Source organism: Georgenia sp. SUBG003 (assembly GCF_000715355.2).
Taxonomy (GTDB): domain Bacteria; phylum Actinomycetota; class Actinomycetes; order Actinomycetales; family Actinomycetaceae; genus Georgenia.
Genome location: NZ_CP180204.1, coordinates 3,239,842 through 3,353,117, shown reverse-complemented (window position 1 = coordinate 3,353,117; position 113,276 = coordinate 3,239,842). Strand labels below are relative to the sequence as shown.

98 protein-coding genes and 27 pseudogenes (2 of these 125 only partly in view) are annotated in these 113,276 nt (G+C 74.2%); 64 read left to right on the top strand and 61 right to left on the bottom strand.

Annotated features, from left to right (window positions below; all coding sequences use genetic code 11):
- From DA06_RS17420 to DA06_RS17395, 6 genes are all read right to left on the bottom strand, one after another.
- Positions 1-73: the 5' end (the start) of an iron-siderophore ABC transporter substrate-binding protein gene (locus tag DA06_RS17420; RefSeq protein WP_043502437.1), read on the bottom strand. It extends 947 nt beyond the left edge of the window; only the first 73 of its 1,020 coding nucleotides appear in the window; it begins with the start codon at positions 71-73; its stop codon lies off the left edge, out of view.
- Complete coding sequence (locus tag DA06_RS17415) at positions 70-441, bottom strand: sigma factor-like helix-turn-helix DNA-binding protein (protein ID WP_418605573.1); 372 nt, start codon at positions 439-441, stop codon at positions 70-72. The genes DA06_RS17420 and DA06_RS17415 overlap by 4 nt, the downstream gene beginning before the upstream one ends.
- Positions 442-473: 32 nt before the next feature.
- Positions 474-731, bottom strand: coding sequence for a sigma factor (locus DA06_RS17410; RefSeq protein ID WP_418605572.1), 258 nt, complete (start codon positions 729-731; stop codon positions 474-476).
- A 12-nt stretch (positions 732-743) separates the two neighbouring features.
- A complete protein-coding gene (locus tag DA06_RS17405) occupies positions 744-1,091 on the bottom strand; it encodes a DoxX family protein (RefSeq protein WP_043502428.1) in 348 nt (115 codons plus the stop codon).
- 160 nt (positions 1,092-1,251) lie between these two features.
- Positions 1,252-2,121, bottom strand: coding sequence for an AraC family transcriptional regulator (locus DA06_RS17400; protein WP_418605571.1), 870 nt, complete (start codon positions 2,119-2,121; stop codon positions 1,252-1,254).
- Between the two features lie 102 nt (positions 2,122-2,223).
- Positions 2,224-3,096 carry an NAD(P)-dependent oxidoreductase gene (locus DA06_RS17395; protein ID WP_043502425.1) on the bottom strand — a complete coding sequence of 291 codons (873 nt, stop codon included), beginning with the start codon at positions 3,094-3,096 and terminating at the stop codon, positions 2,224-2,226.
- 185 nt (positions 3,097-3,281) lie between these two features.
- On the opposite strand from DA06_RS17395, the gene DA06_RS17390 reads away from it, so the two are divergent.
- The 3 genes and pseudogenes from DA06_RS17390 to DA06_RS17380 form a co-directional block, all read left to right on the top strand.
- Positions 3,282-3,671: a cupin domain-containing protein gene (locus DA06_RS17390; protein WP_418605570.1), complete on the top strand. Its 390-nt coding sequence runs from the start codon at positions 3,282-3,284 to the stop codon at positions 3,669-3,671.
- A complete protein-coding gene (locus tag DA06_RS17385; protein ID WP_043502423.1) occupies positions 3,643-4,260 on the top strand; it encodes a hypothetical protein in 618 nt (205 codons plus the stop codon). Before DA06_RS17390 ends, DA06_RS17385 begins: the two co-directional genes overlap by 29 nt.
- Positions 4,257-4,658, top strand: a pseudogene (locus DA06_RS17380) (SDR family NAD(P)-dependent oxidoreductase); the annotation flags it as partial. The gene DA06_RS17385 and the pseudogene DA06_RS17380, both read left to right, overlap by 4 nt.
- Before the next feature lie 88 nt (positions 4,659-4,746).
- Here the strand turns inward: DA06_RS17380 and DA06_RS17375 are convergent.
- A complete protein-coding gene (locus tag DA06_RS17375; RefSeq protein WP_418605568.1) occupies positions 4,747-6,603 on the bottom strand; it encodes a DEAD/DEAH box helicase in 1,857 nt (618 codons plus the stop codon).
- A 77-nt stretch (positions 6,604-6,680) separates the two neighbouring features.
- Here DA06_RS17375 and DA06_RS17370 point away from each other — a divergent pair, with 77 nt between their 5' ends.
- From DA06_RS17370 to DA06_RS17350, 5 genes are all read left to right on the top strand, one after another.
- Entirely contained in the window at positions 6,681-7,319 is a 639-nt protein-coding gene (locus DA06_RS17370; protein WP_043502412.1) for a dihydrofolate reductase family protein, read from the top strand.
- A gap of 226 nt (positions 7,320-7,545) precedes the next feature.
- A complete protein-coding gene (locus tag DA06_RS17365) occupies positions 7,546-8,409 on the top strand; it encodes an alpha/beta fold hydrolase (RefSeq protein WP_418605566.1) in 864 nt (287 codons plus the stop codon).
- A 125-nt stretch (positions 8,410-8,534) separates the two neighbouring features.
- A complete protein-coding gene (locus DA06_RS17360; protein ID WP_052436908.1) occupies positions 8,535-9,482 on the top strand; it encodes a M23 family metallopeptidase in 948 nt (315 codons plus the stop codon).
- A gap of 31 nt (positions 9,483-9,513) precedes the next feature.
- Positions 9,514-10,533, top strand: a complete 1,020-nt coding sequence (locus DA06_RS17355) for a hypothetical protein (protein ID WP_418605564.1) — start codon at positions 9,514-9,516, stop codon at positions 10,531-10,533.
- Complete coding sequence (locus tag DA06_RS17350; RefSeq protein ID WP_043502398.1) at positions 10,530-10,982, top strand: hypothetical protein; 453 nt, start codon at positions 10,530-10,532, stop codon at positions 10,980-10,982. The genes DA06_RS17355 and DA06_RS17350 overlap by 4 nt, the downstream gene beginning before the upstream one ends.
- A gap of 20 nt (positions 10,983-11,002) precedes the next feature.
- Here the strand turns inward: DA06_RS17350 and DA06_RS17345 are convergent, their stop codons facing one another.
- The 4 genes and pseudogenes from DA06_RS17345 to DA06_RS17330 all read right to left on the bottom strand — a co-directional run bounded on the left by DA06_RS17345 (position 11,003) and on the right by DA06_RS17330 (position 15,399).
- The gene (locus DA06_RS17345; protein ID WP_043502396.1) at positions 11,003-11,926 is read right to left on the bottom strand and encodes a universal stress protein; all 924 of its coding nucleotides are present in this window, start codon (positions 11,924-11,926) and stop codon (positions 11,003-11,005) included.
- A 364-nt stretch (positions 11,927-12,290) separates the two neighbouring features.
- Entirely contained in the window at positions 12,291-13,556 is a 1,266-nt protein-coding gene (locus DA06_RS17340; protein ID WP_052436907.1) for a M20 family metallopeptidase, read from the bottom strand.
- An 80-nt stretch (positions 13,557-13,636) separates the two neighbouring features.
- Positions 13,637-14,759 (bottom strand): annotated as a pseudogene (locus tag DA06_RS17335) (mannose-1-phosphate guanylyltransferase).
- A gap of 73 nt (positions 14,760-14,832) precedes the next feature.
- Positions 14,833-15,399 carry a 2'-5' RNA ligase family protein gene (locus DA06_RS17330; RefSeq protein ID WP_043502389.1) on the bottom strand — a complete coding sequence of 189 codons (567 nt, stop codon included), beginning with the start codon at positions 15,397-15,399 and terminating at the stop codon, positions 14,833-14,835.
- A gap of 207 nt (positions 15,400-15,606) precedes the next feature.
- On the opposite strand from DA06_RS17330, the pseudogene DA06_RS17325 reads away from it, so the two are divergent.
- The 5 genes and pseudogenes from DA06_RS17325 to DA06_RS17305 all read left to right on the top strand — a co-directional run.
- Positions 15,607-15,708 (top strand): annotated as a pseudogene (locus DA06_RS17325) (hypothetical protein); the annotation flags it as partial.
- 62 nt (positions 15,709-15,770) lie between these two features.
- Positions 15,771-16,442 (top strand): DeoR/GlpR family DNA-binding transcription regulator, encoded by a 672-nt coding sequence (locus DA06_RS17320; RefSeq protein ID WP_418605562.1) that lies wholly within the window; start codon positions 15,771-15,773, stop codon positions 16,440-16,442.
- Positions 16,439-17,666 (top strand): annotated as a pseudogene (gene galT, locus DA06_RS17315) (galactose-1-phosphate uridylyltransferase). Before DA06_RS17320 ends, galT begins: the two are co-directional and overlap by 4 nt.
- A pseudogene (locus DA06_RS17310) lies at positions 17,582-17,806 on the top strand (galactokinase family protein); the annotation flags it as partial. The pseudogenes galT and DA06_RS17310, both read left to right, overlap by 85 nt.
- Positions 17,748-18,266 (top strand): hypothetical protein, encoded by a 519-nt coding sequence (locus DA06_RS17305; RefSeq protein WP_418608075.1) that lies wholly within the window; start codon positions 17,748-17,750, stop codon positions 18,264-18,266. The pseudogene DA06_RS17310 and the gene DA06_RS17305, both read left to right, overlap by 59 nt.
- Before the next feature lie 22 nt (positions 18,267-18,288).
- Here DA06_RS17305 and DA06_RS17300 read toward each other — a convergent pair whose 3' ends face one another.
- Entirely contained in the window at positions 18,289-19,653 is a 1,365-nt protein-coding gene (locus tag DA06_RS17300; RefSeq protein ID WP_043502387.1) for an FAD-binding oxidoreductase, read from the bottom strand.
- Positions 19,654-19,859: 206 nt separating this feature from the next.
- Between DA06_RS17300 and DA06_RS17295 the strand changes: the two genes are divergently transcribed.
- Positions 19,860-20,054, top strand: a complete 195-nt coding sequence (locus tag DA06_RS17295) for a hypothetical protein (protein ID WP_043502385.1) — start codon at positions 19,860-19,862, stop codon at positions 20,052-20,054.
- On the opposite strand, the gene DA06_RS17290 is transcribed toward DA06_RS17295, so the two are convergent.
- The 4 genes from DA06_RS17290 to DA06_RS17275 form a co-directional block, all read right to left on the bottom strand.
- On the bottom strand, positions 20,020-20,913 hold the full coding sequence (locus DA06_RS17290) for a ribonuclease Z (RefSeq protein ID WP_043502383.1): 894 nt from the start codon (positions 20,911-20,913) through the stop codon (positions 20,020-20,022). The genes DA06_RS17295 and DA06_RS17290 overlap by 35 nt on opposite strands.
- Before the next feature lie 291 nt (positions 20,914-21,204).
- Entirely contained in the window at positions 21,205-21,624 is a 420-nt protein-coding gene (locus tag DA06_RS17285) for a M23 family metallopeptidase (protein ID WP_418605561.1), read from the bottom strand.
- Between the two features lie 409 nt (positions 21,625-22,033).
- Positions 22,034-23,086, bottom strand: coding sequence for a recombinase RecA (gene recA, locus DA06_RS17280; RefSeq protein WP_043502379.1), 1,053 nt, complete (start codon positions 23,084-23,086; stop codon positions 22,034-22,036).
- Between the two features lie 287 nt (positions 23,087-23,373).
- On the bottom strand, positions 23,374-23,619 hold the full coding sequence (locus tag DA06_RS17275; protein WP_043502375.1) for a DUF3046 domain-containing protein: 246 nt from the start codon (positions 23,617-23,619) through the stop codon (positions 23,374-23,376).
- 72 nt (positions 23,620-23,691) lie between these two features.
- On the opposite strand from DA06_RS17275, the pseudogene DA06_RS17270 reads away from it, so the two are divergent.
- The 5 genes and pseudogenes from DA06_RS17270 to DA06_RS17250 all read left to right on the top strand — a co-directional run.
- Positions 23,692-26,743 (top strand): annotated as a pseudogene (locus DA06_RS17270) (DEAD/DEAH box helicase); the annotation flags it as partial.
- An 89-nt stretch (positions 26,744-26,832) separates the two neighbouring features.
- Positions 26,833-28,558: pseudogene (locus DA06_RS17265) on the top strand (dipeptide ABC transporter ATP-binding protein).
- A gap of 122 nt (positions 28,559-28,680) precedes the next feature.
- On the top strand, positions 28,681-29,178 hold the full coding sequence (locus DA06_RS17260) for a MarR family winged helix-turn-helix transcriptional regulator (protein ID WP_043502371.1): 498 nt from the start codon (positions 28,681-28,683) through the stop codon (positions 29,176-29,178).
- 111 nt (positions 29,179-29,289) lie between these two features.
- Complete coding sequence (locus tag DA06_RS17255; protein WP_043502369.1) at positions 29,290-30,129, top strand: alpha/beta fold hydrolase; 840 nt, start codon at positions 29,290-29,292, stop codon at positions 30,127-30,129.
- A gap of 93 nt (positions 30,130-30,222) precedes the next feature.
- Complete coding sequence (locus DA06_RS17250) at positions 30,223-30,906, top strand: alpha/beta fold hydrolase (RefSeq protein WP_043502366.1); 684 nt, start codon at positions 30,223-30,225, stop codon at positions 30,904-30,906.
- On the opposite strand, the gene DA06_RS17245 is transcribed toward DA06_RS17250, so the two are convergent.
- The 6 genes and pseudogenes from DA06_RS17245 to DA06_RS17220 form a co-directional block, all read right to left on the bottom strand.
- On the bottom strand, positions 30,873-31,181 hold the full coding sequence (locus DA06_RS17245) for a dihydrofolate reductase family protein (protein ID WP_418605558.1): 309 nt from the start codon (positions 31,179-31,181) through the stop codon (positions 30,873-30,875). The two genes, DA06_RS17250 and DA06_RS17245, sit on opposite strands and share 34 nt — an antisense overlap.
- Positions 31,182-31,623: 442 nt before the next feature.
- Positions 31,624-31,710: pseudogene (locus DA06_RS17240) on the bottom strand (hypothetical protein); the annotation flags it as partial.
- Entirely contained in the window at positions 31,682-32,356 is a 675-nt protein-coding gene (locus DA06_RS17235) for a hypothetical protein (protein WP_418605557.1), read from the bottom strand. The pseudogene DA06_RS17240 and the gene DA06_RS17235, both read right to left, overlap by 29 nt.
- Positions 32,357-32,414: 58 nt before the next feature.
- Positions 32,415-32,915 (bottom strand): GNAT family N-acetyltransferase, encoded by a 501-nt coding sequence (locus DA06_RS17230; protein ID WP_052436903.1) that lies wholly within the window; start codon positions 32,913-32,915, stop codon positions 32,415-32,417.
- Positions 32,912-33,658, bottom strand: a complete 747-nt coding sequence (locus DA06_RS17225; RefSeq protein ID WP_418605556.1) for a hypothetical protein — start codon at positions 33,656-33,658, stop codon at positions 32,912-32,914. The genes DA06_RS17230 and DA06_RS17225 overlap by 4 nt, the downstream gene beginning before the upstream one ends.
- Positions 33,649-33,792: a hypothetical protein gene (locus tag DA06_RS17220; RefSeq protein WP_418605555.1), complete on the bottom strand. Its 144-nt coding sequence runs from the start codon at positions 33,790-33,792 to the stop codon at positions 33,649-33,651. Before DA06_RS17220 ends, DA06_RS17225 begins: the two co-directional genes overlap by 10 nt.
- Positions 33,793-34,066: 274 nt before the next feature.
- Here DA06_RS17220 and DA06_RS17215 point away from each other — a divergent pair, with 274 nt between their 5' ends.
- A complete protein-coding gene (locus DA06_RS17215; protein WP_043502350.1) occupies positions 34,067-34,387 on the top strand; it encodes a rhodanese-like domain-containing protein in 321 nt (106 codons plus the stop codon).
- Here DA06_RS17215 and DA06_RS17210 read toward each other — a convergent pair.
- A complete protein-coding gene (locus DA06_RS17210) occupies positions 34,362-34,784 on the bottom strand; it encodes a hypothetical protein (protein WP_418605553.1) in 423 nt (140 codons plus the stop codon). The two genes, DA06_RS17215 and DA06_RS17210, sit on opposite strands and share 26 nt — an antisense overlap.
- A 13-nt stretch (positions 34,785-34,797) precedes the next feature.
- On the opposite strand from DA06_RS17210, the gene DA06_RS17205 reads away from it, so the two are divergent.
- Genes DA06_RS17205 through DA06_RS17190 form a run of 4 tightly spaced genes read left to right on the top strand, consistent with a single transcriptional unit; the run spans position 34,798 to position 39,212 of the window.
- Positions 34,798-35,817, top strand: a complete 1,020-nt coding sequence (locus DA06_RS17205) for a rhodanese-like domain-containing protein (RefSeq protein WP_418605552.1) — start codon at positions 34,798-34,800, stop codon at positions 35,815-35,817.
- Positions 35,814-36,638 carry a sulfite exporter TauE/SafE family protein gene (locus DA06_RS17200; RefSeq protein WP_043502347.1) on the top strand — a complete coding sequence of 275 codons (825 nt, stop codon included), beginning with the start codon at positions 35,814-35,816 and terminating at the stop codon, positions 36,636-36,638. Before DA06_RS17205 ends, DA06_RS17200 begins: the two co-directional genes overlap by 4 nt.
- A gap of 23 nt (positions 36,639-36,661) precedes the next feature.
- Positions 36,662-38,410 carry a DUF2243 domain-containing protein gene (locus DA06_RS17195; RefSeq protein ID WP_418605551.1) on the top strand — a complete coding sequence of 583 codons (1,749 nt, stop codon included), beginning with the start codon at positions 36,662-36,664 and terminating at the stop codon, positions 38,408-38,410.
- Positions 38,411-38,417: 7 nt separating this feature from the next.
- The gene (locus DA06_RS17190) at positions 38,418-39,212 is read left to right on the top strand and encodes a cytochrome c oxidase assembly protein (protein WP_052436901.1); all 795 of its coding nucleotides are present in this window, start codon (positions 38,418-38,420) and stop codon (positions 39,210-39,212) included.
- Positions 39,213-39,234: 22 nt separating this feature from the next.
- On the opposite strand, the gene DA06_RS17185 is transcribed toward DA06_RS17190, so the two are convergent.
- Together DA06_RS17185 and DA06_RS17180 are read right to left on the bottom strand one after the other, a co-directional pair.
- Positions 39,235-39,789 (bottom strand): MFS transporter, encoded by a 555-nt coding sequence (locus tag DA06_RS17185; RefSeq protein ID WP_418605549.1) that lies wholly within the window; start codon positions 39,787-39,789, stop codon positions 39,235-39,237.
- A 2-nt stretch (positions 39,790-39,791) separates the two neighbouring features.
- A complete protein-coding gene (locus DA06_RS17180) occupies positions 39,792-40,166 on the bottom strand; it encodes an enoyl-CoA hydratase/isomerase family protein (RefSeq protein WP_418605548.1) in 375 nt (124 codons plus the stop codon).
- Between the two features lie 182 nt (positions 40,167-40,348).
- Here DA06_RS17180 and DA06_RS17175 point away from each other — a divergent pair, with 182 nt between their 5' ends.
- Complete coding sequence (locus tag DA06_RS17175; RefSeq protein ID WP_418605547.1) at positions 40,349-40,474, top strand: hypothetical protein; 126 nt, start codon at positions 40,349-40,351, stop codon at positions 40,472-40,474.
- A gap of 33 nt (positions 40,475-40,507) precedes the next feature.
- Here DA06_RS17175 and DA06_RS17170 read toward each other — a convergent pair whose 3' ends face one another.
- Complete coding sequence (locus DA06_RS17170; protein WP_418605546.1) at positions 40,508-41,824, bottom strand: FAD-dependent oxidoreductase; 1,317 nt, start codon at positions 41,822-41,824, stop codon at positions 40,508-40,510.
- A gap of 336 nt (positions 41,825-42,160) precedes the next feature.
- Between DA06_RS17170 and DA06_RS17165 the strand changes: the two are divergent.
- Positions 42,161-42,424, top strand: a pseudogene (locus DA06_RS17165) (SprT-like domain-containing protein); the annotation flags it as partial.
- Positions 42,425-42,624: 200 nt separating this feature from the next.
- On the opposite strand, the gene DA06_RS17160 reads toward DA06_RS17165, so the two are convergent.
- Positions 42,625-43,257, bottom strand: a complete 633-nt coding sequence (locus DA06_RS17160; RefSeq protein ID WP_418605545.1) for a DUF5998 family protein — start codon at positions 43,255-43,257, stop codon at positions 42,625-42,627.
- A 4-nt stretch (positions 43,258-43,261) separates the two neighbouring features.
- A complete protein-coding gene (locus DA06_RS17155; protein WP_418605544.1) occupies positions 43,262-44,041 on the bottom strand; it encodes an acetate--CoA ligase family protein in 780 nt (259 codons plus the stop codon).
- Positions 44,042-44,122: 81 nt separating this feature from the next.
- On the opposite strand from DA06_RS17155, the gene DA06_RS17150 reads away from it, so the two are divergent.
- Positions 44,123-44,959 (top strand): hypothetical protein, encoded by an 837-nt coding sequence (locus DA06_RS17150; protein ID WP_418605543.1) that lies wholly within the window; start codon positions 44,123-44,125, stop codon positions 44,957-44,959.
- A gap of 127 nt (positions 44,960-45,086) precedes the next feature.
- Positions 45,087-45,569 (top strand): hypothetical protein, encoded by a 483-nt coding sequence (locus DA06_RS17145; protein ID WP_043502321.1) that lies wholly within the window; start codon positions 45,087-45,089, stop codon positions 45,567-45,569.
- 212 nt (positions 45,570-45,781) lie between these two features.
- Here DA06_RS17145 and DA06_RS17140 read toward each other — a convergent pair whose 3' ends face one another.
- The 9 genes and pseudogenes from DA06_RS17140 to DA06_RS17100 all read right to left on the bottom strand — a co-directional run.
- Entirely contained in the window at positions 45,782-46,636 is an 855-nt protein-coding gene (locus DA06_RS17140; protein ID WP_418605542.1) for an NAD(P)-dependent oxidoreductase, read from the bottom strand.
- Positions 46,637-46,836: 200 nt separating this feature from the next.
- Positions 46,837-47,460, bottom strand: a complete 624-nt coding sequence (eda, locus tag DA06_RS17135) for a bifunctional 4-hydroxy-2-oxoglutarate aldolase/2-dehydro-3-deoxy-phosphogluconate aldolase (RefSeq protein WP_043502318.1) — start codon at positions 47,458-47,460, stop codon at positions 46,837-46,839.
- Between the two features lie 220 nt (positions 47,461-47,680).
- Positions 47,681-48,349: pseudogene (locus tag DA06_RS17130) on the bottom strand (IclR family transcriptional regulator); the annotation flags it as partial.
- A 14-nt stretch (positions 48,350-48,363) separates the two neighbouring features.
- A complete protein-coding gene (locus DA06_RS17125; protein ID WP_052436898.1) occupies positions 48,364-49,146 on the bottom strand; it encodes a LuxR family transcriptional regulator in 783 nt (260 codons plus the stop codon).
- Between the two features lie 102 nt (positions 49,147-49,248).
- On the bottom strand, positions 49,249-49,869 hold the full coding sequence (locus tag DA06_RS17120; protein WP_043502314.1) for a copper resistance CopC family protein: 621 nt from the start codon (positions 49,867-49,869) through the stop codon (positions 49,249-49,251).
- A gap of 46 nt (positions 49,870-49,915) precedes the next feature.
- Positions 49,916-50,167: a hypothetical protein gene (locus DA06_RS17115; protein ID WP_052436896.1), complete on the bottom strand. Its 252-nt coding sequence runs from the start codon at positions 50,165-50,167 to the stop codon at positions 49,916-49,918.
- Positions 50,168-50,288: 121 nt separating this feature from the next.
- Positions 50,289-50,498 (bottom strand): annotated as a pseudogene (locus tag DA06_RS17110) (hypothetical protein); the annotation flags it as partial.
- Positions 50,499-50,853: 355 nt separating this feature from the next.
- Positions 50,854-51,138 (bottom strand): annotated as a pseudogene (locus DA06_RS17105) (DUF2079 domain-containing protein); the annotation flags it as partial.
- A 409-nt stretch (positions 51,139-51,547) separates the two neighbouring features.
- Positions 51,548-51,880: pseudogene (locus tag DA06_RS17100) on the bottom strand (hypothetical protein); the annotation flags it as partial.
- On the opposite strand from DA06_RS17100, the gene DA06_RS17095 reads away from it, so the two are divergent.
- A complete protein-coding gene (locus tag DA06_RS17095; protein ID WP_418605540.1) occupies positions 51,822-53,213 on the top strand; it encodes a hypothetical protein in 1,392 nt (463 codons plus the stop codon). The pseudogene DA06_RS17100 and the gene DA06_RS17095 overlap by 59 nt on opposite strands.
- On the opposite strand, the gene DA06_RS17090 is transcribed toward DA06_RS17095, so the two are convergent.
- Positions 53,167-53,529, bottom strand: coding sequence for a VOC family protein (locus DA06_RS17090; RefSeq protein ID WP_043502301.1), 363 nt, complete (start codon positions 53,527-53,529; stop codon positions 53,167-53,169). The two genes, DA06_RS17095 and DA06_RS17090, sit on opposite strands and share 47 nt — an antisense overlap.
- 129 nt (positions 53,530-53,658) lie before the next feature.
- Between DA06_RS17090 and DA06_RS17085 the strand changes: the two are divergent.
- Both DA06_RS17085 and DA06_RS17080 read left to right on the top strand, forming a co-directional pair.
- Positions 53,659-54,635, top strand: a pseudogene (locus DA06_RS17085) (AAA family ATPase).
- Positions 54,632-55,396: pseudogene (locus DA06_RS17080) on the top strand (DUF58 domain-containing protein); the annotation flags it as partial. The pseudogenes DA06_RS17085 and DA06_RS17080, both read left to right, overlap by 4 nt.
- Before the next feature lie 332 nt (positions 55,397-55,728).
- On the opposite strand, the pseudogene DA06_RS17075 reads toward DA06_RS17080, so the two are convergent.
- Positions 55,729-57,527 (bottom strand): annotated as a pseudogene (locus tag DA06_RS17075) (gamma-glutamyltransferase family protein); the annotation flags it as partial.
- Positions 57,528-57,613: 86 nt separating this feature from the next.
- On the opposite strand from DA06_RS17075, the gene DA06_RS17070 reads away from it, so the two are divergent.
- The 4 genes and pseudogenes from DA06_RS17070 to DA06_RS17055 all read left to right on the top strand — a co-directional run bounded on the left by DA06_RS17070 (position 57,614) and on the right by DA06_RS17055 (position 62,826).
- Positions 57,614-58,834, top strand: a complete 1,221-nt coding sequence (locus DA06_RS17070; protein ID WP_052436894.1) for an MFS transporter — start codon at positions 57,614-57,616, stop codon at positions 58,832-58,834.
- A gap of 87 nt (positions 58,835-58,921) precedes the next feature.
- Positions 58,922-60,668, top strand: a pseudogene (locus tag DA06_RS17065) (pyruvate dehydrogenase).
- Between the two features lie 183 nt (positions 60,669-60,851).
- A complete protein-coding gene (locus DA06_RS17060; RefSeq protein ID WP_052436893.1) occupies positions 60,852-61,814 on the top strand; it encodes an LLM class flavin-dependent oxidoreductase in 963 nt (320 codons plus the stop codon).
- A gap of 67 nt (positions 61,815-61,881) precedes the next feature.
- Complete coding sequence (locus DA06_RS17055) at positions 61,882-62,826, top strand: LLM class flavin-dependent oxidoreductase (protein WP_418605539.1); 945 nt, start codon at positions 61,882-61,884, stop codon at positions 62,824-62,826.
- Between the two features lie 228 nt (positions 62,827-63,054).
- On the opposite strand, the gene DA06_RS17050 is transcribed toward DA06_RS17055, so the two are convergent.
- From DA06_RS17050 to rocD, 3 genes are all read right to left on the bottom strand, one after another.
- Positions 63,055-63,507: a hypothetical protein gene (locus DA06_RS17050; protein ID WP_043502282.1), complete on the bottom strand. Its 453-nt coding sequence runs from the start codon at positions 63,505-63,507 to the stop codon at positions 63,055-63,057.
- Between the two features lie 680 nt (positions 63,508-64,187).
- On the bottom strand, positions 64,188-64,373 hold the full coding sequence (locus DA06_RS17045) for a hypothetical protein (protein WP_043502277.1): 186 nt from the start codon (positions 64,371-64,373) through the stop codon (positions 64,188-64,190).
- Between the two features lie 204 nt (positions 64,374-64,577).
- Complete coding sequence (rocD, locus tag DA06_RS17040) at positions 64,578-65,783, bottom strand: ornithine--oxo-acid transaminase (protein WP_043502289.1); 1,206 nt, start codon at positions 65,781-65,783, stop codon at positions 64,578-64,580.
- Between the two features lie 537 nt (positions 65,784-66,320).
- Here rocD and DA06_RS17035 point away from each other — a divergent pair.
- Positions 66,321-67,772 carry a dicarboxylate/amino acid:cation symporter gene (locus DA06_RS17035; RefSeq protein ID WP_418605537.1) on the top strand — a complete coding sequence of 484 codons (1,452 nt, stop codon included), beginning with the start codon at positions 66,321-66,323 and terminating at the stop codon, positions 67,770-67,772.
- A gap of 333 nt (positions 67,773-68,105) precedes the next feature.
- Here the strand turns inward: DA06_RS17035 and DA06_RS17030 are convergent.
- The 3 genes and pseudogenes from DA06_RS17030 to DA06_RS17020 form a co-directional block, all read right to left on the bottom strand.
- A pseudogene (locus tag DA06_RS17030) lies at positions 68,106-68,408 on the bottom strand (universal stress protein); the annotation flags it as partial.
- Positions 68,409-68,542: 134 nt separating this feature from the next.
- Positions 68,543-68,821 carry a helix-turn-helix domain-containing protein gene (locus tag DA06_RS17025; RefSeq protein ID WP_052436892.1) on the bottom strand — a complete coding sequence of 93 codons (279 nt, stop codon included), beginning with the start codon at positions 68,819-68,821 and terminating at the stop codon, positions 68,543-68,545.
- A 571-nt stretch (positions 68,822-69,392) separates the two neighbouring features.
- A complete protein-coding gene (locus DA06_RS17020) occupies positions 69,393-69,830 on the bottom strand; it encodes an SRPBCC family protein (RefSeq protein ID WP_043502275.1) in 438 nt (145 codons plus the stop codon).
- A 296-nt stretch (positions 69,831-70,126) separates the two neighbouring features.
- Here DA06_RS17020 and DA06_RS17015 point away from each other — a divergent pair, with 296 nt between their 5' ends.
- Positions 70,127-70,606, top strand: coding sequence for a nucleoside deaminase (locus DA06_RS17015; RefSeq protein ID WP_043502274.1), 480 nt, complete (start codon positions 70,127-70,129; stop codon positions 70,604-70,606).
- An 85-nt stretch (positions 70,607-70,691) separates the two neighbouring features.
- On the opposite strand, the gene DA06_RS17010 is transcribed toward DA06_RS17015, so the two are convergent.
- On the bottom strand, positions 70,692-70,799 hold the full coding sequence (locus DA06_RS17010; protein ID WP_418605535.1) for a hypothetical protein: 108 nt from the start codon (positions 70,797-70,799) through the stop codon (positions 70,692-70,694).
- Between the two features lie 179 nt (positions 70,800-70,978).
- Here DA06_RS17010 and DA06_RS17005 point away from each other — a divergent pair.
- From DA06_RS17005 to DA06_RS16995, 3 genes and pseudogenes are all read left to right on the top strand, one after another.
- Positions 70,979-71,575 (top strand): annotated as a pseudogene (locus DA06_RS17005) (glycosyltransferase family 39 protein); the annotation flags it as partial.
- A gap of 223 nt (positions 71,576-71,798) precedes the next feature.
- Entirely contained in the window at positions 71,799-72,830 is a 1,032-nt protein-coding gene (locus DA06_RS17000) for a hypothetical protein (RefSeq protein WP_052436890.1), read from the top strand.
- Positions 72,831-72,999: 169 nt separating this feature from the next.
- A complete protein-coding gene (locus DA06_RS16995) occupies positions 73,000-73,827 on the top strand; it encodes an SDR family NAD(P)-dependent oxidoreductase (RefSeq protein WP_043502262.1) in 828 nt (275 codons plus the stop codon).
- A gap of 2 nt (positions 73,828-73,829) precedes the next feature.
- Here the strand turns inward: DA06_RS16995 and DA06_RS16990 are convergent, their stop codons facing one another.
- The 4 genes and pseudogenes from DA06_RS16990 to DA06_RS16975 all read right to left on the bottom strand — a co-directional run.
- Entirely contained in the window at positions 73,830-74,501 is a 672-nt protein-coding gene (locus DA06_RS16990; RefSeq protein ID WP_418605534.1) for a metal-dependent transcriptional regulator, read from the bottom strand.
- 114 nt (positions 74,502-74,615) lie between these two features.
- A complete protein-coding gene (locus DA06_RS16985; RefSeq protein WP_418608074.1) occupies positions 74,616-75,410 on the bottom strand; it encodes an HAD-IC family P-type ATPase in 795 nt (264 codons plus the stop codon).
- Positions 75,407-76,090 (bottom strand): MFS transporter, encoded by a 684-nt coding sequence (locus tag DA06_RS16980; protein ID WP_418608072.1) that lies wholly within the window; start codon positions 76,088-76,090, stop codon positions 75,407-75,409. The genes DA06_RS16985 and DA06_RS16980 overlap by 4 nt, the downstream gene beginning before the upstream one ends.
- Positions 76,091-76,112: 22 nt before the next feature.
- Positions 76,113-76,715: pseudogene (locus DA06_RS16975) on the bottom strand (MFS transporter); the annotation flags it as partial.
- Positions 76,716-76,965: 250 nt separating this feature from the next.
- On the opposite strand from DA06_RS16975, the gene DA06_RS16970 reads away from it, so the two are divergent.
- The 3 genes and pseudogenes from DA06_RS16970 to DA06_RS16960 all read left to right on the top strand — a co-directional run.
- A complete protein-coding gene (locus DA06_RS16970) occupies positions 76,966-78,321 on the top strand; it encodes an extracellular solute-binding protein (protein ID WP_418605532.1) in 1,356 nt (451 codons plus the stop codon).
- Between the two features lie 174 nt (positions 78,322-78,495).
- Positions 78,496-79,287, top strand: coding sequence for a carbohydrate ABC transporter permease (locus DA06_RS16965; RefSeq protein ID WP_418605531.1), 792 nt, complete (start codon positions 78,496-78,498; stop codon positions 79,285-79,287).
- Positions 79,284-80,039: pseudogene (locus DA06_RS16960) on the top strand (carbohydrate ABC transporter permease); the annotation flags it as partial. The gene DA06_RS16965 and the pseudogene DA06_RS16960, both read left to right, overlap by 4 nt.
- A gap of 460 nt (positions 80,040-80,499) precedes the next feature.
- On the opposite strand, the gene DA06_RS16955 reads toward DA06_RS16960, so the two are convergent.
- On the bottom strand, positions 80,500-81,759 hold the full coding sequence (locus DA06_RS16955; protein WP_043502250.1) for a YibE/F family protein: 1,260 nt from the start codon (positions 81,757-81,759) through the stop codon (positions 80,500-80,502).
- Between the two features lie 265 nt (positions 81,760-82,024).
- Positions 82,025-83,411 (bottom strand): annotated as a pseudogene (locus tag DA06_RS16950) (glycine--tRNA ligase).
- A 203-nt stretch (positions 83,412-83,614) separates the two neighbouring features.
- Here DA06_RS16950 and DA06_RS16945 point away from each other — a divergent pair.
- The 5 genes from DA06_RS16945 to DA06_RS16925 all read left to right on the top strand — a co-directional run bounded on the left by DA06_RS16945 (position 83,615) and on the right by DA06_RS16925 (position 91,812).
- Positions 83,615-84,622: a metal ABC transporter substrate-binding protein gene (locus DA06_RS16945; protein ID WP_043502248.1), complete on the top strand. Its 1,008-nt coding sequence runs from the start codon at positions 83,615-83,617 to the stop codon at positions 84,620-84,622.
- Positions 84,619-85,164, top strand: coding sequence for an ATP-binding cassette domain-containing protein (locus tag DA06_RS16940; RefSeq protein ID WP_418605529.1), 546 nt, complete (start codon positions 84,619-84,621; stop codon positions 85,162-85,164). Before DA06_RS16945 ends, DA06_RS16940 begins: the two co-directional genes overlap by 4 nt.
- A 435-nt stretch (positions 85,165-85,599) precedes the next feature.
- The gene (locus DA06_RS16935; RefSeq protein WP_052436885.1) at positions 85,600-87,312 is read left to right on the top strand and encodes a glycoside hydrolase family 3 N-terminal domain-containing protein; all 1,713 of its coding nucleotides are present in this window, start codon (positions 85,600-85,602) and stop codon (positions 87,310-87,312) included.
- A gap of 232 nt (positions 87,313-87,544) precedes the next feature.
- On the top strand, positions 87,545-90,964 hold the full coding sequence (locus tag DA06_RS16930) for a phosphodiester glycosidase family protein (protein WP_052436884.1): 3,420 nt from the start codon (positions 87,545-87,547) through the stop codon (positions 90,962-90,964).
- Between the two features lie 266 nt (positions 90,965-91,230).
- Entirely contained in the window at positions 91,231-91,812 is a 582-nt protein-coding gene (locus tag DA06_RS16925; RefSeq protein ID WP_043502243.1) for a dihydrofolate reductase family protein, read from the top strand.
- A gap of 101 nt (positions 91,813-91,913) precedes the next feature.
- Here DA06_RS16925 and DA06_RS16920 read toward each other — a convergent pair whose 3' ends face one another.
- The 3 genes and pseudogenes from DA06_RS16920 to urtD form a co-directional block, all read right to left on the bottom strand.
- The gene (locus DA06_RS16920) at positions 91,914-92,111 is read right to left on the bottom strand and encodes a hypothetical protein (protein WP_418605527.1); all 198 of its coding nucleotides are present in this window, start codon (positions 92,109-92,111) and stop codon (positions 91,914-91,916) included.
- Between the two features lie 11 nt (positions 92,112-92,122).
- Positions 92,123-92,293 (bottom strand): annotated as a pseudogene (locus DA06_RS16915) (ATP-binding cassette domain-containing protein); the annotation flags it as partial.
- Between the two features lie 95 nt (positions 92,294-92,388).
- The gene (gene urtD, locus DA06_RS16910) at positions 92,389-93,261 is read right to left on the bottom strand and encodes an urea ABC transporter ATP-binding protein UrtD (RefSeq protein WP_418605526.1); all 873 of its coding nucleotides are present in this window, start codon (positions 93,259-93,261) and stop codon (positions 92,389-92,391) included.
- Between the two features lie 128 nt (positions 93,262-93,389).
- Between urtD and DA06_RS16905 the strand changes: the two genes are divergently transcribed.
- Both DA06_RS16905 and purQ read left to right on the top strand, forming a co-directional pair.
- Entirely contained in the window at positions 93,390-93,647 is a 258-nt protein-coding gene (locus DA06_RS16905) for a phosphoribosylformylglycinamidine synthase subunit PurS (protein WP_043502234.1), read from the top strand.
- Positions 93,647-94,360, top strand: coding sequence for a phosphoribosylformylglycinamidine synthase subunit PurQ (gene purQ / locus DA06_RS16900; protein WP_043502232.1), 714 nt, complete (start codon positions 93,647-93,649; stop codon positions 94,358-94,360). Before DA06_RS16905 ends, purQ begins: the two co-directional genes overlap by 1 nt.
- Here purQ and ald read toward each other — a convergent pair.
- Positions 94,350-95,483: an alanine dehydrogenase gene (gene ald, locus DA06_RS16895; protein ID WP_043502230.1), complete on the bottom strand. Its 1,134-nt coding sequence runs from the start codon at positions 95,481-95,483 to the stop codon at positions 94,350-94,352. The genes purQ and ald overlap by 11 nt on opposite strands.
- A gap of 145 nt (positions 95,484-95,628) precedes the next feature.
- On the opposite strand from ald, the pseudogene DA06_RS16890 reads away from it, so the two are divergent.
- A pseudogene (locus DA06_RS16890) lies at positions 95,629-96,045 on the top strand (YceI family protein); the annotation flags it as partial.
- Between the two features lie 209 nt (positions 96,046-96,254).
- Here DA06_RS16890 and DA06_RS16885 read toward each other — a convergent pair.
- Positions 96,255-97,488 (bottom strand): annotated as a pseudogene (locus tag DA06_RS16885) (ATP-binding cassette domain-containing protein); the annotation flags it as partial.
- 64 nt (positions 97,489-97,552) lie between these two features.
- On the opposite strand from DA06_RS16885, the gene DA06_RS16880 reads away from it, so the two are divergent.
- The 4 genes and pseudogenes from DA06_RS16880 to DA06_RS16865 form a co-directional block, all read left to right on the top strand.
- Positions 97,553-97,783 carry an HPr family phosphocarrier protein gene (locus tag DA06_RS16880; protein ID WP_418605525.1) on the top strand — a complete coding sequence of 77 codons (231 nt, stop codon included), beginning with the start codon at positions 97,553-97,555 and terminating at the stop codon, positions 97,781-97,783.
- A gap of 13 nt (positions 97,784-97,796) precedes the next feature.
- Complete coding sequence (locus DA06_RS16875; protein ID WP_418605523.1) at positions 97,797-98,243, top strand: DUF4233 domain-containing protein; 447 nt, start codon at positions 97,797-97,799, stop codon at positions 98,241-98,243.
- Positions 98,244-98,254: 11 nt separating this feature from the next.
- A complete protein-coding gene (gene ndk, locus DA06_RS16870) occupies positions 98,255-98,686 on the top strand; it encodes a nucleoside-diphosphate kinase (RefSeq protein ID WP_043502223.1) in 432 nt (143 codons plus the stop codon).
- Between the two features lie 117 nt (positions 98,687-98,803).
- Positions 98,804-99,559: pseudogene (locus tag DA06_RS16865) on the top strand (chromosome segregation SMC family protein); the annotation flags it as partial.
- Here the strand turns inward: DA06_RS16865 and DA06_RS16860 are convergent.
- Entirely contained in the window at positions 99,513-99,770 is a 258-nt protein-coding gene (locus DA06_RS16860) for a 2-oxoglutarate dehydrogenase E1 subunit family protein (protein ID WP_418608070.1), read from the bottom strand. The pseudogene DA06_RS16865 and the gene DA06_RS16860 overlap by 47 nt on opposite strands.
- A 414-nt stretch (positions 99,771-100,184) precedes the next feature.
- Between DA06_RS16860 and DA06_RS16855 the strand changes: the two genes are divergently transcribed.
- The 3 genes and pseudogenes from DA06_RS16855 (at position 100,185) to DA06_RS16845 (ending at position 103,593) form a co-directional block, all read left to right on the top strand.
- Complete coding sequence (locus DA06_RS16855) at positions 100,185-101,501, top strand: hemolysin family protein (RefSeq protein WP_418605522.1); 1,317 nt, start codon at positions 100,185-100,187, stop codon at positions 101,499-101,501.
- The gene (locus DA06_RS16850) at positions 101,498-102,556 is read left to right on the top strand and encodes a hemolysin family protein (RefSeq protein ID WP_043502213.1); all 1,059 of its coding nucleotides are present in this window, start codon (positions 101,498-101,500) and stop codon (positions 102,554-102,556) included. Before DA06_RS16855 ends, DA06_RS16850 begins: the two co-directional genes overlap by 4 nt.
- Before the next feature lie 367 nt (positions 102,557-102,923).
- Positions 102,924-103,593 (top strand): annotated as a pseudogene (locus DA06_RS16845) (DUF6544 family protein).
- Between the two features lie 13 nt (positions 103,594-103,606).
- Here DA06_RS16845 and DA06_RS16840 read toward each other — a convergent pair.
- Positions 103,607-104,170, bottom strand: coding sequence for a hypothetical protein (locus tag DA06_RS16840; RefSeq protein ID WP_043502206.1), 564 nt, complete (start codon positions 104,168-104,170; stop codon positions 103,607-103,609).
- Between the two features lie 211 nt (positions 104,171-104,381).
- Here DA06_RS16840 and DA06_RS16835 point away from each other — a divergent pair, with 211 nt between their 5' ends.
- Positions 104,382-105,110 carry an ATP-binding protein gene (locus tag DA06_RS16835; RefSeq protein ID WP_052436882.1) on the top strand — a complete coding sequence of 243 codons (729 nt, stop codon included), beginning with the start codon at positions 104,382-104,384 and terminating at the stop codon, positions 105,108-105,110.
- Positions 105,111-105,342: 232 nt separating this feature from the next.
- On the opposite strand, the gene DA06_RS16830 is transcribed toward DA06_RS16835, so the two are convergent.
- The gene (locus tag DA06_RS16830; protein ID WP_418605520.1) at positions 105,343-105,876 is read right to left on the bottom strand and encodes a hypothetical protein; all 534 of its coding nucleotides are present in this window, start codon (positions 105,874-105,876) and stop codon (positions 105,343-105,345) included.
- A 138-nt stretch (positions 105,877-106,014) separates the two neighbouring features.
- Here DA06_RS16830 and dapA point away from each other — a divergent pair, with 138 nt between their 5' ends.
- The 5 genes from dapA (at position 106,015) to DA06_RS16805 (ending at position 111,637) form a co-directional block, all read left to right on the top strand.
- A complete protein-coding gene (dapA, locus tag DA06_RS16825) occupies positions 106,015-106,929 on the top strand; it encodes a 4-hydroxy-tetrahydrodipicolinate synthase (protein WP_043502200.1) in 915 nt (304 codons plus the stop codon).
- Between the two features lie 63 nt (positions 106,930-106,992).
- Entirely contained in the window at positions 106,993-108,678 is a 1,686-nt protein-coding gene (locus tag DA06_RS16820; protein ID WP_043502198.1) for a ribonuclease J, read from the top strand.
- Between the two features lie 330 nt (positions 108,679-109,008).
- On the top strand, positions 109,009-109,860 hold the full coding sequence (locus DA06_RS16815) for a DNA translocase FtsK 4TM domain-containing protein (RefSeq protein ID WP_418605518.1): 852 nt from the start codon (positions 109,009-109,011) through the stop codon (positions 109,858-109,860).
- Positions 109,833-110,423 (top strand): DUF6636 domain-containing protein, encoded by a 591-nt coding sequence (locus DA06_RS16810; protein ID WP_043502189.1) that lies wholly within the window; start codon positions 109,833-109,835, stop codon positions 110,421-110,423. Before DA06_RS16815 ends, DA06_RS16810 begins: the two co-directional genes overlap by 28 nt.
- Complete coding sequence (locus tag DA06_RS16805; protein WP_043502187.1) at positions 110,420-111,637, top strand: MFS transporter; 1,218 nt, start codon at positions 110,420-110,422, stop codon at positions 111,635-111,637. The genes DA06_RS16810 and DA06_RS16805 overlap by 4 nt, the downstream gene beginning before the upstream one ends.
- A gap of 32 nt (positions 111,638-111,669) precedes the next feature.
- Here the strand turns inward: DA06_RS16805 and DA06_RS16800 are convergent, their stop codons facing one another.
- On the bottom strand, positions 111,670-113,276 hold the 3' portion of the coding sequence (locus DA06_RS16800) for a M13 family metallopeptidase (RefSeq protein ID WP_043502186.1). The gene runs 412 nt beyond the window's last position; 1,607 of the gene's 2,019 nt are visible here — the last part of the coding sequence; the start codon falls outside the window, past its right edge — the gene reads right to left on this strand; it ends in the stop codon at positions 111,670-111,672.

The following is a 113,276-nucleotide window of genomic DNA, read 5'->3' as shown; positions in this document are numbered from 1 at the left end:
CGGAGCCGCAGGCCGTCAGGGCGAGCAGCGCGGCGGCCGTCGCGGCGGCCGCGACGGGTCGGAGTGAGGTCACGTGGATCTCCAGGTGTGAGGGTGGGAACGGAGCCCGGGCGCGCCCGGGCGGGTTCGGGTCGGAGAATCACCGACTGGCCCCCAGCAGACGAGACAGCACGACGCGAGCACGACGAGACAGACGACGCGTAGGCGTCGACGATCCTGCGGCGTCGGGCGACGGTCGCCCTCGGGCGGCTGGGACCCGCGGACGCGCCGGCGGGCGCGGCTGGCGAGCTGGCGCGCCGCCGCGGGGGAGCGGCCCACGATCGGGCCGATCTCCTCGAAGGGCAGGTCGAACATGTCGTGGAGCACGAAGGCGAGCCGCTCGGCGGGCGTGAGGGTGTCGAGCACGACGAGCAGGGCGAGCCCGACCGAGTCGGCGAGCACCGCCTGGCTCTCCGGGCCGGCGTCGTCCGCGGTCAGCCGGTCGGCGGCGGCGACCTCGAGCGGGTCCTCGCGCCGGCGCGTCGCGAGCGGAGCATGTTCAGGCAGATGCGCGCGACCACCGTGGTCAGCCAGGCGCGCAGGTCCTCGACGGACTCGGTGTCCGCCCGGCTGACCCGCAGCCAGGCGTCCTGGACGGCGTCGTCGGCCTCGCTGGCCGAGCCGAGCATGCGGTACGCGACGGCCCGCAGGTGCGGGCGGTTCTCCTCGAAGCGTGCGGACAGCTCGTCCATCGGCCCACGCTCTCAGGACGCCGCGCCGACCGCCAGCGACCCGACGACGGGCGCCAGGTACAGCAGCGGGTACGGGACGTGCGAGTACGCGCGGGCGCGCACCACGGTGATCACGGCGCCGGTGAAGTACAGGACCAGCCCGGCCGCCGCCGCGACGCCGACGGCGGGCACGACCAGGCCGATCAGCAGGCCGAGCGCCCCGGCGGCCTTCGCGGCGCCCAGCCACCGCCACCAGCCACGGGGCACGCCGTAGTCGGTGAGCGAGTCCGTCACCCAGCTCGCACCGCGGAGGAGGGAGACGGCGGAGAAGCCGACCCACAGGGCAGCGAAGACGGTGACGACGACATAGACGGTGGACACGGCAGGCTCCTCGGCTCCGAGGGCGGGCCGTGCGGCGCCGCCCTGCTCGGTTCGGTCACCGACTTGGACACCGCCCGCGCCCCCGATGTGACGGACCGTCGTCGGGCCCGAGGCCGGCCGCGTTCGTCGTGACGGTGCCGACGTCCTCGTCACGTCCCCGCTACGGGCGCGCGTGTGGTGAGGAGGTGGTGGTGGACGCCGCCCAGCGGCCGGGAGGCAGCCCGTACGTGCGGGTGAACAGGCGGGTGAGGTGGCTCTGGTCCGCGAACCCGGTCCGTGCGGCGGTCTCGCCCAGCGGGGTGCCGGCGGCGATGAGGGCGCGGGCGGTGTCGAGCTGGCGGGTGGTGCGGAAGCGGGTGGGGCTGGTGCCGAAGGCTGCTCGGAAGTCTCGCGCGACGGTCCACCGGTCCAGGCCCGAGACGGCCTCGAGGGCGGCCGCGGGGTGGCGGACGATCGGGTCGTCGGCGATCAGGTCACGCACCCGTGCCAGCTGGGCCAGGGGCAGGGGACGCCGGCGTGGACGGCGCGGTGCCGACAGCGCACGCAAGAGGTCGGTGAGTGTCACGGTGAGCTCGACGGCCTCGACGTCGGACAGCGGTTCGTCCATGCGCGTGATCCAGTCCAGCAGCTCCGCGGGCATCCGCCGGGCAGGCACGATCGGGTCGTCGACGAAGGGGAGGGGCCGACCGCCGAGCGCCTGCTGCACCAGGTGCGGGCTGAGGTAGACGATCCGGTACCCGAACCCGTCCTCCGTGCCCGGGACGCCGTCGTGCGCCTCGTCCGGGTGAAGGATGTGCCCCTCGCCCGGCAGTCCGACCTGGTGGTCGCCGCGGTAGGCGAAGGTCTGGACCCCGGCGAGGGTCACCCCGACGGCGTAGGTGTCGTGGCTGTGGGTGGCGAAGGCGGTGCCCCGGAGCGAGGCCTCGAGACGCTCGATGCCGGGCGCCCCGGCCCCGTACCGCAGTGTGGTGCCGTCGGAGTGGTCCGGCGCGGCCGGCAGCCGGAACGGTGCGACGGGCAACCCGGTCATGACCGTGGACGGTACTCCCGGCGGGGCGGGCGGTCACGACCGCTGACCCGGCAGCCGGGGGCGGGCATGTGTCCGGAGGGGCCGTGGCAGCGTGGGCGGCGCTCAACGCCGCCCGGCCCCGGGCACCACGGCGGCCATGTCGAGGCCACCGTCGCCGCGGCGGAGCGCGGTGTCGTAGAGCGCCAGGCACGCGGAGATGAGCGGGAAGTCGATGCCCTGCTCGCCGGCCGCCTCCACGATGAGGCGGGCGTTCCGGGCGACGTCGGCGATGGGGGCCTCGACGGCGAAGTCGGCCTCCACCAGCTTGCGCGCCTTGGCGCGCGAGACCCGGGACGCCATGGGGCCCGCCTCGATGATGCCCGCCAGCAGCGCGGTGTCGAGGCCGTGCTGCTCGGCGGCGGCGAAAGCCTCCGCCAGCCCGGTCACCATGGTGATGAGGAAGTGGTTGACCGCGAGCTTCATCAGCAGCGCGCCCGGCACCGGTCCGCAGCGCACGACCTCCCGGCACACGGGCCGGACCAGCTCGGCGACCGCGTCGACGTCCGTGCCGGCGAGCATCACCACGAGGTCGCCGGTCTGCGCGGGGCCGCGCGAGCCGGAGACCGGCGCCTCGACGTAGTGGCCGCCGGCCTCGACGATCTCCGCCTCGAGCCCGCGGGAGTAGGCCGGCGTGACGGTTCCCATGTGGATCAGGAGCTTTCCGGCCACGCGGCGCGCGAACCCGGGCGTGCCCCGCGCGAGGACGTCGTCGACCGCGGTCTCGTCGGCAAGCATGAGGATGACGGCGTCCGACGCGGCGAGGACCGCGGCGGGGTCCGCCGCCCCGTGCGCTCCCGCGGCGAGGACGGGGACGCAGCGCCCGGCGGTGCGGTTCCACACGGTCAGCCTGGCTCCGGCCCGGAGGAGGTTCAGCGCCATGGGCTGCCCCATGAGTCCCAGCCCGATGAATCCGAGGCGGGTAGTACCCAGTTCCATTCCTGCCTCACCGTCTCGTCCGACTCTCTGACCCGGTTCTAACGCCACCGGCCGGCGCAGGTCTTGAACGATCGTGCGCGCGACACGCGGGCGTGCTTCACGACCGCCCCGGGCGCGTGCCACCATCGGCACCGTTCCGGTCGGCGCGGATCGGGATCGAACCCACCGACCACGGGAGGCCGGAATTGATCGAGCTGCACGAGGCGGGCCTGGACCGTTCCTCCGGCGAGCCGAGCTACGAGGAGAACCTCCGCGTCGCCGATCTCAGCCTCGGGACCTACAGCATCCCGGCAGGATCGGCGGATCCGCAGCAGCCGCACACCGAGGACGAGATCTACGTGGTCCTCCGCGGCGCCGGCCGGCTCTGGACGCCCGACCGCACGGCGGACGTCCGCGCGGGCAGCGTGCTGTTCGTCCCTGCGGGGGAGGAGCACCGCTTCGTCGAGATCACCGAGGACCTCACCGTCCTCGTCGTCTTCGGGCCGGCGGAGCGCACCCGCTCGACCGGGCGCACCGGCGGCCCGCGATCCCGGAAGGAGGCGAGCGATGCGGCCCCCGGCGCCGGCCCACGTTGACTGGACCCTCCCGGACGCGCCGCCCCACGCGCTCTTCGGCGCGGGTGCCCGGCCGGAGGAGAAGGCGCTCGTGCTCGGCACGGCCGTCGTCGGGACGGCTGTCGTGCTCGTCCACGGCCACGTCTCGTTCGGGACGTGGGCCGTCTGGCAGTACGTGGTCGCCGCGGTCATCGCCTTCGACCTGCTGGGCGGCGTGGTGGCCAACGGCCTCAACCCGGCCAAGCGGGACCACCATGCCCCCCGGCCGCACCCGGACGCCTCGTTCGTCGGGCGTCTGGCCCGGCGCCCGACGCTGTTCGCCGCCGCGCACGTCCAGCCGATCGTCGTCGGCCTTCTCTTCCCCGGCGCCGGCGTGTGGTGGGGCCCGGCCTGGTACGCGGCGTTCCTCGCGGCCGTCGCCGCCGTCTCCCGGGCGCCGTTGCACCTGCAACGTCCCGCCGCGCTGTGCGTGTGCGTCGCGGCGGTGCTGGCGTCCGTGACCGTCACGGCGCCCGCCGGGTTCGCCTGGCTGCCGGTGGTCATGGCCCTGAAGCTGCCGCTGGCGCACGCCGTGCAGGAGGAGCCCTACCGACCGCTGGAGCGCCCGTGAGACACGTGCTCGTCACGGGCGGGACCAGGGGCATCGGCGCGGCCGTCGCACGTCTGGCCGTCGCCCGCGGGGCGGCGGTCACCGTGACCTACCGGTCCGACGGGGCCGCCGCGGCGCGACTTCTCGAGGAGCTGGGCGGACGGGCCCATGCCGTCCGCGCCGACGTCGCCGACCCGTCCACGGCCGGCCGCGTCCTCGACGAGGCGACGCGCGCCCTCGGGCCGGTCGACGCCCTGGTCAACAACGCCGGGACGACCGGCACGCTCGGGCCGTTCCTGGCGCGCGACGAGGCGGAGACCGCGCGCATCTTCGCCACGAACGTGCTGGGACTGACCGCCATGGCCCGCGCCGTCGCCCGGCGGTGGGTCGAGGACGCCCGGCCCGGGGCCATCGTCAACCTCAGCAGCACCGCCGCCGGCACCGGCGCGCCGGGCGAGTACGTCGAGTACGGGGCCGGGCGGGCACGGCGGCGCAGCAGGTCGTGGGTCAGTCCGGGTCCGCCGGGGCGCACCGCAGGAGCAGCGACAGCAGCCGCAGCGCCCCGGTCTTGTCGAGCGGGGAGTTGCCGTTGCCGCACTTGGGGGACTGCACGCACGCGGGGCAGCCGTCCGCGCAGCCGCAGGACGCGATGGCGTCCCGGGTGGCGCGGACCCACCCGAGCGCCGCCCGGTAGCCGCGCTCCGCGAATCCGGCACCGCCGGGGTAGCCGTCGTGGACGAACACCGTCGGCTGGCCGGTCTGCGGGTGCACCGCCGTCGAGAGGCCGCCGATGTCCCAGCGGTCGCACGTCGCGAGGAGCGGAAGCAGCCCGATCGAGGCGTGCTCCGCGGCGTGCAGCGAGCCGGGCAGCACGTCGCTGCCCACGCCGGCCGCCCCGCACGCCTCCGCCGACAACGTCCACCACACCGCCGTCGTCGGCAGGACCCGCTCGGGCATGTCGAGCGGGTAGGAGCCGACGATGTCCATCCCGGGCAGGCGCCGCTTGTCGTAGCCGGTCACCTGGCTCGTGACCTCGACGTCGCCGAAGTACCAGGCCACCTCCGTCCCGTCCGCGCCGCGCCACACCTGCCGGTCCCGCACCGACAGCACCCGGACGGACGAGGACGACCGCGCCTTGGTGCGGTGCCCCAGCTCCTGGTCGGCGTGGACCAGCGCGACGTCATCCTCCAGCGCGTCGACGACGAACGTGCGCCCCTGGTGCAGGTACACGGCGCCGGGGTGGACGGTCGAGTCGGCCCGGGCGCCGTCGACGGTCCCGAGAACGGTGCCCGTACCCGTCTCGACCACCTGCACCGGGCGGTCGCCGCCCCCGCGCAGGTCCGTGAGGTCCTGCGCCCGCTCCGGCCGCGAGAAGTTCCAGAACCACCCGGTCGGCCGGCGCCGCAGGAGCCCGCGCCGGGCAAGCTCGTCCAGCAGCGCGGCGTCCGGCAGCCCGAACAGCGGCAGGTCCTTCTCCGTCAGCTGCAGCTCCGACGCGGCGGCGCACAGGTGCGGCGCGAGCACGTAGGGGTTGGCGGGGTCGAACGTCGTCGCCTCCACGCCCGCACCGAAGATCGCCTCCGGGTGGTGCACGACGAACCCGTCGAGCGGGTCCTCGCTGGCCACCAGCACCGCCACGCCGTCGGACCCGGCGCGGCCCGCCCGCCCGGCCTGCTGCCACATCGAGACGCGGGTTCCGGGCCAGCCGGCGATGACGACGGCGTCCAGACCGGCGACGTCGACGCCCAGCTCGAGGGCGTTCGTCGTGGCCAGGGCCAGCAGCTCGCCCGAGCGGAGCGCGCGCTCCAGCTCGCGACGCTCCTCGGGCAGGTACCCGCCGCGGTAGGCCGCGACTCGCGCGGCGAGCTCCCCGTCGACCTCGCGCAGGTGGCGGCGGGTCTGCTCGGCGATGACCTCCGCCCCGTACCGCGAGCGTACGAAGACCAGCGTCCGCGCGCCGGCGCTGACGAGGTCGGCGAGCAGGTCCGCAGCCTCCGCGGTAGCGCTGCGCCGCGGACCTGCCTCGAACGCCTCGTCGTCGGCGCCACGACGGCGGATCACGGACCACGCGGCCGCCACCGCCAGCAGGGGACCGAGGGTGTGGACGGAGCCGAGCTCGGTGAGCGTGGTCATCACCGTCGTCAGCGCACCGGAACGCTCGCCCGCGGCCCCCAGCACGGCGTCGCGGTCGGTCACCGAGACCTGGGACCCGATGAGCCGCCCGACGGCCGTGGCACAGGCCACCAGCAGGACCGACCAGCCGAGGAGCAGCAGCCCGTGGTGCCAGAACGGCCGGCCGGCCGTGGTCGCTGCAGCCGGCGACGGCGCGGCGGCAACATCACGAACCCGGCCGTCTTCCTTCACCCGCCCAGCCTGCCCCATTCGCAGCTGACACGTGCTCCACTGACAGTCACGCAAGGTGGCACAGGAGGGATGGACCCATGAGCGAGACGCACGCCCGCACGTCGTCCTCAGAACTTCTGGTGGACTTCATCGTCTCCCTCGACGGCTACGCGTCAGCGGAAGGCTGGCCCGGCTGGTGGGGGCTCGAGGGGCCGGAGTATCTCGGGTGGCTCGAAGCGCAGCCCGAGGCCGCCTACACCGTCCTGATGGGCGCGAACACCTACCGGGTGATGTCCGGCCTTGCAGCCGGGCTCGCAACCCCGGGCGCCGAGGAGCCGACGGCGGAGCAGGAGAGCGTCGGCGGGCTGGCCCGCGCTCCCAAGATCGTCTTCTCCTCGACGCTCGGGGCGGCGCCGTCGTGGCCGAACACCCGCCTGGTGCGCGAGGACGCGGTCGAGGCCGTGGCGGAGATGAAGCGGACCGGCGCAGTCGGGCCGATGCGCACGATCGGGAGCCTCGCCCTGTGCCGGTCGCTCCTGACCGCGGGCCTGGTGGACCGGTTCCGGTTGGTGGTCTTTCCGGTGATCACCGGCAGGACCGGCCGAGAGCGGATCTACGACGGCTACCCCGACGTCGCGCTCGACCTGGTCGGGAGCCGCACGTTCGACGGGCAGCTCCAGCTGCTCGAGTACGTGCCCACCGTTCTGACGAGCCCGCCCGGCACGCCCGCGGCCTGACCGCGAACCGGTTCGGCACCGGGCGCGCCACGAGCTGTCGCGGTCCCCTCCCGGAGGTCCGGTGTCTCCGGTCCCGGCCGTGGACGTCGGGGGATCTGCTCGGGGTGTGCGGGTTTCTCGGCGCGGCTGCACCGACCGCTGGCATACTCCCGTCCGTCGACGACGGCGGACGACGTCGTCCCGCACCCTTGGCCACCCCGTCGCCGGGGCCAGTGAGGAGCTGAGCGTGCTCACCTCGACGGGAATCGCCTACGACCGCGCGGGCCCCCGCGGCGAGCTGCCGGTCGTGCTCCTCCACGCCGGCGTCGCGGACCGCCGCATGTGGGACGGCCAGTGGGCGGCGCTCACCGCCGGACACGACGCCGCGCGCCTCGACCTGCGCGGGTTCGGTGAGTCCGTCACGCCCCCGGCCACGGCGCTCCGCCCGGTCGACGACGTGCTGGACGCTCTCGCCGAGCTCGGCGTCGGCCGGTGCCACCTCGTCGGCGCCTCGTTCGGTGCGGGCGTCGCGGTCGAGGTGGCACTGGGCAGGCCCGCCCTCGTGGCCTCCCTGCTGCTGAGCGCGCCCGGCGGGGCCCTCATCCCGGCGGCCACGGACGACCTGCGGGCGTCGTCCGGGCGGAGACGGCCGCGCTCGAGGTCGAGGACCTGGACGGTGCCGTCGAGGCGAATCTGTCGTGGTGGGTCGACGGCCCTTCCGGGAGTCCGACGCGTCGATCCGGCCGTCCGCGAGAGCGTGCGGGGCATGCAGCGGCGGGCCCTCGAGATCGCCGGGGTCCAGGCGCGCGAGGTGGCGGGGGACGCCGTGCGGGCGTGGGCGCGGCCCGACCTGCCGGCCGGGCGGTGGTTCGACGAGCTGTCGGCCTACCTCACCCCCGCGGCGCGGCAGGACTACCAGTGGCTCCAGCCCTCCGCCATCGTCGCGCGCAGGGTGACCGGGGAGCTGACGGTGGTCGACGAGTCGAGCGTGTACCTCGCGCGCGTGGACGTCGGCACCGACGCGGGCACCGTGCAGGTGCTGCTCTCCCGCCAGGACGGGCCGACGCCGTGGCTGGTCGAGCGCATCGTGCCGCCGCAGGGGCAGGCCTGACGTGCACCGCCTCGTGATCGCGCTGCTCCTCACCCTCTTCTCGGTCGTGGCGGGGGCGCTGACGCTCGTCGTCCTCGTCGACGCCGAGGACCGCCTCGACACGTGCAACGTGGACGGGCCGGGGGGTGCGGGTGGAGCTCGCCGGCGAGCCCGACGGGGAGGTCAACGGCTACAGCGGGGCGCAGCTGGCGAACGCGGCCGCCATCATCAACGCCGGCGCCGACCTGGGGCTCTCGGTGCGCGACCAGACCATCGGCGTGATGACCGCGATGGGGGAGTCGGGGCTGGAGGTGCTCGACCACGGGGACGAGGCCGGGCCGGACTCGCGCGGCCTGTTCCAGCAGCGCGACAACGGCGCCTGGGGCACGCTCGAGCAGCGCATGGACCCCACCGCCTCGGCGACGATGTTCTTCCGCAGGCTCGCCACGCTCACCGACCGCACCACGCAGCCGCCGACCATCGTGGCGCACCGGGTGCAGGCCAACGCCGACCCGTACCACTACGAGAGGTACTGGCGCGACGCGGTGACCGTGGTCAACGCGCTCGCCGGGGAGGACCTGCGGGCGATCGCGGCCGCGGCCGGGCCCAGCCCCTGCAGCGCCCTGAGCGCCGGCGCGGTCACGGCCGAGGGGTGGACCTCCCCGATCCTCGGCGACGTCCGCTACACCTCGGCCTTCGGGTCCCGCGTGCACCCGATCACCGGGGTCCGGACGCTGCACGCCGGGGCCGACCTCGCCGCCGTGGACGGGCACCCCATCTACGCGGCCGCGGACGGGATCGTGGTCATCGCCGGTCCGTCCTCGGGCGGCAACACGGGGTACATGGTGGCGGTCGACCACGGGGGAGGGGTGCAGACGCGGTACGTCCACCCCTGGCCCAACGGCATCCTCGTGCGGGTGGGGGACACGGTGACGGCCGGGCAGCAGATCGCCCGCGTGGGGTCCTCGGGCAACTCCACCGGGCCGCACCTGCACTTCGAGGTCCGCATCGACGGCACCCCGGTGGACCCGATCGCGTTCCTGGCGGCCCGGGGCGTCGCGATGCCGGGGACGCGGGTGGCGTCACCGGCCTGACGACGGCGGCCGTCGGCTCAGGCGTGCGGCCGTGACCCGGGACGACGCCGACACCTGGTTCGCGCAGCTCGCCGCCGCGCTCGGTCCCTCGCTGCTGGGCGGCGGCGCCCAGCTGCTCTTCGACCGGCCGTGGCTCACGGACACGGCGGCCGCCGGGGTCCCGGCGCTGCTCAACAGCCCCGGCGACCTGTTCGGGCTGCAGGAGCGCCCGCTCTCCTACGAGGCGGTGGCCGCACTGCTGCTGGCGGTGGGGGCCGGCGCCGGGCTCTTCCACCACGGGCCGGTGTCGCTCTCGCGTCGCCGCCAGGTGGAGGGGGCCGCCCCGCGCTCCGTCGCCGACGTGTTCGCAAACCTCGCCAGGATGTCGGGCCCCGCCGAGAGCCAGGAGGTCCGCGTGACCCACGTCGTCGGGCCGGAGGGTGCGTCCCGGTTCGTGGTGGAGATCCCCGGCACCGAGTCCTGGAAGGCCCGGTCGACGACGAACCCCGCCGACCTGAAGACCAACCTGCAGGAGATCTCGGGTCAGGAGTCGGCGATGCGCGCCGCGGTGGAGCTCGCCCTCGCGGACGCGATGGACGCGGCCCGGATCTCGCCCGGGCAGCGAGGTGTTCCCGAGGTGCTGCTCGCCGGGCACAGCCAGGCCGGCATCGTCGCCGTCAACCTCGCGAGCGACCCCGCCGCGCCCTACCGCTACTCCCACGTGCTCGTGGGCGGCTCCCCCGTCTCGCGGGTCGAGGTGCCGGAGTCGGTCCACGTGCTGGCGCTCGAGCACGAGCAGGACCCGGTCCCGCGGCTCGACGGCGCGCCGGACCTCCCGCGCCACCACGTCACGACGGTCGGTCGCGACGTCTCCGCCGAGGTGCCCGCCGACCTGCACGGCGCCCAGAGTCCGGGCCGCGCCCACGACGTGGGGCTCTACAGCCGTACCGGTGCGCTCGTGGACGCCTCGAGGGACCCGGTCGTCGCGCAGGCACGGGCCCGGCTGGAGCCCTTCTTCACCGGGACCGCCACCACCTGGTCCTACGAGGCGACGCAGGAGCCGACACCGTGAGCGACCGCGACCTCCCGCTGCGCCTGGAGTCCCTGGCCGACGAGATGGCCGACGTCGCCGCGCGCGCCCGCGCCGTCGGGCAGGAGCTGCTCCGCGCCGGCGAGGCGACGGCGTGGGCCTCGGTCGCCGCGGACAGCTTCCGCGCAGACCTGGCCGGCACCGCGGCCGCCACGGAGCGGACCGTGTCCCTCGTCGAAGCGCTGGAGGGTGACCTGCGCGCGCAGGCCCAGGAGGTCCGGGAGAAGTTCGCGCTGATCGACGCCGCCCGGGCGTGGGTCTCCGAGCAGGCGGAGTCGGCGCGCACCCTGCTGCGGCGGGCCTGGGACGGAGTCGTCGACGTGCTCACCGGCGACGTCGACCGCGCCCGTCAGGTCCTCGACGTCGCTGGTGCGGCGCGCGACGAGCTGGACCCCGGCTGGCTGGACGCCGCGCGGGCGTTGCGCGACTGACCTGCCGGCTCCGCGTCCTCTCAGCGGTTCCAGGGCACGTCGACCGGGCTGCGCCCCTCGTCCCCGGCGCGGGCCGGGACCACCATCACGGGAGAGACGGCGTGGTGCAGGACCGCCTGGCTCGTCGAGCCGAGCAGCAGCCCGGCGAAGCCGCCGCGCCCCCGGGAGCCGACGACGACGAGCTCGACCGCGGTGGAGAACTCGGCCATGAGGGCGGCCGCGTTGCCGTCGAGGGCGTGCTGGCGGACCCGGACGTCCCGTCCGGCGACCGCGGACTCCACGGCCACGCCGAGCCCCTCGCGCACGTCGGCCAGCACCTCGTCGCGGTCGACGGCGGCCGGCAGCCACGCCATCGCACCGGCGCCGGTCGCGATCGGCACGGCCGCGACGGCCGTGAGCTCGGCGTCCCACAGGATCGCCTCGTCGACCGCGCGGCGCAGCGCGATCCGGGCGGACTCCGAGCCGTCGACGCCGACCACGATCCGCCGCACCGGGCTGAACTGGCGGCTGGCGTTCAGCGGCACCACCACGGTCGGGCAGTGGGCGTGCGCGGGCAGCGCGGAGGAGACGGTCCCCAGCAGCCGGTCGGTGAACCCGCCGCCGCCGCGGGTGCCGACGACGACCATGCTCGCCTCGCGGGAGAGGTCGACGAGGACGCCGGCCGGGTCACCGGTCTCGAGCGCGGAGGTGACCACGAGGCCGGACCCGGCGGTGCGGGCCACCGCCTCGTCCACGACGGCCTGGGCTCCCTGCTGGATCGCGGTGTCGTCCATCGCGGCGTACCCGCCGTCCAGGGACGCGGCGGTGAAGGAGGGAAGCGCGTAGGCGCACACGACGTGCAGGCGCCACCCGCAGCGCCTGGCCTCGGCGACTGCCCAGTCCACCGCACCGAGGCTGGCCTCCGATCCGTCCACCCCGACCACGACGACCTTTTCGCGGGTCATGGTTCCGCCTCCTTCGTTGACCGAGCGATGACCAACTGGTGCCCTTTCCGGAACCCTATCGGCACCGAAGGCCTCCGACAGCGGGACCTTGGAAGGTATGTCGCCGGACCGCGGGGGGGCGGCGGCGCGGCGGCGCCCGGACAGGCGGCGGCCGCACCTCAGGTGGGGGCCGGCCCGGTCCTGGATCGGCGGCTGACAGAGGCGACACTAGCCCGCAGCGGCAATCCCACGAGTCACATCGTGAGATGTCCGCGGAAAGAGTTACCGAAATGTTTCCCTGCTCGTGGCCGGCCGTCCACGGCCCGCGGGTCGTTCGTCCTGGATTCCGGCCGGAACCGCCCCGGTGCGGCCGGCCGGGCCCCGCTCAGGACGACGCCGCTGCCGCCGCCGTCGTCCTGGCGCCCTCCCCGATCCTTCCGTCGCCGGCGAGCAGCGCCGTGCGCACCAGCACCCGGGCGCCGATGCCGATGGCGCGCTCGTCGAAGACGATGTCGCCGCGGTGCAGGTCGTAGGCGGGCCCGCCCGCGGTGCGCGTGCCGAGCCTGACCAGGGCGCCGGGCACCCGGGTGAGGTACCAGGCGAAGTCCTCCCCGCCGAGCGACTGCTCGGTCAGCACGACGGCGTCCGGCCCGATGACGTCCTTGACGGCGGCGTCGACGACGCGCACGGCGCGCTCCTCGTTGACCACGGGCGGGATGCCCCGCGCGTACCCGAGCTCGACCTCGACGTCGTACGGGGCGGTCACGTGGTCGACCGCCTCCTGGACGATCTTGGCGGCCCGGTGCCACTCGCGGCCGTCGAGGCAGCGGATGGTGCCGGTGACCGACCCGCTGGCCGGGATGGCGTTGGCGGCCTTGCCGGCGTGCACGGCGCCCCAGGTGAGGTTGACCCCGGCGCGCGGGTCCATCCGGCGGCCGAGCACGGCGGGCAGCGTGGTGATGAGCTGCCCCAGCGCGAAGACGACGTCGCCCGTCAGGTGCGGCCGGGACGTGTGCCCGCCGTCGGAGCTGACGGTGATGGTGACGGTGTCCGAGGCCGCGGTGATCGCCCCGATCCGCGACCCGACCTGCCCCACCGGCACCTTGGGGTCGCAGTGCAGCGCGTAGATCTGGTCCACGCCGTCCAGGGCGCCCTGGTCGATCACCGAGACGGCCCCGCCGGGCATGACCTCCTCCGCCGGCTGGAAGATGCACCGCACGCCGACCGGCAGGTCGCCGGAGTCGTCCAGCTCCTTCAGGGTGAGCGCGGCGCCGAGCAGCGCCGTGGTGTGGATGTCGTGACCGCAGGCGTGGGCATACCCCTCCCGGACGGAGGCGAAGGGCAGGCCGGAGCTCTCGGCCACCGGCAGGGCGTCGAGGTCGCCGCGCAGCCCGATGCGCCGCCGGCCCCGTGCGCGCGGGTCGGCACCGATGTTGACCGTCAGCCCCGTGCCCTCGAGCGGGTGCGGCTCGAGGCCGGCGGCCCGGAGCCGGTCGGCGACGTACGCCGTCGTCCGGTGCTCCATCCACGCCGTCTCCGGGTTCGCGTGCAGGTGTCGGCGGATCTCGAGGAGCTCCGGCTCGAGCCCGGCGACGATGGCGGTGACGCGCCGGGCGACGGCCGAGCCGGTGGGGGCTGGAACGGGTCGCACGGAATCGACCCTAGTCCGACGCAGAACCGCCTGCTCGGCGCCACCACGCGCCCCGGCCGCGGGGGGGTGAGGTGCGGTGGTCAGCGCAGGTGCTCGCGCCCCGCCCCGAGGTTCTCCACCACGCTCTTGACGCGCTGGGCGTGCTCGCGCGTCGTGACGAGCAGCGCGTCGGGGGTGTCGACGACGACGAGGTCGGGCACCCCGAGCACGGCCACGGTCCGGCCGGCGCGGGGCACGACGAGGGCGCCGCGGGCGTCGTCGGCCACGACCCGGTCCGCGTCCCCGAGGACGCGCACCCCGCCGTCGTCGGAGGGCAGAAGGCCGGCGAGACTCGCGAAGTCACCCACGTCGTCCCAGCCCATGGCGGCCGGCACGACGGCGACGCCGCCCTCGGCGGCGACCGGCTCGGCGATCGCGTGGTCGATAGCGATCTTCTCCAGTTTCGGCCACACCCGCGCGAGCACGTCGGCGCGGGAGGGGGTGTCCCACGCGTCGGCGATCTCGTCGATGCCGGCCCGCAGCCCGGGACGCTGCGCGGCGAGGTGGCCGAGCAGGACGTCGGCGCGCGCCACGAACATCCCGGCGTTCCAGCGGTACTCCCCCGTCGCGAGGTACTCGGCCGCGGTCGCGGCGTCCGGCTTCTCGGTGAAGCCGCGCACCCGGCGCGCGGTGGGCGCCTCGGTGCCGTCCGCGAGCGTGACCGGGTCGCCGGAGCGGACGTACCCGAAGGCCGTCGAGGGGTGGTCGGCCTCGATGCCGATGGTGACCACGTAGCCGGCGCGCGCCACGCGCGCCGCCTCGCGCACGGCACGCCCGAAGGCGGCCGGGTCGGTGATGACGTGGTCGGCGGCGAACGAACCGACGACGACGGTCGCCGTGACGCCGGCGCACCACCGCGGCGGCCAGCGCGATCGCCGCCATGGAGTCGCGGGGGCTCGGCTCGGCGAGCAGGTTCTCCTCGCCCAGGTCGGGCAGCTGCTCGAGGACCGCCGCGGCGTGCGCGACCCCGGTGACGACCACGACGCCGCCGCCGTCGGTCAGGGGGCGGAGCCGGTCGTGCGTCTGCTGCAGCAGGGAGCGGCCCGAGCCGGTGAGGTCGAGCAGGAACTTCGGTGCGTCACGGCGCGAGAGCGGCCACAGACGCGTGCCGGCACCGCCGGCGGGGACGATGGCGTGCAGCGGCTCGGGCTGGTTCTCCGGCATGGGCACACCCTACGAGGTCCCCGGCCGAGCGCCGCGCGTACTCTGCGGCCCGGCGACGTCCCGCCCCCGTCGCTCAGGCGGCGGGATCGTCCTGCACGCCGGGCCCGGCGAGCACGAGCCGGGCGACGGGGCGCCAGACGCCGTCGTCGCCGTGCTCGTACAGCCGCATGCTGCCCTGGGCGTACGTCGCCTCGAACCCCTCCACCGCCTTCGTCGCCGCGTCGAGCGCGTCGTCGTCGAGCTCGTGGGCGACGGTGACGTGGGGGTGGTACGGGAAGCGCAGCTCCTGGGCGAGCGGGCCGGTGCGGACCTGGGTCTCCAGCGCCGCGCACTCCTCCGCGCCGCGGACGACGTTGACGAACACCACCGGGCTGACGGGGCGGAACGTCCCGGCGCCGCGCAGGGACATCACGAACGGGCTGCTGCGGCGCGCGACGACGGCGAGGTGCTCGGTGACCGCGTCGATCTGCGAGGCCTCGACGACCGTGGGCGGCAGGAGCGTGACGTGGGGCGGGACGGCGTGCGCCATCGGGTCGCCCAGCCGGGCGCGCAGAGCCTGCAACCAGGTGCAGTACGGCTGCGGGATCTGCAGCGAGACCCCGATACGGACCTGTCCCGCGCGACGTTCCGGCAGGTGCATGGGCTCAGCTGTCCCGGTCCGGGTGGGGTCGGAGCGTCGTCGGCACGTCGCACATCCTCGCAGGTCCGGGGGACTCTTCGCCATCGCCGCCCCCCGGCCCCTGGCGCGCCGCCACCGGTTCGGCGCCGGCCCGGGCCGCCCCGGCGGCGGTCCGGCCGGCCCCTGTTCGACCTTGTTAGTTTTTGTTTGGGCTGTCATGCTCAGTGCATGGTCAGCGAAGGCGTCCCCCTGCTCGCGCGTCAGCGGCAGGACTACATCCTCGGTCAGGTCGCGCAGCACGGTGGCGTGCGCGTCGCCGAGGTCGTCGAGGCACTGAGCGTCTCGGAGATGACGGTGCGCCGCGACATCACCGACCTGGTGGCCCGCGGCTGGTGGACCGGGTGCACGGCGGGGCGGTGGCTCCCGCCGGCGCGGCCGAGGAGCCGTACTTCCGCACCAAGGAGTCCCACCACCAGGCCGAGAAGGCCGCGATCGGCTCGCTCGCGGCGTCACGCGTGCGTCCGGGCGACTCCGTCGCGCTGACCGGAGGGACGACGACGCTCGCGGTGGCGCGCGCGCTGGCGGCGCTGCCGCACGCGGGCACGCTGACCGTGATCACCAACTCGCTGCCCGCCGCCCAGGTCCTGCACGAGGCCGCCGAGCAGGCACGGACGGAGTCCAGGCCCGCCCCGACCGTGCTCCTCACCGGCGGTGAGCGCACGCGCTCCGACGCGCTCGTCGGCCCCGTCGCGGTGGACACCCTGCGCACGATGCGGGTGGAGTGGGCGTTCCTCGGCGCGCACGGCTTCGACCCGGGGATCGGCCTGATGACCCCGAACCTCTCCGAGGCGGCCACGAACGCCGCGATGGTGGCCAGCGCCCGCACGCCGGTCGCGGTCGTCGACGCGTCGAAGTGGGGCGTGCTGGGGCTGCGGACCTTCTGCCCGGTGCACGACATCGCGGTCCTGGTCACCGACGCCGAGCCCGGGGAGGCCACGCGCGAGGCCGCCGACCGCCACGGCATCCTTCTCGAGGTCGCGGCGACCGAGGGCGGCGCGCGATGACCGGCGTTCCCGTGCGACGCACCTCCACCCGCCTCGCCGACGGGCGCGAGCTGATCTACTTCGACGACTCCGAGCCCTACGTCTCCGGCGCCGCCACCCGCCGCCTCGACGACCCGCGCCCGCTGCCCGACCGGTTCGCCGACGTGGTCGGCGAGGACGGCACCTCCCGCCCGGTCACCGCGCCGGAGATGCGCTACGACGTCCTCACCGGCGAGTGGGTCCCGATGGCGGCCCACCGGATGAACCGGACGTTCCTGCCCGCCGCCGACGCCAACCCGCTGGCCCCGGCCCGCCCCGGGGCCGCGTACTCGGACGGCGAGATCCCCGACACCGACTACGACGTCGTGGTGTTCGAGAACCGCTTTCCCTCGCTCGTCGCCGTGCCGGGCGTGCCCGACGAGGTGACGTTCCTCGACGGCGAGGACCTGTGGCCCACCCGGCCCGCCGCCGGGCGCTGCGAGGTCATCTGCTTCTCCCCCCGACCCGTCCGGCTCCCTCGCCGGGGTCGGCACCCGCCGGATGCGGACCGTCATCGAGGCCTGGGCGGACCGCACCGCCCACCTCGGCGCGCTCGACGGCGTCGAGCAGGTCTTCTGCTTCGAGAACCGGGGCCGGGAGATCGGGGTGACGCTCCACCACCCGCACGGGCAGATTTACGCCTACCCCTACCTCACCCCGCGCACGGCGACGATGCTGCGCCAGGCCCGCGCCCACCGCGAGCGCACGGGCCGCAACCTGCTGCGCGACGTGCTCGAGGCGGAGCTGCGCTCCGGGCGCAGGGTCGTCGCCGAGTCGGAGCACTGGGTGGCCTACGTCCCCGCCGCCGCCCGCTGGCCCGTCGAGGTGCACGTGGCCCCCCGGCGCGACGTGCCGGACCTGCCCGCGCTGACGGACCCCGAGCGGGCGGACCTCGCGCGGCTGTACCTGCGGGTCCTGCAGGCCGGCGACCGCTTCTTCACCTGGCCCGAGGACTCGCCGCGGGCGGGGGAGCCGATCCAGCTGCCGTACGTCGCCGGGTGGCACCAGGCCCCCGCGCGCGCGGGGCGGGAGGACCTGCGCCTGCACCTGCAGCTGTTCTCGGTGCTGCGGGCCCCGGGGAAGCTGAAGTACCTGGCCGGCTCGGAGTCGGGCATGGGCGCGTGGGTCTCCGACACCACCCCCGAACGGGTCGCCGACCGCTGGCGCGACGTGATGGCCGACGACGTCGAGGAGCCGGGCGCGTGACGGGGCAGCTGCTGCCCGCCTGGGACGACGCGACCGGCGCCGCACGGGTCCGCCACCTGTTCGCCGGCACGTTCGGCGGCGATCCGGACGGGGTGTGGGCCGCCCCCGGGAGGGTCAACGTCGTCGGCGAGCACACCGACTACAACGGCGGGCTCTGCCTGCCCGTGGCGCTCCCGCACCGCACGTTCGTGGCCGCCGCCGTCCGGCCGGGGACGCGCCGGCTGCGTCTGGTCAGCGCGCAGGAGCCAGGGCCGGCGCGCGAGGTCGACCTCGACACCGTCGGGCCGGTGGGCACGGCCGGCGAGGTGCACGGATGGGCCGCCTACGTGGCCGGGGTGCGTCTGGGCGCTGGAGGCGGACGGCCTGGCCGCCGACCTGCCGGGGCTCGACCTCGCCGTCGACTCCTGCGTCCCCGCCGGGGCCGGCCTGAGCTCCTCCGCGGCGCTCGAGTGCGCGGTCGCCGTCGCGGTGGACGAGCTCGCCGGGCTCGGCCTGGCCGGGCCCGCGGACGCCCCCGACGACGCGGGCCGGGCACGGCTCGCCGCGGCCTGCGTCCGGGCCGAGAACGGCGCGGACGCCGGCCGTCCGGCGGCACGGTGAGCCGGGCGGCCCGGGCGTCGGATCAGCCGGGCGTCACGTTGTGGTTGAGCCGGAAGAGGTTCTCCGGGTCGTAGCGCCGCTTGGCCTCGACCAGCCGGTCCCACGTCCGGCCCGGGTACGCGGCCCGGACCTCGTCGGCGCCGGCGCGTCCCAGGAAGTTGACGTAGGTGGCGGTGTCCAGCAGCCCGGACGCCTCCTCGAGCCACGCCTCCTGCCGCGCGCGGTCCTCCGGGCCCTCGCAGAACGCGACGAGCATCAGCATCATCGGGACGTCCCGGTGCGCGTACGCGGTGGCGTCCGCGCCGACGCGGGCGACGGCGCCGCCGAGCACCCGCAGCTGCGCGATCCGCGGCGAGCCGGGCGTCGCCACGGCGTCGGCGAGCGTCGCCGCGCCACGGGCGTCGAGCTCGCGGACCAGCCCTCCCCGGACGACGACCTCGGGCATCGCCCCCATGTCCTCCTCCTGGAAGATCTCGGTGTACCGCATCGGCCGGACCAGGTCGGCGTACGGCTGCGCGAGGGCGCGGAACGGGGCCAGCGTCTGCTCCGCCACGGCCGGGGTGCCCGTGTGGACGAGCTGCGCCATGAGCACCGGGCGGCCATGGATCTCTTCGGGCACGAACGGCATGGGCGGGTAGGGCATGAGGTTGGCGATCGTCGTCAGCTCGTCCGGCGCAGCCGCCGCGAGACGCGCGAACCCCTCGATCACCCCGGCGGTCGCGGGGAGCACGAGCAGGCCGCCGACCACCTGGTCGACAGGGTGCAGCTGGAACGTCAGGCGGGTGACGACGCCGAAGTTGCCGCCGCCGCCCCTGACGGCCCAGAACAGGTCGGGGTGGCGCTCCGCGTCGGCCTCGAGCACGCGGCCGTCGGCGGTGACGATCTCGACGGCGAGCAACGAGTCGATCGTCAGGCCGTACCGCCGGGTGAGCAGCCCGACCCCGCCGCCCAGCGTGATGCCCGCGACGCCGACGGAGGTGGTGTCGCCGAACCCGGTGGCGAGGCCGTGCTCGGCCACGGCGGTGTTGTACTCGCCGGCCGTCAGCCCCGGCTGGGCGAGGGCGGTGCGGTTCCCGGCATCGATCTCCAGGTCTTTCATGTCGCCGAGGTCCAGGAGGATGCCGCTCTGGGTGGTGCTGTGCCCGGCCGCGCTGTGCCCCCCGCTGCGCACGGCCAGCTCCAGGCCGCTCTCGCGTGCCGCGGTCACCGCGTGCACGACGTCGGAGGTGCTCGCCGCCCGGACGATCACCGCCGGGCGGGCGTCGGGGGCGCCGTAGTGGGTGGTCCGGAGGGGGTCGTAGTCGGCGTCACCGGGCGTGATGACCCGCCCGGTGAGCTGCGGTCGCAGGCGTTCGGCCAGGGTCGTGGTGGTCGCGCTGGGGTTCATAGGAGGTGCGTCCTCGTCGTCGTGGCTGCTCTGGTGGTGCCCCCGGGACGTGCGCGCCGGCCGCCGTCGTGCGGGCGGCGGCGGTGACGCACGCCGTCACCGTAGAGCCCAGCGGTAGCGTTCGGCAGCGAATTTGCGGACCATCCTCAGGTTCCGGCGGAGAGCCGCCTCGAGGAGTACTTCCCCTGCTCGCGCAGCAACGGGACGTGCCCACGGGCTGGATCCCGGTGGCGTTGCTCGCCGTGCCCGTGGCCGGCCCCGGCGGTGAGCTGGTGACGCTCGCGGACTTCGCGGGCTTCGCCCTGGGCGGGACGACGGCGGTCGTCGGCGGGATCCTGGCCGTCGCGCCGGTGCTGCCGCGCCTCCTCAGGAGGCGCCCGTCCGCCGTCGCGGCAGCCTGAACCGGTCGAGGTCGGCCGCGGCGACCACGTCCGCGTCACCCGCCCGGGCGCGCGCCTGGCCGGTGAGCGGTGCGACGTCGGTGTAGCGCGAGGAGAAGTGCGTCAGGACGAGCCGACGGGCTCCGCCGCCGCCGGCCAGCGCCCCGGCCTGCCCGGCGGTGAGGTGCCGGTAGGCGGTTGCCAGGTCGGCGTCGTCGTCGGCGAAGGTGGCCTCGGTGACCAGCAGGTCGGCCCCCTCCGCGAGCTCCTCCGCGCCGGCGCAGGGGGCGGTGTCCATGACGAACGCGAAGCGCTGGCCCGGCCGCGGGACGCTGACGTCCTCGAGCCGCACGGACCCGACCCGGCCGCGCCGCTGCAGCTCACCCACGGCGGGGCCGGACAGGCCGGCGGCCGCCAGACGGTCGGCGAGGAGCGTGCGTCCGTCCGGCTCGCGAAGCCGGTAGCCGTAGGTCTCGATGCGGTGGCGCAGCGGGACGACGTCGAGGCCGTCGGCCACCTGGCTTGCGGTGCCGTGCGGGTGGAGCCGCAGGTCCACGCCACCGCCCGCGACGGCGACGAGCGCCCGTACCGTCTCCTCGCCCGAGGCCGGGTAGTGCAGGTGCACCCGGTGCTGCACGCCGTCGACGGCCATGCGCGAGAGCACGCCCGGCAGGCCGAAGCAGTGGTCGCCGTGGACGTGGGTAAGGCAGATCCTGGTCACCCGGGAGGAGGCCACGCCGGCGTGGATCATCTGCCGCTGGGTGCCCTCTCCGGGGTCGAGGAGCAGGCCCTCGCCGTCCCAGCTCAGGAAGTACCCGTTGTGGTTCCGGGCACGGGTGGGCACCTGGGAGGCGGTGCCGAGGACGACGAGCTCGCGCATGCGGCGAGTGTGCCGCACGTCCCCGCACCTGGCCCTGTCACGCCGGTCCGGGAAGAAGTCGGAGGCGGACGGCGTTCAACCGACGTGAGCGGCCGCGGGCCGGCGGACGTACAACCTTGGCGGCGGCCTCCGCGAGTGGGACTACGCGGGTACCAGGTCAGGAACGCGTCGGGGGAGCCGGGCTTCGTCGCCTGACTCCGCGGGGTGCGCCACCCGCCGGCGCGAACGCCGTGCGTCAGCCGCCGGGATGCGGACGCCTGGCGCGACGCGCCGCCGCCGCGGGGTCGGGCGTCAGAGCTGGGCGACGTCGACCGCGCCGAGACCCTTCATCCAGGACAGCGGCTCGGTCGTGTCGCCCCCCGCGTCGGGGTGGATCTCGAAGTGCAGGTGCGGGCCGGTGGAGTTGCCGTTGTTGCCCACGCCGGCGATGACGTCGCCCGCCTCGACCTTCTGGCCGGCCGAGACGTACAGGTCGTCCGGGTACATGTGCACGTACCAGCTCTCGAAGACCTTGCCGCCGACCTTGTGCTTGATGGCGATCATCATGCTGGAACGGCCGTCCTTGCCCTCGCCCACGTACGTGACCTCGCCGTCGGCCACCGCGTGGATGGGGGTATCGAGCGGAGCGGCGAAGTCGACGCCCAGGTGCTGGCCACCCCAGCGCGGGCCGTACTGCGAGGTCAGCCGGAAGTCGCCGGCGGCGACGGGCATGACCACCTCAGGGCCCGGCGCCTCCGCGACCGCGGCCGGCTCGGCCGGCTTCTCGGGGGCCCTTCTCCTCGGGCAGGGCCTCGCGGACCTTCACGCGGGAGGCGCGGTCCAGCTCGGCGCGGCCGGGGTCGTCCCGGTCCGCCGCGAGGGCCGTCCGACGCCGGAGCCTCCTTGGCGGCGGCCGCGAAGCCGGCGTCGAGGGCCTGGAGGGAGTCGGTGGCGACGGGGGTCGACCTTCGCGGCGGCGGCGTCGGCGTTCTCGGACGCGACGCCGGCGACGGGAGCCGCCACGGTGGCCACACCCAGGAGGGCTCGGCGTCCTCGGCCGCCGCACCGGTCGACGGCGGCTCCAGCTCGTCGCGGCGCCGCCCGCCACGCCGCCGACCGGTTCCGGAGTTCGTCATGCCGCTCAGAAGTCGACCGGGACCTCACCGGCGGCGGGCGTCTCGGCGTCGGGCGCGGCCTCGCCGATGCCGAGCTTGGTGAGGATCTTCTTCTCGATCTCCTCGGCGAGCTCGGGGTTGTCCCTGAGGAACTGGCGTGCCTTCTCCTTGCCCTGGCCGAGCTGGTCGCCCTCGTAGGTGAACCAGGCGCCGGACTTGCGCACGATGCCGTTCTCCACGCCGAGGTCGAGCAGGCCGCCCTCGCGGGAGATGCCCTGGCCGTAGAGGATGTCGAACTCGGCCTGCTTGAACGGCGGGGCCATCTTGTTCTTCACGACCTTGACGCGGGTGCGGTTGCCGACCGCGTCCCCGGCCTCCTTGAGCGTCTCGATGCGGCGCACGTCCAGGCGCACCGACGCGTAGAACTTCAGCGCCTTGCCGCCGGTGGTCGTCTCCGGGGACCCGAAGAAGACACCGATCTTCTCCCGCAGCTGGTTGATGAAGATCGCGGTGGTGCCCGACGCGGAGAGCGCACCGGTGATCTTGCGCAGAGCCTGGGACATCAGGCGTGCCTGGAGGCCCACGTGCGAGTCACCCATCTCGCCCTCGATCTCCGCCTTGGGGACGAGCGCCGCGACGGAGTCGATGACGATGATGTCGAGGGCGCCGGACCGGATCAGCATGTCCATGATCTCCAGCGCCTGCTCACCGGTGTCGGGCTGGGAGACGAGCAGCGCGTCGGTGTCCACGCCGAGCTTCTTCGCGTACTCGGGGTCGAGAGCGTGCTCGGCGTCGATGAACGCCGCGATGCCGCCGGCCCGCTGGGCGTTGGCCACGGCGTGGAGCGCGACGGTCGTCTTTCCGGAGGACTCCGGGCCGTAGACCTCGATCACGCGGCCGCGCGGGAGCCCGCCGATGCCGAGGGCGACGTCCAGGGAGACGGACCCGGTGGGGATCACCTGCACCTTCGGGCGGGTGTCGTCACCCAGGCGCATGACCGACCCCTTGCCGAACTGGCGGTCGATCTGCGTGAGCGCGGCCTCCAGGGCCTTGCTGCGGTCTGCTACGGGAGCGGGCATGTCAGTCACCTTTCGGCAGGGCGGGCCGCGCGGGCGGCCCTCGGATCGGTCAGGGCTGGTCTTTCGGCAGGGCCCGCCCTCGCCGGACGGCTACCTGCAGACGACGCTATGCCCGACCACTGACATCCGCCGGAACGCCTCCACGACCTGTGGACACGGTCCGACGTCGTCGCCTGGGGAGAAGGTACGCCGAACGAGTGTTCGACGTCGAAACGACACGCCGGGCGAACGCCTCCCCCGGCCGCGCCGCCCTCACGCCGCACGCGCCGGACGGCCTCCCGTGCGCCCTACGGCCGCCCGCGGCCCCGGGGACGTTCCTTCGGGTCGATCCGGTGGCGCCAGCGCGTGGCCTCGTCGAGGTCCATCTCGTCGCACACGGCGTCCCAGACGTCCCGCGGCGGGACACCGTCCGCGAGCGCCCGCACGGCGGTGCGCCCGCCGGCGCCGGAGAGCACGAGGTCCTCCGCCACCGAACGGCCGTAGCCCGCGCCGAACGTCTCCTCCAGCACCTGCCAGAACTCCGAGTGCTTCACCCGTCCAGGGTGCCACGCGTCCGGCCGGCGTCCGACCGCGCTCCGGGGCGGATGTGGGTGCGGGGCGGCACAATGTCGAGGGTGCTGCCCTTCTCCGAAGCCACCCGGTCGTGGTTCGACGGCGCGTTCGCGGCACCGACCGCCGCGCAGACCGGGGCGTGGGACGCCATCTCCTCCGGCGAGCACGCCCTCGTGGTCGCGCCCACGGGTTCCGGCAAGACCCTGGCGGCGTTCCTCTGGGCGGTCGACCAGATGCTCACGGGCGAGGTGCCCGAGCCCGGCGACCAGTGCCGGGTGCTGTACATCTCTCCCCTCAAGGCGCTGGCGGTGGACGTCGAGCGCAACCTGCGCTCGCCGCTCGTGGGCATCTCCCGGGCCGCGGCGCGCCTGGAGCTTCCCGTCAACGACGTGCGGGTGGGTGTGCGCACCGGCGACACGCCGGCGAACGAACGCCGCCGGCTGGCGGCCCACCCGCCGGACATCCTCATCACCACCCCGGAGTCGCTCTACCTCGTCCTCACGTCCGCCGCCCGCGAGGGCCTGCGCGGGGTCCGCACGGTGATCCTCGACGAGGTCCACGCCGTGGCGGGCACGAAGCGCGGGGCCCACCTCGCCCTGAGCCTCGAGCGGCTGGACGCCCTGCTGGAGATCCCGGCGCAGCGGGTCGGCCTGTCCGCGACGGTCCGTCCGGTGCCGACGGTGGCGACCTTCCTCGCCGGGCACCGCCCCCTTGCCGACGGCGGCCGGCACGTCAGGGTGGTGGAGCCGGCGGGCAGCAAGGAGCTGCGCGTCGACGTCGTCGTCCCGGTCGCCGACCTCTCGGACCCGTCGGCGACCCCGCTGCGCTCGGCCGCACGCGAGACCGAGCCGGCCCAGGAGGGGCCGGACCTGTCCGGGGCCGCGGCCGGGGCCCTGCCCGAGCAGCGGCAGCCGTCGGTCTGGCCGCACATCACCGAGCGGATCGCCGATCTCGTCTCCGAGCACCGGTCGACCATCGTCTTCACCAACTCGCGCCGGTCCGCCGAGCGGCTGACGGCCCGCATCAACGAGGAGTGGCAGGCACGTCACGAGGGGACCGCCGGCACCGCGGTCCTCGACGAGGTCGGCCAGGCGTGGGCCGCCGAGGTACCTGCCCAGTCGGGCACCTCCCTGCCCGTCGACGAGGTCGTCGCACGGGCGCACCACGGCTCGATGAGCCGCGACGAGCGGCTGCGTACCGAGTCGGCGCTGAAGTCGGGCGAGCTGCGCGCGGTCGTCTCGACGTCGTCCCTCGAGCTCGGCATCGACATGGGCGCCGTCGACCTCGTCGTGCAGGTCGGCTCCCCGCCGTCGGTGGCGTCGGCGCTGCAGCGGATCGGGCGGGCCGGCCACCAGGTCGGCGCCGTCTCGCACGGCGTCGTGCTGCCGACCCACCGCGGCGACCTCATGCCGGCGGCGGTGGCGTCCGTCCGGGCGCGCGACGGTCTGATCGAGGAGCTGCGCGTCCCTACCAACCCGCTGGACGTCCTCGCCCAGCAGGTGGTCGCGATGCTCGCGGTCGAGGATGTGCCGGTCGAGGAGCTGGCCGCCCTCGTGCGCCGCGCCGCCCCTTACGCGACGCTCGGGGAGCGGTCGCTCACCGCGGTGCTCGACATGCTCGCCGGCCGCTACCCCAGCGAGGACTTCGCGGAGCTGCGTCCCCGGATCGTCTGGGACCGGACCGCCGGGGTGCTCAGCGCCCGCCCGGGGGCGCTGCGCCTGGCGACGACCTCCGGCGGCACCATCCCCGACCGCGGCATGTTCGGCGTGTACCTCGCCGGCGGGCCGGCCGTCGACGACGAGAGCTCCGGCACCGGCGGCGTCACCGCCCGGGCCCGCGGCCGCGGCGGGCGCCGCGTGGGGGAGCTCGACGAGGAGATGGTCTACGAGTCGCGGGTCGGCGACACCTTCACGCTCGGCACGAGCACCTGGCGCATCGAGGAGATCACGCCGGACCGTGTCCTCCGTGAGCCCCGGCACCCGGCCAGCCCGGCAGGCTGCCGTTCTGGAAGGGCGACTCCCCCGGCCGGCCGGCCGAGCTCGGCCGCGCGCTGGGACGGACCACCCGCGAGCTCCTCGCGGGGCTCGAGGACGGCACCGCCGCGGACCGGCTGGCGCGGGCCGGCCTCGACGCCTGGGCGGTCGAGAACCTCACCGGGTATCTCGCCGAGCAGCGCGAGGCCACCGGACGCCTCCCGGACGACCGCACCCTCGTCGTGGAGCGCTTCCGCGACGAGCTGGGCGACTGGCGCGTGGTCCTCCACTCCCCCTTCGGTGCCCGGGTGCACGCCCCGTGGGCGATGGTGCTCGCGAGCCGCCTGCGGGAGACGACCGGCATGGACGTCCAGGCCGCGCCGAGCGACGACGGCATCGTGCTGCGGCTGCCGGACACCGAGGGCGCCGACGGCGAGGGGCGCGGCCCGCTGGACCCGGACCTGCTGCTGCTGGAGCCGTCCGAGGTCTCCGGCGCGGTCGTCGAGGCGCTGGCGGGATCGGCGCACTTCGCCGCACGGTTCCGCGAGGCCGCGGCGCGCTCGCTGCTGCTGCCCCGCCGCCGCCCGGACCGGCGCCAGCCGCTGTGGCAGCAGCGCCAGCGAAGCGCCCAGCTCCTGGCCGTGGCGTCGGCCTACCCCGATTTCCCCGTGGTGCTCGAGGCGGTCCGCGAGTGCCTGCAGGACGACTTCGACGTGCCGGCCCTGGCGGACCTCATGGGCGAGATAGCCCGGCGGGACGTCCGCATCGTCGAGGTCTCCACCACGTCCCCGTCCCCCTTCGCGCGCTCGCTCCTCATGGGGTACGTCGCGCAGTTCCTCTACGACGACGACGCCCCCCTCGCCGAGCGCCGCGCAGCCGCCCTCATGCTGGACCCCCGCTCTGCTGGCGGAGCTCGTCGGCTCCGACCTCGGCGACCTGGCCGACCTGCTGGACCCGGAGGCCGTCGCGGAGGTCGCCGCGGCCGTGGGGCTGCGCACGGAGGCCACGCGGGCGAAGGACGCCGAGGGGCTCGTCGACCACGTGCGCCGGCTGGGCCCGGGTCACGACGGCGGAGCTCGCCGCGCGCAGCACCGCTCCCGAGCTCGTGCCCGGCTGGCTCGAGGACCTCGCGGTCGCCGGGCCAGCCACCGGCCTGCCCCGCCCGGGCGAGAGCGAGGACGACGGCGAGCGGCCCGTCAGCACGACCGAGGGAGCCCGCCCGTGAGCGCCGTCGTCGACATCCGTGACCTCCACGTCACCTTCGCCACGGACGCCGAGCCCGTCAGCGCCGTGGACGGCGTCAGCCTCACCGTCCAGCCCGGCCAGGTGCTCGCCGTCGTCGGCGAGTCCGGCTCGGGCAAGACCGTCACGGGCAAGGCGATCCTGCGGCTGCTGCCCGAGACGGCCACCGTCTCCGGGGCGGTGCTGCTCGCCGGGCAGGACGTCGTGAGTCTCGACGGCCGCGCCATGCGGGACGTCCGCGGCCGCGACGTCGCGATGGTCTTCCAGGAGCCCTCGTCCGCGCTCAACCCGGTGTACACGGTCGGCTGGCAGATCGCCGAGGGCCTGCGGGCGCACGGCGAGGTCTCGAAGAAGGAGGCCCGACGGCGGGCCGTGGAGATTCTCGGGCGCGTCGGCATCCCCGACCCCGAGTCCCGTGTGGACCACTACCCGCACCAGTTCTCGGGCGGGCAGAAGCAGCGCATCGTCATCGCGATGGCGCTGGCGCTGGGCCCCAAGGTGATCGTCGCCGACGAGCCCACCACCGCCCTCGACGTCACCGTGCAGGCGGAGATCCTGGACCTGCTGCGGCGGGTGCGCCGGGAGTTCGGCACCGCGATCGTTCTCATCACGCACAACATGGGCGTGGTGGCCGACCTCGCCGACCGGGTGGCCGTCATGTACCGCGGCCAGGTGGTGGAGGAGGCCGACGTCCGTGAGCTGTTCGCCAGCCCGCGGCACGAGTACACCCGCGCGCTGCTGGGGGCCGTGCCAAGGCTGGACGGGCACGCCGGCGGCGACCGGCCGGGACCCGCGGACATGCTGCCCGCGCCGGCCGCGCCGACGGTACAGCCCACCGCCCCGGCGGCGGAGACCGACGTCCGCGCGGCCGAGCCCGCCGTCGGCGCCGTCGTGGAGGCCCGCGACCTCGAGATCGTCTACCCCCGGCCGGATCGGCCGCCACGGCTTCCGCGCCGTCGACCACGTCAGCTTCTCGATAGCGCCGGGCGAGGTGCTGGGCCTGGTGGGCGAGTCCGGCTCCGGCAAGACCACGATCGGCCGCGCGATCGCCGGCCTGACGCGCGCGAGCGGCGGGTCGCTCCGGGTGCTCGGCCACGAGATGGTCGGCTTCCGCGAGCGCGCGTTCCGGCCGCTGCGCGCACGCATCGGGTTCGTCTTCCAGGACCCCGCGACGAGCTTCAACCCTCTTCTCACCATCGCGGAGTGCGTCGCGGAGCCGCTCGTCGTCCACGGCCGCGCGCGGAACCTCGCCGCGGCCCGCAGGCGGGTGGACGAGCTCCTCGACGCCGTGCACCTGCCGACGTCCTACGGCGCGCGCTACCCGCACGAGCTCTCCGGCGGCCAGCGCCAGCGCGCGAGCCTGGCGCGCGCGCTCGCGCTCGACCCGGAGCTGCTCATCGCCGACGAGCCGACGTCGGCCCTCGACGTCTCGGTGCAGGCGCGGGTCCTCGAGGTCTTCACCGAGCTGCAGGAGCGGCTGGGGTTCGCGACGCTCTTCATCAGCCACGACCTCGCCGTCGTCGGGATGCTCGCCGACCGCATCGCGGTGCTCTACCGCGGCCGGCTCGTCGAGACGGGCCCGAGCGACCAGGTCCTCGGCGACCCGCAGGACGCGTACACCCGGCGCCTGCTCGCCTCGGTGCCCGTGCCGGACCCCGTTGAGCAGGAGCGACGGCGGGAGGCCCTGCGAACGCTGCGGTCCTGAGGCGGCCCGGACGTCCGCTGCCGCGACGTCCGTGCGGCAGCAGCGCCGTGCGGCGACGGGTCGTCGACATGGCGGGCCACGTCCGAGGTCGTCGCGACGCACGTTCTCGCTAGGCTTGCGCGGTGAAGGATTCGACGAGGTGGCTCACCAGCGAGCAGCAGGACGCGTGGCGCTCCGTCATGTCGGTCCTCATGCTGCTCCCCGGGGCGCTCGACGCCCAGCTGCAGCGTGACACCGGCCTCACCCACGCGGGCTACGTGGTCCTCTCCGCACTCTCGGAGGCTCCCGACCGCACGATCCGGATGAGCCGGCTCGCGACGATGGCGAACATGAGCATGTCTCGTCTCTCCCACCTGGTCGACCGCCTCTCGAGCCAGGGCTGGGTCGAGCGGAGGCCTGACCCCGAGGACGGCCGCAGCACCATGGCGGTGCTCACGGACGCCGGCTGGGAGAAGGTGGTCGAGACCGCGCCGGGGCACGTGGAGAACGTGCGCACGCTCATCTTCGACGACCTCACCGACGCCCAGGTCACCGAGCTCAGGCAGATCACGCAGAAGATCTCCTCGCGCCTCGACCCCGAGCACAAGCTCCGCTCGTTCGGCCGCACCGCGCGCACCTGAGCCACCCGTGGCACGCGGAGCTCACGGTCGAGGAACGGGACCCCGGGACCGCCGCTGGGTAGGCTCGTCCTCAGCGCCAGCGTCGGCGCGCGAGCAGCCGCAGGAGCAGCCATGGAGTCCCAGCCCCAGTACGTCACCTCCGCCGACGGCACGACGATCGCCTACGAGTCCTACGGCTCCGGGCCGGTGATCCTCCTCGTCGCCGCCGCGATGAACGACCGCTCCGGCCTCCGGCCGCTCGCGCGGGCGTTGGCCGACGGCGGTGCCCGCGCCGTCACCTACGACCGTCGCGCCCGTGGGGACAGCACCGACGCCGCCGTCGTCGACGGCGTCACCCCCGTCGAGGGAGCGGTCGAGCGCGAGCTCGACGACCTCGACGCCCTGCTGGCCGCGGTCGGCGGCCGGGCGGCGGTGCTCGGGTACTCCTCCGGCGGCCACCTCGCGATGCTCGGAACCATCCGCAACCCCGGGATCGTCGGCCTCGTCATGTTCGAGCCGCCGTTCGCCTTCGACGGCGAGTCCACGGAGCCGACGACCGCGAAGGCGGAGGCGCTCTCCGCGCTCGTCGCCGAGGGACGCCGGGCGGACGCGGTCGTCGAGTTCCAGCGCGACATCGGCCTGGACGACGAGACGGTCGAGCGGCTGCGCCACGCCCCGTTCTTCCCGGCGCTGGAGGCCATGGCGGCCAGCCTCGTGTACGACGCGGCCGTCACCGACCTGTACGCCGACCCCGCCCCGCCCGGCGCGCAGGTGCGCGTGCCGACGCTCGTGCTGCACGGCAGGGGCACCTGGCCAGAGCTGGCCGGATCCTCACGGCGCGCGGCGGACGCGGTGCCCGGCGCGGAGCTGGTCGCCGTGGAGGGAGAGAACCACGCCGTGGTGCCCTCCGCCGTCGCGCCCGAGGTCCTCAGGCTCCTCGCCCGGGTGACGACGACCTCGGACCAGGGGTGAGGTGACGGCCGTGCCGGTTCGCGAGCGCTACCGCGAGGAGACCGTCGCCCAGGCGGACCGCCTGCCCGCTCTGCCCGACGGGGCGGCACGACGATGACGACGTTCGCCGTCGTCCACGGCGCGGGCGGCTCCGCGTGGGAGTGGCACCTGGTGCGGGACGAGCTCACCGCGCGTGGGCACGCGACGGTGGCGGTGGACCTGCCCAGCGAGGACGAGTCCGCGGACCTGTGGGCGTACGCCGAGACGGTCGTTGCCGCCGTCCGCGCGGCGCAGGCGGAAGACGTCGTCGTCGTCGCCCACTCCCTCGGTGGGTTCGTGGCGCCGCTCGTGGCGGCGCGCATCCCGGTCCGCCGCCTCGTCCTGGTGTCCGCCATGGTGCCGGCTCCGGGCGAGACCGCCGGCGAGTGGTGGGACACCAGCGGGTACCGGGAGGCGACGGCGGACGCCCGACCGGACGCGGACGAGATGGCGCTCTTCCTGCACGACGTGGACCCGGAGCTGGCCGCGGAGGCGCTGCGCCGGTCCCGGGACCAGGCGGATCGGATGATGGCCGACCCGTGGCCGTTGGCGGCCTGGCCCGACGTCCCGACGTCCTTCCTGGTCCCGCGTGACGACCGTGTATTCCCGTCGTCGTTCCTGCGCACCCACGCGCGCGAGCGTCTGGGGGTCACGGCGGACGAGATGCCCGGGAGCCACTGCGTCTATCTCTCGCGGCCGGCAGAGCTGGCGGACCGGCTCGTCGCCTACGCGGAGCTGGGCCCGCCGGCCCGCAGGTAGCGCAGCATCAGCATGTCGCCGGCGGTGAGGACGTGGCTCAGCCGCATGCGCCGGGTGGCCTGCGCGCCACCCGCCGTGATCCGCCCCGCCGCCCCGCCCTCGAGGACCGGGCTGACCGTCAGGCACAGCTCGTCGACGGCGTCGGCCTCGATCAGCGTGCCGAGCAGGTGTGGCCCGCCCTCGCAGAGCACCTGGGACAGCCCGCGCCGCTCGAGCGCCGCGCGCACCAGGGTGGTCTCGACCGTGCCGGCACCGCACGGCACGACGTCCGCCACCTCGGCCGCGTCGGCGGCCAGCTCCGCCGCGTGCCCTGGCCAGCTGGCCGCGGCCGAGCTCGGCGGCGTTGTCCAGCATCTCCACGACGTCCTCCTCGTACCGCCGGCGCGGCAGGGCGTACGGGGCGTTCGTCTGCACCCAGTCCACCAGGGCCTCGCGCAGGTAGTACTTCAGGTCCGTGAGACTCGTCGCGTCCTTGCCGGAGACGAGGGCGCGCATGCGGATCACGCCGTTGGTGGCGTCGTGGACCTGCAGGATGCCGACGCGGCCGTCCCACAGGTCGGTGGCGGCCAGGAGCCTGTCGAGCTCCGCCCGCATCGCGGGAACGGGGACGCGCCAGTCCAGGTCGAGCTCCACCCCGCCGAGCAGCGCCGGGGCGTGCCGGGTCCAGTTCTCGAAGGGGTTCTCGGTGAAGTAGGTGGACGGCATGATCATGCGACGGTCGTCCCAGAGGCGGACCACCACGTACGTCATGGTGATCTCCTCGATGTACCCGAACTCACCCTCGACGATGACGATGTCGTCCACGCGGATGGCGTCCGTGAACGCGAGCTGCAGGCCGGCGAACACGTTGCCGAGCGTCGTCTGGGCGGCCAGGCCGGCGACCAGGGAGATGACGCCCGCGGAGGCGAGGATGGACGCCCCGGCGGCCCGGGCCCCGGGGAAGGTGAGCAGGATCGCCGAGACGCCGAGGACCGCGACGACGGCGACGCCGACCCGGCGCATGACCTGGGACTGCGTCTGCACCCGGCGGGCGCGGGTGGTCACGGCACCCTCGCCCACCCCTGGCCAGGACCATGTCCTCCGCCACCCGGACCAGACCGGTCACGAACCAGGTGACGGCGGCGATCTCGACGATCAGCAGCCCGTGCTCGGCCACCCGGCGCCACAGCGGCGCGGCCGCCTCCGCACCCTCGGCGACCGGGTAGGCGATGACCAGACCGATCCAGGCCCCGATGGTGGCCAGCATGAGCTGCAGCGGTCGCCGGCAGCGGCGGCGGATGAAGCCGGCGATGGGCCGGCCCCGCGCGACGACCCGCGCGAGCGCCGCCACGATGATGGCTGCGAGCAGGCCCGCGACGATCCCGCCGCCCACCCACAGGACGATCGTCAGGAACTCGACGGTCTGCTCGACCGTCTCTCCCACCGTGTCACCAACCGTGTCCTGATCCATCCGACCAGGCTACGTTCGCTGGCTGGACGTCCGCTGGACGCGACCAGGGAGGCCGGCGCTACAGCTCCTTGCCGAGGAAGAGGTCGACGTACGGGTTCTCCTCGAACGCCTCGACGGGCGTGTACCCGGCCGACTCGTACAGGGCGAGCGCCTCGGTGAGGGCCCGGTTGAGGCTGAGCACCACCCGCCGACCGCCGAGCGCCCGGGCGCGGTTCTCCAGCGCCCGCAGCAGGAAGCGACCCAGCCCCTGGCCGCGGACGTCCGGCACCAGCCACATGCGGCGCAGCTCGACGGTGCCCTCCTCCAGCACGCGCACGCCGCCGCAGCCGAGCACCTTCCCGGTGCCGAGCTCGGTGACGAGGAGGAAGTCCCCGCGCGGCGGGGTGACCTCCTGCGGCGGCACCTGCTCGAGGAGATCCTGGCGGAAGCCGCCCTCGAGGCGTTCGTCGAGCTCGGCGAAGTACGCGGCCAGCGCCCGCGCCGCCCGGTCGCTCGCGGCCTGCCCCTCGATCAGGCGTACGGGCCTGCCGGGAGCGCGGGTGCTCGACTCGCTCGTCATCCACACATCGTGCACCGCGCGCCGTCTTCCTGCCAGACCCACCACCTCCTTCCGCCGGCACCTGTCCCCGGTGCCGCACCCGCGGGGCCCACCACCCCTGCGCGCCGGCCCACGAACTCTCGCGCCCCGGAGCACCGACACCTAGGCTCACGGCATGGACGTGACCACCGCCCGCCGCCCCGCACGATGACGGGGGCCGGTCCGGCGACAGTGTGTGTCTCCGTCGGGTCGCCGGGTCGCGATGCTGCGCCGAGCGCCGGTTGCAGCGCGTTGGAGTGCTCGGCCTGGGGTGTGTTCACGGCGTCCCGCGCCGAGGCGGCGCTCGTGACGTCGTGCGCGGAGGTGGCGCTCGTGACGTTCCGCGCCGGGGGTGGGGAGACGGCGTCCCGTGCAGCAGGCGGGCCGAGCAACGTGTCGAGCGCGTCGAGCCCGCCGTCGCGGTAGGCGCGCCACGCGGCGGTGTCGGCCCCGGCGCGTGCGGACCACCTCCGGCGTACGGCGCGCGCGGTCTCCGCGAAGTCGTGGCCCGTGATCTGTCGCTCGGCCGCGCGTCGGACTTCGGCGAGGGCGGCGGCGGCGCCCTCCCGGTACTTCGCCGCCGGTCGCGGTGCACCGCTGCGCGAGAGCGTGCACAGCGACTCGTTGCCGGCGATCGCCGTCAGGTGGGCGACCGCCTCGCGCTCGAGCTCGCTCGCGAGCGCCTCGACGTCCCGCGGGTCCGCCGTCGCACGAGTCAGGTCCACGGTCCCTCCTGTTCCCGTCCGTCGCAGGTGCACCGGTGGGCGGGGTCGACGCCCGCCATCACCTGGGCGGCGTGCATGCCGCAGCCGGTCCAGGTGGTCCTGCCGCAGGTCTCGCAGATCGTGGGGCTGCACATCTGTCCGTCCTCACTCGATGGGTGGTGGGTCCGCCCCCTGGTGGCCGCGTCGCGCAGATGCGACGGTGGCCGTCACGGGCACGAATGGAGGCGTGGAGGCCTCGCGCCTGGACAGAACTATACCCCCCCCGGGTATGGTTTCGGCCAGGCTGCGGAGCTGCTTCTCACCCGCAGGCCGGGGGTGGGAATGCTCCCGGAGCCGGCGGTGTTCTAGCCGCCGGATACCCCCCCGGGGTATCAAGAGTCGTAGCCCCACAGTGAGGAAAGAAGCCCCATGACCGAGGTCTCCATCGACCAGCTCGCCGCCGCGAAGGCGGACGGCGCCTTCGTCGTCGACGTCCGTGAGCCCGGTGAGTACGTGCAGGGCCACGTCGCCGGTGCGGAGCTCGTCCCGCTGAGCGAGGTCCCACAGCGGGCCGCCGCCCTGCCGACGCACCAGCCCGTCTACGTCATCTGTGCGAGCGGCAACCGCAGCGCGCGCGCGGCCGAGTTTCTGCGCGCCGCCGGCCTCGACGCCTACTCCGTCGACGGAGGCACCGCCGGTTGGATCCGCGCCGGCAACCCCGTCGTCACCGGCCCGGACGCCAGTGTCTGAGCACCTCCCCGCCTGATCGCCGACCCGCACCGGAAGGACCAGCTTCATGACCACCACCACGATCATCTCCATCGAGACCCCCTCGCTCGGTGACCGCAGCTACCTGGCCCACGACGGCGAGGTCGCCTTCGTCGTCGACCCGCAGCGCGACATCGACCGCGTCCTCGATGCGGCCGCCAGTGCCGGCGTCCGGATCACCCACGTGTTCGAGACCCACATCCACAACGACTACGTCACCGGCGGCTACGCCCTCGCCCGGGAGACCGGGGCGGCGTACTACGTCAACGCCGACGACGAGGTGTCCTTCGAGCGGACCGGCATCCGTGACGGCGACGTGGTCGAGGTCAGTCCCGCCATGCGCGTGCGCGCCATGCACACGCCCCGGGCACACCTTCACGCACCTCTCCTACGTGCTCGAGGGCGAGGACCCCGCGGTGTTCTCGGGCGGCTCGCTGCTCTTCGGCTCCACCGGCCGGCCGGACCTGCTCGGCGAGGCCCACACCCACGAGCTCGCCCGCCACCAGTACAGCTCGGCGCGCCGGCTCGCCGCCGAGCTGAGCGACGAGACGAGGGTGATGCCGACCCACGGGTTCGGCAGCTTCTGCGCCGCCACCTCCGCCGGTGGCGACACCACCGCCTCGACCATCGGCCGCGAGCGGATGATCAACCCGGTGATGTCCCAGGACGAGGCCGACTTCGTCGCGGACACCCTCGCCGGGCTGGACGCCTACCCCGCGTACTACGTGCACATGGGCCCGGCCAACTCCTCCGGCCCCACCGCCGCCGACCTCTCCGAGCCGGAGCGCGCCGACAAGGACCAGCTCCGACGTCGGCTCGAGGCGGGGGAGTGGCTGGTGGACCTGCGCACCCGCACGGCCTTCGCGAAGGGTCACGTGCCGGGCACGTTCAACTTCGGGCTGGACGGCCAGTTCGCCACCTACCTCGGCTGGCTGATCCCGTGGGGCACGCCGGTCACGCTGCTCGGCGACAGCCCGGAGCAGGTGGCCGAGGCGCAGCGCGAGCTGACGCGGATCGGCATCGACCGGCCCGCCGCGGCCGCGACCGGGCGCCCGGAGGACTGGACCGACGCGCCGCTCGCCGAGCTGCCCAGCGCCAGCTTCGCCGACCTCGAGCAGGTCCGTCACCACCGGGCCGTCACCGTGCTCGACGTCCGCCGGGTCAGCGAGTGGCGCGACGGCCACATCGACGGCGCCGTGCACCTGCCGATCCACGACATCGTCCAGCGCATGGACGAGGTGCCGGAGGGTGAGGTCTGGGTGCACTGCGCGTCCGGCTACCGCGCCTCGATCGCCGCCTCGCTCGTCGCGGCCACCGGTCGTCGCGTGGTCGTGGTCGACGACAGCTTCGACCGCTCCGCGCAGGCCGCCGGCCTGCCGATCGTCTCCGACCAGGCGACCGCCTCGGCGTGAGCGCGCTCGTCCTCGCCGTCCCGCTCGGGGTCGTCGTCGGGATCACCCTCGGCGCCCTGGGCGGCGGCGGCTCCATCCTCACCGTCCCCGCCCTCGTCTATCTCCTGGGCCTCGACGCCCGGGCCGCGACGACCGGCTCGCTGGTCATCGTCGGCATCACGACCCTGATCGGGATGCTGCCGCACCTGCGCGCCGGCCGGGTGCGCCTCGGGCAGGGTGTCGTCTTCGGCCTCCTCGGCGTCGGCGGGGCGTTCCTCGGCTCGCTGCTGTCGACGACGGTGCCCCAGGACGTCCTGCTCGTCGCCTTCGCGGGCCTCATGCTCGTCGTCGCCGGGGTGATGACCCGGCGGCGGCGGACCTCCGCCCGCAGGCAGGCCGCCGGCCAGGGCGAGGTGGAGGCGCGGACCACCCCGATGCTCTCGCTTCGCCCCTTCCGGTGCGACTGCCGCGCCGTCGGCGTCCTGCTGCTGACGGCCACCGCCGTCGGCCTGCTGACCGGATTCTTCGGCGTCGGCGGCGGGTTCGCCGTCGTGCCCGCGCTCGTGCTGGCCATGCGGCTGCCCATGCCCGTGGCCGTCGGCACCTCGCTGGTGGTCATCACCATCAACAGCGCCAGCGCGCTCGTCTCCAGGCTCGGCCAGGACGTCACCCTCGACTGGGGCCTCATCGGTGCCTTCACCGCCGCCTCGGTGGCCGGGAGCCTCATCGGCGCCCGGATCACGTCCCGGGTGAGCCCGGCCCGGCTCAACCTCGCCTTCACCGTGCTGCTGGTTATCGTGGCGCTCTACACGGCGGCCGGCAGCGTCCCTCAGCTGTTCTGACCCGCTCCGAGAGGATCGCCCCCATGTCCCTGACCGCGTCCGTCACCTCGCGCACGGCCCGGCCCCGCCGGTGGAACGGCGCCGAGAAGCGCTCGGTCGCCGGCATGGCCACGGTGGTTCTGCTGCTCAACCTCGTCGGTTGGGGAGTCCTGCTGCTCGCCGTCGCGCCCCAGCAGCTCACCGTCGGCAGCGCCGGGGTGTTCGGCGTCGGGCTCGGCGTCACCGCGTTCCTGCTCGGTGCGCGCCACGCCTTCGACGCCGACCACATCGCCGCGATCGACAACACCACCCGCAAGCTCGTCGGCGAGAACCGCCCGGCACTGAGCGTGGGGTTCTGGTTCTCCCTCGGTCACTCCAGCGTGGTCTTCGGGCTCGCCCTGCTGCTCGCGCTCGGCGTCAAGGCGGTCGCCGGTCCGGTCGCCGACTCCGGGTCGGCGATGCAGCAGATGCTCGGCACGGTCGGTTCGATCGTGGCCGGCACTTTCCTCATCCTCATCGGGCTGCTGAACCTCGGCTCCGTGCGCGGCATCGTGCGGGTGTTCCGGGAGATGCGCGGCGCAGGCTTGGACGAGCGCGAGCTCGAGCGGCTGCTGAACAACCGCGGAGTGATGGCGAGGCTGCTCGGCCGGTTCACCCGCCGCGTGACGAAGCCGTGGCACATGTACCCCGTCGGGCTGCTCATGGGGCTGGGGTTCGACACCGCCACCCAGGTGGCGCTGCTCGTCCTCGCCGGCGGCACCGCAGCGCTGACCCTGCCCTGGTACGCCATCCTCGTGCTGCCGGTGCTCTTCGCCGCCGGGATGAGCCTGTTCGACGCCGCCGACGGCGTCCTCATGGCGCGCGCGTACCGCTGGGCGTTCCTCGCGCCGGTCCGCAAGGTCTACTACAACCTCACCGTCACGGTCCTGTCGGTCATCGCCGCCCTCGGTATCGGCGTCACCGTGCTGCTCCAGCTGCTCGCCGAGCACCTCGGGCCCACGGGCGGGTTCCTCGGCTGGGCGGCCGCCCTCGACATGGGGGAGCGTGGGCTACGCCCTCGTCGCGCTCTTCCTCATCGCCTGGCTCGTCAGCCTCGCGATCTGGCGGCTGGGCCGCATCGAGGACCGCTGGAAGACGGCCACCGCCTCCTGAACCTGAGGAGCCGACGCCTGCATCCGGACGGCCCGGCCTGCCTCGCCGGGCAGGCGGCGTCTGGCGTCCGGCGCGCGGACCCAGTCTCCAGCGGCGACGATGACGGGACGAGACCAGCGGACCGGAAGGACCTCTCGATGGCGACGTCGGACTCCGCGGGCAGCGTCCCGGCCGGACGGCCCGCCGAGCGGGGAGCGATCGACCTCGACCGGCGGGCCGTGTGCTCCGGGCTCCTCTTCGGCACCGGCATCGCGGCATCCATGATCGACCTGTTCATCTTCCACCTGGCCCTGCACTGGCATCACTTCTACGACCGCTCCACCACCGCGGTGGCGCTGACGGCGGACGGCTTCTTCCACGCCTTCGGGTGGTTCGTCACCATCTGGAGCCTGTTCCTGCTGGCCGACCTGCGACGCCGCGCCGAGATCGCCTGGGGCCGCTGGGTGGCGGCCGTGGTGACCGGAGTCGGGCTGATGCAGCTCTTCGACGGCGTCGTCTTCCACAAGGTGCTGCGGGTCCACCAGATCCGCTACGACGTGGAGCTCCTGCCCTACGACGTCGCCTGGATCGGCTCCGCCGCGCTGCTCGTCCTCCTCGGCCTTCTCCTGCTGCGGCGGACGCGGCCCTCCAGCACCTCGTGAGCGCGGGATGAACCACCAGCACGACGCCGGCCCCTGGCCGTTGCTCGAGACCGGCGTCGTCCTCGTCCTGCTCGTCGCCGCCGGCGGCTATGCGGCCGCGCTGCGGGCCGCGCGTGACCGCAGCCCGTGGCCCGCGCACCGCACCGCCCTGTGGTTCGCGGGCCTCGTCGGCGCCGGTGCGGCCCTGCTCGGCCCGGTCGCCGAGGCGGCCCGTGCCAGCTTCACCGCCCACATGCTCGGGCACGTGCTGCTGGGCATGCTCGCACCGCTCCTCCTGGTTCTCGGTGCCCCCGTCACGCTCGCGCTGCGGGCCCTTCCGGCAGGCCGGGCCCGGACGCTGACGGGCCTGCTGCGCCACCCCGTCGTGCGGATCGTGACCTGTCCAGCCGTCGCCGCAACGCTCGACGCGGGCGGACTCTGGCTGCTGTACACCACCGAGCTCTACCACCAGATGCACAGCTCGGCGCTAGTCCATGCGGCCGTCCACGCCCACATCTTCCTGGCCGGCTACGTCTTCACGGCCTCGATCCTGAGCGTGGACCCCGACCCGCACCGCGCACCGCTGACCGTGCGGGCCGCGGTGCTGGTCACCTTCATCGCCGTCCACTCCGTCCTTGCCAAGTGGCTCTACGCCCACCCGCCCGCAGGAGTGGAGGTGGCCGACGCCGAGGCCGGCGCCCAGCTCATGTACTACGCCGGCGACGCCGTCGACGTGACGCTGATCGTCCTGCTCCTCGCGGGCTGGTACGCCGCCGCACGCCCGAGGGACACAGCCCTCACCGGCCCCCGCCCGGCCGCCTGAGCCGGCCACCGGCCGGTCCGCGTCATCCGCGGGAGCGGCGACCCACGCGCAGCGCCCGGGCCGCGAGAACGGCCACGCCACCGACGAGCACGGCCGTGACCCCGTTGAGCACCCCGTAGCCGGACCAGCCCATCACCAGCCCGGCGGCGAGACTGCCGAGCGCGCCCGCGCCGCTCATCAGGGCGTCCGAGAGGCCCTGCGCCGTGACGCGCCGGGCGGGCGGGACGGCCTCGACGAGCAGGGCGGATCCGGCTACCGTGGCGGCCGACCAGCCGATCCCGAGCAGCACCAGCCCGATCGTCACAGTCGTGATCGCTCCCTGGCCAAGGCCGGCGAACGCGACCGCGGCGAGCAGCAACGCCAGCCCTCCGAGGGCGGTCGCGCCCCCGCCGAACCGGTCGGCGGACCACCCCATGACGGGGGACAGCGCGTACATCCCGGCGACGTGGAGGGAGATCGTGAACCCGACGACGGTCAGGAAACCGGGTCCCCCGGCCGTCGTCCCCGCCACGTGCTGGAGATGCAGCGGCGTCATGGACATCACCGCGACCATGGCGGTGTGCGCGGCCAGCAGCACCGTCAGCGCGGCCCGGGCCCGGGTCGAGCCCCGGACCGCGCCCCAGCCGTCACGGACCGAGGGGGCGGGGCGGTCGCGGCGGGACCGGCGGCGGGGAGCCGACGAGCCGGCTCGCGGTCCGCCCCGGGTCCGTGGCCGGGGCTCGCCTCGTCCGCCCGCCCCGCCGTGACGAAGTCGGCGAGGTCGTTGCCGGCGCAGAAGCTGTCGCCGGTGGCGCGCAGCAGGATGCAGCGGACCTCCGCGTCGTCGTCGGCCCGGGTCATCACCGCCCCGAGGGCGGCGTACATCTCCGCGGTCAGCGCGTTCTTCTTCGCGGGCCGGTTCAGGGTCACGGTGAGCACGCCGTCGGCCTGCTCCACGAGCACGTGCTCGGCCATGCGGGGCTCCTTCGTCGACGACGGCGAGGCGCGGTCAGCGTAGCGCCCCGGCGGGCGTGGGAGCCGGGGCACCGGCCAGGCCAGGCCAGGCGACCGCCGGCCGCCGCACCCGCGGGTACGGGAACGGACGGAACCGGACGTGCTGGTACCCCAATCCCCGTAGGGTGCGAGCGGACGGCCGCATGTTCAGCAACGGCCTGCAGCCGAGCCACTTCGTCATCCTCTTCCTCGTCGTGCTGCCCCTGGTCCTGGTTGTCGTCGGGATCGCAAGAACAGGCTGCTCGGCGACGTCTGAGGGGCGGCCGTGAGGACCGGGGGCTGGCGGGGTTCGTCGGACCGGTCTACCGCGCCGTCGTGAACTGCCGTGGACGGCCGTCTGCGCCTGCGCGAAGGCGCGCCAGCACACGCGCTACCGCCTCCCGCCCGGCCCTGTTCGCGCCGACGGTGGACGACGACGGCCCGTACCCGATGAGGTGCAGCCGCGGCTCGTCGGCCGCCTGCGTGCCGTCCATCGCGATGCCGCCGCCGCGGCCGCGCAGGCGGAGCGGTCGCAGGTGGTCCAGCGCAGCCCGGAACCCGGTGGCCCAGAGGATGACGTCGGCGCGCACGAAGGAGCCGTCGGCCATGCGGACGCCGTCGGGCTCGATGCGGGTGAACATCGGGTGCCGGTCGAGGACTCCCCGCCCGGCCGCCGCGCGCAGCTCCGGCCGCCAGCTGAGCCCGGTGACGGAGACGACGCTCCGCGGGGGCAGGCCCTGGCGGACGCGTTCCTCGACCCTGGCGACCGCCCGGCGCCCGGCCTCGGGGTCGAAGTCCTCGTCGCGCCAGACCGGTTCCCGGCGGGTGACCCACGTCGTCATCGCGACGTGCGAGATCTCCTCGAGCAGCTGGACGGCGGAGATACCGCCGCCGACCACCACCACGTGCTGGCCGGCGAACTGGTCGGCGCTGACGTAGTCGGCCACGTGGAGCTGGCGGCCCCGGAAGCTCTCCTGCCCGGGGTAGTGGGGCCAGAACGGCTTGGTCCAGGTGCCGGTGGCGTTGACGACGGCGCGGGCCGCGAGGGGTGGGACGGTGTCCGCCGTGACGAGGAGGCGCCCGTGGGGGTCGTCGTCGGCCCTGCGCACCTCCCGGACCCTGACCGGGCGGAGGACGCCGAGGCCGAGGACGTGCTCGTAGTCGGCGAAGTAGGCGGGCAGCACGTCGACGCTCGCGTCGCACGGGTCGACCTCGGGCTGGGCCATGCCCGGCAGGTCGTAGATGTTGTTGACGGTCGCCATGCGCAGCGAGCGCCAGCGGTGCCGCCACGCGCCACCGGGCCCGTCCTCGGCGTCGAGGACGACGTACGTCCCCACCACCCCCTCGCGCGAGACGTCAACTCCTCCGCGAGAAGTCACACTCTCCGCCCCCCACCCCAGGCGCGAGACGTCAACTTCTCCGCGAGAAGTCACCTCGTCGGCACCGAAGGCCGGGACGAAGCCGCGACGACGGAGGTGGTAGCCGGCGGAGAGTCCGGCCTGGCCGGCGCCGATGACGACGACGTCGACATCGACGACGTCGGTCGGGGACTCGGCAGGCGCGCCGCGTTCCGCGACGCGGGTGGGAGCCGTCCCGACGCTGTGGCTGACGCGCTCCAGCGAGGTCAGGGACCTTGTCATGCCAGTTCCAACACGGAACGGCGTCGAGGACTTCCGGACGGCGCGGTGGCGTCGGCCACCGAGAATCGCTCCGGCGCGCCCGGCCGGCGACGAAGGCCTGGCCGGTGACGACGACCTGGACGGCCCGGGAGCAGAAGCGGTGCGGACCCGGCGACGCACGGCCGACGACGGCCGGGAGGTGGTCGTGAGCTCCTCGCTACCCACAGGGCGGAGACGTGTTGATCACACGTCCACACCGCCGCCCCGCCGTGACGGCGCCGCGCCGTACGCTCGTGGCAGTACGGAAGCAGAAAGCTCGGGGCGGGCGGTGACCGCGGTCCGGGAAGGAGTCGGCACATGGAGCTGAGGGCGGTCCGCGCACTCGGCCTGGGCCTCCTCAGGGTGCACGGCCTGAGGTCGTGGCGCTTCGCGTTCGACAACGCCAAGCGCCGCGCCGGTGCCTGCAGGTTCGACACCCGCACGATCTCCGTCTCCCGGCACCTCATGGAGCTGTACTCGGAGGAGCACGTGCGGGACACGATCCTGCACGAGATCGCGCACGCCCTCGTCGGCCCGAAGCACGGGCACGACGGCGTGTGGCGGGCCAAGGCCCTGGCGATCGGATGCTCCGGCTCCCGGCTCGTCGACGCGGACGCCCCGAGGGCGCCCGCCCCGTGGCGTGGCATCTGCCCGCGTGGGCACAGCTACGACCGGCACCGCCGGCCCGCCCGCCCGGCCAGCTGCACCCGGTGCGACCGGCAGTTCAATCCCGAGTACCTGCTCAGCTGGACCTTCCACGGCCGGGCCGTGTCACCGGGTCCTCAGTACGAACGGGAGCTCGCCCGCCTTCTCGGTCGCAGGCGCCGGCACGACGGCGGCCGGGCGACGCTCCCGATCCCCGGGTTCCCCGGGTCCTCCGGCCCGAACGCGAGGGCGCCCTTGAGGGCGTCGGAGCCCTCGGCGTGGGCGCTGACGCGCACCTCGACGCCCTCGGGGGTGAAGTTCCCGGTGTAGCCGTGGTCGGCCTCGCACTCGGGGTCCCCGCAGGTGGCCGGCGCCAGGTCGAGCGTCTGCGCGGTGCCCCAGCTGACGGCGACGGTCAGCTCCTGGACCTGCATGCCGCGCGCCCGGGCGGGCTCGCTGACGCCGTGGGTCAGCGCCACGGAACGGATCTCGCCCAGCGGCACGGAGTCCGTGGTGGCGAGCGCGGAGGGCCTGCCGTCCGGCCCCGGCGCGTCGTCGACGTGGGCCACGACCAGACGGGTGGGCGTCAGGACGAGGGCGGTGAGGTGCCGGAAGACCTCGGCCTCGTCGAAGGTGGTCTCGGGGTGGACGAGGAAGGAGGTGACGGGCTCGTCGGCCAGGGCGACGTCGATCACCCCGGCGACGACGTCCGGGTAGTAGCCGGCGTGGTCGAGATCCGCACGCAGCTGCTTGGCGAGGTTGGTCAGCACCGGGTCATTCTCCCACCCCGGCGCGCTCCCCGTCCTCTGCCGGGGGGATCGGCAGGGCACGCCGGCCCGCGTCCTGGCGGACGGGGTGGGCCACCTCGACCGAGAAGGAGGTGGTGCGTGCCCCCCGCTCCCCCACGATCACCGGGTTGAGCGTCACGCTCACCACCTCCGGCAGGTCGTCGGTGAGCACGGACACCCGGGCGATGACGTCCTCCAGCGCGGCGACGTCGACCGGCGGCAGGCCGCGGTGCCCGAGGAGCCGCGGTGCGGCGCGGACCGAGCGCACCATCTCGCTCACGTCGGACGCCGTCAGCGGCGTGATGCGGTGGGACACGTCCCCGAGCAGCTCCGTGGCGTCGCCGCCGAGCCCGAAGGAGACGACCGGCCCGTACAGGTCGTCCTCCGTGCCCCGGACGACGCACGCGACCCCCGGCGGCGCCATGGCCTGGACCTCGAACGCAGAGGTGCGGCCGAGGACCTCCCGGGTGCGCGCCTCCATCAGCGCCATCGCCTCGCGCACCGCGTCCGCGTCGGTCAGGTCCAGCCGTACGCCACCGAGGTCCGCGCGGTGGCGCAGCACCTCGTTCTCGGTCTTCAGCGCGACCGGCCAGCCGATCCGCTCGGCGGCGGCGACCGCCTCCTCCGGGCCGTGGACCGTGGTGGCGGGAAGGACGTCGATGCCGTAGCAGGCCAGCAGCCGCTGCGCCGTCGCGGTGTCCAGCCGTTCGCGCCGTCCCGCGCCGAGCGCGGCGAGCGGCCGGGCCAGCACCTCCCGGGCCGCCACGGGGTCGATCCCCCGGACTCCGGGCAGGCCCCTGCGCCGTCGGACGCCGGCCAGGCGGCCGCGACGCCGGCGCCCACCTGGGTGTTCCCCTTCGACCGGCCCCTGCCGCCCGGCGAGGGCGACAACCAGGCGCTCGCGGTGAACACCACGGACGGGTCGACCGTCTACGACGTCGCCTTCGCCCTGGTCTGGGCCGACGGCGACACCGTGCTCAGCACCAACGAGGCCTACGCCCTGGCGAGCTGCACCGACTGCCGCACGGTGGCGGTCTCCTTCCAGGTGGTGCTGGTCCTCGGCCAGGCCGACGGGCTCGCGCCCCAGAACCTGGCCGCCGCCGTGAACTACGCCTGCCTGGAGTGCGTGACCTACGCCCTCGCCACCCAGCTGGTCCTGCCCGTCGACGAGCCCCTCGACGAGGCGAGCGCCGCCCGCCTGCAGGAGCTGTGGGAGGAGATCGCGGCCTTCGGCGCCACGATCCAGGACGTGCCGCTGGCCCAGATCCAGGAACGGCTCAGCGCCTACGAGGCCCAGATCGTCGAGCTTCTCCGGTCCCACGGGGACGGCGGAACCGACACCGCGGTGCCCGAGGCTGAGACCGCCGCACCTTCGGGCGAGCAGGAACCGACGCCGTCACCTGGGACGGAGACCGAGGCGGCGACCACCGAGACGACGGACGGCGCCTCGGCTGAGCCCGGCGCCCCCGCCCCGGCCGAGGAGACGACGCCGGCCGAGGAGGGGACGCGGCCGAGGAGACGACGCCGTCGGCCGAGAAGAGCCCCACGCCGACGGCCGGCCCTGGCGCCACCTCCGGGGCGACGCCGAGTCCCGCCGCCCCCGGTCGGCCGTCGGCGTCACGGCCACCGCCCCGGTCGGCCGCCGGCGTCACGGCGCCGCGACGACGTCGTGACCGTTCCATGACGTTCCATGACGGCGTGTGCACCCGGGCGCCATACGTACTTGTGCGTATGGCCCTCCGGTGGGCTCGCTCGCGAGACTTCCGTCCATGGCGCCGCCACCGGGGCGGCACGTCGTCGAGGAGGTTCCCGTGACCGGGACACGTCACCGCACCGCCCGCACCTGGAGGCGCCGGGCGGGCGCCGTCGCCGCCACCGTCGCGGCACTGGGCGTCGCGACCGCCACGAGCGCGTCGGCCCACCACTGCTACAAGATCGACTGGAACGACAGCGCGCGCGAGCAGCTCGCGAAGAACGGCACCGCCTGGATGCCCCTGTCCGACCTCGGCGCCATGATCGTCGCGGCACCCATCGAGGAGGGCGGCTACGACCGGCCCGACTGCACCGGGTCCGCGGACGCCGCCGTCCAGGCCTGGATGTCCGGGACGGGCACCACGGCGGAGCCGCTCATCCACTCGCGCGCCACCGTCGGGAGCGGCGCCGCCTACCAGGGCAAGGTGCCGAAGGGCTTCGCCTATCTGAGTGACGCCGACTTCGGCGTCCTGGTCATGGCCATCGACGCGGACCTCGCCGCGACCTGCCCCGGCTTCGAGCCGGTCGATCCACCGGCGTAAGGCCGGTCGGGCACCGAGGGCTCCCGCCACCCCAACCACCCCCGCCACGCGGGTCCCTCAGCCCTTGACGGGCGGCCGCCCGCGCACCTCAGCAGGTGCGCGAGCGGCCGCTCGTTCGTTGTTCCCGACGCCATGTCCCCCGACGGCGCGACGCACCCCCGGTCATCGGCGAAGGACGTCGCGCCGCGGTCCGCCCGGGCCGGAGGCCCGCCTCAGCGGGCGACGACGTTGCGCAGCTCCTCGCCCGCGCGCAGAGCCGCGAGGTTGTGGGCCACGAGCTCGTCTGCACCTACCGGGCGGCCACCCGCCGCGTGCGGCGTGATGATGAGGTTGGGCAGGTCCCACAGCGGGGAGCCGGCGGGCAGCGGCTCGACCGCGGTGACGTCGACGGCGGCGCCGGCGATCGCGCCGGTCCGCAGCGCCTCGGCCAGGGCGTCCTCGTCCACCGTCGCCCCGCGGCCGACGTTCACCACGTAGGCGTGCCGCGGCAGGGCGGCGAGCCGGTCCGCGTCCAGCGCCCGCTCGGTCTGCGCAGTGGCGGGCAGGATCATGATCAGCACGTCGGTGTGCGCGAGCTCGGCCGTCAGGTCCGCCTCGGCGAGGACGTCGAAGCCGTCCCGCGTCCCGGCGGTGCGTGCGACGCCCCGCACCTCGGCGCCCAGGCCACGGAGCAGCGGCGCGAGCGTGCGGCCGATGTTGCCGAATCCCCACACGAGCACCCGCGCGCCGATGAGCGAGGTCACTGCGCCCTCGGGCCGCAGCGGCTGCAGCCCGCCGATCTCGTCCGCCCACCGGTGATCGGCCTGCGCGGCCGCCACCTGGGGCAGGCGGCGCAGCAGGGCCAGCGTCAGGGCGAGGGCGTGCTCGGTCACCGTGGCGTCGTGCAGCCCGACCCCGGACGTGACGACCACCTCGGGCGGGAAGCCCGCCGACAGCACGGAGTCGGGGCCCGCGGCCAGCGTCTGCACCCAACGGAGGTTCGGCATGCGGCCCGCGACCGCCGCGAGGTCCTCGCGCCGGTTGCCCCACGCCACGAGGGCGTCGGCGTCGAGATGCTCCTCCGGCACGGGTGCCCCGGCGTCGTAGACGACGGCGGAGACGCGTCGGGCAGCGACGGGTCGAGCGGTGCGGTGCTGGGCAGCAGGATCTTCATGGTTCTCCTCGGCGGTGGGCGCGTCGGAAGCCTATCCGGCGGGCCGGACGGGCCCACGCCGGCAGGTGCCGCGCACGCGGCACGAGCGCGGTGCGAGCCGAGGAGCTCAGGCCCTCAGGCGCCGGCGAGGCGGACGGCCTCGGCCGTCAGTCGCGTGACGGTCTCGAAGTCGCCGGCGCGCACCGCGTCGCCGGGCACCATCCAGGAGCCGCCGACCGCGGCGACCGACGGCACGCCAAGGTACTCGTGCAGGTTGTCCGGGCCGATGCCTCCGGTGGGGACGAACCGCAGGCCGGCGAACGGGGCGGACAGCGCCTTGATCGCGGCGGCGCCGCCCGAGGTGGCCGCGGGGAAGAACTTCACGGCGGTGAGCCCGAGCTCGAGGGCGGCCTGCACCTCGGTGGCCGTGACGGCTCCGGGCAGCGGGAGGACCCCGTGCTCCTGGCACCGCTCGACCACCGCACGGCTGAGCCCGGGGGAGACCACGTAGCTCGCCCCGGCCGCGACCGCGGCGTCCACCTGCGCAGGGGTGAGGACCGTCCCCGCGCCGACGAGCATGTCGCCCCGTGCGGCCATGGCCTCGATCGCGTCGACGGCCGCGCCCGTGCGGAAGGTGACCTCGGCGACCGGCAGGCCGCCGGCCACGAGGGCGGCGGCGAGCGGTGCGGCGTGTGCGGCGTCGTCCAGCACGACGACGGGGACGAGCCGGGTGTCCGCGAGGGCGGCGAGAGGATCCACAGTGGTCCGTTTCGGTCAGCGAAATGTGCGTGGCGTTGAGCGCAACCGAGGATGGCATGCGGACGCCCCGGGCACAAAGTCGGCGGCCCAGGGCCGGCGCTACGGGGCCGCGGGAAGCTGGGAGGCCGGGCGGAAGCATGGGGCCGAGCACGGACCGCATCCGGTCGTGGAGCCGGCCGACCCGGGCGGCGGTCATCCGCTCCGCCGGCGCCGTGACGCTCACCGCCGCCACCGCGGCTCCGGCCCGCAGCAGCGGCACCGCGACGCACGCGATGCCGGGCTCGTTCTCCTGGTCCTCCATCGCGTACCCACGGGCGCGGGCGCGGGCCAGCGTCTCCCACACGTGGTCGGCGTCCACCGCGCGGTCGCGGGCCGCGGGCAGGTACGTCCCGAGCCCGGCGCGGTCGGTGCCGCGGAAGGCGAGCATGGCCCGGCCGAGGGCGGTGGTCACCGCCGGCATGCGCATGCCGACGGCGGACCACACCCGGATCGGCCGGTCGGGCTCGACCTTGTCGAGGTACTGCACGTGGGCGCCCGCGAGCGCGCCGAGGTGGACCAGCTCGCCCACGTCGCCCATCAGCGCGAGCAGGGCGGGGTGCAGCAGCAGCGGCAGGTTGTCCTGGCCGAGGTACCGATCACCCAGGTCGACCGCGCCCCGGCCCAGGACGTCGCGGCCGGTCGACGGGTCCTGGGCGACGAAGTCGCGGTACCGCAGCGCGGCGAGCACCCGGTGCAGGGTGGTCTTGTGGACGCCCAGACGGGTGGCGAGGTCGGCCAGCGCGGCACCGCCCGGCCCGGCGGCCGCGAGCTCCTGGAGCACCAGGAGCGCCCGGTCCACCGCCTCCACGGGCGAGCCCGTGCGCGCGGGGTCCAGGCCGGTCGTGGTCATGACCGCAGGGTAGGTCACGACGGGTGGAGTGCCGGCATCCGGCCCGCTCCCGGGCGCTCGTCCACCGGAAGCAGGCCCGCGCGCTGCGCCTCGAGGACGGCGGAGAGCCGGTCCACCGCCCCGAGCTTGCGGTAGAGGTTCTCCTGGTGCTTGTGGACCGTGCGCGGGGAGATCGCGAGCCGCGCCGCGATGCCGCTCACCGTGCTGCCTCCGGCGATCCCCCGCAGCACGAGCAGCTCGCGGGGGGTGAGCACCGGCCCGGCCGGAGCGACCGCACTCGGCGCACGCTCCGCCGTCGTCCCCTCCTCGATCCTGGCGAGCAGCGCGACGTGCCGGTCCAGCCCGGCGACGACAGGCTGGAGGAGACGGGCTGCCTCCTGCTCGTCAGCCCGGAAGGCCTCCTCGGCGACCAGCGCGAACACCTCGCACGGCGCCGGAGCGGGCATCGGGAGGGCGAGCTGGTGGATGGTGAGGCCGAACGACTCGATGAGCTCGCGGGTGCGGGCGGCGAGGGGACGGCCCGAGGCGACGGCGTCGGTGAGCGTGACCGGCCCGGCGGGGCGGGCGTGCAGGAGGTGCGCCACCAGCGGGTGCTGGTCCACGTCGGCCATCGCCGTGGGCCAGGCCCGCAGGGGGGCGGCGCCGTCAGGCAGGTACCGGGCGGCCGGCGCCCCGTCGGGCCCGGTGCAGGTGCGGACCACGAAGTAGGCGTGGAACTCCTCGGCGAGGGCGCGCACCAGCCGCCCGTGCGCCGTGTGCGCGTCGGGCGCTGCCAGCACCTCCGCGCTGACGTCCATCCATCGAAGCGCGCGGCTCCTCGCGCCCATCGTCCCTCCCCGCCGAGGAGGCACACAGTAGCGACGGGGCGGAGGGCCAGGTGTGGTTTTGGACCGCCCCCGTCAGCCCTGCTCGCGCCAGCGCCGCACGGCGATGGCGACGACGGCGCCCAGGGCGCCCACGGCCAGCAGCACGACCAGCCAGGCCGGGAGGCCGGTGGCCGGCGCGCTCTCCTCCGCCGGAGCCGTGGCGGTGGCGTCCGGGGCGGTCACGCTGTCGGGCGAGGCGGTCGGCGCGGGGGCCGACGGCGCAGCGCCCGCCTCAGTCGTCGGCTCCTCCGCCGCGCCGGCGACGGCGAAGCCGAGCTCGCCGTCGATGCGGTGACCGTCGGAGGAGACGACGGACCACGCCGCGGTGTACGCGCCGGCGTCGAGGGCGGGGAGGGGGAACGTGGCGTCCGTGCCCGCGATGGTGGGCTCCCCCTCGGCCACCGTCGCGCCGGACGCGTCGGTGACGACGACCGCCTGGGCGGTGTCGAGGAGCTCGTTGTTGAAGGTCAGCACGATCTCGGCCGGCGCGGCGTCGAGCTGGGCGCCGTCGACGGGCTGAGAACCGGTCAGCACGTCGTGGGCGTGCGCCGGCGGCGCGAGGACGACGGCGAGCAGCGCGAGGACGGCCAGCAGCGGCGTGAGAACGGCGAGGAGCGGGGCGAGCATGGGGCGACGGGACGCGTGGGCAGACACGTCGCCACCCTATTCACCGGAGGCCTCGCCGAGAAAACGCCGGTGCTCAGCCGGTCCGCTCGGCCACCTGGTAGCCGTCGGTGTCGACGACGACGCCGTAGGAGGTGCCGGGGTGACGGCTCTCCGCCAGGGCGGCGGCGTCCGTGATCGTCAGGTCCGGCCAGGTGCGCCCCCGGGTGTCGAGCACCACGTAGTCCGGCGCTGGGTTGCCGTCGTTCCCGACCCAGTACACCTGCGCCCGGGGCACCAGGTACGCCATGAGGTAGATGTCCGACTCGACGGTGCTGCCGGCTCTCACGGCGTCGACCGCGGCCCGGACGCCGGCGAGCCGGGGGAGACGGCTGGTAGGTGCCGGGGTCCGCGAGGCGGGCGACCGGCGTCGTCGGCGTCATCAGCACCGTGGTCGCCAGGGCCACGGCGACGCCGGCACTCGCCCACCCACCACGGGGCAGGCGCCGTCGCGCCGCCGCCGGTCCCGCGACGGCGTCCAGCAGCGCGGCGGTGGCCACAGGCATGAGGACGGCGGAGTAGTGCCACTCCCAGCCCCAGTAGTGCTCGACCTCGCCGACGAACCGCCACGCCAGGGTCGGCACCCACAGCCACACCAGCGGGGACCGGGCACCTGTCACGCCGGCGGCCAGGACCAGCAGCAGGACCGTCACCCACTTCTCGCCGGGCCCGAGCGCACCGGCCAGGACGTCGAGGAGCCCGGCGCGGCCCTCGGTGGCCACCCGGTCGTAGTAGTCGTAGGTGCCGCGCGGGTTCAGGGCAGGCAGGATCACGCCGAGCGTGAGCACGAACGACACCGCCCCCCCACGCGGCCAGACCCGCGCCCACCTGCGCCTGCCGGTCGCGGCGCACGGCGTCCACAGCGCGACGCGGCCAGGCCGCGGGGCCCGCGCCGGGGACCCGCCCCACGGCTGCCGGGCCGCGCCACCACATCACGAGCCCGAGGGCCGCGACGGTCAGGCCGAGGTCCTCCTTCACGAGCACGAGCGGCGCTGCCCACAGCGCGCAGGCCCACCACCGGGCACGCAGGAAGGCGGCGAGGGAGAACGCGAGCAGCGGGACGGCGAGGGCGATCTCGTGGAACTGCGCCGCCACGGCGCCCTGCAGGCCCCAGCTGAACGCGTAGGCGATGCCGAGCGCGGCGCCCCGGCGGGGGCCGAGCAGCTCGCGGGCCACGGCCGTGAGCGGCACGGCCGACAGCGCGAGGAGGAGCGCCTGGACCACCAGCAGCGTCAGACCCGACGGGAACAGCCGGTACACCGGCCCGAGCGCGGCCAGCAGGGGGGTGGAAGTGGTCGCCCAGGAGGTTGAAGCCCGCGCCCTTGATCGTGACCACCGGCGCCTCGAGGCGCGAGTACCGCTGAGCGAGCTGGGTGAAGATTCCGAGGTCCCACGACGGGACCTCGAGGAGGCGCCACTGGGTCACGGCGAAGGTGACGTACACGGACGCGGCGAGGGCGGCCACCAGCCAGGGCACCCAGCGACCGCCGGTCCCGCGCACGACCGACCGGCGCCTCCCGGCACGCTCCAGCCCGGCTCGCACCATCACACCTCCGTCCCGAGTGTCCTACGAGGTCGGCAGCTCCACCGGGACACCGGCGCTCGCGTCCGAGGCGTGCAGCACGAAGATGGTGGGCTCGGTGCCGGCCGGGACGTCGAAGACGACCACGCCCTCGGCCGTCTCACCCTGGCCGAGCTGCGCCAGCCACAGGCGGTTGCCGTCGACCGCCAGGCCCGCGCCCGGATCCGGCCGGTGCTGCGTGCCGCCCGCGTCGAGCAGCCGCTGGTCGACGTCGAGGAAGTAGGACGGGCCCGGCGCGGTCGCGGTGACCCGCAGCCGGACGACGACGTACTCGCCCTCGGCCGTGGCCGTCGCCGTGGTGCCGGCGAGCTCGGTGAGTCCCGACGAGACGCCGAGGACCTCGACGTCGAACGGGCCGTCCGTGACCGTCGCACCGAGCCTGCACCGCCCCGCCAAGCTCGGCGGCCGCTCCGCGAGCACGCTCGACGTCCCCGGCGGCCAGGAGCACCTCCGTCGCCGCGGGAAGGAACCGAGCCCGCTCCGGCGGCCGGAGCTCCTGCGCCAGCGACTGCCGGACCGTGTCCGCCGCCTCCGCGGTCCTGCCGCGGGCCAGGCTGACCAGTGCAGGCCCCGGCTGCGGGTCACGGCCGTGCTCGTCAGCGCTGCGGTAGGCCGACTCGGCCGCGCCGAGCTCGCCCCGCAGACGCAGCACCTCGCCGAGCTCGTACCAGGCGTCACCGGCCCCCGGCTGCCCGGGCGGGTCGCTCAGACGGGTGGCCGCGCGACCGGCCTCCGCCACAGCCTCGGGCCACGCGCCGCGCAGACGCATGAGCCGGGTGCGGGCGACGAGACACTCTCCGCGGAAGACGACGAGGTCGGGCTGGGCGTCGCACCAGCGTGTCAGCGTCGTCGTCCACTCGCGGGCGCGCGGCAGGTCCATGCTCGCCGCGGACAGGTCGACGGCGGTGCAGAGGGCGATACCGGCGGTCAGGGCGGACAGGGCGCCTCCGTTCACCGCCGCGACGACCTCGTCCAGGAGTGCGAGACCGGACGGGCCGCGGCCGCGCAGCACCTCGCCGGTGGCGAGCGTCAGGCCCGCGAGCGTCGCGAGGTCCCCGGTCCAGCTCGCCGTCCCGAGCAGGTCCGCGGTCCCGTGCGTCCTCACGGTCCCGTGCGCCTCCTCGGTGCCGAGGAGCTGAGCGGTCCGGAGGACCTGAGTGGCCTCGCGGACGGCGTCGTCCAGCCTGCCGGCCACCACTGCCTCGCGCGCCTCGAGGAGCTGCAGGTAGGCCTGCTCCAGCTCACCGACCCCGGAGTCGACGAGCCGTCGGGCACGGGTCATCCATCCCGCGGCGCGACCGGACCGCCCACGGTGGAGCAGCCACGCCGCGGCCCAGAACGTGCACCGGGCGGCGCTGTCCGGCCGGCCGGCGTAGAGAGAGCCGCGGTAGGCCGCGGCGAAGAGGTCGTCCGACTCGTCGTCGCGTGCCAGCAGGGCCGCGGAGGTGGCCATGAGCAGGAGGTCGTCCGGAGGCAGCGGCGCCTCGCTCCGCGCCGCGGCGATGCTGGCGTACGCGGCGCCCCACTGGTGGCGCGCGTAGGCCTGCCGCCCCTGGTCGAGCTGCTCCACCGTCATCGCACGCTCCCGCGAATCGCGCGCCGTCGCGCCTGTCAACGTTACGCCCGTACCCTGCCGCCGCGGCGCCGCACGGGCGCAGCTGGCGCCGGACCGCCTCCGGTCTCCGCCGGGGCATCTCCTTCCCGGCTCAGACGATCTGCTGCACCGCCCAGCCGTTGCCGTCCGGGTCGGTGAAGAAGACGAAGCGGCCCCACGGGAAGTCCTGGACGTCGCTGACCGCGACCCCCCGGCCGGCGAGCTCGGCGTGCGCCGCGTCGATGTCGTCCACCACGAGCTGCAGGCCCTCCACCGACCCCGGACGCATCTCGCTGAGGCCGTCGCCGATCGCGATCGAGGCCGGTGATCCCGGCGGTGTGAGCTGGACGAAGCGCACCCCGCCGCCGACGTCGTGGTCGTGGTCCAGGACGAAGCCGGCCTTGTCGACGTAGAAGCGCAGGGCGCGGTCGACGTCGGAGACGGGAACGTGGACGAGCTCGAGGCGGAAGTCCATGACGGGACGCTACGCCGGGAACCGCGGCCGCACAGGCGATCGAGGCACCGCCCGGGCGATGCCGTCCGCCCGAGACGTCCCGGCCCGCAACAGTTCCCACGGTGACGCCCGATGCGGCACGATCGGTGCATGGAACCCGCGGTGGCCGACGTCGACGTCGACCTCGATCGCCTGCACGCCGTGACGGCAGACGCCCAGCGCGCGATGACGACCGTCATCGAGGGCAAGGACGACGTGGTGCGCACCGCGCTGACGGTCCTGCTGGCGGGCGGTCACCTGCTCATCGAGGACGTTCCCGGCGTCGGCAAGACGATGCTCGCCAAGGCTCTGGCGCGCACGGTGGACTCGACGGTGCGCCGGATCCAGTTCACCCCCGACCTCCTGCCGAGCGACATCACCGGTGTCAGCGTGTTCAACCAGGACACGCACGAGTTCGAGTTCCGCCCGGGCGCGGTGTTCGCCAACGTCGTCGTCGGGGACGAGATCAACCGGGCGTCGCCCAAGACGCAGTCGGCGCTGCTGGAGGCCATGGAGGAGCGGCAGGTCACCGTGGACGGGCGCACGTACCGTCTGCCCGACCCCTTCATCGTCATGGCCACGCAGAACCCGTTCGAGATGGAGGGCACCTACCCCCTGCCGGAGGCCCAGCGGGACCGGTTCATGGCGCGCATCTCCATGGGGTACCCCGACCCCGCCGCGGAGCTGCGCATGCTCGCCAGCCACGGCTCCGGCTCGCCGCTGGCGGACCTGCGGCCGGCCACGGACGCCGCGACCGTCGCCGCGCTGGTGCGCACGGTCGAGCGGCTGCACACCGCCCCGGCGGTGCACCAGTACGCGTCGACCTGGTCACGGCCACCCGCAGCAGCCGCTACCTGCGGCTGGGCGCGTCCCCGCGCGCAGGCCTGCAGCTGCTGCGGGCCGCCCGCGCGCACGCCGCGCTCGAGGGCCGCGACCACGTCCTTCCCGACGACGTCCAGCGCCTCCTCGTCCCGGTCCTCGCGCACCGCATCATCCTGACCGGCGAGGCGGAGCTCGGCGGCGCCTCCGCGGTGGACGTGCTGGCCTCCGTCGTCGCCGCCGTCCCGGTTCCCGCCGCACCGCGATGACCCCGCCGCGCCTGACGTCCCGTGGCCGCGCCTTCCTGGCACTCGGGGTCGTCGTCGTGGTCGCCGCCGCGCTGCTGGGCTTCCCGGACGTGACGCGGATCGGTGCCCTCCTCGCGCTCCTCCCGGTGCTCGCGGCCGCGTCGATCTGGCGCCGCGCCCCGCGCCTGGAGCTGCGCCGCACGGTGGTGCCCGCCCAGCTCCAGCGGGGCGACTCCGGGCACGTCGAGCTGGCGCTGCGCAACGTGGGGCGGCACGCTACGCTGCCGCACCTCGCCGAGGAACGGCTCGACGCCCAGCTCGGGTCGCCCGCCCGCTTCGTCCTGCCTCGCATGGCACCGGGCGAGACGCGTTCGATCACATACGGCGTGGAGGGGCGCGTGCGCGGCACGTACCGGCCCGGCCCGCTGACCCTCACGCTGACCGACCCGTTCGGGATGGCACGCAGCCGCACGGAGCTGCCGGTCTCCGGCGAGGTGGTCGTGCTGCCGCGCATCGTGGCTCTCGACGGGGCCGGGGTGCGCCGCCAGGGCGGCGCCGGCGACTGGCCCGTGCCGCACATGGTCGCCACCCAGGGCGAGGACGATGTCAGCACCCGCAACTACCAGCTCGGCGACGACCTGCGCCGGATCCACTGGCCCGCCACCGCCCACCGGGCGGAGCTCATGGTCCGCCAGGAGGAGCAGCCGGCCCGGCGGCGTGCGGTGCTCGTCCTGGACTCGCGGCGCCTCGCCCACCGCGGTCAGGGCGAGACGAGCTCGTTCGAGTGGGCGGTCAGTGCCCTCGCGTCCGCCGCCGTGCATCTTGCCGGCCGGGGCTACGGCCTCCACCTGGTCTCCGCCGAGACGGTGCGCGAGGGCCGCGCCGCCTCGGTCCTCTCGCTCGGCACCGTGCTGCGCTACCTCGCCGTGGCCCTGCCCGAGGCCGCCTCCCTGGGGCCCGTGGTGCGGACCGCCCGTCCCCTCGCCGCCGGTGTGGTCGTCGCCGTCATGGCCGACGGCGACCCCGTCGACCTGCAGCCGTTCGTCCGCGCGCGGCCGGCGGGGACCGACTGGGGGTCGGATGGCTCGTCCTCGACGCGCCCGGGTTCGCCGGCGCCCTGCTGGGCCCGCGGGTTCGCCGCCGCACCGAGCACGCCGGTGGCGGGGTCGACCGTGACGGCGGAGAGCCGGCCGAGAGACCAGTCACCGGCCCGCGTGACGCGGTGGCCGCGCCGCTTCAGGTCGGCGATGACCTCCTCCCCCAGCCGGTCCTCGACGACGGCGCCGCCCGGCGTCCAGGTGCGCGGCCAGAAGGACCCGGGCACGGAGGTGGTGTGCAGGGCCGGGGCGTCGACCGCCTGCTGCGGGGAGTACCCGCCGACGATCGTGCGGAGCAGGTAGAGCAGCTGCCACTGGTCCTGCTGGTCACCACCGGGCGAGCCGAGCGCGGCGACCGGTCTCCCCTCGCGCAGCACGAGCGTGGGCGTGAGGGTGGTGCGGGGGCGCCGACCGGGCGTGAGGGTGGCGGGCGAGCCGTCCTCGAGCCACGTCATCTGCAGCCGGGTGCCGAGGCAGAAGCCCAGCTCGGGGATGGCGGGCGAGGACTGCAGCCACCCGCCGGAGGGGGTCGCGGAGACGATGTTCCCCCACCGGTCGACGACGTCGAGGTGGCAGGTGTCGCCGCGTGTCTCCCCGGTCGGCGAGACCGTCGGCTCGCCCAGGCCGGCCAGGGAGCGGCCCGACGGCGGGGCGTAGTCCTCGCGCAGCGGCGGGAGGAACGGTGCGACGCCCGGGACCCGCCCGGGCCGGAGCTCGGCCGAGGCCCGCTCGGTGATGAGCGCACGGCGCTGCGCGGCGTACTCCTCGGAGAGCAGCACGTCGAGCGGGACGTCGCGGTGGTCGCCGTAGTAGGCCTCCCGGTCGGCCAGCGCGAGCTTCTCGGCCTCGAGGATCGTGTGGGCGCCGAGCGCGGTGGACGGGTCGAGCCGGTCGTCGTCGAACCCGTCGAGGATCCTCAGCACCTGCAGCAGCACCGGCCCCTGACCCCACGCACCCGTCTTGGCGATCGTGTGCCCGCGGAACCCGATCGTCACGGCGGGCTCGTAGCCGGCCCGGAACGCGGCGAGGTCCCGGGCGTGATGACCCCGGCGTGGTCGGCGCCGTCGGAGTGCCGGTGCGGGCGCGCGGCGGACGCCGCCACCGCCTCGGCCACGAACCCCTCGCTCCAGGCCCTGCGGGCCGCGTCGATCCGCGCCACGCGGTCGTCGGCGACGCCCGGCTCGCGGCCGGCCGCCACGAGTCGCTCGAGGGTCCGGGCGTAGGCCTCGTTGCGGATGAGCTCGTCCTCCCGCGGGGGCCGGCCGCGCGGCATCCAGAGCGCGGCGGAGGTGGGCCAGTGGTCGGTGAAGAGCTGCGCCACCTGGGCGACGGTCGCGCCCACCCGCCCGAGGGCCGGGTGCCCGTCGCGGGCGTAGCCGATCGCGTGGGCCAGCGCGTCCGAGAGCTCCCAGGTGCCATGGTCGCGGAGCAGGAGGAACCAGGCGTCGACGGCGCCGGGCACGGCGGCGGCCAGCGCACCAGACCCTGGCACCAGCTCGAGGCCCTCGGCGAGGTAGCGCTCACGGGTGGCACCCGCCGGGGCGGGACCCTGCCCCATGAGGACGACCGGGGTCGGGTCCTCCGCGGTCGCGAAGACGGCGGTCAGGTCGCCGCCGGGGCCGTTGAGGTGCGGCTCGACGACGTGCAGGACGAAGCCGGCCGCGACGGCCGCGTCGAAGGCGTTGCCGCCGCGCTCGAGGACCGACTGCGCGCACGCCGTGGCGATCCAGTGCGTGGTGGCCGACATCCCGAAGGTCCCCCGCAGGGTGGGCCGGGTGGTGAAGGAGGGCGGCGGGGTGAACGCGGTGCCGGGCATGGACCAGCAGGCTAGCGGCCGCCCGGTGTCCGACTTCACCCCGCCCGACCGTCCCGGAGGCGCCCCGCCGGTGGAAGAATCCTCCGGTGCCCAACCCCTATCGCGAGATCCTCGGCCTGCCCGGGACCCTCGCGTTCTCGGCGGCGGGCCTCCTCGCCCGCTTCCCCGTCTCGATGGTGGGCATCGCGATTGTCCTGATGCTCTCGAGCATCACCGGCTCGTACGCCACGGCCGGCACCGTCTCGGCCACGTTCGTCATCGCCCAGGCGGCCTGCGCCCCGCAGCTCGCCCGGCTCGTCGACCGGTTCGGCCAGGCACGCGTGATGACGCCGGCGGTCACGGTCGCCGGCCTGGGCCTCGCCGGGCTCGTGGTGGCCGCCGTCACGGGCGCGCCGCTCTGGACCGTCTACGCGTGCGCCGTCGTCTCGGGAGCGAGCGTCGGGTCCGTCGGCGCGCTGGTGCGCGCCCGCTGGACGCAGGCGGTCCGCACCCCGAAGGAGCTGCACCGGGCGTACTCGTGGGAGTCGGCGCTCGACGAGTCGACGTTCGTCCTCGGCCCCGTCATCGCCACGATCCTGGCCACCTCGGTGGCCCCGTGGGCCGGTGCGGCGGTGGCCGCCGTCGTCATCGTGGCGGGCGGCTACGCCTTCCTCGCCCAGCGCGGCACCGAGCCGCCGGTGCAGGCGCGGCACGAGGCCGGCGCGCACCGCGGCTCGGTGATGCGGTCCGGCTCGCTGGTGGGGATCGTCGTCGTCTTCCTCTTCGTCGGGGGGATCTTCGGCGCCACCGACGTCTCGATCGTGGCGTTCACCGCCGAGCATGACCGGCCCGGACTCGCGGGCGTGCTGCTCGGCGTCTTCTCGCTGGGGTCCGTCGTCGCGGGTCTGCTCTACGGCGCCCACACCTGGACCGGCCCGGCGTGGCGGCGCTTCGTCGTCGGCGTCGTCGTCCTCGCCGGCGGCACCGCCCTGTTCCTGCTCGTCGACAGCCTCGGCGTCATGGCCGCGGTGATGTTCGTGACCGGCTTCGCGATCTCCCCGACGATCATCAACGGCAACTCCATGGTGCAGCACCTCGTGGCCCGCCGGCGCCTCACCGAGGGACTGACGTGGCTGAGCACGGGCATCAACGTGGGGGTCTCGGTCGGCTCCTCCGTGGCCGGCGTGTTCGTCGACTCCTACGGCTCCACCGGCGGGTTCACCATGGTGGCGGCCAGCGGCGGCGTCGCGGTGCTCACCGCCGTCGTCGTCGCCCCGCTCCTGCGACGCCGCGACCAGGGCGACCCCGTTCACCTGCCCGGCCACTGAGGCCGCGGCGGGCTCGACCTGCGGCCCGCCCGGCCCCGGGGGAGGATCGAGAACGTCCGCGTCCAGCGATCCCCTCAGGAGGCCGTCGTGGCCCGCTCCGTCGCCGAGTTCCTCGTCAACCAGCTGGTCGCCGCCGGCGTCGAGCGCCTCTACGGCATCGTCGGCGACTCGCTCAACCCCGTGGTCGACGCCGTCCGGCGCACCCCCGGGATCGACTGGGTCCACGTCCGGCACGAGGAGTCGGCGGCGTTCGCCGCGGCCGCCGAGGCGGAGGTCACCGGGAAGCTGACCGCGTGCGCGGGCTCGTGCGGGCCGGGCAACCTCCACCTCATCAACGGGCTGTACGACGCGAACCGCTCGCGGGTGCCCGTGCTCGCCATCGCCTCGCACATCCCGAGCACCCAGATCGGCACGCAGTTCTTCCAGGAGACCCACCCGGACCGGCTCTTCACCGAGGCCTCGGTGTACTCGGAGATGATCTCCAGCAGCACGCAGATCCCGCGCGTGACCCGCACCGCGATCCAGCACGCGCTGACCGCCCCCCGGCGTCGCGGTGCTCACCCTGCCGGGCGACGTCGCGGACGAGGAGGTGCCCGACGACGACGCCCCCCATCCTCGTCCCCCGGCGCCTGCCCCCGCGCGCCTGGTCCCGAACCTCGACGACGTCAGGGCGCTCGCCGAGGCCGTGAACCGGGCGAGGAAGGTGACGCTGTTCGTCGGAGCCGGCGCCCGCGGCGCCCGCGAGGAGGTCCTCGAGCTGGCCGACCTCGCCGCCGCGCCCGTGGGGCACTCGCTGCGCGGCAAGGAGATCATCCAGTACGACAACCGCTTCGACGTCGGTATGTCCGGCCTGCTGGGCTACGGGGCCTGCCAGTCCGCCATGGACGACGCCGACCTGCTGGTCCTCGTGGGCACCGACTTCCCGTACGACTCGTTCCTGCCCGCGGGCGTGCCCACCGCCCAGATCGACATCGACGCCTCGCACCTGGGACGGCGCACCCGGCTGGACCTGCCCGTGCACGGTGACGTCGGCGAGACGCTGCGCCTGCTCAACCCGATGGTCCGCCGCAAGACGGACCGGAAATTCGTACGCCAGATGACGAAGAAGCACGCCGACCTCATGGGCAAGGTGGTCGGCGCGTACACGAGGAACGTGGAGAGGACGAGGCCGATCCACCCGGAGTACGCGGCGGTCCTCCTGGACGAGGCGGCCGCCGACAACGCGGTCTTCACCGTCGACACCGGCATGAACAACGTGTGGGCGGCCCGCTACATCACGCCCAACGGCCGGCGCCGGGTGATCGGCTCCTTCCTGCACGGCTCGATGGCCAACGCGCTGCCGCACGCGATCGGCGCCGCGATGGCGGAGCCGTCCCGCCAGGTCGTCGCGCTCGCCGGCGACGGCGGACTGTCCATGCTCCTGGGCGAGCTCATCACCGTGCGCAACTACGACCTGCCGGTCAAGGTCGTCGTCTTCAACAACGACACCCTCGGCATGGTCAAGCTCGAGATGCTGGTCGAGGGGCTGCCCTCCTACGGCACCGACTCTCCCGACGTGGACTACCGCAACGTCGCGCTCGCCCTGGGGATCCCGGCCGTGCGGGTGGAGGATCCGAAGGACCTGCGCAAGGCGCTGAAGGACGGGCTTCGCCGCCCCGGACCGGCGCTGATCGAGGTCGTCACCGACCCCAACGCGCTGTCGATCCCGCCGTCCATCACCTCCGGCATGATCCGCGGCTTCGCGACGGCGATGACCAAGCAGATCCTCGGCGGCGGCATGGGCGAGGTCATGGCGATGGCGCGGTCGAACCTGCGCAACGTCCCGCGCCCCTGACCACCCGCCTCCTCCCGCCGCGAGTCCTCCCGCCGCGAGTCCTCCCGCCGCGAGTCCTCCCGCCGCGAGACGTCATCTTCTCCGCGAGACTCGCGGAGAAGATGACCTCTCGCGGAGAAGATGACGTCTCGCGCGTCGAGGGAGGGCGGAATATCGGCCGGTCCGCCGGGCATTGACCCTGCCATGACGGACTACGGGCACGACCTGCTCTTCGGGTCGTTCATCACCCCCAGCAGCGCGGCACCCCAGCGGGTCGTCGCGCTGGCTCAGGCCTCGGAGGCAGCGGGGCTGGACCTCGCCACCTTCCAGGACCACCCGTACCAGCCCGCGTTCCTCGACACGTGGACGCTGATGAGCTACGCGGCCGCACGCACGCAGCGGATCCACCTCTCGGCCAACGTCGTGAACCTGCCCCTGCGCCCGCCGGCCGTCCTCGCGCGGGCCGCGGCAAGCCTCGACCTCCTCAGCGGCGGCCGCCTCGAGCTCGCCCTGGGGGCCGGCTCGTTCTGGGACGCCATCGAGGCCATGGGCGGCCGGCGGCTCACCCCCGGGCAGGCCGTCGCCGCCACGAGCGAGGCGATCGACGTCGTCCGCGGCATCTGGGACACCAGCACGCGCGACCGGCTGGTGGTCGACGGCACCTTCCACCGGCTCGACGGCGCCAAGCGCGGGCCGGCCCCGGCCCACGACATCCCCATCTGGCTCGGCGCGCTCGGGCCCCGGATGCTCCGCCTCGTCGGCCGCAAGGCCGACGGGTGGCTCCCCTCGTTGCCCTACCTGCGCTCCGTCACCGCGCTGGCGGACGGCAACGCCGTCATCGACGAGGCGGCGGAACGCGCCGGGCGGGACCCCCGCGCCGTGCGCCGCCTGCTCAACGTCGGCGGCCAGCTCACCTCCCAGCCGTCCGACCGGTTCCTCGTCGGGCCGCCGCGGCAGTGGGTCGACCAGCTCGCCACCCTGACCCTGGAGCACGGGGTCTCGGGCTACATCCTCATGGGCGACGACGAGGGCACGCTCGCCCTCCTCGGCCAGGAGATCGCGCCCGCCGTGCGGGAGCTGGTCGCGTCCGAGCGCGGCCATCCCGGCACCTCGCCGGCCTCCGTGTCCGCCGCCCCCGGCCCGGCGGCGACCCTGCCCGGGCCCTGACCGACGACGCTCCGGCCCCCGCGCGGCCGCGCGCACCGTCGTACCCCCCCTGCTCCCGAGGAGAGCCTTGGACTACGGTCACCCCCTCCGGCTCGGCACGTTCATCACCCCGAGCAGCGCCGACCCGCAGGCGTCCGTCGAGCTGGCCGTTCTCAGCGAGAACCTCGGCTACGACGTCGTCACGTTCCAGGACCACCCCCACCAGCCGCGTCTCCTCGACACCTGGACCCTGCTGAGCTGGGTCGCCGGGCGCACCGAGCGCATCCAGCTCGCCCCGAACGTGCTCAACGTCGTGATGCGGCCGCCCGCCGTCGTGGCACGCGCCGCGGCGAGCCTGGACCTCCTGACCGACGGCCGCGTCTCGCTCGCGCTGGGAACCGGGCACTTCCGGGAGGCGATGGAGTCCATGGGCGCCGACCGCCTCACGCCCGGCGGGTCGGTCGGCGCGCTCGCGGAGGCCGTCGACGTCATCCGGGCGATCTGGTCCGCCGGGCCCTCCCCGCTCCACCTGCCGGGCGAGCACCACCGCCTCGACGGCGCCAGCGCCGGACCCGCCCCCGCGCACGACATCCCGGTGTGGATCGGCGGCGGCCGGCCCCGCATGCTGCGGCTGGTCGCCGCCGTCGCCGACGGCTGGGTCGTGCCGGGCGGCGTCGCCGGACTCCCCGCCCTCCGTGCCGGGAACGCCGTCGTGGACGACGCCGCTGCGCGGGCGGGCCGCGACCCGCGGGAGATCCGCCGCATCGTCAACATCGCCGGCCGTTCACCGCAACCCCCCGGCGCTTCCTCACCGGGCCGGCGACGCAGTGGGTCGAGGACCTCCTGCCCCTGGTGCTCGAGGACGGCGCAGGCACGCTGGTCCTCGCGTCCGACGACCGGAAGACGCTGCGCCGCTTCGCCGGCGACGTCCCGCCGGCGGCCTGCGCCAGCGCGTCCTCGACGGCGTCGTAGGCGTCGGCGGCTCCGCGCAGGTAGCAGGCGGTCGCCTCGTACTCGAGCGCGAGCCAGGTGAGTCCCTCGGGCGGGAGCTGGGCGGCGACGGCGGACGCCTCGACGCGGGCGAGCCCGGCGGGGGCGTAGAGGCCCGAGGCGAGGACGGCGGGATCGAGCGGGACCGCGCCGACCCGGGCCGCGAGGCCGCGCACGTCCTCGGCGAGGTCCTCGAGCACCCGGGCCTGGGCACGCATGTCCGTCGTCCGCGCGTCAAGGGAGCCTCCGCCGCCGGAGACCGTCAACGAGCTCACTCGACGTCGGCCGTCCGGCCGGCCTGCTCGCGCGCGAGCGTCGTGAGGGCGCCGAGAAGCTCGGTCCGCAGGGCGCGACGGCCGCTGAGCTGGAGGGTCACGGCGTCGTTGGCCGCCTCGGTCAGCCGGAGGATCTCCTCCGCCGTCCAGAGCCAGGCGCTGCGGTACGGGGCCGTGCGGTGCTCGGTGCCCAGGACCGTGACGTCGACGGCGCCGGTGAGGCTGCGGGCCGCGGCGCCCAGCGTCGCGAAGGCCTCCTCCGGCAGGTCGGTGAGGTGGTGGGCGAGGTCCTGCCGGCCCTCGCGCAGGGCCCGGACCAGGGCCACGGAGCGGGGCCAGGGAACCGGCACCGGCGGGCCGGGCCAGTACCGCTCGCCGGACGGCGCGGCGGGCACCGCGCGCATGAGGTGCGCGAGAAGGTGCTCGGACTGCAGGAACGACAGCTCCACGGCCGCCTCGTCGACCGGGGGTGGCAGTGTCGCCGTCGTCCGTCGACCTGCGGCGGCGGGCCAGCCCGACGGCGCGCGACCCGTCCCAGGCGACCACCTCGGTCACCGCCGTCGGGCCGTGCACCGCGCTGATGCGGGCGCGCACCCCCCGGCCGGCCCAAGAGCGACAGTCCGCCGACGACGGCCGGCAGCAGGTGCTCGGGAGAGCCTGCTCCGTCGACGGGAACGGAGACGGCCAGGCCCTGGGCGGCGAGCCGCTCCCAGGCGGCGACGCGCTCGGCGGTGCCCAGGCGGGCACCGCGGTCGGCCGTGAAGGCGGTAGGAAGCGCGAGCTCGGGCGCGCTGTCGAGAGCCCCGAGCATGACCTGCCACGAGGCAAGGTCGACAGACAGGAGGAGGGGGCCCGTGATGTCGTGCAGCCGCAAAGCTTTGACCCCCAACGAGGCCCCCTCCCGGGTCGACGCCCGAGACGTCGTCCACCGGACGCCCCCTGCGCCCGCTGTGTCTCCATGTCTACCCGGGTGTCCCGGAGACCGCCATGGGGAGAACTCCCCATGTGCAGATCCCGTGTCGGAGCTCGCCTTGGACCGCGGGCGTCGGATATGGGTCGACGCTGCGGCGCCCTCGCACCTGGACGGGTGCGAGGGCGTCGCGGCCGACGACGGAGCGGCGGCGGAAAGCTACCGCCTCGGCTGGCGCAGCGGGACCGCCGGCCGCCGTGGCGGCGCCTGCGGGGGGACCGGCTGACGGGCCGGCGTGGCCCGGCGGCGCCGCAGGTCCGTCAGCGGGCGGTGCGGCTGCTCGGCGATGCCGGCGAGGCCGTGGCCGAGGCTGTTGAGCGTGAAGGCGTGCAGAAGCGGTTCCAAGGGGTACCTCCTGAGATTCTGGGCCCGGGCCACGGGCCGGGGTCTGGCCGTGCCGCGTGTGCCGTCACCGCCTGAGCGGGCAGTCGCTGCCGACGCCGGAGCGCCGGCCGGCTTCAGGAGTTCTTCTTCATGGCGCAGAGCGTGTCAGGCACCGGCTCCGCGCGTCGACCGAATATCAGGCTGCCGTCGCGCGTCCGCAGTCAGCTACGCCCCGACGGCCCCACGACGGTCGCGCAGCACCTTCGTGAGGATGTCGAGGGCGAGGTCGAGATCCTCGCGCTCGATCGTGAGCGGGGGAGCGAGACGGATCGTCGAGCCGTGGGTGTCCTTCGCGAGGACCCCGTGCGTCGCGAGCAGCTCGCACGTCTCCCGCCCGCTGAGCCCCAGCGAGGGCTCGACGTCGAGCCCCGCCCACAGCCCCACCGTCCGCGCCGATGCCAGCAGGCCCTCGTCCACGAGGGCGTCCACGCGCGTGCGCAGCTCCGCGCCGAGCGTCGCCGCCCGCGCCTGGAGCGTGCCGGGCACGAGCAGGTCCACCACCGCGATGCCGACGGCGCACGCGAGCGGGTTGCCGCCGAACGTCGACCCGTGGGTGCCTGGGGTCAGGACGCCGAGCACGTCACGGCGTCCGACGACGGCCGAGACGGGCAGGATGCCGCCGCCGAGCGCCTTGCCGAGCGTGGTGAGGTCGGCGCGCACGCCGGCGAGGTCCTGCGCCAGCGTGGTGCCCGTGCGTCCCAGGCCGGACTGGACCTCGTCCAGCACCAGCAGCACGTCCCGCTCGTCGCACAGCTGCCGCAGGCGGGGGAGGTAGTCGGTGGGCGGGATGATCACGCCCGACTCGCCCTGGACCGGCTCGACCAGCACCGCGACGGTCGTGTCGTCGACCGCCTCCGCCACGGCGTCGGCGTCGCCGAAGGGCACGATCCGGAAGCCGGGCGTGTAGGGGCCGAACCCGTCGTGCATCTCCGGGTCGTCGCTCATCGAGACGATGGTGGTCGTGCGGCCGTGGAAGCCGCCCGAGGCGACGACGATGCTCGCCGTGCCGTCCGGGACGCCCTTGACGTCGTAGCCCCACCTGCGGGACGTCTTCACCGCGGTCTCGACGGCCTCCGCGCCCGTGTTCATCGGCAGCAGCATCTCCGTGCCGGTCAGCGACGTGACGGCCCGGGCGAACGGCTCGAGCAGGTCGTGGCGGAACGCGCGGGAGGTCAGGGTGAGAGTGTCCAGCTGCTCCTGGGCGGCGGCCACGAGCGCGGGGTGGCGGTGCCCGAAGTTCAGCGCGGAGTAGCCGGCCAGGCAGTCCAGGTAGCGGCGGCCGTCGACGTCGGTGACCCACGACCCCTCGCCGGAGACGAGGACCACGTCCAGCGGGTGGTAGTTGGGCGCCAGGGCGCTCTGGCCGGTCACCCCGGGCCTGGCGGCGCGGGACGTGGTGCGCGGGACATCGGCGTGCTCGAGCAACGGTTCCTCCCTCGTACCGATGATGCTGCTGACGGTAGGGCCACCGGAGTCGGTTGGGAAGGAGATTGCCGCGACGCGGGTCACAATTCGGCCGCAACCCCTTCGCAGGCCGGCGGGTGTGCGTTACGGTGGGCGCCGGCCAGCATTCTTGCGGCCCGTGTCCCTTTTCAGGAGTGTTCGTGCTGAACCCGTGGAACCTCACCGTGCGCTACGCCGTCGACCTCTGTCGTCAGGCGAGCATGGTGTGTGCGTCCGCGGCCTGCTGTTGTCGCTGACCGCTCGCTGACCGCGAGCTCACCGACCGGCGCGTGACCGTCCCCGCGCCCTCCGTACCGCTCCCGGCGCCTGCGTGCGCCTCCACCCGCTGAGCCCGGCCCTCTCGCCGGCCTCACCGGTCCCGTTCTGCCGCCACGCCCTCGCGCGGCGTCCTCTTCCGTGCGCCCACCGCGCGCCCGGACTCACCTGAACCGAAAGGTCACGCCCGTGTCCTCCACCCCGTCCCCGACGGCGACCGCGCCCAGGCGCCGGCTCCGCCTGCCGTCGTTCAGCACCCAGATCCTGCTCGGCCTCGCGCTCGGCGTGCTCGCCGGGTGGGCCGCCCTCGAGATCGGCCAGACGCCGGCCGGCGAGGACAACTGGCTCACCGTCACGCTGAGCACCATCGGCGGCTCGTTCGTCAACCTGCTCAAGGCCGTCGTGCCGCCACTGGTGTTCACCGCCATCGTCGCCTCGATCGCGAACCTGCGCGGCGTCGCCAACGGCGCCCGCCTGGCCGGGCAGACGCTGCTGTGGTTCGCGATCACCGCTCTCGTCTCCGTCGCCATCGGCATCGGCCTGGGCCTGCTGCTCCAGCCGGGCTCGAACACCGCCGTGGACGCGGGGGACGCCGCCGCGCCGGGCCGCACGGGCACCTGGCTCGACTTCCTCCAGGGTCTGATCCCGGCCAACTTCCTCGGCCTCGGTGCGTCCTCCACCCTGGACACCGGCGACGACGGCGCGATCGTCGGCGTCACCACCGGCGTCAGCTTCAACGTGCTGCAGATCATCGTCATCGCCCTCGCCGTCGGGATCGCGGCGCTGAGGTCGGGCAAGAAGGCGGAGCCGTTCCTGGCCTTCAACAAGTCGCTGCTCAACGTCATCCAGACCGTCCTGTGGTGGATCATCCGCCTCGCCCCGCTGGGCACGCTGGGTCTCGTCGGCCGCGCGATCGCCACCTACGGCTGGAGCTCGCTGACGAACCTGGGCACCTTCGCGCTCGCGATCTACGCCGGCCTGGCGCTCGTGATGTTCGTGCTCTACCCGGTGCTGCTCAAGACCCACGGCCTGTCCGTCGGCCGGTACTTCCGTGGCGCCTGGCCCGCCATCCAGCTCGCGTTCGTCTCCCGCTCCTCGATCGGCACCCTGCCCGTCACCGAGCGGGTGACCCACCGCAACCTCGGTGTGCCGCGCGCGTACGCGTCCTTCGCGGTGCCGCTGGGCGCGACCACGAAGATGGACGGTTGCGCCGCGATCTACCCGGCCGTCGCCGCGATCTTCGTCGCGCAGTTCTTCGGGGTGGACCTGGGGGTCACCGACTACCTCCTGATCGCGTTCGTCTCCGTGGTCGGCTCCGCCGCCACCGCCGGCCTGACCGGCGCCACGGTCATGCTGACCCTCACGCTGTCCACCCTGGGCCTGCCCCTCGAGGGCGTCGGCCTGCTCCTCGCCATCGACCCGATCCTGGACATGGGCCGCACCGCGACCAACGTCGCGGGCCAGGTGCTCGTGCCGGTGATCGTGGCGAAGCGGGAGAACATCCTCGACCTCGACCAGTACGCCTCCGCCGACGCCGAGGACCTCTTCGAGGACGACGACGAGGACGAGACCGAGCTCGAGACCGCCGGCACCAGGGCCGACGACGGCGCGGCCCCGGCTCTCGTGGCGAGCCGCGTCTGACGGCTCTCGGTCCGGGAACCTGTCGGGCGGACCGCGACGCGTCCGGACCCGGCCACACCACGACCCGGTCCCGAGCAGAAACGCAGACGGGCCGACGGCGGAGACAGACTCCGCCGTCGGCCCGTCAGGCGTTCCCGGGCCCCTGCCGCGCCCGTGGTGCTGGCAACACCGGGGGCCGGGCCGCCGGCGTCCCGGGGGAGCCCGCGGCTCCGGGGCCGCTGGCCGGCGGCCGGGGCCGCTGCCCCTCAGGCCTTGACGGCCAGGACCGGCGCGGGGGGTGTTGAGCAGGATCTTCTGCGAGTTGCTGCCGAGGACGAGCTTGCCCACGGGGGTGCGCCTGCGAAGTCCGATCACCACGAGGCTCGCGTCGACCTCCTCGGCGACCGCGCCGATCTCGTCGGCGGCGTCCTTGCCCCGCACGAGCTGACGGACGACGCCGTCGACCCCTGCCTCGGCAAGGGTCCGCCGCACGTCGTCGAGCTCGTCCTCGCTGGCGAGCAACGGGTCGCGGACACCGTCTCCGTCGGAGACGTTCAGGACGACGACGTCCTCGTCGTGCGCCCGGGCCTCCGCGAGCGCTCGTTGCAGGGCGGCCTTGCCCTCGGGCTTGGTGGTGTAACCGACGACGATGGTCATGCGGGAGTCCTTCCTCGGACCGGGCAGGCACGTACACCTGGCGTTACGGGCATCATGGCGCAATCCGGACTGCTCCCGCACAGGACCTGCGTCCCGGGCCGAGAGGGCCCGCACCCCGGACGAGCGGTCGGAACTCACCAGGCAGGCCGCACCGGAGGCGGCGGTGGTCTCGTCAGCTCTCCGGGCCGGATCCCCAGCGTCCGCGCGAGGCGGCCGACCTCGTCCAGTGTCCACGGAGCCCTGCCGGTGTAGCGAAGGGACACTGCCGAGCGTGAGATCCGCACGATCTGCGCGACGTCCTTCTGGGCCAGGCCCCGCCGGGCGGCCTCGTATCTGATGTTGGCCGCGACAACCGCGGCGAGCCCTTCCTCGATGAGGTTCGGAGGTTCGAAAGGGTCAGCGATCGGGGCCATGCCGGCGTCCTGTCTTGCGGTGCGTCGGTGCGGAGCGGGCAGCGCGGTGCGTCGGTGCGGAGCGGGCAGCGCGGTGCGTCGGTGCGGAGCGGGCAGCGCGGTGCGTCGGCGCGGAGGGGTCGGCGCGGTGCGTCGGCGCGATGAGCGTGACCATTTTCGCAACTTCCAGCTGCGAGCGATCCGTGCCAGTCCCGCTTGCGCCGGTGGTCAGCTGCTCACACCTGATCCGGCGGCGGCACGGCCGCCACCGGTGCGAGAGGGGAATGAACCTGGTGCGCAGGCTCGGGTATGGGTGTACTGGCGAGCGCTGAGCTGTCCGCGGTCGCGCCTGGCTGGAAGACGCCGAAAAGGTCATGTCGCTCCGACGCAGTCGCAGCGGTGTGTTCTCTGAAGACATGTGCCTGATGGTGGCCGGTCATGCGGGCCGACATGTCGGCGATCCACACGGCCGGTTCCGTCATGCCTGATCCACAGGTCCCAGGTTCGCATCCGCGACCACCGTGCCGTGCACCGCCCAGCCAGCGAGAGGCTGAAGGGGACCGCCTCAGCCACGACGATCCGCCGGTAGCAGTCAGTCGGCAGCGGTGGTGAGGTGCCGCGCGACCCTCTGCAGCGCGAGCGCCGTCATCGCCTCGAGCACCGGGCTCAGGACCAGGCGGGTCAGGCCGCGGGGTAGCGGACCGCGCAGCCACACGTCCTCCTGCCAGTCCGCCACGCACGTCCCGGGCCCGGCCGGCGTGACCGTGATCCGCACGTCGCCGAGGATCACGGGTCCGAGCTTGCGCACGCGGAGCTCGCCGTCGTGCCGGTCGCCGTCGGGGTGGCGGACGTCCTCGACCTGCATCCGGTCGCGGAAGAACCCGGCGGTCACGGCGGTCAGCACGTCACCGCGCCGGGCGGGCGGGGGCGGGGCGTCGGTGGTGGTCAGCGGGATCCAGCGGTGGTGCCCGCGAAGGTCGGCGAGAAGCGCGAAGGCCTCGGCGGCGGGGGCGGGAAGGGTACGGCGCACGCCGTCATCCTGACCCGGCCCGGCTCCGTCCGCCTCCGAGGCGCCCCCGCCGGCAGGCGCTGCCGGAAGCCGTGACGCCGCCCCCGGCGGGCGGCAGGATACGCAGATGGAGCAGAGCCGGGCCCGCGTCGTCGTCGCCGCCACGACGGTCCGCCCGCCGGTGAGCGGCCTGTCGGTTCGACACGGGCGGGGATCTTCGGGAAGGTTCCGCCACGCACGGGTCCACGGGGCGCGGTACGTGCGCGACGGAGCAGCGACGCTCCCGGTCCCTGCGGCCCCGACGAGGAGGACGTCCGATGCGAGACCCTGAGCAGGCAGCTGCGCACCTGGCCCGCGCCGTCGAGCTGGCCACCGCCAACGTGGCCTCGGAGGGCGGGCCGTTCGCCGCCGTCGTCGTCACGGCGGACGGCCGCAGGTTCGAGGGGACCAACCGCGTGACCTCGACGCTCGACCCGACGGCCCACGCCGAGGTGGTGGCGATCAGGACGGCGTGCCGCGGCACCGGCTCGGCGGACCTGACCGGTGCCACCCTGTACAGCAGCTGCGAGCCGTGCCCGATGTGCCTGAGCGCGGCGCTGTGGGCGCGGATCGACGCGGTGTACTACGCCGCGGACCGGCACGACGCCGCGCGCGTCGGGTTCGACGACGCGGAGTTCCACAAGTACGTCAGCAACCACGACGAGCGCGACCGGATGCCCCTGATCGAGCTGCGGCCGGGCAACGCCACCGCCCCGTTCGAGGCGTGGGAGGCCTACGAGGACCGCGTGCACTACTGACGGACGCCGGCCGCGGCACAGTCGGTCCTGTCCGCGCCGGTCGGCGGGTCCAGCCGACGCTCAGGTCGTCCGGTGCGGGAGCCGCTCAGGTCGTCCGGTGCAGCAGGTCGTGCTCGGCGATGAGGTCGCGCGACAGCGTCTTGTACCCCTCGCGCTCGAAGAAGATCGTGATCCTGTCCTCCTCGTGCCGCATGACCACCCCGTCGCCCCACTCCGGATGGGCGACGGCGGCCTGGAGCGGGAACGGGTCCGGCTCCGCCGGGCTGCCGGTCCCGCTCGCCCCCTCGTCGCCGCGCGGGCCGGGGCCGTCCCGCGCGCCACGAGACCGAGCACCTCAGCGACGGCGCCCGGCGCGAGCTCGCGCGGTCGGTCATGCGCCGCGGGTTCCGCGAACGACGCTCGGCCGCCCCGCTCGACGCACCCCGCCAGGACCCGAGGTCCGACGTCGAGATCGAGGACGACCTCCGGGCCCGGCTCGGCCTGCGCTCCCTCGGCGCAAGACTCGACCCGACCGTGCGGCTGTGGGGATGGCTCGGGCCGCTCCTGGTCACTGCGCTTGCCGCGGTGATGCGGCTGGTCAACCTCAACCACCCGTCGCGCCTGATCTTCGACGAGACCTACTACGTCAAGCAGGCGTTCTCCATGCTCACGCTCGGGTACGAGGGCGAGTGGGCCGAGGACTCCGACGGCCGCTTCGCCCAGGGCGACAACTCGGCCCTCTCCACCGAGGCGGACTACGTCGTCCACCCGTCCGTCGGCAAGTGGATGATCGCCGTCGGGCTGCGGCTCTTCGGGGCCGACAACGGTGCCGGCTGGCGGTTCGCGGCCGCCGTCGTCGGGGCGATCTCCGTCCTCCTCCTCGCCCGGATCGCGGTCCGCATGTTCGGCTCCGTCCTGCTGGGCACGGCGGCCGGGCTGCTCCTCGCGATCGACGGGATGCACCTGACCGAGTCGCGTACCTCGCTGCTCGACGTCTTCCTCATGTTCTGGGTGCTGGTCGGGTTCTGGTTCGTCCTGAGGGACCGCGAGTCCACGCGGGCGGTCCTCGCCCGCCGGACCGCGAAGCTCCTGGCCGACGACGTGGCGGGCGGCGCGGGCGGCCGCGCGACGCTGACGGAACGCCTGGCCCCGAGGGTCGGGCCCCGCTGGTGGCTGGTGGGCGCCGGGCGTCGCCCTGGGCCTGGCGTGCGGCGTGAAGTGGTCGGGCATCTACGCCGTCGCCGTCTTCGGCGTCATGGTGTTCGTCTGGGACACCTGCGCCCGCCGGGCCGTCGGGGCCCGCTCCTGGCTCGTGGACGGGGCGCTGCGCGGCGGGCTCCCGGCCTTCGTCGCGCTCGTCCCGACGGCGGCCCTGACCTACGTCGCGACGTGGTTCTCCTGGTTCACGCACCCGGACGCCTACCGGCGGCAGTGGGCGGCGGACCTGCGGGCGAGCGGTGCCGCCGTGCCACGCTCGTGGCTGCCGGACTCCCTGAACTCCTGGTGGGAGTACCACCTCGTGATGTGGGACTTCCACAACAACCTCACGCCCGAGCACGCCTACGCCGCGCACCCGGTCGGATGGCTCATCCAGTGGCGGCCGACCTCCTTCTACTGGCCCGACCCCGCCCCGCCGCCCGAGGCGTGCGGTGCGCAGCGGTGCGTGGAGGCGATCACCTCGGTCGGCAACCCGATCGTCTGGTGGCTCGCCGCGCTCGCTCTGGTCGTGCTGGTGTACGTCGCCGTGCGCGGGCGGGACTGGCGTGCGTGGGCGGTCCTCGCCGGGTACGCCGCCATGTACCTGCCGTGGTTCGCGTACGCGCACCGCACGATCTTCACGTTCTACGCGGTCGCCTTCGTGCCGTTCGTCGTCCTCTGTCTCGTCTACGTCCTGGGATTGGTCACTGGCCTGGTGCGCCCGCCCAGGCCGTTGCGCGGAGCGGACCGCGCCGATGCTCGTGCCGCCGACGACGCGGCGACGGCGGAGGCGGCCTGGGCGAACGGCACGACGCCGGACGGGACCACACCCGACGTCGCGGCCACCTCCTCCCCCGCGCCGTCGACGCTCGCCCTTCTCCTCACGCACGACGGGTCGGTCGAGCTCAGCCGCCGGTCCTGGGCGGTCCTGGGCGTCGTCGTCGGCCTGGCGGTCCTCGCGGCCGCGTTCTGGTGGCCCATCTGGACCGGGCAGACGGTCTCGTACGACTTCTGGCGCTGGCACATGTGGCTGGCGAGCTGGATCTGAGCGCCGGCCAGGGACGTGCCCATCGTGGTCCGCGGGACGCGGGCCCTCGCGCAGGAGTGGCCTACCGGTTCCTGGCGGCCGCGCTCCGCGAGGCGGACGACCACGGACCGGCGTCCCGATCCAGGCCACCGACCTGCGAGGATGGGCAGCCCGACCCCGAGGAGAACCCGTGAGCCGTTCCGTCCACGGCGCCCGCGTCCTGATCACCGGCGCCACCCGAGGCATGGGCCGCCTCTTCGCCCAGCGCGCCGCCGACGAGGGCGCCGCCGTCGTCGTGCTGTGGGGCCGTGACACCGACGCCCTCGATGCCACCGCGGCGGACCTCTCCCGCCCGGGGACCGAGGTCCGCACCGACGTCGTCGACCTCACCGACCCAGCCCGCCTCGACGACGCCGCCGCCCGGCTCCTCGACGACGGCCTCGTTCCCGACGTGCTCGTCAACAACGCCGGCGTGATCACGGGCAACGACTTCTTCTGGAACCTCACCGCCGAGGACACCACCCGCACCCTGCGGGTCAACACCCTCGCGCCGATGCGCCTGGTGGGGCACCTCCTCCCCGCGATGATCGACGACGGCGGACGGGCCAAGCGCGTCCTCAACGTCGCCTCGGCCGCGGGTCTCGTCCCCAACCCGCGCATGTCGGTCTACGCGGCCTCCAAGGCCGCCCTGCTGACGTGGTCCGACACGCTGCGGCTGGAGCTGGCGCAGGCGGGCCACGACCACGTCGTCGTGACCACGTTCAGCCCGTCGTACGTGGACACCGGGATGTTCTCCGGGACCCGCCCGGTGCGGCTGACCCCGGTGCTCACCCCCGAGCGGGCCGTGGACCAGGCGTGGCGGGCGATGCTGGCCGGACGCGCGCACATCGTCACCCCGCCGACGGTCCACGTCGCCCGGGCCGCGCGGGGGCTGCTGCCCTCACGGGCGTGGGACGCCCTCGCCTCGGCCTTCGGGGTGCACCGCTCGATGGAGACCTTCACCGGCCGCGAGCGCTGACCTCAGGAGCGCACCACCCAGACCGCCTCCGCCGCCGTCAGCCCCACCTCGACGGGCCCGGGGTGGTCTCCGACCTCGATGGTGAGGGTGCCGGCGAACTCGCGGCGGTCCACGACGTGCAGCTCGGTGTCCAGCGCCACCCCGAGGTCGTCGAAGTAGCGGAGCACCTGCGGGTCGGTGTCGGAGATGCGGGCCACCCGCACGCGCGCCCCGCCGGGCACGAGGTGGAGCTGGCTGGCCGGCGGGCTCGGCACGGCCCCCTCCCGGGTGGGGATCGGGTCGCCGTGCGGGTCGCGGTCGGGGTGCCCGAGCCGCGCCTCGAGGGCGTCGACCAGCCGGTCGGACACGGCATGCTCGAGAATCTCGGCCTCGTCGTGGACCTCGTCCCAGCCGTAGCCGAGCTCTGCCACGAGGAAGGTCTCGAGGAGGCGGTGCCGGCGCACGACGGCGAGCGCCGCCTGCCGGCCGGCCTCCGTCAGCTCGATCGCGCCGTAGCGCGCGTGGGTCAGCAGCCCCTGGGCGGTGAGCTTCTTGACCGCCTCGGACACGGTCGACGGCGAGAAGCCCATCCGCCGGGCCAGCAGCGTGGTGGTGACCGGGTCGTCGGACCACTCCTGGGCCGACCAGATGACCTTGAGGTAGTCCTGGTTGGCGGCGGTCAGCTCGTCGATCACGGGGCCCACGCTACGCGAGCGCCGCCCGCTCCTCCCTCGTGCCGGTCCACGTCCTGCGCACGGTGGAAGGTCGGCGCGGCGGCGACGGGCACGGTCACCCGGCCGGCAGCCGGGCTACTGGCGCGCGAGCGCCCGCCCGCTGACCGGCGTGGTCCGCTCGCGCCCGACCCGCACCACCGCCTCCACGCGGGCGTGGTCCGCCCGCTCCTCGCGGCCCGGGCGCGAGGCGAGCAGGGCCCACAGGATGCAGGTGAGGTCCACGACCTCCTGCATCCACGCCCCGACGATCGCCGGCAGCAGCCCGGCCGCCGCCACGAGCATGAGGGCCACGGAGAAGCCGACGCCGATCCCGATGGCCTGCCAGGCCACCCGCATCGTGCGCCGGCCGATCTGCACCGCCCGCACGGTCCGGTAGAGGTCGTCGAGCATGACGACGACGTCCGCCGACTCGCTGGCCGCCGTCGAGCCCTTCGCCCCCATGGCGACCCCGACGTCGGCGACGGCGAGGACCGGGGCGTCGTTGACGCCGTCGCCCACCATCATCACCGGGCGGGCGGCGGCCTTCCGGACGGCCTCCACCTTGTGCTCGGGAAGCAGGCCGGCGCGCACGTCGTCGATGCCGATCTCCGTGGCGATGTGGCGCGCGGTCGGCTCGGCGTCGCCGGTCAGCATCATCGTGGTCCGGACGCCGGATCGGTGCAGGCCGGCCAGCGTCTCCGCCGTCTCCGCCCGGACCTCGTCGGCGAGCGCGACGACGCCCGCGTACCGTCCCCCCACGCCCACGTGGACGCCGGTCTGCCCGGGCTCGAGCGGCACGTCCCGCACCCCGGTCGTCTCGCCGGCGACGAAGGAGGCCTTGCCGACGACGACGGCGCGTCCCCCGCGCCCGCCTCGGCGGCGGACCCTCAGGTGGCCGCCCCCGCGGGCGCCGGTCGGCCCCCGTCTCGGGCGGCTGCGCCGGCGGCTCGGCGCCGGCGGGGGGAGACCCGGACGTCGGCAGGTGCCCGCTGGCGCCGCGAGAGCGCCAGGAACGGCAGCGCGAGCACGGTGATGCCGGCACTGAGCGCGAACGAGCCGCCGTAGCCCCACAGGTCGGCGGACCGGCCCAGCAGGGGCTGCGACCAGACCCCGCCGGCCGAGCCGACCAGGGAGTCGAAGGACAGGATGGTGGCGCGCTGCTGCGAGGGGATCAGCCCGTTGAGGTACGCCTGCCGGATCGGCAGCTCCGCGGCGTACAGCAGCGCCCAGACGACGATGAGCGCGATGGCGGCGAAGAAGCTGGTGAGCCCCCCGATCGCCACCAGCGCGGCGGCGCTGCCGACCGTCGTCGCGATCAGCGCCGAGGTACGGCGGCGGAAGAGCCGCCGGATCCAGGGTGCGGCCAGACCGCCGAGGATCTGGGCTCCGGCGACGATGGCCGCCACCAGGCCCGCGATCTGGTAGGCCTCCGGGTCTCCGTAGAGCTCGAGCAGGTAGGGCTGGAGGGCGTAGAAGACGTAGAACCCCACGCCGCCGGTGAAGAACGCCTCGAGCATGAGCCACTTCACGGCGGGCCGGCGCCACCCGTGGTCGACGGACTCGCGCAGCACGCGCGTCATCTCCCGCCACGGGTGCCGTGCCCGGCGGGGGGGTGAAGCCGAGATCGTGCATGAGCCACAGGGCGACGACGAACATGGCCAGGAGGATCCCTCCCCGGACCAGGAAGGGGACGCCGAGGTTGGTCTGCGCCGCGATGTACCCGCCGGCCAGGGACCCCACCAGCATGGCGGCCCCGGAGACCACCTGGCCACGCCCGAAGACGGGCTCCATCTCACCGGTGTAGCCGACCGCGCCGAGCGCGTCGACCAGCCACGCCTCGACGGCGCCCGAGAAGAAGGTGAAGCCCAGCCCGATGAGCACCGAGGAGATCGCCCACTGCCAGAACGGGGCGTGCTGGTACCACAGGAGGACGTAGATCAGCGTGGTCAGGCTCAGCGTCACGGTGCCGAGGAGGTACGAGGCCCGGCGGCCGATCGTGTCCGCCACCACGCCGGTGGGCACCTCGAACAGCACCATGCCGAGGGTGAAGAACGCGTTGGCGGCGAACGCCTCGAGGTTCGTCAGCCCGGCGTCCAGCAGGAAGATTGTGTTGATCCCCCAGATCAGCGATGCCGCCAGGGTGTTGCCCAGCAGAAGCACCAGGTAGATCCGCACGATCCCGGCTGGGGATCGCATCCGGGCCGCCTCCTCCCGCCGGGGCGCCCTGCCGTCGTCGTCGGGCCGGCGGGGCCGGGCGTCGGAGGCGGCCATGGCGACTCCTCGTCGAGGTCCCTTCGATGCTACGCGCGTGCCCCGACGGAGGGACAGACCGGACTGCGCGTCGAAAACGCTCCGGGTGCCGCGGACTTTGTTACAACATTAAGACCATTGTCGCGGTGGACGAGGCAACGACGCCGATGCCGCGACGCCGTCGAAGGAGACGCAGATGAACGTCAACCGGATCCGGTCCGGGCGCAGCGCTCTGACAGCGGTCGCGGCCGCGCTCGCCCTCACCCTCGCCGCGTGCTCCTCGGGGGGCAGGGACGAGACGTCGCCCACCGGTGGTCCGACCGCCGGAGGGGGCGGCGAGCCGCAGCAGATCACCTTCCTCACCCACTGGGGCCCGGAGCAGGTCGCGCAGCTCGAGGACGCGGCGGCGAGGTTCTCCCAGGACGAGCCGGGCATCACCGTGAGCGTGCAGGCGGTCCCGTTCGCGAACCTGCTCAGCACGCTGCGCACCCAGGGCGGCTCCGCCGGCGGACCGACGATGGCCAGCATCTACGACGCCTGGCTGCCGGAGCTGGTCCGGGACGGCGTCGCCGCACCGGCCCCGGCCGGCGTCGCCGAGGGGGTGCGGGACGCCTGGGCCGAGAACGTGGTCTCCGCGTCGAGCGCGGAGGACCAGGTGTACGGCTTCCCGAACGAGATCGACCTGTACGCGCTGAACTACAACACGCGCCTGTTCGAGGAGGCGGGGCTCGACGGTCCGCCCACGACCTTCGAGGAGCTGCGGTCCGACGCCCGGGCGCTGACCGACGAGGCGAAGGGGCAGCACGGGTTCGGGGTGATCACGAACTGGGCCTCGGGCGCCGTGCACCCGTTCCTCTCGCTTGCCGCCTCCAACGGCGGTCACCTGCTCGACGACAGCGGGAAGGCGGCGCTGACCGACGACCGTGTGGTCGCCGTCGCGGACCTCTACCAGCAGATGCTCGACGACGGATCGATCGACCCCGCGGCGAGCGCGGCCAACGCCAACACCACCGGCCCCTACCTCGACAACTTCGCCGGCGGGAAGACCGCGATGATCGTCATGGCGAACTGGTGGCAGGGTTCTCTGAAGGAGACGATGGGCGACGCCTACGCCGACGTGGCGACTGCGCCGATCCCGGTCGGCCCGGACGGCGACGCGTCGTCGTCGATCTCGTACTCCTGGCTCAGCATGGTCAACGCGAACGCCGACGAGGCGGCCCAGGAGGCCTCGTGGAAGTTCCTCAGCTGGCTCAACGGCCCGGACTCGGGCGAGAACGGCTCCTCCGCGATGGGCGACATCCTCGTCGGCATGGGCATCCTGCCCTCGCGCACCTCCGATATCGACGCCCACCAGGACGCGCTGTCCGACCCGTTCCTGAAGACGTACGTCGACGGCCTGCCGGACGCCACCCCGTTCCCGACCGTCGTCGGCGGTGACGCGGCGAGCCAGGCGCTGCAGAAGCACATCGAGAGTCTGGTCTTCGGTCAGGCCACCCCGCAGCAGGCGATGGACGCGGCGGCGGCCGAGGTCGACGCCGCGCTGGGCAACTGACGGCTGAAGGCGGCGACGTGACGACGACGCTCGACGCCCCCCGGACGCGGCACCCGCCACGTCCGGGGCGGCGCGCCGCCGGCGAGACCGGCCGGGACGACGAGGTACCGGTGGGCGGCGGTCGGCTTCCTCAGCCCGGCGCTCGTCCTCATCTGCGCCTTCGTCGTGGTCCCGATGGCCCTGACGTTCTGGATCAGCCTCCACCGGTGGTCGATGTTCACCCCGCTGACGGAGATGGAGTTCGTCGGGACGGAGAACTACCGGTCCGTGCTGGCCAGCGCGACCCACCGGGCCGCGCTGACGAACACGCTCGTCTACGTCGGTCTGAGCGCGGCGATCACCATCCCGCTGGCGTTCCTGCTCTCCCTGCTGCTCTACTTCCCGGGGCTGCGGGGCCGGGGGCTGGTGCGCGTGCTGCTGTTCTCCACCTACGTCGTGCCGACCGTCGCGATCGTCATCATCTGGTCGAACCTCTACGCCCCGGGCTACGGGCCGATCGACAACGTGCTCGCGCTCGCCGGCATCGGCTCGCCCGGCTGGCTGAGCAACCCGTCCACCGCGCTCGTCTCGCTGGTGATCTTCAACGTCTGGCAGATGCTCGGGTACTACGTGGTCCTGCTCGTGGCGGGACTGACGCAGATCCCGGAGGAGGTCTACGAGGCGGCACGGCTGGACGGCGCCGGGGCGGTGCGGCAGACGGTGAGCATCACCGTCCCGCTGCTGCGCAACACGCTCGTCTTCGTGCTCCTCATGACCGTCATCAACTCCGTCCAGGTCTTCGACCCGGTCTACCTGCTGACGCAGGGCGGCCCGGTCGACTCCACGAACGTGCTCTCGTTCGACATCCAGCGCACGGCGTTCCAGTTCGGGCTGGCGGGCGAGGCCAGCGCCATGGCCTTCAGCCTCCTGGTCCTGCTCGCCGTCGTGGCCGGAACCCTCATGGGCGCGGCCAGGAGGCGGCGATGAGCGTCCCGCCGCCCGTGAGCGCCCCGCCACCGGCGACGGTCCCGCCGGACGGTGGTCCGCCGGACGCCGTCGAGGCCGGGCGGCGAGAGCCGAGGCAGCACCCTCCCCGGCGTCCCACGCTTCGCCGGCTGGTCCTGTACGCGGTTCTCGTGGCCGTCGCGCTCGTGCAGTTCGCTCCGCTGTACTGGCTGATCATCTCGACGCTGAAGACGCCCGAGGAGTTCGCGAGCATCCCGCCCACCTGGTTCCCGGCCGCACCGACGCTGGAGGCCTACTCCCGGGTGTTCAGCGACGTCCCGTTCGGCCGGTCGATCCTCAACAGCGTGCTGATCGCCGGGGTGAGCAGCCTGGCGGTGCTGGTGACCTCGACGATGGCGGGCTACGTCTTCGCCAAGTACCGCTTCCGAGGACGGGACGCGATCTTCTGGGGCGTCGTCGCGACGATGTTCCTCCCGCCGATCGTCACGCTGGTCCCGCTCTACCACGTGGTCTCGAGCCTGGGGCTGTCGGACTCCTACCTCGGCGTGATGCTGCCGTGGCTGGTGAACGCGTTCGGGATCTTCCTCATGCGCCAGTTCATCGCGGACGTCCCGGACGAGCTCATCGACGCCGCCCGGATCGACGGCGCCAGCGAGCTTCGCATCCTCGTCCAGGTCGTCGCGCCCCTGCTGCGGCCGGCGACGATCACTCTCCTGGTCTTCACGGTCGTCTACTACTGGAACAACTTCCTGTGGCCGCTGTCGATCCTGCAGTCCGAGGCGAAGTACCCCGTGGTGCTCACCCTCTCGCGTCTGCTCTCCTACACGATGGGCGTGGGGTACCAGAACGTCGTGATGGCCGGGGGCGCTCGTCGCCAGCCTGCCGACGCTGGTGGTCTTCCTCCTGGCGCAGCGGGTGTTCGTCCAGGGCATCGCGCGCACGGGGGTGAAGTGATGGCCAGCGAGGGGCAAGGCCCCGCAGCCGGCCGCCCGGGACCTCTCTCGGGCGGCGTGGCCGTGGGGGGTCGACGTCGGCGGCACACACCTGCGCGTGCTGGCCGCCCGGTCCGACGGCGCCCGTGCAGGTCGCGGCGCGGTCCGCGCCGCGGCGTGGCCCCCGCGGTCCTGCACCTCCGTGCCCCGTGGGGCGGCGCCGCTCGGTGCGGCCGACGCGGGGCACCGACAAAGGTCGAGGGCGCAGGTGGGGGCCCGGCGGGCCGGGGGCGCCGGCGGGTCAGCTCTGCCCGACGGCGACGCCGCGCGAACCCGAGGCGCCGTCGCCGGACTCCCTCGCTGCGACGTCGTCCTCACCGCGGCGCGTGCGGCTCGTACGGACCAGGGCCGCGGCGATCCCGGTGGTGACGGGGATGGCGAGCACCAGGCCGATCGAGGAGACGAGGGTGCGGACCACCTCCTCGGCGATCTCGCCGGCCATGAGGGTGTCGAGCGCGCCGCGGTCCATCAGCGCGGCGGCCATGAGCACCGGCAGGGCGGTGCCGACGTAGGCGAACGCCAGGGTGTAGACCGTCGAGGCGATGTGGTCGCGGCCGATGCGCATGCCCCGCGCGAAGAGCCGGCGGCGCGGCACGGACGGGTTCGCGGCGTGCAGCTCCCACACCGCCGACGCCTGGGTGATGGTCACGTCGTTGAGCGCGCCAAGGCCGGCGATGACCATGCCGCACAGCAGCAGGTCGGTCAGCGACAGGTTCGGGAAGGTCCCCAGCAGGATCAGGGACTGCTCCGAGCTGGTGCCTGTCAGGTTCGCCGACCGTGTGCCCCACGCCGCCAGGCCGACGGTGATCCCGAGGCCGACGAAGGTGCCGAGCAGCGCCGTCGTCGTCCGGATGGAGATGCCGTGGGCGAGGTAGAGCGAGAGGAACATCATCGCTGCCGAGCCGACCAGGGCCACGAGGAGCGGCGGCTGCCCGAGCATGATCGCCGGGATCACGAACACCACGATGACGGCGAGCGAGCCGGCGAGCCCGACCATCGCGGCGAGCCCGCGCCACCGCGCGACCGCGACGACGACCACGGCGTACAGCAGCGCCAGCCACCCCACCGGCGCGGTGCGCTCGAAGTCCCAGAACACGTACGGGCTGCCGGTCCCCATCGCCGAGGGGCTGAACATCAGGCGCACCCGGTCCCCGGCCTCCATGCCGTTGGCCATGATCTCGGGCGGCACCTGGACCGGTGCCACCTGGCCGGCCTGCTCGCCGGTGGACAGCTCGACGCGCACCTGACCGTCCGCGGCGCCCCCCGCGGGGCCGACGACCTCGACGACGGTGCCCGCCTCGATGGTCATCCCGGTGCCGGCCAGCGGCACGGACCCGATCGGTGTCTCGCCCCGGGGCCACATCGCCACGACGGCGAGCACCGTGGCGGCGAGGAGCGGCACGACGAGCGCCGTGAGGATCCACCGGGCGCGGCGCGCCTCGGCCGGGGGCAGGTCGGCGCCCGGAGCGCCGTCGTGCAGATGGGCGTGTGAATGGGGCACGCCCCATGCTCACCGCCGGCCGCCGTCGCGGCCGGGAGGACGCGCCGGGACCACCGCGGTCCGGAGCCCGGAGGCAGGCTCGGCCTCGGACGCCGGCTCGACGGGAGCGCCGGCACCGACAGCCCCGCACCCACAGCGCCGCACCGACGAGATCGAGGTTGTGGTTCGTTCTCGGACCACAACCTCGACCTCGTTCACGGCCGCGTCCCGAGGGGGCGGCTCGCGGAGGGGGACGCGCCCCGCGGGCAAGTCGCGCGCCGGGAGCTCAGCAGCCGGGCAGGCGCTCCGCGAGGTATCCGCGCACCTTGTCCAGGGAGATGCGCTCCTGGGCCATCGTGTCGCGCTCGCGGACCGTGACGGCCTGGTCCTCGAGGGAGTCGAAGTCGACCGTGATGCAGTAGGGCGTGCCGACCTCGTCCTGGCGCCGGTAGCGGCGGCCGACGGCGCCGGCGTCGTCGAAGTCGACGTTCCAGTACCTGCGCAGCTCGGCGGCGAGGTCGCGGGCGACGGGCGAGAGCTGCTCGTTGCGGGACAGCGGGAGCACCGCGGCCTTGACCGGGGCCAGACGGGGGTCGAGCTTGAGGACCGTGCGCTTGTCGACGCCGCCCTTGGTGTTGGGCGCCTCGTCCTCGGTGTAGGCCTCGACGAGGAACGCCATGAGGGAGCGGGTCAGGCCGGCGGCGGGTTCGATGACGTAGGGCACCCATCGCGTGTTCTTGCCCTGGTCGAAGTAGCTGAGGTCCTGACCGGAGTGCGAGGCGTGGGTCGACAGGTCGAAGTCCGTGCGGTTGGCGATGCCCTCGAGCTCTCCCCACTCGCTGCCCTGGAACCCGAACCTGTACTCGATGTCCACCGTGCGCTTGGAGTAGTGGGAGAGCTTCTCCTGCGGGTGCTCGTAGTGGCGCAGGTTCTCGCGGGAGATGCCCAGGTCCGTGTACCAGTCGGTGCGGGCGTCGATCCAGTACTGGTGCCAGTTCTCGTCCGTGCCCGGCTCGACGAAGAACTCCATCTCCATCTGCTCGAACTCACGGGTGCGGAAGATGAAGTTGCCCGGCGTGATCTCGTTGCGGAAGGACTTGCCGATCTGCCCGATGCCGAACGGGGGGCTTCTTCCGGGCCGAGGTCATCACGTTGTTGAAGTTGACGAAGATGCCCTGCGCGGTCTCGGGCCGCAGGTAGTGCAGCCCGGACTCGTCCTCGACGGGGCCGAGGTAGGTCTTGAGCATCATGTTGAAGTCGCGCGGCTCGGTCCACTGCCCCCGGGTGCCGCAGTTGGGGCACGCGATGTCGGCGAGACCGTTCTCCGGCGCCCGCCCCTTCTTCTCCTCGTACTCCTCCTCCATCTGGTCGGCACGGAAGCGCTTGTGGCAGCTGAGGCACTCGGTGAGCGGGTCCGTGAAGACGCCGACGTGCCCGGAGGCCACCCAGACCTGCCGCGGGAGGATGACGGAGGAGTCGATGCCGACGACGTCGTCGCGGGAGGTGACGGTCGCACGCCACCACTGGCGCTTGATGTTCTCCTTCAGCTCCACGCCGAGCGGACCGTAGTCCCACGCGGACCGGGTGCCGCCGTAGATCTCACCGGAGGGGTAGACGAATCCGCGCCGCTTGGCGAGGTTGATGACGTTGTCCAGGCGCGAGGGTGTGGCCACGGTTGAACTCTCCTGCTGGTCGGTGACCCGCATCTGGCTGGTGCGGGTGTCTGCGGCGGGGCACGGGCGCCCCGCTGCTGCGGGGACCAACCTACCCATGCGGGCGGCCTCGCTGCGCCCGCCCCGCTCGCCGTCCGTGCGTGAGGGCTCTCACCGCGGACCGTAGTTGACACCGATTCTCACTGCCACTGAGAATCATCCTCATGACGTTTCCGCGCCGCCGCACGGCCGCCGCCCTCGCCGTTCTCGCCCTGCCGCTGGCCGCCTGCTCCACCGGCGACGCCGACGCGGCCCCCGACGGGCGCACCGAGGTGCAGGCGGCGCTCTACCCGCTTCAGTGGGTCGCCGAGCAGGTCGGGGGCGAGCACGTCACCGTCTCGTCGATCACGCCCGCCGGCGTCGACCCGCACGACCTCGAGCTCGCCCCGGCCACCGTCGCCGAGCTCGACGGCGCGACGGTGGTCTACCTGTCCGGCTTCCAGGCCGCCCTCGACGACGCCCTCGCGGTGACGTCGCCGGCCCACGCGCTCGACGTGGCGGACGCCGCAGGGGTGCACGACGACGGCGAGGACCCGACGACCGACGCCCACGACGACGAGCACGCGACCGACGCCCAAGACGAGGAGCACGCGACCGACGCCCACGACGGCGGGGACGAGGCCGCCGAAGACTCCCACGCCGGGCACTCCCACGCCGACGGCGATCCTCACTTCTGGCTCGACCCGGGCCGCATGGCCGACGTGGCGACCGCCGTCGCGGACGAGCTCGCCGACGCCGACCCCGACCACGCCGCCGACTACCGCTCGAACGCCGAGGAGCTGGGCGCCGAGCTCGCCGCCCTCGACGAGGAGCTCACCGCCGGGCTCGCCCGGTGCGAGATCCGCACGATCGTCGTCGCCCACGAGGCCTACGGCTACCTCGCCGAGGCCTACGGCCTCGAGCAGGTCGGCATCTCGGGGCTGGACCCGGAGTCCGAGCCCTCCCCCGCCCGGCTCGCCGAGATCGGCGACGTCGTCGAACGGGAGAACGTCACGACGATCTTCACGGAGAGTCTGATCAACCCGGCCGTCGCGGAGTCCCTGGCCGCCGACCTGGGGGTCGACGTCGCGGTCCTCGACCCGCTGGAGACCCAGGCCGACGCGGACGAGGAGTACCCGGACGTCATGCGCGCCAACCTCGACGCCCTCACCACCGCGCTGAGGTGCTCGTGAGCGTCCGCGACGTGCCGGTACGGGCCGAGGACCTCACGGTGGTCCTCGGACGTTCGACCGTGCTGCGCGGGATCGACCTGACCGTCCGCGACGGCGAGACGGTCGCCCTGCTCGGCGCCAACGGCTCCGGCAAGTCCACGCTCGTGAAGGCGCTCGTCGGCGTCGTTCCGGCCGCCCGTGGCCGTGCCAGCATCTACGGGCACGACGTCGCCACGGAGCACCGCGCGGTGCCGTGGGGCCGGGTCGGCTACGTCCCCCAGCGCGTCACCGCGGCCGCCGGCGTGCCCGCCACCGCCCTGGAGGTCGTCAGCGCCCAGCCGCCGACGATCGCGCTGAGGAGGGCGAGCACGGCGGCCACCGTGGGCACGAGCCGCCCGGTGCCGACCTCGTACCCGGCGACGGCGGAGACGTGCGCGGCCGCGGGCGCGGCGGTGAGATACAGCGACGACATGGTGATTCCCTTCGTTCCCGGCGTCTCTGACGGGAACGATCGTCACGCCGTCGTCCCGGCGCCGTCGTCCGTCGGTGAGCGACAGCAGTGACGCCCTTGGGCGTCACTGGTTCGCGGCGGACGTCGCCCTGCGGCGTAGTCCCCTACGCGGCAGGACGGACAACGGCGAGCGAGCGGCGAGCCGACGCCGATACCGCTGGTCACCGGACTCTGTCGTCCGATACCTCTGGTCAGACGCGATACGGACTGGCATGGTGGTCATGGTCGACAGGGGGAGCCTCCCACGGGCGTGGGGCGATTCAGCGTCAGCTCGCGCCTGACCTGCCGGCCGGGGAAGCCGCGGGTTACTCGACCGTGGCACCAGAGACACACGCCCTTGGACGAAGGAGACCGCATGAAATCCCGACCCCGCACGGCCCGATCACCCTTGGCCGCAGTCGCCACGGCCTCCGTCCTTCTCGCCGGAGGAATGGCCGTACCCGCAACGGCTCTTCCCCGCGTCGCTCCCGCATCCTCGTGCGAGGCGGTGGCCGCCTCCGTGCTGGCGGACATGAGCCTCAAGCACAAGATCGGCCAGCTCGTCATGTCCCAGCCCGGACGTTCGCAGGGCGAGGACCCCATGCCGGGTGAGGAGGTGCGCCGGCAGCTGGAGGAATGGGGCTTCGGCACCTGGATCATCCAGAACCGCGGCGGTGAGGCCGCCAACGTCGCGCGCTACACCAACCAGATGCAGGAGTGGGCGGCCGAGTACGGCGGTGTCCCCCTGCTCATCGGTGCGGACATGGAGAACGGTGCCGAGCAGCAGGTGCCGGACGCCACAGGCCTCCCCTACCCCATGGGTCTGGGTGCCACGAGGGACGTCGACAACAGTGCCGTGGCCGGGGCGATCACCGGCGCCGAGGCGGCCGCGATGGGGATCAACTGGAACTTCATGCCCGTCGCCGACGTCAACACGAATCCGGCCAACCCGGTCATCGGGGTGCGTTCCTTCGGGGAGAACGCCGACCTGGTGGCCGACCACGTCGCGGCCTACGTGGGGGCACAGCAGTCCGAGGGCGTGCTCACCTCGGCGAAGCACTTCCCCGGCCACGGCGACACGGAGACCGACTCGCACCTGGGTCTGCCGTCCGTAGGCTTCGACCGCGAGACCCTCGAGGAGGTCCACCTCAAGCCGTTCCAGGCCGCCATCGACGCCGGCGCCGACTCCATCATGACGGCGCACATCGTCGTCGAGGTGATCGACGACGAACTGCCGGCGACCTTGTCCCCTGCTGTCCTCACCGGGCTCCTGCGAGAGGACATGGGCTTCGACGGACTCGTCATCACCGACGGAATGGGAATGCGGGCGATCAGCGACCGGTGGGGCACGGGTGAGGCCGGTGTCATGGCGGTGCAGGCCGGGGCGGACGTGCTCCTCTCGGGCAACACCGCCGAGGTAGCCGCCCAGGCGCTGTACGACGCGGTGGTCGCCGGCGAGCTCAGCGAGGCGCGCATCGACGAGTCCGTGTCACGAATCCTCGAGACCAAGTGCGACTACGGGCTCTTCGACGACGCCGCGGTCACCCCGGAGACGGCCGACGCGATCACCGGCAACGACGACTTCGTCTCCCAGGCCACGCGCATCGCAGAACAGAGCATCACCCTGCTGAAGAACGACGGCGATGTTCTCCCGGTCCGCCGGGGCAGCACCGTCCACGTCGCGGGACCGGAGCGCGCCGACGTGCTCGCGGCCGACCTTGCCGAGCGGGGGCTGGACGCGACCGCGACACAGACACCGCGCCGACCCTCGGCGGAGCAGATCACCGCGGCCGTGGAGGCGGCTGCGGGCGCCGACGTCATCATCGCGACGACGTACACCTTCTCCACCATGCCCGCCCAGCAGCAGGAGCTCGTCGACCGTCTCGTCGCAACTGGCAAGCCCGTCGTCGTCGTCTCGCTCGGCATCCCGTACGACCTGGCCGGTGCCGAGGATGCCGACGCCGCGGTGGCCACCTATGCCCTCAACGTCAACGCCGTGTCATCCACCCCGGTCCTCGAGGGGCTCGCCAACGTCCTGGTCGGGAAGGCCGAGCCGGGCGGCCGGCTGCCGGTCAGCGTCGGAGACCTCTACGCCTACGGCGCCGGCCGGTCCTACGAGTCGGCGTGGGAGTGCAAGGACGGAGGCTGGGCGGACCTCGGCTACCCGAACCAGGGCCAGTGCGTGTCCGCGGTGAAGGCCGCCCCCAACGCCACGAAGTGACGCCGTACGCCTGAGCTCAACGCACAAGGGCCCCCGCACGCCCACGCCTGCCGGGGCCCTTTGTGCGACCAGTTGCCCGCACCGTCGCCGAGCGCGGTGCGGCACCGGACGGTGCGCGGGCGCGGAGGCCTTTCCGGGCGGTCGTCGGCCGTTCATCCGTAGGTCCCTCGGCGGCCACGGCGCGTTGGCCGGACGCTGGGAGGTTGCTGCCGTGAAACCACACCTGAGAACCATGGCCACCGGCGCGCTCGTGCCGGTGATTCTCCTGGCGGGCGTCATCCCGGCGCACGCCAGCACCGAGCCCGCGGACGATCCCCGCGGGCTCGACTCGGCGCCCGTCCTCGACGGGGCCGACCCGGCGGCCGGACGGCTGCCCGCGGCCAGCTCCGACGTCTCCGAGCCCGGCGGTCTCCTCGCCGCCGAGCCCGGCGACCAGCGCATCCTCCTCGAGGAGACGGAGCGGCCCGTCGCGCCCGGCCTGGACCTGCGCTCGTTCCAGTGGCTCGACGCCGGCGGCTTCCAGCGGGGCGACGTCCTCACCGCACGGCTCGGCACCGAGGGCCTGAGCCTGGACTACCTCGACAACGGCACCGTCACCTCGCCCGGCCCGCTCTCCGCGAGCGCCGACCGGGCCGGAGCGGTCGCGGGCGTCAACGGCGACTTCTTCGACATCAACAACTCCGGCTCGGCGCTCGGGGCCGGCCTGTCCCAGGACGGCGTCGTCAAGGGCCCGAACCCGGGGCGGCACAGCGCCGTGGGCGTCGACAGCCAGGGCCTGGCGCAGCTGACCGCCATGTACCTCGAGGGCGAGATCGTCACCCCTGACGGCAGCCTCCCGCTCAAGGGCCTCAACCAGAACGCTCTCGATGCCGGCGAGATCGGCGCGTACACCACCCTGTGGGGCGCCTACAGCCGCGACCGCGCCACCTCGGGAACCGCCCACAAGCGCGAGGTGGTGGTCACGGACGGCGTCGTCACCTCGGTCTCCCCGACGCCGGGCGAGGGCCGGCTCGCCGAGAACGCGGTCGCGCTCGTCGGCCGCGAGGCCGGGGCCGACGCCCTCGCCGGCCTGGAGGTCGGCGACGAGGTGGCCGTCTCCTACGGCCTGCGCAGCACCGCCGGGGAGATGGCGGTGGCCGTCGGCGGCAACCAGCACCTCGTCCGCGACGGCGAGCCGCAGGTCCACGGCGACAAGACCGTCCACCCGCGGACCGCCGTCGGGTTCACCGAGGACCGCGCCACGATGTTCCTCGTGACCGTCGACGGGCGCATGTCCGAGTCCCGCGGCATGAGCCTGGACGAGCTCGGTGAGTTCATGGCCGAGCTCGGCGCCCACACCGCCGTCAACCTCGACGGCGGCGGGTCCTCCACCCTCGTCGCCCGCGAGGCCGGCGAGGACGCCGTCACGGTCGAGAACGCCCCCTCCGACGGCTACGAGCGCAGCGTCCCCAACGGGCTCGCGCTCTTCGCGGCCGAGGGGTCCGGCAACGTCACCGGGCTGCGCCTGGTGCCCGCGGCCGACGACGCCGACCCGACCTGGCGGCGGGTCTTCCCCGGCCTGACCCGGGACCTCGACGCCCTCGCCCACGACGAGACCTACGCCCCGGTCGAGGGCGACCCGAGGTACACGGCCACCCCGGCCGCCGTCGGCAAGATCGACCCGGGCGGCATCTTCCGGGCCGGCCGCAGCGGCGACGCCACCGTCACCGCGCGGCAGGCCGGCGCCTCCGGCGAGCTCGGCCTCGTCGTCCTCGGCGAGCTCGCCCGCCTGCGGCCGACCGTCGGGACCATCGCCATCAAGGACGCCGAGGACACCGGCCGGTTCGGGATCGTCGGCCACGACGCGGACGGCTTCGAGGCCCCCGTCGAGCCGGGCGACGTCGACCTCGACTACGACGCCTCGAAGATCACCGTCGAGCCCGACGGCGCGGGCGGGTTCGTCGTCACCCCGGTCGCGGAGTCCGCGGGGGTCGTCATCACGGCCACCGTGGGCGACGTCGTCACGCACGTGCCGGTCTCGGTGGGCCTGGAGAGCCAGGTGGTCGCCACCTTCGACGACGCCGCGGACTGGCAGTTCTCGACCGCCCGCGGCGCCGGCTCGCTCGAGCCGACGGAGGGCCGCGACGGCGGCACCGCGCTGGAGATCAACTACGACTTCACCCGGTCGACGGCGACCCGCACCGCCAACGCGCGCGCGCCGCAGAACATCGTCGTCGACGGCCAGCCGCAGTCCATCGGGCTGTGGGTGCGCGGGGACGGCCGCGGGCAGTGGTGGTCCTTCTCCGTGCTCGACGCCAACGGCACGTACTACCCGCTCTACGGCCCGCACATCACGTGGGAGGGCTGGCGGTACGTGGAGGTGGACGTCCCGCAGAACATCCCCTTCCCGATGACGGTCTACCGCTTCGGGATCATCGAGACCGCCGCCTCGGAGCAGTACGCCGGCTCGGTCGCGATCGACGACATCACCGTCAAGGTCGCCCCGCACGTCGAGACCCCGGCCGCCCCGGTGGTCACCGACGACGTCGTGGTCACCGACGGCGCGGCCGTCGACGACGGCGACCACAGCTTCGCCGTCGTCTCCGACGCGCAGTTCACCGCCTCGAACCAGTCCCTCGTGCCGGCCGCCCGCCGCACCCTGCGCGAGGCGGTGGCCGCTGACCCCGACTTCGTGGTGATCAACGGCGACTGGGTCGACACGGCGTTCCCCGACGACCTCGCCCTCGCCCGGAGGGTCATCGAGGAGGAGATCGGCGACACCCGGCCCTGGTACTACGTGCCGGGCAACCACGAGATCCTCGGCCCCGGGGACGTCGCGGCGTTCGAGGAGGAGTTCGGCCCCGCGCACCAGAGCTTCGTGCACGGGGGGCACGCAGTACGTGCTCCTCGACTCCTCGACCGGCACGCTCCAGGGCGGCGGGTTCGACCAGTGGCAGCGGCTGCGCACGGCGCTGGACGACGCCGCGGCGGACGAGGCCGTCAACGGCGTCGTCGTCATCACGCACATGCCGCCGCGCGACCCGGCCCCGGTCAAGACCAGCCAGCTGGCCAGCTCGGTCGAGGTCGGCGTGATCGAGGACTGGCTGGCGGAGTTCCGGCGCGAGACCGGCAAGGGGGCCGCCTACGTCGGCTCGCACGTCGGCTCCTTCTCGGCCAGCTCCGTCGACGGCGTCCCGTACGTCATCAACGGGAACGCGGGCAAGGCACCGTCGACCGACCCGGCCGCCGGCGGGTTCTCGGGCTGGACCCTCGTGGGCGTCAACCCCGACGCCGCGCCGCTGCCGGTGGACGCGCGCCACCGGACGACGCAGGAGGCCGACAACCCGTGGTTCGAGGTCGAGATGCGTCCGCACGTCGACTCGCTCACCGTCGACGCCCCGGCCTCGGTCGCGGTCGGCGCCGGCGCGAAGGTGTCGGCAAGCGTGGTGCAGGGCGGGCGCACCGTGCCGGTCGCCTACCCGGTGAGCGCCGACTGGACGTCGGACGACGTCGCGATCGGCGGCGAGCAGGTGCGCGGCAGCCACCTCGCCGAGCTCGACCCGGCCACCGGGACGCTCACGGCGCTGCGCGCCGGCACCGCGGACCTGACCGTCACCGTCAACGGGGTCAGCGAGACCGTGACGATCGAGATCGCGGAGTAGCACCCGGGTAGCAGCTCCCCGTCGCGTCAGGCGCGGGCCCGCCCCCTTCGGGACGGGCCCGCGTCGCGTCGCCCCGAGACTCGAGCGCCGATTCAGCGCCTCGCGTCGCGGACGAACCTAGGCCGAACTTGAGCAGCTTGCGGTCGGCCGTGATGAACGGCGTGCGCTCCGGCCGCGTGCTGGACAGCCTGGCCGCTGCCGCCCGGCCGATTGATCCCTGACAGCGACACCTCACGACTCGCTAGCTTGGGGGCACCCCGAAGCGGAGGAGGGCCCCGTGGGCAAGGTCGTCATGTACAGCTCGGTGTCGGTGGACGGCTTCGTCGCGGACGAGGACGACCAGCCCGGGCCGCTGTTCGACTGGTTGGTCAACGGTGACGTCCCGTTGGACGAGAGCGGCGCGGTGAAGGTGTCGCAGACGTCCTACGACTACACCCGGCCGTACTGGGACCAGATCGGGGTGACGATCGTCGGTCGCCACGTCTTCGACCTGACGGACGGCTGGGACGGCAGACCTCCGAGCGGGGTCGACCACGTGGTCGTCGTGACGCACCGGCCGCAGCCCGAGGGCTGGGACCCCGCAGCGCCGTTCCACTTCGTCGACGGCGTCGAGGCAGCCGTGGCCAAGGCGCAGGAGTTCGCGGGTTCCCGCATCGTCGAGGTCGCCGCCGGCGACGTCGGTGGGCAGGTGCTTGCGGCGGGCCTGGTCGACGAGGTGCGCATGGACGTCGTCCCCGTCGTGCTCGGGTCCGGCAAGCGCTACTTCGGGTCGGTCCACGCTCAGCACCTGCTGGACGATCCCGACGTGGTGCTTCAGGGCGACCGGGTGCTTCATCTGCGCTACCGGGTGCGCCGCTGACCGACCTGAGCGGTACGCGAAGAAGTCCGGCGCCGTCGGGGCACGCCCCTTCGGTGCTTCGGGGCCAGACCGGGACACACTGGCCCTGGACCGGCCGAGACTCAGTCGCCGGAGGCAGCCGACGGCTCGACAAGCACCAGCGCGATCTCGCGGGCGGTGCGGGACTGGTAGCGGGCGTAGCGCGGTAGGCGGACGTGACGCGCGGCCAGAGCTCGCGCCGCTCGTCCGGCGTCGCGACGCGGGCGCGGGCCGGGCGGCCGTCGCGCCGCCGGTCCGCGACGAGCCGGAGGTTCTCCCACGTCGTCAGGTCGCCGAACGACTGCTGGCCCTGCGGCACGTAGGCCAGCCCGCGGCGCACCCGCGCGTACGGCGGCAGGGCGGTGACGTCCTCGCCGTCGAGCCGGACGCTGCCCGTCCGGGGCGTCAGGAGCCCGACGGCGCACCGCAGCAGCGTGGTCTTCCCCGCGCCGTTGTGACCCATCACCGCCGTCACCCCGCCCACCGGGACGGTGAGGTCCACGCCCCGGACGACGGTGGTCCGCCCGTACCCCACGTGGACGTCGCACAGCTCGAGCATCAGTTCTCCTCCGTTCTCGCCGGGGAACCGAGATAGACCTCGACCACCCGCGGATCCGCCTGGACGTCCGCCACGCTGCCCTCGCTGAGCACCCTGCCCTGGTGCAGCACGGTGACCGAGTCGGCGACGGAACGCATGAACTCCATGTCGTGCTCGACGACGACGATCGTGCGCCGCTCGGCGATCGTCCGCAGCAGCCGGCCGGTCTCCTCCCGCTCGCCCTGGCTCATGCCGGCCACGGGCTCGTCGAGGAAGAGCAGCCGGGCGTCCTGGACGAGCAGCATGCCGATCTCCAGCCACTGCTTCTGGCCGTGGGCGAGGACCCCGGCGGGGGTGTCGCGCAGGTGCGCGAGGCCGACCGTCTCCATCGCCAGCTCGACGGCCTCGTCCACCGTGGTCCGGCGCCGCAGCCGCCGGAGGGCGGGCCTGCGCGAGCCGGCGGCGATGTCGAGGTTCTGCAGCACCGTGAGCCCCTCGATCACGCTGGCCGTCTGGAAGGTCCTCCCGACCCCGGCGCGGACGATCTGGTGGACCTTCCGGCCGAGCAGCTCGGTCCCGCCGAACTGGGCGGAGCCGCTCGCCCGGACCAGACCGGTCACGGCGTCGACGATCGTGGTCTTGCCGGCGCCGTTGGGGCCGATGAGGAACCGCAGGTCGCCCTGGACCACCGTGAGGTCCACGCCGTCGACGGCGACGAACCCGTCGAAGCTGACCCGCAGGTCACGGACCTCCAGATAGTCGTGGGCGGTGTCGGCGCCCGTCTCGAGCAGGTCCGTGGCGGCGCCGAGGTCCGTCACGGTGGCCGGGGCCCCGGTGGCCGTCGGGTCCGCGGCGGGGCCCGCAGCTGCGGCGGGCGTGCTCCTGGTCGTCATCGGGAGGCCCCTTCGGTCGTCGTGCGCCCGGGTGGCCCGGGCGCCGGCGCGACGGCGGACACCCCGGCCGCCGCTCCCGTCCAGCGGCTACCCTGGCCTCGCCGTCGTCCATCCCAAGGAGCGCAGACATGGGACGCATCGTCGTCGAGGTCATGCCCAAGCCCGAGATCCTCGACCCCCAGGGCAAGGCCGTCGCCGGGGCGCTGCCCCGCCTGGGGCTCGACCAGTTCAGCGGGGTGCGGCAGGGCAAGCGCTTCGAGCTGAACGTCGAGGGCGAGGTCACCGACGAGCTCCTCGCCGCGGCCCGCCAGGCGGCGGAGACCGCCCTGTCGAACCCCATCATCGAGGACGTCGTCGGCGTGTACGACGCGGACGGGACCCGCTGATGGCCGCCGCGTCCGGCGCCCGGGTCGGCGTCGTCACCTTCCCCGGCTCCCTGGACGACCGCGACGCCGCCCGCGCCGTCCGCCTCGCCGGCGCCGAGCCCGTCGCCCTGTGGCACGCGGACGCGGACCTGCACGGCGTCGACGCCGTCGTCCTGCCCGGCGGGTTCTCCTACGGGGACTACCTGCGCTGCGGCGCCATCGCCCGCTTCGCCCCCGTCATGACCGAGGTGGTGGCGGCCGCCCGCGGCGGCCTGCCCGTCCTCGGCATCTGCAACGGCTTCCAGATCCTCTGCGAGGCCCACCTGCTCCCGGGCGCGCTCATCCGCAACGACCACCAGCGCTTCGTCTGCCGGGACCAGCAGCTGCGCGTGGTCAACGACTCCACCGCCTGGACGTCCGACCTCGAGGCCGGCCAGGTCATCACCGTCCCGCTCAAGAACGGCGAGGGCGGCTTCGTCGCCGACGACGCCACCCTCGACCGTCTCGAGGGGGAGGGCCAGGTCGTCTTCCGCTACGAGGGCCACAACCCCAACGGGTCCCTGCGCGACATCGCCGGCGTGAGCAACGAGCGCGGCAACGTCGTCGGCCTCATGCCGCACCCCGAGCACGCCGTCGAGCCCGGCTTCGGGCCCGACATGGGCGGCGCTCCGCGCAGCGGCACCGACGGGCTGAAGCTCTTCACCTCGGTGCTCGGCTCGCTCGTCAGCGCCTGACCGTCCGCCCGTCGAGGACGTCCTCCAGCGGCGTGGCCGCCATGCCGTGGGCAGCGGCGACCGGCGCGCACACGAGCGCGCCGTCGTGGGTGTTCAGCCCCTTGGCCAGCGCCGGGTCCGCGCGCATCGCCTCGCGCCACCCCCGGCCGGCCAGCTGGAGGGCGTAGGGGACCGTGACGTTCGTCAGCGCGTAGGTCGACGTGTGCGGCACGGCGCCCGGCATGTTGGCCACGCAGTAGTAGACGGTGTCGTGGACCCGGTACGTGGGATCGCTGTGGGTCGTGGGCCGGGCGCCCTCGAAGCACCCGCCCTGGTCGATGGCGATGTCGACGACGACGGAGCCGGGCCTCATCCGCCGGACCTGCTCGAGGCCGACGAGCTTGGGGGCGCGTGCCCCCCGCACGAGGACGGCACCGATCACGAGGTCGGCGTCCGCGATCGCCCTGTCGATCTCGTACGCGTTGGAGGCGACGGTCTGGCAGTGGCCCTGGTAGATGGCGTCGGCGTGGCGCAGCTTGGCGAGGTCCTTGTCCAGCAGCAGGACCTCCGCCTGCATGCCCAGCGCGATGGCGGCGGCGTTCATGCCGGCCACGCCCGCGCCGATGACCACGACCTTCGCCGCGTACACCCCCGACACCCCGCCGAGCAGCACCCCGCGCCCGCCCTCGGACGTGAGAAGCGTGTGCGCACCCACCATCGGTGCCAGCCGGCCGGCCACCTCGCTCATCGGGGCCAGGAGCGGCAGGCTGCCGTCGGCCAGCTCGACCGTCTCGTAGGCGACGGCCGTGACCCTCCGTGCCAGCAGCTCCTCGGTGAGCCGGCGGTCGGCGGCCAGGTGGAGGAAGGTGAAGAGCGTCTGCCCCTCCCGCATGCGGTGGAACTCCTCGGGCACCGGCTCCTTGACCTTCAGCACCAGGTCCCCCGCCGCCCAGGTCTCGTCCGGTCCCGGCAGCACGGCGGCGCCGGCCGCGGCGTAGTCGTCGTCGGCGATGGACGAGCCCGCGCCCGCCCCGGTCTCGACGAAGAGCTCGTGACCCGCACGGACCAGCTGGTCGACGCCCGACGGGGTGATGGCGACGCGCAGCTCGGTGTTCTTGACCTCGCGCGGCACGGAGATCCGCATGTGACCACGTCCTCGTGGAAGGCGGGGCGGCGGACGGTCGCCCCTCGCGCAGCGAAGTCTACGGTCGCAAACCGTCCCTCGGCGGGCGGATCTGGTGCGAGAATTCCGGTCATTCGGGCAACGACGGAGCCCCGGCAAGGGAGTCATGATGACCGATCTCGACGCGTCGCTGAGCGGTGAGTGGGTGTTCGACGCGGCGCACACGCGCGTCGGCTTCTCCGCCCGCCACGCGATGGTGACGAAGGTGCGGGGCGCCTTCAACGACGTCGACGGGCACATCCACGTCGAGGAGGGCGATCCGTCGAGGTCGTCGGTCGAGGTCACCGTCAAGGCGGGCAGCGTCGACACCCGTAACGCCCAGCGCGACGAGCACCTGCGCAGCGCCGACTTCTTCGACGTGGAGCGCTACCCCGAGATCGTCTTCCGCAGCACCACGATCGACGAGGTCGAGGACAACGCGTACATGGTGGTCGGGGACCTGACGATCCGCGACGTCACCAAGCAGGTCGCGATCCCGCTGGAGTCCACCGGCATCCACCGCGACGCCGACGGCAGGCTGCGTGCCGGCTTCGAGGGCACCCGGCGGGTCAACCGGCGCGACTGGGGCCTGGAGTGGCAGGTGGCCCTGGACACGGGGGGGCGTCCTGGTGTCGGAGAAGATCAACCTCGAGTTCGAGATCTCGGCGGTCAAGGTCGAGGACTGACGGCGGACGCGGGCGGGCGCCACGGTGCCCGGCGGCGCCGTCCCGGCCGTCGGCGTACCGGGGCCGGTCAGGCCCCCGGCTCGGTGAGCCGGCCCGCCTCGAGCTGCCACCGGCGGGTCGCCCGCACGTGCCCGAGCATGCGCCGGTCGTGCGTGACGAGAAGGACCGTGCCGGGGGAAGGACTCGATCGCCTGCTCGAGCTGGGTGATCGCGGGCAGGTCGAGGTGGTTCGTGGGCTCGTCGAGCACGAGCAGGTTGGTGCCCCGTGCCTGCAGCAGGGCCAGGCCGGCGCGCGTGCGCTCGCCGGGGGAGAGGGAGGACGCCGGCCGGGTGGCGTGCTCGCCGCCCAGCCCGAACTTCGCCAGGAGCGTGCGTACGTCGGCCTCCGGCCACTCCGGCAGCAGCTCGCCGAACGTCCGGGCCACCGGCTCCGGTCGCGTGAACATGGCCCGCGCCTGGTCCACCTCCCCGACGGCGACGCCGGAGCCCAGCGCCGCCCGCCCGTCGTCGGGGACGAGCCGGCCGAGCAGGAGCGCGAGCAGCGTGGACTTGCCCGAGCCGTTGGCCCCGGTGATCACGATGCGGTCGGCGAAGTCCACCTGGGTGGTCACCGGCCCGAGGACGAAGCCGCCCCGGCGGACGACGGCGCCGTCCAGCACCGCCACGACGCTCCCGCTGCGGGGAGCCTGCGCGATCGACATGCGCAGCTCCCACTCCTTGCGCGGCTCCTCCACACGGTCGCGCTCGAGACGCTCGATGGCGCGGCGGGACTGGCTGACCTTGGCGGCCTGCTTCTCGGACACCGCGACGGCGTGGGCCTTGACGTGCTTGTCCGGCTCGCGGGCGGCCTTCCTGCGGGCGTTGCGCACGCCCTTGTCCGTCCAGGTCTTCTGGGTCTGCACGCGGTCCTTCAGGTCGGACAGCCTCTCGGCGTACGCCTCGTAGGCGTCGCGCGCCCGGGCACGCGCGAGCTCCCGCTCGGCGAGGTACGCCTCGTAGCCGCCGTCGTAGACGGTCACCTGCTGCTGGGCGAGGTCGAGCTCGACGATGCCGGTGACGGTGCGGGCGAGGAACTCCCGGTCGTGGCTCACCACGACGAGCGGGGAGCGCGTCTCGTCGACGAACCGCTCCAGCCGGTCCAGCCCGGCGAGGTCGAGGTCGTTGGTGGGCTCGTCGAGGAGCAGGACGTCGTAGCGGGACAGCAGCAGCGCGGCCAGCCCGGCCCGGGCGGCCTGGCCGCCGGAGAGCGTGGCGGTCGCCGCGTCCAGCGGAACGTCCAGGCCGACGTCGGCCGCGGACGCCGCCGTCTCGGGGGCGGGGGAGGAGCCCGCGCAGCTCAGCCGCACGTTCACCCTCACCAACGAGGTGGGCCTGCACGCCCGGCCGGCGGCGCTGCTCGCCCGGCTGGTCGCCGGGTACGACGCCGAGGTGACCGTCAACGGCGTCGACGGCGCGAGCGTGCTCTCGCTCATGGGTCTCGGGCTGGAGAAGGGCGACGAGATGCTCGTCACGGCCGCGGGGTCCCAGGCCGCCGAGGCGCTGGAGGGCGTCGCCGCGGCGGTGGCCGACGGGTTCGGCGAGCAGCCCGCCACCTAAGTAGCCTGACGGGGTGAGCACACCCCCGGCCGCCCCCGGCAGTCCGCCCGAGCAGGAGATCCGCCGCCCCGGCTCGGCGCGCCAGATGTTCGCCGTCACGGTGCTGATGAGCGAGTTCTTCGTCGTGCTCTTCGCGACGCTCGTGGCGCACGGGCTCGACGTCGCCGACCGCGGCGTCGTCTGGGGGGTGGGCGGCGCGGCGATGCTCGCCTGCGCGGTCGCCACCGCCCTGGTGCGGCGCGGCCGGGCCGGGTACGTCCTCGGGACGGCCGTCCAGGTCCTGCTCGTCCTGTCCGGCCTCGTGGTGCCGACCATGTTCGTGATCGGCGGGATCTTCGTCGTCCTGTGGATCGTCTCCATGCGTGTCGGCGCGCGGATCGACGTCGAGCGGCAGGAGCGCTACCGCGCCGAGCTCGCGCACCGTGCAGGTCGGGCGGGGACCACGCCCGCGGACCGGTAACCTGCCTCCACGTGACTACCTCCCAGCCTGAGCGCACCCTCGTCCTGGTCAAGCCCGACGGCGTCGCCCGCCGCCTCACCGGCGAGGTCCTGCGCCGGATCGAGGCCAAGGGGTACTCCGTCCTCGCGCTCGAGCAGCGCACCGTGGACGCCGACCTGCTCGCGAAGCACTACGCCGAGCACGAGGGCAAGCCATTCTTCCAGCCGCTGGTGGACTTCATGATGTCGGGACCGGTCGTGGCCGCCGTCGTCGAGGGCCACCGCGCCATCGAGGGCTTCCGCGCGCTCGCGGGCACCACCGACCCCACCACCGCCGCCCCCGGCACCATCCGGGGCGACCTCGGCCGGGACTGGGGCACCGCCGTCGTGCAGAACCTCGTCCACGGCTCGGACTCCCCGGAGTCCGCCGCACGCGAGATCGGGCTGTGGTTCCCCGGGCTGTGAGCCGGCCAGCCTAAGCCGGTGCCCGGGTCTGGAAGCCGGGTGCCTGGCTCTGTGAGCGGCCGCGCGCCGTCCACAAGGTGACCGCGCCACGGCGCCCGTGGCAATAGGCTGCCCTGCGTGCACCTGAAGACGCTGACGCTGCGAGGGTTCAAGTCCTTCGCGTCCGCGACCACGCTGCACCTCGAGCCGGGGATCACCTGCGTGGTGGGCCCCAACGGGTCGGGCAAGTCCAACGTCGTCGACGCACTCGCCTGGGTCATGGGCGAGCAGGGCGCCAAGACGCTGCGCGGCGGGTCGATGGCGGACGTCATCTTCGCCGGCACGTCCTCGCGCGCCCCGCTGGGGCGCGCGGAGGTCTCCCTCACGATTGACAACACGGACGGGCTGCTGCCGATCGAGTACACCGAGGTGACGATCTCGCGCACCCTGTTCCGCTCCGGCGGGTCCGAGTACGCGATCAACGGCACCTCGTGCCGCCTGCTCGACATCCAGGAGCTGCTCTCGGACACGGGCATGGGCCGGGAGATGCACGTCATCGTCGGTCAGGGTCGGCTCGACTCCGTCCTGCAGGCCACCCCCGAGGAGCGCCGCGGCTTCATCGAGGAGGCCGCCGGCGTCCTCAAGCACCGGCGCCGCAAGGAGAAGGCGCTCCGCAAGCTCGAGGCGATGGCGGCCAACCTCGCCCGCGTGACGGACCTGTCCGCGGAGATCCGCCGCCAGCTCGGCCCGCTGGCCAGGCAGGCGGACGTGGCCCGCCGTGCCCAGGTGGTCCAGGCCGACCTGCGCGACGCCCGCGCGCGCCTCCTCGCCGACGACCTCGTCCAGCTCACCGCCACCCTCGCGCAGGAGGAGGCCGACGAGACCGCGCTGCTGAAGTTCCTGCCGCCGGGGCCTTCTCCTCCGCCTCGGTGGCCTGGCGCGCACCGGTGGCGGCCGGCGCCGGGGCGTGACCGGAGCCGTTCGCCGTGCGCCCCTCGTAGCCCTCGAAGAAGTCCCACCAGGCCGGATCGACCGACTGCTTGTTCTGGCGGTACTTCTCGTACAGCTCCTCGATGAGCCACTCGTTGGCGCCGAAGGCGGCCATGGGGTCGTGGTGTTCCTGCGTGGACACTCGGAAATCGCCCTCTTCCAGGGGTGTGACGAAGATCCCTACAACCCTATGCGTTCGCGGCCGACCGTCGCGATCCACCCGGCGCGGCAGGGCCGAAAATCACATCCGGAGGCGCCCGTACGGAGGCGCCGACCAAGTCCGGGTCAAGCGGGCGTCACCAGAGGTTAGGACCAAGGGCCCGGTCGGCCCCGGTCGTGGGACGCCCGGCCCGGCCGGGTGCGGGCGCACGCGACGGCCGGTGGCGCCCGCGGCGAGTCGCGTCCCCGGTGGACGGCGCAGACCCCGCTCGTACAATCGAGCCACCATGCGACGATCCCGCCGCGGTCGACATAGAGCCGACCGTCCCGAACGCAGCCCGAGACCCGCACGCGGCAGGCGGAGGGACGCGTGCTGACGGACTGGCTGCTCGTGCTGCTCGGTGTCGCCCTGACGGCCGGCACCTTCGTCTTCGTCGCGGCGGAGTTCTCCCTCGTCGCGCTCGACCCCGGCACGGTCGACCGCCGGGCGGCTGCCGGCGACCGGCGGGCCGTCGTCGTGAGCCGGGCCCTCAAGCACCTGTCGCTGGAGCTCTCCAGCGCCCAGGTCGGCATCACCGCCACCACGATCCTGCTGGGCTACACCACGCAGGCGGCGCTCGCGGAGCTGCTGACCGGGCCCCTCGGCTCGGCCGGGCTGGCCGAGGCCGCCGCCGCGCCGGCCGCCGTCGTCCTCTCCCTCGTCCTGGTCAACTCCTTCTCGATGGTCTTCGGCGAGCTCGTGCCCAAGAACCTCGCGCTGGCCGACCCCCTGGCGACGGCCGGGCACGTCGCGCCGGTCCAGGGAGTCTTCACCAGGGCGCTCCGGCCCGTGATCACCGGGCTGAACGAGTCCGCGAACTGGGTCCTGCGCCGGTTCGGCGTCGAGCCCGCCGAGGAGCTCTCCGGCGGCCGGTCCGCCTCGGAGCTGGCCGCCCTCGTGCGCCGCTCCGCCGAGCACGGCACCCTCGACGTCTCGACGGCGACCCTGCTCACCCGGTCGATCGGGCTCGGCGCCCTCACCGCCGTCGACGTCATGACCGACCGCGGGCGGGTCCGCACCATGACCCGGGAGCACACCGCCGCCGACGTCGTCGACCTCGCCCGCGCGACCGGCCACTCGCGTTTTCCCGTGATCGGCGACGGGAACGACGACATCGTGGGTCTGGTCCACCTGCGCCGTGCCATCGCCGTGCCCTACGAACGGCGTGCGGAGGTGCCCGTCTCCTCCTCCTCGCTGATGGTCGACGCGCCCCGGGTGCCCGAGACGCTGGCCCTCGCGCCGCTGCTCGTGCAGCTTCGTGACGAGGGGCTGCAGATGGCCGTCGTCGTCGACGAGTACGGCGGGACGTCGGGCGTGGTCACGCTCGAGGACGTCGTCGAGGAGCTCGTCGGTGACGTGGCGGACGAGCACGACCGCCGCCGCTCCGGGGCCCACGCCGGGCCGGGCGGATCCTGGGTCGTCCCGGGCGTCCTGCGCCCGGACGAGCTCGCCCACCAGGCCGACCTCCACGTCCCCGACGACGGTCCGTACGAGACCCTGGGCGGCCTGGTCATGGACCGGCTGGGCCGCATCCCGCGGGTCGGCGACGAGGTCGCGATCGGGGGTGTCGTGCTGCACGTCGAGCAGATGGACGGCCGTCGCGTCGACCGGCTGCGGGTGTGGGGCGTGCCCGAGGAGGCCGCGTGAGCACCGGCACCGCGCTTCTCGTCGGCGTCCTCCTCCTCGCGCTGAACGCCTTCTTCGTCGGCGCCGAGTTCGCGGTGATGTCCGCCAGACGCTCGCGCATCGAGCCGCTCGCCGAGCAGGGGTCCCGGTCCGCGCGGACCGTCCTGTACGCGATGGAGCACGTGACGCTCATGCTCGCCTGCGCCCAGCTCGGCGTCACCGTGTGCTCGACGAGCCTCGGCGTGGTGGCCGAGCCGGCCGTCGCCCACCTCGTCGAGGCGCCGATGGTCGCGGCCGGGCTGCCGGCGGAGGCCAGCCACGTCGTCGGCTTCACGGTGGCGATCGCCCTGGTCGTCTACCTGCACGTCGTCGTCGGCGAGATGGTGCCGAAGAACCTGTCGGTGACCTCGCCGGAACGGGCGGCCCTGATCTTCGCGCCCCCGCTCGTGCTGCTGTCGAAGGTGCTGCACCCGGTGGTGGCCGGCCTGAACTGGATCGCCAACACGGTGCTGCGGATCCTTGGCGTGGAACCGAAGGACGAGGTGACGTCGGCCTTCACGGCGGAGGAGGTCGCCTCCATCGTCCAGCGCTCCCAGGCGGAGGGGGTGCTCCGGGACGACCTCGGCCTCCTGACCGGGGCTATCGAGTTCTCGGAGGAGACGGCGGAGCAGGTGATGGTCCCGCTGTCCGACCTCGTCTCCCTTCCACTGGGGTGCACCCCGGAGGAGGTGGAGCGCGAGGTCGCCCGCACCGGCTTCTCCCGGTTCCCGCTGGTCGCCGGGGACGGCTCGCTCGCCGGCTACCTCCACGTCAAGGACGTCCTCTACGCCGACGAGGCGGGCCGCCGGCGGCCGGTGCCGGCCTGGCGCACGCGCGCGCTCGCGTCAGTGGTGCCGGGGGACGAGGTCGAGGACGTGCTCGCCGTCATGCAGCGCACCGGCGCCCACCTGGCGCTCGTGGTCCGCGAGTCCGGGGCGGAACGCGGCGAGGAGATCGGCGTCGTCTTCCTCGAGGACATCCTCGAGGAGCTCGTCGGCGAGGTCCGTGACTCGATGCAGCGGGCCGAGCGCCGCTGACCGGCGCACGCCCGGCGACACCAGCGTGATCCACACCTCGTCCGAGGGGTATTGGACCGGCGCGGGCCCGTTCGTTATTGTTCCGTGACGCACCGTATTCCGGGTGTCCCTGATGCGGTTCACGACGGCCTCCAGCAGGTCGTGTCACTCCACCCTCCGGAGGTTCCTCGATGTCGGAAAGTGCTGTGCCCGAACAGGCGGCACCACTGACCCGACGACAGATCCGTGAGGCCGAGCGGGCACGCGAGGCGGCGGAGGTCGCGGAGCGCGAGCGTCGGGCGGCCGAGCGGGCACGCGAGCGGCGGAGGTCGCGGAGCGCGAGCATCAGCTGTCACCCACGCCCGCGCCGGAGAGGTACGACCCCGCCGTGGCACGCGAGCTTCCGGCCGCTGCCCGGCGGTGGCTGGACCACGCGATCGCACCGGGCACGCCGCTGCGCCGCGGGGTCGAGATGCGCCAGCACGGCCAGATCCGCCTGGGCGGCCGGTGGTGGCCCATCCGGGCCCGCCAGGCCCTGGACCCCTTGCGCGGGTACGTGTGGCCGGTGCGGACGAGCCTGTTCGGGGTCCCCCATGCTCGGGGTCGACCGTCTGCACGGCGAGACCGCCGAGATGACGCACCGGCTGCTGGGGGTGGTGCCCGTGGTCCGGGCGTCCGGCGCCGACCTCGTGCGGAGCGCGGCCGCCCGGGCCGCCAGCGAGATCTGCTGGTCGCCCGCCACGGCGCTGGACCCGTCGGTCCGGTGGCGGGAGATCTCCGGCACCGAGGTCGTCGCGCTCGTACCGGTAGGCGGCGAGGTTCACGAGTGCACGCTCCGGACCGCCAGCGACGGTGCCATGCGCGAGGGCACCACGCGCCGCTGGGCGCAGCTCGGCGGCGGCCCGTGGCAGTGGCACACCTTCGGGGCGCGGACGCTGGCCGAGGGCACGTTCGGCGGGTTCACCGTCCCTACTCGGATCGTCGCCGGGTACGGCGACGACTACGCCGGCGACGGCGCGTTCATCCGCCTGGCGGTCGACGACGTCGTCCACCACTGAGCCGGAGCGACGCTCAGCCGCCCTTCTGCTCGCCCTCCCGCTGCGCCTGCTCGAGGTCCTCGTCGGAGAGGACGCGCTCGTCCGGGTCGGCCGCGTCCGGCACGCCGTCGAACTGGAGCTTGTCCATGTACGGCGTGGGGTCGCCGCGCCGGTAGCCGGCGAACTCCTCGGCGTAGTAGGCGCGGGCGTCCTCGACGCTCCTGGCGCCGGTGACGATGTCGTGCATGAGGTTCAGCGCGAGGTTGTTGGCCTCCTCGTCGTGGCAGCGGGCCGACACCTCGCCCTGGGTGCGGTCCACCACGACGCTGCCGTCGAACCGGGCCAGGTCGGAGACCTTCTCCGGCGGCACGCGGTACCCGATCACCGACTGCACGGAGTCGTTGTGCGGGGCGGGGAAGCGGTGCTCGTCGAAGTCCTTGGAGGCCACCATGCGCTTCCACGGGCCGGGCCCGTACCAGATGAGGTAGGAGTCGGTGGTCTCCTGCGGCTCGCCGTACCTGTCCACGACGAGCTGGGCCGCCTCACGCGACTCCTCGGGCCAGTCGGCGATGACGTCCGCCGCGGTGCGCTCGGCCATGTCCACTCCTTCGCTCGGGTGCTTCCCACGCTCCCCCGTCCGCCGGACGGCCGCAACAGGTCGCCCGTCGAGTCGTCCTGACCACCCGGAACGTCCGGACGTCGTCTCAGCTCCGCGCCCGATCGGCGATCCGGACGCCCACGGTCGGTCGTCCTGCTCGCGCGTGACGGTTCGGGCCTTCGACCCGGCCGCCCGGCGCTAACGTTTCCCGGTGCTTGCTGGCCGTGACCCCGAACGCGCCGCAGTCTCGGCGCTGCTCGACTCCGCGCGCGCCGGTGCCGGCGGCGCGCTCGTCGTCCACGGGCTGCCCGGGGTCGGGAAGTCGGCGCTGCTGGCGGAGGCCGCCGACGGCGCGACCGGCATGACCGTCCTGCGCACGCGCGGCATCGAGTCCGAGTCACCGCTCGCGTTCGCGGCCCTGCACCGGCTGCTCCGCCCGGTCCTGGGTCTGACCGACAAGCTGCCGGCGCCGCAGGCCCGTGCGCTGCGCGCCGCCCTCGGCGAGTCCGACGACGGCGACGCGGACCGCTTCCTGGTATTCCTCGGTGCGCTCAGCCTGCTCTCGGCAGCGGCCGAGGACACTCCGGTGCTCGTCGTCGCCGACGACGCCCACTGGCTCGACGAGGCCTCCACCGCGGCGCTGCAGTTCGTGGCCCGGCGGGTCGACGACGAGAAGGTCGCCGTGCTCTTCGCGCCCGCGACGGCGACGAGCGCACCTTCGACGCCGGCGACCTCGCGCGCATCGAGCTCACCGGGATCGACGACGACGCCGCGGCCGCCGTCCTCGCCGAGCACTCCGCCGGCCCGGTGCCGCCGGACGTGCGCGTCCGCCTCGCGCGCAGCACCGGCGGGAACCCGCTCGCGCTCGTCGAGCTCGCGCAAGCCCTCTCCCCCGCCCAGCTCGCCGGGACCGAGCCGCTGCCCGCGGAGCTGCCGCTGACGGCCGGGGTGGAGCGCGCGTTCCTGGACCGGTACCGCCGGCTGCCCGCGGGCGCGAGGGCCTTCCTCCTCGTCGCCGCCGCGGACGACTCCGGCCGCCTCGCCGTCGTCGAACGGGCGGCGCGCGCTCTGGGTGCGGACGCGGACGCGCTCGACGACGTCGAGCGCTCGGCCCTTCTGCGGGTCGTGGGCGGCCAGGTGGAGCTGCGGCACCCGCTGGTGCGCTCCGCCGTCTACGTCGGTGCGACCAGCCGCGAGCGGCGCGCAACCCACGCGGCGCTGGCCGAGGAGCTCCTCGCGCCGAGGTGCTGTCCCCGTGCGTGCCGGCGTCCCCGCCGTCGACCGTGCCGCCCGTCGTCCCGTCGTCGGGTGCCGGGCGGACGGTCCACGGGCACCTCTGCGGGCGCGAAGGCGGCGAAGCCCACCACCTGCGCGCCCGCCACCGCCGTGAGCACCCGGTGACGGGGGGACGGCGGCGAGCCGATCGCGGCGGCCCACGACGCTCCCAGCGCCGCCGGGTCGATCGCCGCGGCGAGCTCGGGACCGAGGTTGTGGCCGACGCCCGCCGCGAGGGAGGCGCGCAGGGTGCGGGCGTGCACGTCGCCCACCGCCCACGCGTCCTCGGGAAGGGCCGGACGCACCGACAGGTCCGCGGTCGGGCGCAGCGGGTCGGCGTGGGCGTGCCCCGCGTGCGGGTCGTCCCCGTCCTGCCCGGCGAGGAGCCCGCCGAGCACGTCCTGGTGGCCGAGGTCGTCCGGTGAGGTCATCGGCCCAGGTTATCCGCCGGCCGTACGAGGCCCGGCGCGTGCGGGCCCCGACGCCCCGGGCCTGTCCAGGACGACACGGCCGCCACCATGTGGAACGTCGGGTCGGCGGCACGCGCCCGCCGCGTTACCGTCGTGCCCATGGACTCCACCGCCTCCCCGCGCGTCCCGTCGCGCACGTTCGGCTCCGTCGCCACCGCGATGGTCACCCCGTTCCACGAGGACGGCTCGATCGACGTCGACGCCGGCGTGGCGGTCGCGGTCAAGCTCGTCGCCGACGGCTGCGACGCCTGGTGCTGCACGGCACCACGGGGGGAGTCACCCACCACCCACCAGCCCGAGAAGGACGAGCTGATGCGCGCGGTCGTCGACGCGGTCGGGGAGCGCGCCATGGTCGTCGGCGGCGCCGGCTCCAACGACACCGCGCACGCCGTCCGGATCGCCCAGGGCGCCGAGCGGTCCGGTGCCCAGGGCCTGCTGGTGGTCTCCCCGTACTACAACCGGCCGTCGCAGGAGGGGGTGTACCAGCACATCAAGACCGTCGCCGACGCGGTCGACCTGCCGGTGATCCTGTACGACATCCCCGGCCGCACGGGCGTCGCGATCGCCGACGACACCCTCGACCGGCTCGCCGAGCACCCCCGCATCAAGGCCGTGAAGGACGCCACCGGGAACGTCCCGGCCGGGTTCGAGCGCATGGCGCGCACCGGCCTGGAGTTCTACTCCGGCGACGACGCCCTCAACTTCGACTGGCTCGCCCACGGCGCCTCCGGCGTCGTCTCCGTCGTCGGCCACGTCGCCGCCGGCTCCTACGCCGAGATGGTCCGCGAGGTCGACGAGGGCGACCTGCCCGGCGCCCGCGCCGTCGCCGCCCGCCTGCGGCCGCTCGTCGGGGCGATCATGGGCGGCGGGCAGGGCGCGGTCATGGCCAAGCACGCCCTCCACCTGCAGGGGGTCATCCCCACGCCCACCGTCCGGCTCCCGCTGGTCCAGGCCGCCGAGGAGGAGGTCACGAACCTCGCCGCCGTCCTGCGCGAGGAGGGCCTGCTCGACTGACGACGGCGGAGCCGCGGCCGGCCCGGGGCGGGGCCCGGGGCGCCGTGCTGGCAAGATGGGTCCGTGAGCCATCCCCATCCTGAGCTGTCCGCACCCGGTCCGATCCCGCAGGGAGGCCTGAGGATCGTCGCGCTCGGCGGGCTCGGCGAGGTCGGCCGGAACATGACCGTGTTCGAGCACGCGGGCCGTCTCCTCGTGGTCGACTGCGGCGTCCTCTTCCCCGAGGACAACCAGCCCGGCGTCGACCTGATCCTGCCGGACTTCGACTACATCGCCGACCGTCTCGACGACATCGAGGCGATCGTGCTGACCCACGGCCACGAGGACCACATCGGCGGCGTCCCCTACCTGCTGCGTCAGCGCCGCGACATCCCGCTGCTCGGTTCCCAGCTGACCCTCGCGTTCATCGAGGCCAAGCTCAAGGAGCACCGCATCACCCCGGTCACGCTCGCCGTGCGCGAGGGGCAGACGGAGCAGCTCGGGCCGTTCGGGCTGGAGTTCGTCGCCGTCAACCACTCGATCCCGGACGCCCTCGCCGTGATGATCCGCACGAGGGCCGGCAACGTCCTGCACACCGGCGACTTCAAGATGGACCAGCTCCCGCTGGACAACCGCATCACGGACCTGCGCGCCTTCGCCCGGCTGGGCGAGGAGGGCGTGGACCTGTTCATGACCGACTCCACCAACGCCGAGGTGCCCGGCTTCACCGCGCACGAGCGGGACATCGGCGGGGTCCTGGACAACGTCTTCGCGCAGGCGGAGGGGCAGATCGTCGTCGCCTCGTTCGCCTCCCACGTCCACCGGGTCCAGCAGGTGCTCGACGCCGCGGCCCTGCACGAGCGGAAGGTCGCGCTCGTCGGCCGGTCGATGGTGCGCAACATGGGCATCGCCGCGGAGCTCGGCTACCTCAAGGTGCCGCCGGGCACGCTCATCGACGTCAAGCACATCGACGACTTCCCGCCCCACGAGACCGTGCTGATGGCCACCGGCTCCCAGGGCGAGCCGATGGCGGCGCTGAGCCGGATCGCCAACCGCGACCACCGCGTCGCGGTGGGTCCGGGCGACACCGTGATCTTCGCCAGCTCCCTCATCCCCGGCAACGAGAACTCCGTCTTCCGGGTCATCAACGGGCTCATGCGCCTCGGCGCGAAGGTCGTCCACCAGGGCAACGCCCGTGTGCACGTCTCCGGCCACGCGAGCGCCGGCGAGCTGCTGTACTGCTACAACATCGTCCGGCCGAGGAACGTCATGCCGGTGCACGGCGAGATCCGCCACCTCGTCGCCAACGGTGCGCTCGCCGTCCAGACCGGCGTGCCGGCGGAGCGCGTCGTCCTCGCCGAGGACGGCGTCGTCGTGGACCTCGTCGACGGCCGGGCGCGGATCGCCGGCGCGGTGCCCTGCGGCTACGTCTACGTCGACGGCTCCTCCGTGGGCGAGATCACGGACGCCGAGCTCAAGGACCGGCGCATCCTGGGCGAGGAGGGCTTCATCGCCATCTTCGCCGTCGTCGACACCGCCACCGGCAAGGTCCTCACCGGCCCGCACATCCAGGCCCGCGGCATGGCCGAGGACGACTCGGTCTTCGACGCGATCCTGCCTGACGTGACCAGCGCGCTCAACGAGGTCGTGGGCCGCGGCAACGCGGACACGCACCAGATGCAGCAGGCGATGCGCCGGGTCGTGGGGCGGTGGGCGGCCAAGCGGCTGCGCCGCAGCCCGATGATCATCCCGACGGTGGTCGAGGCCTAACCTGCGCGCGGGCCGCACGCCGGCCCGCCGGAGCGGCCCGGGCCGTGCGCAGGCCCGGGTGTGGCTCTTCTCGCTCGTGTCCTGACCCGCCCGTGCGGCGCGCCGTCCGGGCGGCCGTGGCGTGCGCGGGTTAGTTTGGGCAGCAACATGGCTACCCGTACGACTTCTCGCGGACGGTCGGCCTCGACAGCACGTGGGTCCCAGTCGCGCGGCTCCCGGAGCGGCAAAGGAACCCGTGGTGGCGGGCGGCCGACCAGACCGTCGCGCCCGCAGCGCCGGTCGCTCCCGGTGCGCGCAGCCCGCGGCATCTGGATGGGAGGAGCGCACCTGGTGGGTGGCACCGCACGCAGCGTCGGATCAGGCGCCAAGGATCTCGACCCGGCTCTGCGCCGCGACGGGCTGGCGTTCCTGCTGCTCGGCCTCGCCATCGTCATCGCGCTGCGCGAGTGGTTCGGGCTCTCCGGCATCGCCGGGAACGTCGTCCACCACGTCGCCGCAGGGGTCGTCGGCGTCCTCGGAGTCCTGCTGCCGCTCGTCCTGGTGGGCATGGCCGTCCGGCTGATGCGTCACCCCGAGCGTGCCCAGGCCAACGCCCGGGTCTCGATCGGACTGACCGCCGTGATCGCCGCCGTGTGCGGCCTCATCCACATCGGCCTCGACCTGCCCAGCCCGGGTACCGACTTCGCCGCCGTGGAGCGCGCCGGGGGCCTGCTGGGCTGGCTCCTCGGGACCCCGCTGACGATCCTGCTCTCCGAGTGGGGGGCTGTCCCGATCCTCGTGCTGGCCGGCCTGTTCGGGATCCTCGTGGTCACCGCCACCCCCGTCGCCGCCGTCCCGGCCCGGCTGCGCGGCGCCGGTTCCTGGCTGCTGGGCCGGCAGGCGGAGGAGGCCGACGGCGGGGAGGCGAGCACCGAGGTCGTCGCCGCCGACGGCGGCGTCAGGGGCCGGCGCGATGGCGTAGCGTGTCTCCGCCCGGAACGGAGGATCGAGTCCGGTAGCGGCAGTCCCCCCGGGAACGGAGCGGGCGCGGCCTCAGGCTGCCGAGCCGGCCCACCGGGCCGGCCGACGCCAGGAACGGCGCGGCCGGGGACCGGCACACGCGGGCCGGGCAGAGAATCACGCGGGCGGGGCCCGAGGACGAACAGGAGCAGGACATGGCGCAGGCAGGTCGGAGCAGGCTGAGCGGGGGCGAGCGTGCGGTCGTCGTCGTCTCGGTGGTGCTCGTCGCCGTCTTCGCGGTGCTGCTGGCCGTGCGGCTGACCGGCTCGGCCGCACCGGGACCGAGCACCGCGGCCGGCACGGGAACGGCCTCCGCGACGCGCCCGACGACGTCCGACGCCACCGAGGAGCCCACGGACTCCACCCGCGGTGAGGACCTTGCCGACGTGGCGTGGGACTTCGTCAGCCCCAGCGGCAACATCGCCTGCGCCGTCGACGACGAGCGGGCGCTGTGCGGCATCGCCACCTTCGAGTACGCGGACCAGATCCCTGCCGCCGTGGTCGAGGAGTGCGACGGGAAGGTGGGGCACTTCCTCCAGGTGACGGCGGACGGGGCGTCGTTCGTGTGCGACTCCTCCGGACAGGACCTGACGATCGAGGGCGCGGGCACGCCCGCCCTCGGCTACGGCCAGGAGGAGCGCACGGACGGATTCACGTGCGCCTCCGAGGAGACCGGCATGACCTGCCGCCACGAGGCCAGCGGCTACTCCTTCTCGGTGCGTCGCTCGGCGTACGACCTCGCGTGAACCCCACCTCGCTCACCGGAGTCCTCCAGCCCCGTCCTCTCGCACTGGCCCTGCTGGGCATGGCGGTGGGCAGCTTCGCGATCGGCACGACCGAGTTCGCCACGATGGGGCTGCTGCCCCAGGTCGCGGAGTCCTTCGGCGCCACCATTCCGCAGGCCGGGCACCTCGTCTCGGCCTACGCGCTCGGCGTGGTGGTCGGGGCGCCGGCGATCGTGCTCGCCACGTCCCGTGCCCCGCGCACCGGACTGCTCGTCGCGCTCGCCCTGGCGCTGGCGGTCGGCAACGCCCTCTCCGCGCTCGCCCCGACCCTGACGACGGCGCTCGTCGCCCGGTTCCTCGCCGGTGTGCCTCACGGGGCCTACTTCGGGATCGCCGCCGTGGTGGCCTCCGCGGTCTCCCCGCCCCAGCGCCGCGCCCGGTCCGTCTCGCTCGTGATGGTCGGGCTGACCGTGGCCACCATGCTCGGCGTGCCGCTCTCCACCGCGATGGGGCAGGCGTGGGGCTGGCGCTCCCTGTACTGGCTCGTCACGGCCGTGGCCGTGCTCGGCGCGGCGGCCATCTGGCGCTGGGTGCCGCCCGTCGCGGTGCGGGCCGGGGCGACGGCGCGGCGGGAGCTGACGGCCCTGCGCTCGCTCCAGCTGTGGCTGGCCGTGGGGACCGGCGCGGTCGGCTTCGGCGGCATGTTCGCCGTCTACAGCTACATCACCCCGACGATGACGCAGGTCGCCGGCATCGCGGAGACGCAGGTGCCGTGGGTGCTGTTCGTCTTCGGGGTCGGGATGACGCTCGGCACGCTGCTCGGCGGGCGGGTGGCCGACCGGTCCGTGCACGGATCGATCGTCGCCGGCCTGGTCGCGATGGCGGCGACCCTCGCAGCCTTCGCCGCGGTGGTCAGCGGCCCGGTCAGCGCGTTCGCCATGGTGGGGCTCGTCTCCGTCGGCAGCCAGCTCATCGGGCCGGCGCTGCAGACCCGGCTTCTCGACGTCTCCCGGGAGGGCCCCTCGCTGGGCGCCGCCCTGCACCACAGCGCGCTGAACATCGGCAACGCCCTGGGCGCGTGGGTCGGCGGGCTCGTCATCGCCGCCGGGCTCGGCTACCTGGCGCCCGCCTGGGCGGGATCCCTTCTCGCGCTCGCGGGGCTGGTGATCGCCGTGGTCGCCGTGCTGCTCGAGCGCCGCTCCGGCGGGCCGGGGCCGTCGACCATGATCGGCTGACGACCCCGGCCCACCGGTCGGTCCGGCACCCGTCACCAGATGCGGACGCGTTCCTCCTCGGGGAGGTGCAGCGCGTCGCCGGGGCGGACGTCGAACGCCTCGTGGAAGGCGTCCATGTTCCGCACCACCCCGTTGCAGCGGAACTCCGCGGGCGAGTGCGGGTCGACGTTCAGCAGCAGGATCGCGTCGGCGTCCCGCGACTTCGAGCGCCAGATCCGGCCCCAGGAGTAGAACACCCGCTGCAGGCCGGTCAGCCCGTCGATCACCGGCGCCTCGTCCACGCCGCCGAGGCCCTGCTGGCGCAGCGCGATGTCGTAGGCCTTGATCGCGATGGACAGGCCGCCGAGGTCGCCGATGTTCTCCCCGATCGTCAGGGCGCCGTTGACGTGGTGGCTGCCGTCGAGCTGCGCGGGGGAGTACGCGTCGTACTGGCCGATGAGGGCCTTGGTGCGCTTCTCGAACTCCGCGCGGTCCTCGGGCGTCCACCAGTCCGTGAGCCGGCCGGTGCCGTCGTACTTCGAGCCCTGGTCGTCGAAGCCGTGGCCGATCTCGTGGCCGACTACGGCGCCGATGCCGCCGTAGTTCCAGGCGTCGTCGGCCTCCGGGTCGAAGAACGGCGGCTGCAGGATGGCCGCCGGGAAGACGATCTCGTTCATCGTCGGGTTGTAGTAGGCGTTGACCGTCTGCGGCGGCATGAACCACTCGTCGCGGTCCATCGGCCTGCCGAGCTTGGCCAGGTCGCGACGCTCCTCGAACAGGTTCGCGGCGCGCACGTTGCCGAGGAGGTCCTGCGCGTCGATCTCGAGGCTGGAGTAGTCCCGCCACCTGTCCGGGTAGCCGATCTTGGGCGTGAAGGCCTCGAGCTTCGCCAGGGCGCGGGCCCTGGTCTCCTCGCCCATCCAGTCGAGCGCGGCGATCGACTCGCGGTACGCGGCGATGAGGTTGTCGACGAGGCGCTGCATCGCGGCCTTGTGGTCGGGCGGGAAGTGCCTGGCGACGTACAGCTCGCCCACCGCCTCGCCGAGCGCGCTCTCGACGAGGGCGACGCCGCGCTTCCACCGGTCGCGCAGCTCCTCGGCACCGGTGAGGGTGCGGCCGTAGAAGTCGAAGTTCTCGTCGACGAACGCGGCCGGCAGGTACGGGGCGCGCGCGTGCACCACGTGCCAGGTCAGCCACATGCGCAGCGAGTCGACGTCCAGCGACTCCCAGGCCCGGGCGAGATCGGTGAGGTAGGACGGCATGGCGACGATGAGCCGGTCGAACGCGCCCTCGGGCACGCCGGTGGAGGCCCGCCAGAGGTCCCAGTCGAAGCCCGGGGCGGAGGCGACCACCTCGTCCCAGCTCATGGGGTTGTTGATCTGGTCGGCCTCGCGGGAGCGCACCTTGTCCCAGTGGCCGGCGGCGAGCGTGGTCTCGACCTTCATCACGCGCTCGGCGGCGCCCATCGCCTCGTCCTCGCTGACCAGTCCGGTCAGGGCGAGCATCGCCGCGACGTGCGCCACGTACGCGGTGCGGGTCTCGGCATGGGCGTCCTCGCGGTAGTAGGACTCGTCGGGCAGCCCCAGCCCCGACTGGAAGAAGAACACCACGTAGCGCTCGGGGTCGTTCAGGTCCGTGTCGACGCCGTAGCCGACCGCCC

Excerpts from the sequence above, each read along its gene's own strand:
- DA06_RS17410 (WP_418605572.1), bottom strand. The coding sequence starts at position 731 with ATGGACGAGCTGTCCGCACGCTTCGAGGAGAACCGCCCGCACCTGCGG.
- DA06_RS17400 (WP_418605571.1), bottom strand. The coding sequence starts at position 2,121 with ATGACCGGGTTGCCCGTCGCACCGTTCCGGCTGCCGGCCGCGCCGGAC.
- DA06_RS17395 (WP_043502425.1), bottom strand. The coding sequence starts at position 3,096 with ATGGAACTGGGTACTACCCGCCTCGGATTCATCGGGCTGGGACTCATG.
- DA06_RS17385 (WP_043502423.1), top strand. The coding sequence starts at position 3,643 with ATGCGGCCCCCGGCGCCGGCCCACGTTGACTGGACCCTCCCGGACGCG.
- DA06_RS17370 (WP_043502412.1), top strand. The coding sequence starts at position 6,681 with ATGAGCGAGACGCACGCCCGCACGTCGTCCTCAGAACTTCTGGTGGAC.
- DA06_RS17345 (WP_043502396.1), bottom strand. The coding sequence starts at position 11,926 with ATGACCCGCGAAAAGGTCGTCGTGGTCGGGGTGGACGGATCGGAGGCC.
- DA06_RS17330 (WP_043502389.1), bottom strand. The coding sequence starts at position 15,399 with ATGCACCTGCCGGAACGTCGCGCGGGACAGGTCCGTATCGGGGTCTCG.
- DA06_RS17300 (WP_043502387.1), bottom strand. The coding sequence starts at position 19,653 with ATGAACCCCAGCGCGACCACCACGACCCTGGCCGAACGCCTGCGACCG.
- DA06_RS17290 (WP_043502383.1), bottom strand. The coding sequence starts at position 20,913 with ATGCGCGAGCTCGTCGTCCTCGGCACCGCCTCCCAGGTGCCCACCCGT.
- DA06_RS17285 (WP_418605561.1), bottom strand. The coding sequence starts at position 21,624 with ATGCCCGTCGCCGCCGGCGACTTCCGGCTGACCTCGCAGTACGGCCCG.
- recA (WP_043502379.1), bottom strand. The coding sequence starts at position 23,086 with ATGCCCGCTCCCGTAGCAGACCGCAGCAAGGCCCTGGAGGCCGCGCTC.
- DA06_RS17255 (WP_043502369.1), top strand. The coding sequence starts at position 29,290 with ATGGAGTCCCAGCCCCAGTACGTCACCTCCGCCGACGGCACGACGATC.
- DA06_RS17250 (WP_043502366.1), top strand. The coding sequence starts at position 30,223 with ATGACGACGTTCGCCGTCGTCCACGGCGCGGGCGGCTCCGCGTGGGAG.
- DA06_RS17235 (WP_418605557.1), bottom strand. The coding sequence starts at position 32,356 with ATGGATCAGGACACGGTTGGTGACACGGTGGGAGAGACGGTCGAGCAG.
- DA06_RS17230 (WP_052436903.1), bottom strand. The coding sequence starts at position 32,915 with ATGACGAGCGAGTCGAGCACCCGCGCTCCCGGCAGGCCCGTACGCCTG.
- DA06_RS17220 (WP_418605555.1), bottom strand. The coding sequence starts at position 33,792 with ATGTGCAGCCCCACGATCTGCGAGACCTGCGGCAGGACCACCTGGACC.
- DA06_RS17215 (WP_043502350.1), top strand. The coding sequence starts at position 34,067 with ATGACCGAGGTCTCCATCGACCAGCTCGCCGCCGCGAAGGCGGACGGC.
- DA06_RS17195 (WP_418605551.1), top strand. The coding sequence starts at position 36,662 with ATGTCCCTGACCGCGTCCGTCACCTCGCGCACGGCCCGGCCCCGCCGG.
- DA06_RS17190 (WP_052436901.1), top strand. The coding sequence starts at position 38,418 with ATGAACCACCAGCACGACGCCGGCCCCTGGCCGTTGCTCGAGACCGGC.
- DA06_RS17180 (WP_418605548.1), bottom strand. The coding sequence starts at position 40,166 with ATGGCCGAGCACGTGCTCGTGGAGCAGGCCGACGGCGTGCTCACCGTG.
- DA06_RS17175 (WP_418605547.1), top strand. The coding sequence starts at position 40,349 with ATGTTCAGCAACGGCCTGCAGCCGAGCCACTTCGTCATCCTCTTCCTC.
- DA06_RS17170 (WP_418605546.1), bottom strand. The coding sequence starts at position 41,824 with ATGACAAGGTCCCTGACCTCGCTGGAGCGCGTCAGCCACAGCGTCGGG.
- DA06_RS17125 (WP_052436898.1), bottom strand. The coding sequence starts at position 49,146 with ATGGACGTCAGCGCGGAGGTGCTGGCAGCGCCCGACGCGCACACGGCG.
- DA06_RS17090 (WP_043502301.1), bottom strand. The coding sequence starts at position 53,529 with ATGGACTTCCGCCTCGAGCTCGTCCACGTTCCCGTCTCCGACGTCGAC.
- DA06_RS17060 (WP_052436893.1), top strand. The coding sequence starts at position 60,852 with ATGACGGACTACGGGCACGACCTGCTCTTCGGGTCGTTCATCACCCCC.
- DA06_RS17025 (WP_052436892.1), bottom strand. The coding sequence starts at position 68,821 with ATGGCCCCGATCGCTGACCCTTTCGAACCTCCGAACCTCATCGAGGAA.
- DA06_RS17015 (WP_043502274.1), top strand. The coding sequence starts at position 70,127 with ATGCGAGACCCTGAGCAGGCAGCTGCGCACCTGGCCCGCGCCGTCGAG.
- DA06_RS17010 (WP_418605535.1), bottom strand. The coding sequence starts at position 70,799 with ATGCGGCACGAGGAGGACAGGATCACGATCTTCTTCGAGCGCGAGGGG.
- DA06_RS16970 (WP_418605532.1), top strand. The coding sequence starts at position 76,966 with ATGAACGTCAACCGGATCCGGTCCGGGCGCAGCGCTCTGACAGCGGTC.
- DA06_RS16965 (WP_418605531.1), top strand. The coding sequence starts at position 78,496 with ATGGCCCTGACGTTCTGGATCAGCCTCCACCGGTGGTCGATGTTCACC.
- DA06_RS16945 (WP_043502248.1), top strand. The coding sequence starts at position 83,615 with ATGACGTTTCCGCGCCGCCGCACGGCCGCCGCCCTCGCCGTTCTCGCC.
- DA06_RS16930 (WP_052436884.1), top strand. The coding sequence starts at position 87,545 with ATGGCCACCGGCGCGCTCGTGCCGGTGATTCTCCTGGCGGGCGTCATC.
- urtD (WP_418605526.1), bottom strand. The coding sequence starts at position 93,261 with ATGACGACCAGGAGCACGCCCGCCGCAGCTGCGGGCCCCGCCGCGGAC.
- DA06_RS16905 (WP_043502234.1), top strand. The coding sequence starts at position 93,390 with ATGGGACGCATCGTCGTCGAGGTCATGCCCAAGCCCGAGATCCTCGAC.
- purQ (WP_043502232.1), top strand. The coding sequence starts at position 93,647 with ATGGCCGCCGCGTCCGGCGCCCGGGTCGGCGTCGTCACCTTCCCCGGC.
- ald (WP_043502230.1), bottom strand. The coding sequence starts at position 95,483 with ATGCGGATCTCCGTGCCGCGCGAGGTCAAGAACACCGAGCTGCGCGTC.
- DA06_RS16860 (WP_418608070.1), bottom strand. The coding sequence starts at position 99,770 with ATGGCCGCCTTCGGCGCCAACGAGTGGCTCATCGAGGAGCTGTACGAG.
- DA06_RS16840 (WP_043502206.1), bottom strand. The coding sequence starts at position 104,170 with ATGGCCGAGCGCACCGCGGCGGACGTCATCGCCGACTGGCCCGAGGAG.
- DA06_RS16830 (WP_418605520.1), bottom strand. The coding sequence starts at position 105,876 with ATGACCTCACCGGACGACCTCGGCCACCAGGACGTGCTCGGCGGGCTC.
- dapA (WP_043502200.1), top strand. The coding sequence starts at position 106,015 with ATGGACTCCACCGCCTCCCCGCGCGTCCCGTCGCGCACGTTCGGCTCC.
- DA06_RS16810 (WP_043502189.1), top strand. The coding sequence starts at position 109,833 with ATGGCGCAGGCAGGTCGGAGCAGGCTGAGCGGGGGCGAGCGTGCGGTC.